This window comes from Caulobacter sp. (genome assembly GCF_039596335.1).
In the GTDB taxonomy this organism is placed as follows: Bacteria; Pseudomonadota; Alphaproteobacteria; order Caulobacterales; family Caulobacteraceae; genus Caulobacter.
Genome location: NZ_JBCNJZ010000004.1, coordinates 54,944 through 164,914, shown reverse-complemented (window position 1 = coordinate 164,914; position 109,971 = coordinate 54,944). Strand labels below are relative to the sequence as shown.

Below are 109,971 nucleotides of genomic sequence, written 5' to 3'. Positions count from 1 at the left end.
ATGGCGTCTTCGGCCGTCCGCCAGATGATCCACGACGTGGCCTGGGGCTCGGAAGATCAGCCGCTGGACGTGCTGGTCGTCGACCTGCCGCCGGGCACCGGCGATGTCCAGCTGACGCTCGTTCAGAAGCTGCGCATTGACGGAGTGGTATTGGTGACCACGCCCCAGGAGATCGCCCTGATCGACGCGCGCCGCGCGGCGGTGATGTTCGAGAAGACCGCCACGCCGATCCTGGGCCTGATCGAGAACATGGCCTTCTTCGCCGATCCCTCGACCGGCGCGCCGATCCCAATCTTCGGCGAGGGCGGCGGCGTGGCCGAGGCTGAGCGCCTGAAGGTTCCACTGCTGGGCCAGGTCCCGATCGAGATCGCCGTGCGCCTGGGCGGCGACCAAGGCGTGCCGGCGGTGATCTCCGAGCCCAAGGGACAGGCGGCCGAGGTCTTCGGTTCGGCGGCCCGGATCCTCAGAGAAACCCTCAAGATCTGACAACAAAAAGCCCGCCCGGATCGCTCCGGGCGGGCTTCTCGTTTCAGTCGTCGCTCAGCTTAGAAGCTGAAGCGCGCGCCGGCCGACAGGACCACAGCGTGGCCCGTGACGTCGCCGAACTGACGCACGGTGGCGCTGGTCGCCGTGACGTCGGTGCGATTGATCTTGGAGTCGTCGAAGGCGATGTAGTTGATCGCCGCGTCGAGGTTCAGGCTGTCCGTCGCGGCCCAGGTGGCGCCGGCGGCGTACATCATGCGGTCGCCGTCCGGCACGCGGGCGGTGCGCCCGACGTCCGGCGTCGGGGTCGGGTCGTACTGCACGCCGGTGCGCAGGGTCAGGCGCGGGGTGGCCTGGAAGTCGATGCCGGCAGCATAGGACGTGGTGTCCTTATAGTCCTGGACGCTGGTCGTGGCGCCGCCCGGGAACGAGACGCGGATGGCGTCGAACTCGCTCCAGCCGATGCGGCTGACCGAAGCGTTCAGGGTCCACTGGTCGTTCACCGCCCAGCGCGCGCCGATATTGGCCATCCAGGGCAGGGTGATCTTAGCCTGGCCATCGACCGAGAAGTTGTTGGCGGCAGGGATCGGGGCCAGCAGGCCGGCGACCGTGACCTTGCCGTCCAGCTTCTGGTCGATCTTGCTGCGATAGCTGGCGCCGATCGTGAAGTTCGAGGACGGGTGGATCTGCGCGCCGACCGTGTAGCCATAGGCCCAGCCGTCGCCCTTCAGGGCCTGGCTGCCGTCGGGTTGCAGCGGCGAGATGTTGGGCAGGGCGTTGGTCAGCTCGGCGTCGGCGTAGAGGGCGGTGACACCCACGCCGAGGTCGAGGAAGTCGCTGACCTTGTAGGCGATGACGCCGTCGACATTGATGGTCAGCAGGTGCGACTTCAGGGCGTCGTAACGCGTCCAGCTGTCGGCGTTGTATTCGGTGGTGAAGTTATAGGGCGCGGCGACCGAGACGCCGACCGACAGGCGGTCGTTGATGCGGAAAGCGACGCCGCCGTTGGGCACCACGCCGTCATTGATCGGGTCGAAGGCGGTCTGGGCGCCGCCCACCGGGTTGGTCACGCCGGTCGGCGGAACGGGGCGGGTGATGTTCGAGCCGTTGTTGACGACCTTGGAGTTCACCTGAACCGCGTGGAAACCCAGCTGGGCTTCGCTGCGCTCGATGCCGGCGATCGACGCCGGATTCCACCACAGGCTGCCGACGCCCTTGTCGGCCACTTCGCCCGAATAGGCGCGGCCCGAGGCGCGGACCGACTGTTCCTGCAGGTAGAACGCCGAAGCAGAGGCTTGCGAGGCGGCGACGAGCGCCACGAAGGCCACGCCGGCGGCGAGGCTGGTACGCGAGAGAGACATGATTTTTTACCGACCTTCTTGGGGAGGAAGATGCTCTTCGAAAGCCTGTCGGCCTTCGCGGAGCGCTGCCTGTAACGCATCTGGTCAAATAGCGTTGCTTTTAATTGTCCCAAGCGTGAATTTTGTCGGTTTTGTAACAGATGCGGAGCCGAAAAGGCCCCGCATCAATCATTGTTATGTCAAAACTTTGCTGTGAGCCTGAGCTCGTCAATTGAATCCTTGATCAGGATCAGCCGCCAGCCATCTTGCGGAAGAACTTCTGGCCCTGCTCGCCGCCGTTGAAGTAGGCTTTCTGGCCGTCCTCGGCAGTGATCTTGTCCCAGCTGTCGCGAACTTCCTCAGCCGACAGACCGCCTTCGCCCAGATAGACGCCCTCGGTCTCGTAGATGCGCGACAGGGCGAAGGCGCCGGCGCCGGCGGTCAGGATCGCGCCGGTGGGGGCTTCGTCCGACGCCAGGTAGACGACGCCCGGGGTCACGTATTCCGGCGCCAGCTTGGCCAGCACTTCGGGCGGCATCAGGCCTTCGGTCATGCGGGTGGCCGCGACCGGGCTGATGGCGTTGATCTTCACGTCGTTCTTGGCACCCTCCAGCTTGAGGGTGTTCATCAGGCCCAGCACCGCCATCTTGGCCGCGCCGTAGTTGCTCTGGCCGAAGTTGCCGTACATGCCCGACGACGAGGTGGTCACGACGATGCGGCCGTAGTTCTGGGCCTTCATGATGTCCCAGACCGCCTTGATGGGCTTGAAGGTGCCCCAGACGTGGACCTGCATGACGGCCTCGAAGTCCTCGAGCGCCATCTTGGTCAGGGTGCGGTCGCGCAGGATGCCGGCGTTGGCGATCAGGATGTCGATGCGGCCCCAGGTGTCCATGGCGGTCTGGACCATGTTGGCCACGCCCGCGTCGTCGGTCACCGAGGCGCCGTGGGCGATGGCCTCGCCGCCGAACGCCTTGATCTCTTCCACGACCTTCTGGGCCGCTTCGGACGAGCCGCCCGAGCCGTCGACGCTGCCGCCCAGGTCGTTGACGACCACCTTGGCGCCGCGTCGAGCCAGTTCCAGAGCGTGCTGGCGGCCAAGCCCGCCGCCGGCGCCCGTAACGATCGCGACCTTGCCGTCGAAGCGGATGTCCGCCATGCCCTTTGTCTCCCTCAAACGCGTGTTTGGTTTGACGCGTTTGTGCGGCGCGGGAGAGGGGGCGTCAAGGGGAGGGCGCCGCCGCTTAGCGCGTACGGGCTCTCGGCTTCACGGGGTCGGGCGTGTAAGAGCGACGGCGGCTCCTTCTCGACACGAGGCTCTTCAGCATGCGCCATTGTTTCGCGCTCGATCTCCAGGACGACGCCGACGCCATCGCCCGCTACGAGGCCTGGCATCGGCCGGGCGCGCCGCCCGAGACGGTGACGCGATCGATCCGCAACGCCGACATCCGCGAGCTGGAGATCTGGCGGGTGCACGACCGGATGTTCATGATCATGGAGGTTGGCCCGGCGTTCTCGCCCCAGGCCAAGGCCGCCGCCGACATGGCCTCCGAGGATGTCCAGGCCTGGGAGACGCTCATGTGGTCGTTCCAGAAGCCCCTGCCGCAGGCCGCGCCGGGCGAGAAGTGGCTGGCGATGGAGAAGATCTACGCCCTGAGCGAGCAGCCCTAGACCGCGACGCCGATGACGTCGCGGCCCCGGCCGGTCTGCGCTAGAGCGCGCCGTCGATCCTCAGGGCGACGCCGAAGGGATGGACCGCGCCGTCCGGCACGCGCACCCGCAGGCCGCTGGCGTCCTGGGTGAAGGGAAGAGCGGTGCGATCGCCGACCACCGTCACCCGCTTGGTGCTGCGTTTGGCGTGCGGGCCGCCCTTGGCCAGCGAGGTGATCAGCACCTCGCCCGAGGCCGGCCGGCCCATGACGATGGCGTAGAGCGCTCCGTTCTTGGTGGTGAAGCGCATGTCCTTGTCCGTGAACGGCTTCTGGTTCTTCTCGGCGAACATGCCGGCGGCGGCCTCGGTGGGGCCTTCGCCGAAGATCGTCCAGGGCCGCGTGCCGTAGATCGCCTCGGAGAACCGGCCCATCCAGCCGCCGATCTCCTCGACGATGCGCTGCTCTTCGGAATCGATCGTGCCGTCGGGCCGCACGGGCACACTCAGCAGCAGATTGCCGTTCTTGGAGACGATGTCGCACAGGCGATGAATGACCGCCGAGGCCGGCAGGTACGACTTCTGCAGATAGCGCTCGCGGTCATAGAACCAGTCGCCCAGGCAGGTGTCGGTCTGCCAGGGCTCGGGGCTGATGTCCGAGCGCGCGCCGCGCTCGACATCGGCTGTCACCCCGCCGCGGAAGGGCGCGCCCGCCTGCGGCTTGATGTTGATCACCACGTCCTGCTTGCCGTTGCGGGCGACCGAGGCGTTGTACATGTGGGCGACGATATCCAGCCCCGCCTGCTCCAGCGGGATGTCGAAATTGTCGAAATACAGGAGATCGGGCTCGTAGGTGTCGATCAGGTCCTTGGTGCGCAGGAACCACTGGCGGGTGAAGGCCGGATTGGCCAGCGGGGCCTTCTCGGTCCAGACCCGGTCGTTCTCCTTGTGCCACTGGTTGGCGGCCGCGATCGAGTTGAGGCCCGGCGGCAGCGGCATGACCGGCCCGCCGTAGAGTGCCTGCGGATCCAGCCCCTCCCACCACTTGCCCCGGCCATCCAGGCGGTTGAGGCGATAGGCGTCGTAGCGCTCGCCCTGGCGCGGCCCTTCGGGGTCGTAGCCGTAGGCGGTCTGGAACCAGTGCCAGGCGTGGGCGGCGTGGTTGGAGACGCCAAAGCGCAGGCCGCGCTTGCGGGCGGCCTTGGCCCAGAGGGCCATGATGTCCTTCTTGGGCCCGACCTTGGTGACGTTCCAGTCGTGGAAGCGCGAGTTGTAGCCGTCGAAATTGTCGTGGTGATTGGCCAGGGCCACGAAGTACCTGGCGCCGGCCTTGGCGTAGAGGTCCATCAGGCCCTCGGGGTCCCAGTTCTCGGCCCGCCACTGCGGCAGCAGCTCCATGTAGCCGTAGTCGGCCGGGTGGCCGTAACGCTTGAGGTGGCGCGCATAGTAGGGGTCGCCCTGGATGTACATCTTGCGGGCGTACCAGTCGCCGGCCTCGGGCACGCTCTGCGGCCCCCAGTGGGCCCAGAGGCCAAACTTGGCGTCGCGGAACCAGTCGGGCGCCTTGTAGCCGCTGACCAGCGAGTCCCAAGTCGGCTTGAACGGGCCGGTCGCGATCTGGTCGAAGCCGGGCTCGACCAGATGCTCAGCCTTGGCCATGCCGGCCAGGGCCGTCGCCGCCGCTGCGCCGCCGAACAGGCCCCGTCGTGTCGCTTGGGTCATCGCATCCTCTCCTTCTGTTCAGGGCGCTCCGGGCGCCTATTTTGTCCGAGTAATATTCTTCGTTCCTGCCTCTACCGCGCATGACGCGGCGAAAATCAGGGCTCCGGCGGTGTCAGATCATCACCTGTGGGCCGGGGCCCGGCGTCGCCTCGACGTTCGACCCGATGCAGCCCCTACGGGTGGGGGCTAGGACGAAACTCAAGCAAACAAGCGGTTTCAAGCTCATCTTGTCTGCGCCTTCCCGCTATCGCGCCGCCCGCCAGCGATCTGCGATTTTAGTGAAAATGCTTTTATGGATGAAACGTCGCGAACTTACCAGTCGACGAACATCGCGCCATCAATTACTCAGAGGAAATGATCGGCCCGCTGGCCGGCAATGTTTTGTTTGGGGGAACTGATGACCCATCTGTCACGGCGCGGCGCGCTAGGAGCCGTTCTTGGAGGCGCCGCCGTCGCGGCCGCCAGTTCCGCAACGCCGGCGGCGGCGCAATCGGCCGGCGCCATGGGACGGCTGCCCGCGAAGCCGGCCGCCTCGCGCTGGAAGACCACGTTCGAAGGCCAGCGCAAGGCCGACCTGGGCGACGGCCGCTTCCTCAACCCGATCCTCGCCGGCGACCATCCCGACCCGACCATCCTGAAGGACGGCGCCGACTACTACATGACGTTCTCGACCTTCGAGAGCTATCCGGGCCTCTTGATCTGGCACTCGCAGGACCTGGTGAACTGGCGTCCGCTGGTCACCGCCCTGGAGCGCAACATCGGCTCGGTCTGGGCGCCGGAGATCATCAAGCACGACGGCCGCTACTACATCTATTTCCCGACCAAGAAGACGGCGAGCCCGGAGTCCAAGACCTCCAACTGGGTGGTCTGGGCCGACAAGATCGAGGGGCCCTGGTCGGACCCGATCGACCTGGACCTGCCCGGTCATATCGACCCGGGCCACGCGGTCGGCGAGGACGGCACGCGGTGGCTGTTCCTCAATGGCGGCGACCGGGTCAAGCTGACGGCCGACGGCCTGCGCACGGTGGGCAAGCCCGAGCACGTCTATGACGCCTGGCACTATCCGGAGGACTGGGAGGTCGAGGGCTTCGCGCCCGAGGGCCCCAAGATCCTGCGTCGCGGCGAGTACTTCTACATGATCACCGCCATCGGCGGCACGGCCGGCCCGCCGACCGGCCACCAGGTGATCGCCGCCCGCTCCAAGTCGATCAACGGGCCGTGGGAGAACTGCCCGCACAACCCGCTGGTCCGCACGCAGGACAACAGCGAGATGTGGTGGTCGCGTGGCCACGCCAGTCTGGTCGAGGGCCCGGCCGGCGACTGGTGGGGCGTCTATCACGGCTACGAGAACGGCTATTACACCCTGGGCCGCTCGACCCTGCTGGCCCCGGTCACCTGGACCAAGGACGGCTGGTTCACCTTCGGCGGCGGCGACCTCTCCAAGCCGATCACTAAGCCCAAGGGCGGCAAGGTCGTCACCCACGGTTTTGCGCTATCCGACGACTTCAGCGCCGACAAACGCGGCATGCAGTGGGCGTTCTTCGGCCCCACGCCCGACGAGCCCAAGCGCTTCAACCGGGTGGGCGGCGCGCTGGAGCTGACCGCCACCGGTCAGGCCCCGTCAACGTCCTCGCCGCTGCTGTTTGTCAACGGCGACCAGGCCTACGAGTACGAGTGCGAGATCGAGATCGACCCGGGTGTCACCGCCGGCCTGATCCTGTTCTACGACCGCCAGCTCTATTGCGGCGTGGGCTTCGACGAGAAGCGCTTCGTGACCCACCAGTACGGCATCGAGCGCGGCCGCCCCGCCAATCCGTATGGCCGCCGGATGCTGATGAAGGTGCGCAACAACCGCCACATCGTCAGCTTCCACACCAGCGGTGACGGCGGCAAGACCTGGAAGCGGTTCGACCGCGGCATGGAGGTCAGCGGCTACCACCACAACGTCCGGGGCGGCTTCCTGATGCTGAAGCCGGGTCTCTATGCGGCCGGCCAGGGCAAGGCCCGCTTCCGCAACTTCGTCTACCGCGCGCTGCCCTAGGGCTCGGGCGCGGGCCAGACATACGAAAGGCCAGGAGCGATCCTGGCCTTTTCTTTGTGGTCGCAGGGCCTGTTGGATCAGGCCGAGATGTTCACCAGCGTGCCGGTGAGTTCGCCGGTGGTCTGGGCCAGGGCCGCGCCGGCGGCGACGGTCATCTTGACGTTGGTCTGGGCCACGGCCAGCGCGGTCAGGTCGGCGGCCGGCGACGGCGTCTGCGCGGGCGCTGCGGGACGCGGCGTATAGGCGGTGTTGGCGGCGGAGACCTGCACGGCGAGTTCCCTTCGGATTCGCCGGCAATCTGGCCCTCAAGCCTTAAGCAGGCCTGACCAAACAGGGTTAAGGACCGCGACGCTTACGCCTTGTTCTTCGTCATCCCGCCGCCGACCGGGGCGGCCGGCTTGTCGCGCTTCACGCCGGCTTTCTGGCCGGGCTTCATGAACTTGACCAGGACCCGCTGGCCGACCAGCAGGGCGGCGTTGTCGGCGCTGACGACCACCTCGACGACGCGTTCGTCGCTGCGCTGGCTGGGGTCGTCGGAGGCCAGCTTGCGGGCGCCGAAGACGCCGGCGCGGCGCAGCACCTTGCCGACATAGGTCTTGGTCGGGTCGCTCTCGGGCTGGATCTCGACCTCCTGGCCGATGGCGACGTTGGGGATGTCGGCCTCGACGATCTCGGCGCGGACGATGCGCTGGGTGTTGGGCTCGAGATCGAACATCGCCGTGACGTTCAGGGTCGAGGCGCCGGCGCCCGGATTGGCCTGGCGGCGGGCGATGCGGCCGTCGGCCGGAGCGCGGATGATGGTCAGTTCCTGGTTGAACTGGGCCTGGGCCACCTGGGCCGCGGCGACCTGGATCGCCGCCTGCTGGGCGCCGATATTGGCCTGGGCCGAGGCGATCTGGTCGCGGGCGGTGTCCAGGCGCTGGGCGGCGACATAGTTCGAGGCGGTCAGGCTCTGCAGGCGGTTATATTCGCGCTGGGCCGTCCGCAGCTGCACCTGGAACTGGGTGAGCTGGGCGCGGGCCGAGGCCAGGGCCGCGGCGGCGGTCTGCGAGGCCAGGCGGACGTCGTCGTCCTCCTGCTTGGCCAGCGGCTGGCCGGCCTTCACGACGTCGCCTTCCTGGACGAAGACCTCGCGGATGATGCCCTGGCGACGCGCGGCCACCTGGATCACGCCGCCTTCGACGTCAGCCTTGCCCTGGGCGATGGCGGCATAGGGGGAGGGCTCCTCCATGCGGGCCGCCGCCTCGAGCTTCTTCTTTTTCTCGGCCGCCTGGCCCTTCATGTAGACGGCCCCGCCGCCGATCAGCAGCGCGACGACCAGGACGATGTAGAAGGCGGGGCGGCGCAGGAACGCGGGCATCTTGGAATTTCCCCCAGGAAATCAGTGGCTGAGCGAGGCGGGATGGGCGTCGGGCGTTCTACGCACGTCGTCCAGGATCCGGCCGTCCTCGATGTGGATGACGCGGTCGGCATAGGCCTCCAACCGCGGGTCGTGGGTCACGCAGATCACCGCCGCGCCGCGCTCGGTGGCGGCGGCGCGCAGCAGCTTGATCACCGTCTCGCCGCTCTTGCCGTCGAGGGCCGAGGTGGGTTCGTCGGCGAAGATCAGGTTCGGGTTCTTGGCCAGGGCGCGGGCGATGGCCACGCGCTGCTTCTCGCCGCCCGACAGCTCGGCCGGGCGCTGGTTGACGCGCGGTCCCAGGCCCACCGACTCCAGCGCCGCCTGGGCGCGCCGGGCCTGCTCGCCCTTGCCGACGCCCTGGTACTTCAGCGCCGTCATCACCTGCTGCTTGGCGGTCAGGGCGGGGAACAGGTTGAAGCCCTGGAAGATGAAGCCGCAGTGGTCGAGGCGGAACTTGTCGATCCGGCCGCTGGGCAGGGCCCACAGGTCTTTGGCCTCCAGCGCCGAGACGACGCCCTCGTCGGGCTTCAGCAGGCCCGACAGCGCCGCGACCAGGGTCGACTTGCCCGAGCCCGACGGGCCCATGACCATGGTGACGTCGCCGTGCCGGGCGTCGAAGTCCACGCCCTTGAGCACCTCGATGAAGGTGCGGCCGGTCTTGAACCGCTTGACGATGCCCTTGGCGGCGAGGGCGCTTTCGCCCCGCTTGTGACTGTTATTGCCGCTCATCGCAGGAGGTCCGCAGGTTGGCTCTTCTTCAGGATGCCCAGCGACAGCAGGCCCGACAGAATGGCGATGACCAGGAGGAAGAAGGCGATGGCCACGACCATCGGGATCGGGAACGACATCGGCAAACCACCCATGGCCGCCAGGCTGGAGACGATCCAGGTGAAGACGCCGGCCATAAGGATTCCGGCCACGCCGACCCAGAAGGACAGTTCCATGACGATGGTCCGCAAAGACCCCATCGACACGCCCAGGGCGCGCAGGGAGGCGAACTCCTTGATATTGGCCATGATCGCCCCGCGCAGGGTCTGCCAGGTGATGGCCATGCCGATCACCGCGCCCATGATCAGGGCGAACACCAGGATGATGCTGATGAAGCTCTCCTTCAGCATCGAGTTGGAGTTGGCGTCGGCCAGTTCCTGACGGGTCCAGGCGCGGAATTTGCCGTCGGCCTTGGCGTTCAGCTGGGCGGCGACCAGTTCGGCCCGCGAGGGATCGGCGATCTGCACCATCAGCGGGCCGACGCGCTGGCCGGTGTCGGCCTCGCCCAGCATTCGCAGGGTGTCGCGCGACATGACCAGCGAGGCCTGCATCATGTTCGGATAGCCGGTGGTGACCACGGCCACGGTGACGGTCTTGCCGTTGTATAGGGCCTTGTCGCCCTTCTTGACGCCCAGACGGGCCAGGGCGGTCTGGTCCACGGCCACGGTATAGGGCTGGCGCAGGGCCTCGATCATGGAGTCGGTGTAGTCGGTCGGCACGGTGACGTAGCCGGGAATGGCGTCGATGACGGTGACGTTGACGAACTCGGTCTTGCGGCCGCCGCCACCACCGCCGCCCTTACCCTTGCCGCCCTTCTTGGCGCGGGCCTCGGCCTTGGCGATCTGTTCGGGCGTCAGGATGTTCTGGAAGCGGCCGCCGGAGCCGTCCAGCGGGGCCACCTGCAGCACCTCGGGATGGCTGTAGACCAGCGGGATCATGCGGCGCGGCAGGCCCGAGGGGCCGCCGTTGAACAGCGCCGTGGCGCCGGGGCCCAGCACCATGATGTCGGCGCGGGCGCGGTCGATCTGGGCGGTGAACGCCTTGCCGATGCCCATGAACATGCCCAGGAAGGCCAGCACCAGCAGGCCCGAAAAGGCCAGGGCGACGACGGCCGCCATGTAACGACGCCACTCGTAAAGCAGAGTGGCCAAGGCCAGCGACATGCTTCGCACTTCCCCCAAAGAGCGACGGCTTCCCGCCGCCGGCTCCCAAACCGACGGTTGCAGCAATGACCGGCGAACGTCCAACGTCCAAGTTAAATCGGGGTAACGGGCGTTGCAGCGGTGAAATATTTGCCCGTCTGCTCAGCGGGGATGCGAGAGGCCCCAAGAGGCATTTTGCCACTTCCTTAACCAATCCCTAAGCAAGGCGCTTGCGCGAGGCGGCTGTCTTGGTGTCATTCTGCGCCCTTGGTTGGCGTCGCGGGGGCGTCGCCTCTTTCAGTAAGGTCTTCCTCTTGATGTTCCGTCCTGAGAACGTCCAAGCCCTGGCGGGTCTGGCGCTCACCTTGGGCCTCTGCTGGCTCGTTTCCGAGAATCGCAAGCGATTCCCCTGGGTGCTGGCGATCGCCGCCATCGTCGTTCAAGTGCTGCTGGTGCTGGTCCTGTTCGGCCTGCCCCAGGCGCGCCAGCTGCTGCAGGGCGTCAACGGCGCCGTCGAGGGTCTGGCCAGCTCGACCCAGGCGGGCACCGCTTTCGTGTTCGGCTTCCTGGCTGGGGGCGAGCAGCCTTATCCGGTCAACAATCCGGGCGCCGGCTTCATCTTCGCCTTCCGCGTCATGCCGGTGATCCTGGTGGTCTGCGCCCTGTCGGCGCTGCTGTGGCACTGGAAGATCCTGAAGTGGGCCGCCCAAGGCTTCGGCTTCATCTTCCAGAAGACCCTGGGCCTGCGCGGTCCGCCGGCCCTGGCCACCGCCGCCACCATCTTCATGGGCCAGATCGAAGGCCCGATCTTCATCCGCGCCTATCTCGACAAGCTGTCGCGCTCGGAACTCTTCATGCTGATCACGGTCGGCATGGCCTGCGTGTCCGGCTCGACCATGGTCGCCTACGCCACCATCCTGGCCGGGGTTCTGCCCAACGCCGCCGCCCACGTGCTGACCGCCTCGATCATCTCGGCTCCGGCCGGCGTGCTGCTGGCCCGCATCATCGTGCCGTCCGATCCGATGGAGAAGGGCGCCGATCTCGACCTGGCCGGTGAGGACAAGACCTATGGCAGCGCCATCGACGCGGTCATGAAGGGCACCACCGACGGCCTGCAGATCGCGCTGAACGTCGGCGCCACGCTGATCGTCTTCGTGGCCCTGGCCACCATGGTCGACAAGTTCCTGGGCGCGATGCCCGATGTCGGCGGCCAGCCGCTGAGCATCGCCCGCGGCCTGGGCGTGGTCTTCTCGCCCCTGGCCTGGGCCATGGGCGTGCCGTGGAAGGAAGCCGGCACCGCCGGCGGCCTGCTGGGCGTGAAGCTGATCCTCACCGAGTTCACCGCCTTCATCCAGATGTCGAAGATCGCCGTGGGCACGCTGGACGAGCGCAGCCGCATGATCCTGACCTACGCCCTGTGCGGCTTCGCCAATATCGGCTCGGTCGGCATGAACGTGGCCGGCTTCTCGGTCCTGGTCCCCCAGCGCCGCCAAGAGATCCTGGGCCTGGTCTGGAAGGCCATGATGGCCGGCTTCCTGGCCACCTGCCTGACCGGCTCGCTGGTCGGCCTGATGCCGCGGGTGCTGTTCGGGCTCTAACCCGCGCTTCCGTTCCCTTGCGGAATGAGATCATCCTCCCGGTCAAAAGCCGGGAGGATTTTTCTTATGAAGTTCTACGACAGCCGTCGCGCGCCCAATCCTCGGCGGGTGCGCTGGTTCATGGCCGAGAAGGGGATCGAGGACGTCGAGATCGTCGACATCGACATCTTCGGCGGTCAGCATCGCCAGCCCGGCTACCTGGCCAAGGCGGGCCTTCCCAATGTGCCGGCGCTGGAGATCGACGAGGCCACGACGATCACCGAGTCTGTCGCCATCTGCCGCTATCTCGAAAGCGCCTATCCGGAACCGAACCTGTTCGGTCGCGACCCGCGCGAGACGGCGGTGATCGAGATGTGGACGCGCCGGGCCGAGATGCTGCTCTCGACGCCGCTGATGATGGCCGTCCGCCACGGCCACCCCGCCCTGGCTGCGATCGAGACCCAGGTCCCCGAGATCGCCGAGGCCAATCGCAAGGCCGCCGAACGTGCGCTGAAGGTGTTCGACCGCCGACTGGCCGAGAGCCCGTTCATCGCCGCTGATCGCGTGACGATGGCTGACATCATCGCCGTCACCGGCATCGACTTTGCGCGCATGGTCCGCTTCCGGCCCGACGCCGAACTGGCGCACGTCAACCGCTGGCTGGCCGAGATGAACGCCCGGCCGGCGGCCAAGGCAGGGGTCTAGCCGCGCGAGCGGATCTTCTTCACGACGCCCGAAAAGTTCAGCATCGGGCTGCCGCCGGTGGCGATCAGGCCGCGGATAAACAGCAGGGAGCCGCCGGCGCGGACCACCTCACCGGTGGCCGTGACCAGGTCGCCGGGGCGGGCGGGGCCGACGAACTCGCCGTTCAGGCTGACGGTCACCGCGCGGCTGTCGGCCAGTTCCTTCCAGGCGATGGCGAACAGCGAGAAGTCGGCGAAGGTCATCATGCAGCCGCCGTGCATGAAGCCGCCGCCGTTCATGTGCTTGGTCTCGGCGCGGAAGGCGGTGGTGACGACGCCGGCGTCATCCTCGCGGAAATAGAACGGCCCCGACTGGTCCTCGAACGGGTCCAGCCCCGACCAAGTCCGCCACCCGGCCCACTCGCCGCCCTCCACCAGGCGCGGTCCGCTCATGATCTCGTTGCCGCCGTCCATGTGAGGTCCCCTCCGCTTGTTCTTATCGCTGTTCAGTTAGAAGGGCGGTCCGCGCGACGCAAGCCGCCGCTCTCGCCTCTGCTGACAATCCGTGGCAAGGGAGCGCCATGACCTCCCCGATCCAAGACACCATCCTGTCCATGCTGGCGCCGCTGGCCGAGGGCAAGTCGATCGACCCGATGAACGTGGCCAAGGCGATCCAGCCCGAGCGCTGGCAGCAGATCCTGGGTCACGTGCGTACCAACGCCATCGAGCTGGCCCGCGAGGGCAAGGTCGTGATCCTGCGCCACAACAAGCCGGTCAATCCGGAGAAATTCCGTGGCGTCTATCGCATCCGCACGCGCCTGGAAGGCGACCCGACCTCGTTCGAGGAAGCGCCCGAAGCCGATGTTGAGGGCGACGAAGACTAACCTTTTCCCGTCTCCCCGGCGAAAGCCGGGGCCCAGATCGAACCCCGGGGCGTATGAGCGTTTTAGCGCCGCCGTCTCTCGGATCATCCCAAGCCGCACAGGATGTATCTGGGCCCCGGCCTTCGCCGGGGAAACGGATTGGGGCGGCCAAGCTTGGAGTTTCGAGCGCCGCGCCTAAATCCTCGCCGATGCCGCCGCTCGATACGCTCCTCTCCGACATCGCCGCCTGCCGGGCGTGCGCGCCGTATCTGCCGCACACGCCCCGGCCGGTGACGCGGGTCCGCGAAGAGACCCGCATCCTGATCGCCGGCCAGGCGCCGGGACGGTTGGTCTACGAGACCGGCCTGCCGTTCAACGACCCGTCCGGCAACCGCCTGCGCCAGTGGATGGGGATCGACCGTGACACCTTCTACGGCCGGCCCGAGATCGGCGTGGCGGCCATGGCCTTCTGCTTTCCGGGGACCAACCCGAAGGGCGGCGACTATCCGCCGCCGCCACGCTGTGCGGCGCTGTGGCGGCCGCAACTGCTCGAGCAACTTCCCAATGTCGAGTTGACCCTGCTGGTCGGCAGCTACGCCCAGGACTGGGCGCTGCCGGGGCGGACCGGCAAGACCATGACCGAGACCATCGCCCGCTGGCGCGAGTTCGGGCCCACCGTTCTGCCCATGCCGCACCCGTCGTGGCGCAACACTGCCTGGCTGAAGCGCAATCCGTGGTTCGAGGCCGAGGTCACGCCCTATCTTCGCCAGCGTGTCGCGGACATTCTGAAGCTATGAACCGTCGCGCCCTGATCCTGACCGCGTCCGCCGCCGTGCTGAGCGCCTGCGCGCCGCTGGTGCAGCGGCCGGACCTGGCGGCGCTGGGCTTTCGCGGGCCGCGCCTGACCGATGATGGCTTCATCAGCTTTGACGGTTCGAAGCTGGGCCTGATGCGCTGGATGCCGGCCGCGGAACCCGACTGGGTGATCGTCGGCCTGCACGGCATGAACGACTACGGCAACGCCTATCACCTGGCCGCCGACTGGTGGGCGGGGCAGGGGATTGCGACCTACTCCCTGGACATCCGGGGCTTTGGCCGTTCGCCCGAGCGCGGGGTGTGGGCGCCGGTCGATCTGGCGCTGGATGACGTCCGCGCCCTGGTCACGGTGGTGCGCGAGCGGCATCCGACGGCGAAGATCGCCCTGGCCGGGATCAGCATGGGCGGCGGCCTGGCGATCAGCGCCATGGCCTCCGACAATCCTCCGCCGGTCGACAAGCTGATGCTGTTCGCGCCCGCCGTCTGGGGCTGGTCGGCCCAGCCGCTGCCCAACCGCCTCAGTCTCTGGCTGACCGCCCACACGGCGCGGGGCTGGGTGATCGAGCCGCCCGACTGGCTGACGCGCGAGATCATGGCCTCGGACAATATCGAGGAACTGCGCCGCATGGGCCGCGACCCGCTGATGATCTGGGGTACGCGCTCGGACACCATCTACGGCCTGGTCAATCTGATGGAGCGGGCCTGGAAGTCGACCGACGATGTGCGTCTGCCGACCGCCTGGTTCTATGGGGCCAAGGACCAAGTCATTCCGCGCGAACCGACCGTCGAGGCGTCCACGCGCCTGCCGGGCGTGAAGACAGCCTATTACGCCCAGGGCTATCACCTGCTGCTGGTCGACAAGCAGGCCCACAACGTGTGGAGCGACGCCGCGGCGTTCCTGCGCGAGGGCGTCGATTCCTGGCCGCCGTCCGGCGCGCCGCCGATCCCGGCCAGCGTCGCGGCGATGAAGGCGATGGATCCGCCCAAGCCTTCGAAGCGCTCTCGCAAGTCACAGGGCCAGTCTGGGGGCTTGTGAGGCGCGGCCGGCGGGCGTAAACCGCCGACCAGTTCATTCTGGCTGACGCGAGACCGATGGCATGACCTTGTTCGATTCCCCCGATTTCGAGGGACACGAAGGCGTCCACGCTTTCTTCGACGAAAAAACCGGCCTGAAGTCGATCGTCGCGATCCACTCCACCGCGCGCGGCCCGGCCGCCGGCGGTTGCCGCATGTGGGACTATGCCAGCAGCGAGGCGGCCCTGACCGACGCCCTGCGCCTGTCGCGCGGCATGTCGTACAAGAACGCCATGGCCGACCTGGACTTCGGCGGCGGCAAGGCCGTGATCATCGGCGATAGCCGTACCCAGAAGACGCCGGAACTGTTCGAGGCCTTCGGCCGCGCGGTCGACAGCCTGGGCGGCCGGTACTGGACGGCCGAGGACGTCGGCGTCTCGCCGGCCGACCTGATGAGCACCCGCAAGACCACCCGCTTTGTCGCCGGCCTGGAAGGCCACGCGGCCGCCTCGGGCGATCCGTCGCCGGTCACCGCCGAGGGTGTGTTCCGCGGCGTGCGTCTGTGTGTCGAGCGCGCCCTGAACCGCGACCTGAACGGCGTGCATGTCGCCATCCAGGGCGTGGGCCATGTCGGCGCCTATCTGGCCGAGAAGCTGCACGCCGCCGGCGCGGTCCTGACCATCGCCGACGTCAACCAGCAAGCCCTGAATGAGGTCGCCGAGAAGACCGGCGCGACCATCGTGCCGGCCGACGCCATCTTCGACGTCGAGGCCGACGTCTTCGCCCCTTGCGCCCTGGGCGGCGCGATCTCGGCGGCGACCCTGCCGCGCCTGAAGGTCAAGGTCATCGCTGGCGGCGCCAACAACCAGCTGGCCGACGCCATGATCGGCCAGACCGTGTTCGACCGCGGCATCCTCTACGCCCCCGACTACGTCATCAACGGCGGCGGCATCATCAATGTGGCCGCCGAGATCCGCGCCCTGGAAGCCGGTGGCGCGTTCGACGGCGCCTGGGTGGCCGGCAAGCTGGATCGCCTGGCCCAGACCCTGGCCGAGGTCATCGACCAATCGATCAGCGAGAAGCGTCCGGCCAATCTGGTCGCCGACGAGATCGCCCGCGCCCGCATCGCCGCCGCGCGCGGCTAAACCTCTGCCTCGTGCGTTCTCCATGGGAGTCCATCCCATGGAGGCGCGCATGTCCCACCTCGACGACCTGAAGGCGCAGCTGGAAACGGCTGTAGCGGCTCAGGATTTCGACAGCGCCGCCCGCCTGCGCGGCGAGATCGATGGCATCCGCCGCAGCGCCAAGGTGCGGGACGTCGAAGGCGCGCCTCAGGCGTCCTACTTCCAGCGTCAGGTTCCGGGGAAGATGGGTCTGGGGACAGATCAGCCGGTCCCCAAGACGCCCGCAGGCTGGACCCCGCCGAAAAAGCCCGATCCGATGACGGCGAACCACTCGCGGGCCGGGCGGCGAAAGGGCTAGGCCCTTACTTCCCGCGCACCGAGACCGTGACGCCCACGACCGTATCCTTGTCGGAATAGTCGATGCCGCGGAACTTGCGCTGGGTCGCGGTCAGCGAGACTTGGCGGTTATCCTTGCGGTAGCCCAGGCCCAGCTGGCGGCTGCCGAAGCGGGCCAGCTTTTCTTCGCTGAGGCCGGCGTTGCGCCAGCCGCCGAAGGTGTCGCGGATCAGGTTCAAGCCGTACGCCTTGCCCGAGCTGGCGGCGTACAACATCCAGCGGCCGCGCTTGAGGTCCTGGGCCGAGGCGGCCGCCTTGGACATCAGGTTCGAGGCGTTCAGGGTCAGGCGGCGCACGGCGTTGGACTGCAGGCCCATGGGCGTGAAGGGCAGGGGCTCGTCGTCGATGCGCGCCTGCAGCACCTTGCCGGGCAGCGGATGGGCCGAGGTGTGGGTCAGGGCCAAGACAGGGCCGCTGGGCGGGCGCCGGGCTTCCGCATGCATCCGCACCGCGGGGCGCGGCGGGGCGGGCTGGGTGCGGGCCTGAGCGGGTGGCTCGGCAGCGACCGACGGGGCCTCGGCAAGCTCGACCGTCTTGGGTTCTGGACCGCCCGCCAGCGCCACCGTGGCGACGGCGGGCGTGGCGTAGGTCTCGACCGCCAAAGCTGCGGGCGGCGCGGCCTGCGAGCGCTCGCCGCCATAGCGGGCGGTGGCGATCGGGGCGTCGGGATCGTCGAGATAGGCGGGGCGAGCGACAGCCTCAGGGCCGCCGGCCAGGGTCAGGGTCTGGTCGTACGGCTGCGCCGCGCGAGGCGAAAGCGCCGTCGCGGTTCCGACCACGGCCCCAATGGCAATCATGGTCGTGATCGTCAGCAGTGCTCCGAGCGCGACCCCTCGCATGCTCGCTCAGCTCCCCATGTCCCTCAGGTTGCAGATTAATAAAACCTTAAGCGCGTGCCTAGACGCCTTGTGTGACAAGGGTTTCCGTTAACGACGATTTGTTCGCTCAGTGACCCGGCTTGGGTTCGAACGAGCGCTTTTCCTTCATTTTCACGCAGTCTTGGCTCGGCTTCTGGCCATGCTGGGCCTTGGGCTCGGTCTTCGGAAGACTGCCGGTCAGGTTGGGGTTCTGGTTCTGGAAGCCGCTGGTCATGGTCGTTCCTCCCGCGTTCTTCTTATCACGCCGCGCGACTGGCTTCATCGGCCAGGCTGACATCCACGGAGACGTGAAGCTGCGACGCGCCTGGGTCGCCGATGATGGCGCCGGACACGGGTAACGCTTGAGCGGGGCTGCGGGTGGCGGCGACGCGGATCAGATCGGGCGATTCCGCCAGGCCGTTGGTCGGGTCGAACTCTAGCCAGCCCAGATCGGGCAGGAAGACTTCGCACCAGGCGTGGGTCGCGCCTGCGCCGCGGATCTCAGCGCCCGGTGAGTGGATATAGCCGGTGGCGAACAGCGCCGCGTAGCCCAGCCGGCGCAGGCCTTCGACCATCAGCCAGGCCACGTCGCGGCATGCGCCGCTGCGCAGGGTGAGGGTCTCTGCCGGGGTCTGGACGCCCTCGGCCTCGCGGCCCTGGTACTCGAACTGCTCGTGGATGGTGCGGTTGACCCGCAGCAGGAACTCCAGGGCGGACTCGTCGCGGCAGGTGTCCAGTTCGCGCAGCCAGCGCAGCAGCACCGCGTCCGGGTCGTCGGTCACCGGGGCGATGAACGGCTCCAGGGTGACCCGGTCCTCGGCGGCGTAGATGATCGGCGTCAGGGTGTGCGGGTCCTTGATCCGCGGCGGGGCCAGCGGGGCGGGGAAGCGGTCGATCAGCAGTTCGCTGGCCACCCGCATGGAGTCAGCTTCGCCGTCGGGCTGAAAGAAGCAGACGCAGTTGCCGTTGGCGTCATAGCTCCAGCGGGTCTCGCCGGGCGGATAAAGGGTCAGCGACGCCTCGACGATGCGCAGGGCGTGGCTGTCGCGCGGGCGGATCATCAGCCTCTGAGGGCCGAACCGCACCGGGCGTTCATAGGTGTAGAGGGTCTCGTGAAGAATGCGCAGTCGGCTCATGACCGGCGCTAACGCGCGCGGTCACGAGCCGGTTGCGGGTTTCCTCAGGCGTTGAAGCCGGCCTCGGCGAAATCGAGCATGCGCTCCAGCAGCGTCACCACATCGGCCTCGCTGGTCTGGCCCTCGGACAGGACGTTCAGGCGGTCGAATTCGGCGAAGCGGTTGTTGTGCAGCATGCCCAGGGTGAAGTGCAGCCGCCAGTAGACGTCTTCCGGCGACAGGTCGGGGCGGGCGCGCAGCAGGGCGTCGGAGAAGCGGCGCAGGTGAGAGACGTCGGTCTTCAGCACAGTGCGGATCTCGTCGGTGCCTTCGCTGCGGGCGCGGATCACGAACTGCAGCGAGATGCGGCGCTCGTGGTCCGGCGCTAGCCAGCGCAGAGGCGGGGTCAGCAGGGCGGCCAGAACTTCGCGCAACGGCGGATTGCCGTCGTGACGGTCATTGGCCTCGTGCAGCATCTTGGCGCGCTCGCGATTGAGCTCGGCCGTGCGCCGCTTGAAGATGTCGAACAGCAACGCGTCCTTGGACCCGAAGTGGTAGTTCACCGAGGCAAGGTTCACGCCGGCGGCGGCGGTGATGTCGCGCACGGAGACGTTCTGGAAGCCGTGTAGGGCGAACAGGCGTTCCGCAGCCACGAAGACCAGGTTCTTGGTGGCGGCTTCGGTCTCGGCGGCCTCGACCTCATGAGAGGCGGCGTCGGTGGTCGGACTCACTACGTATTCCCCGTTTACCCGTGGGGAAGTCTTACGACCGTTCGAATTTGGCGCAAGCGTCAAGATCGTCGGTGGGCTGCCTAATCGACGTTCAGACGCGCTTAGGCTGCGCGATGCTCGGCAGGCTGGCGTGTTGCGAGGCGTTCGACGGGGCGACCCATGCGGCCGCGCACCAGCTGGCGCAGCAGCGGACGGCCCACAGCCACGCCCAGGATCAGCGGGGCCAGCACCAGGGCCAGGACCTTGCGGCGCTTGCTGTCGGCGCGCTTGAGGAAGTAGCGGACCAGGCCCTTACCCTTGTGCCACTCGATGACCAGCGGGTTCTCCTTGCTGGTCGAGCCGACGTGGATGATGCGGGCATTGGGCTGGAACAGCACGCTGCCGCCCATCTTGCGGGCCCGCCAGCACAGGTCGACATCCTCGACATGCAGGAAAAAGCCCTCGTCGAAGCCGCCGAGCACGTGGAAGTCGGCCGCCGACATATAGAAGCAGGCGCCCGAGATCGTAGGGGTGTCCACCGGGTGCGAAGGGGGGGCTTCGCTCTCCCGGTGGATCTCGAAGCGGCGCAGCGGGGGCAGGGTGGCGCTAAGCTTCGAGAGGCTGAGCAGGGTCGTGACCGGCGTAACTTCGCCACGTCGCGCGCCCCGCTGTTCTGTTCCGTCGGTGTTGAACACCCGGGGCCCGATCACGCAGGGGGAGGGGCGGTCGCGGGCGGCGTCGATCAGGGCCGACACCGCGCCGGTGGTCAGGAAGGCGTCCGGGTTCAGGAACACCAGCGACCGGCCCTTGGCGTTGGCCGCGCCCAGATTGGCGGCGCGGGCGAAGCCGATATTGCCCAGGCCCTGCAGCAACCGAACCCGCGGCTCGCGGCGGGCCAGGTCGCGCAGCCAGGCCGCGTCGGCCAGAGACGAGCCGTTGTCGACGATGATGAACTCGTCCACCAGCGGCTCGGCCAGCACGTGACGCACGCTCTCCATCAGCGCCGGACCGGTCATGTAGACGACCATGATCAGCGACACGCGGGGCGTCGTCGCCCAGGAGGCGGCGCGGCGGGAGTGGGCCGGATCGATGGAGACGTACATGCAGCGGCCTGCGTTCAAAATAGTTGCGTTAAAACTGTATGCGTGGTTCTGAGCTTTCCGCAAGGGCTTTGCAAGCCCTCGATAACCTGCTGTTGCGTTTTTACGCAATGTGTAACAACTAAGGCGGCGTCCGAGTTGTGGACGCGGGAACGGCTTTGCGATGTCACGAACGGCGATGAACCCCGCCAAGGCGGCGTTGACCAAGACTCTTCGGCGCGAAGCCGGGCGTTGGCTGAAGTCCGCGCGGGAGGCCGCCGGCCTTACCCAGGCGGAACTGGCCGAGATGACCGGTTTGCGCTACTACACCTTCGTGTCCCAAGTGGAGAACGGCCTGGGGCGCGTGCCGATCGAGACCCAGGCGATCTGGGCCGAGAGCCTTGGCCTGGATCCCAGCCAGTTCGCCCGGACCCTGCTGCGCTACTATGAGCCCGAACTTCACCGACTGCTGTTCGAAGGCGCCGCCGATGGCGCTGATGGGGACGTTGACGGCGATGTGGCCGAACGGGCGGCTCAGGGGTAAAGAGCCGCGCCATGGGTGAGATCCTAGCCTTCAGCCCCCGGCCCCCGGCCACCGACTGGTCCGCCAACGAGCGCGGCCTGCTGATGCTGCTCACCCAGCAGCTGGCCAGCAGCTATGGCGAGATCGACAGCGTCTTCGGCCAGACCGACTCGGGTGACCCCTGGTACGTCGTCACTGACTCCAACCAGGACGTGCTGGTCCACATCGCCCGCATCGACGGGCGCTTCGTCGTGCATGACGCGGCGGTCGACATGTTCCACCAGGTCGGCAGCCTGTGGGGCGCGCTGCGCCAGGTGCTGTCCTCGAGCGGCGTGGAGGAGGCCGGCGGCAACGTCGTGGCCTTCAATCCGTCCAGCCGCGAGGCCCAGTCCTTCCTGTCGCTGGTCATCGCCGTGGGCCTGTATCTCGAGCTGCGCGGCATCGAGGTCGGCGAAGCCGGCCGCCTGAATTTCGAGAACCTGCCGCGCGTCGACGACCTGTCGATGGACGTGGTCGCCTCGCGCCTGATCGCCTCGCTGGGCTTCGACGGCGATCGCGCCGCCGGCCGCGCGATGCCGCACAGCGCCTCTGACGCCGGCGCTCAGGCGCAGCAGGCTCCGGTCAAGGCTGAAAGCCTCAAGACCTTGGCCATCGAAACGCCCGCCGAGGCCGCTTCGGGGCTGGGCGTCTTCAAGATCGCCCACCTGGCTCCGGCCCCGTCGGCCGATGTCGCGCCCAGCGCGCCGCAAGCCGTCGCCAATCTGCCGGAAGACACCCCCGTGATCAGCGGCGATCTGGAAGGCGCGGGCTTCGCCGCCGGCCGCTCGGTGATGAAGGGCACGGCCGGCGCCGACGTCCTGTACGGCACGGCCGAAGGCGAAGTGATCAAGGGCGAGGCCGGCGACGACTTCATCGACGGCGGCGGAGCCAAGACCGGCCAGATCGACCGCATCGATGGCGGGGCTGGCGACGACAAGATCGTCATGAACGCCCGCGTGGTCGCCACCGGCGGCACGGGCGCCGACACCTTCCTGATCGTGGCCCACGAGCCGGCCACCAAGCTGGAAGCGCTGCTGGGCGTGGTGCTGGATTACTCGGCCGCCAAGGGCGACCACCTGGCGGTCATGGGCAGCGGCCACGTGACCGTGGTCTCGGCCACGGCCGTCAGCAACGTGCTGGCCGCGCAGGAAGCCGCCCTAGGCGAGGCGACCGCCAGCCAGGTCACCGACGTCAAGGGCCCAGTGGCAGGCGCGCGCGTGGGCTTCGACCTGGACGGCGACGGTCGCGAGGACGTCTTCATCCTGCTGGGCGGCGCCAACACGTCGACGTTCAGGATCGGGACGACCATAGCCAATGACCACGATCTGCCGAAGGTGCCGTTGATTGGTCAGCCGGCGCACGACGGCGGCTTGTTCGGCGGCGAGGGCGGCGCCCAGCGCTAAACGCGTCGGCGGTCAGCCCCGCACCAGTTCCCGCATGGCCTTGTCCAGGCCTTCCAGCGTCAGCGGATACATGCGGTCGCCGATGATCTGCTTCATGACGCCGATCGACTGGGTGTAGTCCCAGTGCCGCTCGGGCGTGGGATTCAGCCAGATGCAGCTCTGATAGATGTCGACCACCCGCTGCATCCAGATCGCGCCGGGCTCCTCGTTCCAGTGCTCGACGCTGCCGCCCGGATAGGTGATCTCGTACGGGCTCATGGTCGCGTCGCCGACGAAGATCACCTTGTAGTCGGCCGGGAACTTGTGGAGCACCTCGAAGGTCGGGATCTTCTCGGTATGGCGGCGCTTGTTGTCCTTCCAGACGGCTTCATAGAGGCAGTTGTGGAAGTAGTAGAATTCCAGGTTCTTGAACTCGGTCTTGGCGGCGCTGAACAGCTCTTCGCAGAGCTTGATGTGGCCGTCCATCGAGCCGCCGATGTCGAAGAAGATCAGCACCTTGATCGCGTTGCGGCGCTCGGGGCGCAGCTGGATGTCCAGATAGCCCTTCTCGGCGGTGCCCTTGATGGTGCCGGGCAGGTCCAGCTCGTCGGCCGCGCCGGTGCGGGCGAACTTGCGCAGGCGCCGTAGGGCGACCTTGATGTTGCGGGTGCCCAGCTCGACCCCGTCGTCGAGGTTCTTGTACTCGCGCTTGTCCCAGACCTTCACCGCGCGGCCGTGACGGCCCTTGTCCTGGCCAATCCGGACGCCTTCGGGATTGTAGCCGTTATTGCCGAACGGGCTGGTGCCACCCGAGCCGATCATCTTGTTGCCGCCCTCGTGGCGCTTCTTCTGCTCGCGTAGGCGCTCCTGCAGGGTTTCCATCAGCTTCTCGAAGCCGCCCAGGGCCTCGATCTGGGCCTTTTCCTCGTCGGTCAGGAACCGCTCAGTCAGGGCCTTCAGCCATTCCTCGGGAATGTCGGCGGTGATGCCTTCGCCGACCGTCTCCAGCCCCTTGAAGACGTGGCCGAACACCCGGTCGAACTTGTCGAGGTTCTTCTCGTCCTTCACCAGGCTGGCGCGCGACAGGAAGTAGAAGTCCTCGACCGAGCGGTCGATGACCTCCTTGTCCAGGGCCTCCATCAGCAGCAGATACTCGCGCAGGCTCACCGGCACCTTGGCCTGGCGGAGCTCGGAGAAGAAGCGAAGGAACATCGGCGCGGCTTTCGAACAGATGTTCGGATAGTGGAGGGTTCTGAAACGGGACGCAACAGAACTTGCCCCCTCCGCGCTGACGCGCTCCTCCCCCGGAGGTGGAAGACGGACTTCCATCCGCCCGCCTTTGGGGGCGGACGATCGCGAAGCGATCAGGTGGGGGGAGCATCCCGCCGCAGGATGAACTCCAGATCCCGCGTCTCCCCGACCGGGAACTCGTATTCCCCGACCTTCGTGAACCCCTTGCGCCCATACAGCCGCTGGGCGCCGAAATTCTCCGACCACACGCCGATCCAGATCCGGCGCGGGCCCAGCCAGTCCAGCGCCGTCGCCAGCAGCCGCGAGCCGCGACCGCCGCCCTGATGACCCTTCAGCACATAGATCCGCTTCAGCTCGCCATCCCCCGGCGCGACCTCGTCGTGCGGCAGGTCGCAGGGGCCGGCCAGGGCGTAGCCGATGGCCTCGCCGTCTTCGTCCTCCAGAATCCAGGCGGCCTTGTCGGGATGGGCCAGGTCGTTGCGCGTCCGCTCCAGGCCGTAGGCATAGGCCAGGAAGGTCTCCAGATCCTCGGTCGGATAGAGGTGGGAGAAGGTCTCGGCAAAGGTCCGCGCGCCCAGGCTGGACAGGGTGTCGGCGTCTTCGAGGGTGGCGCGGCGCAACGTATCGGTCATGGAGAACCTGAGTAGCCGCCCCGCCGGGCGGCTTCAACGCCTGGACCCCCGCACTCGGATCGGGTTGTGTCCAGGCGCGAGGCCGGTTACCACCGGACGGCGCTGGGGCGATCCGCCGCCGCGCCTGTAAGCGCTCTTCAGGAGGGGGAGGGGACGGAACGGCCCTGGGGCTGACCGACTTCTCTACAACATGGCCGACGTCACCACCGCCGACCAATCGTCCCTGCCCACGAAGCTGGGCGTCATCACCTTGGCCCGTCACGGCGAACCCGCCCTGTCGCGCAAGGTCCGCCTGAATGCGCCCGAGTACGGCGACTGGTGGGCGCGCTACGAGGTCGGCGGGCTGAAGGCCGGCCAGACCCCGCCCGACGGACTGATCGCCATCGCCCGCGAGGTCGACGTCATTATCGCCTCGACTCGCCGCCGCGCCGTCGAGACCGCGCAGGCGGTGGTTGGCGACCGGACCTTCGACACCGACCAGACCTTCATCGAGGCCCCGCTGCCGCCGCCGCCGTGGCCGCTATGGATCAAGATGTCGCCCAAGCGCTTGGGCTTTTTTGCCCGCTTCTGGTGGTGGTTCTTCGATCATCACGGCGGGCAGGAGACCCGCGCCCAGGCCGAGGTGCGGGCCGGAGAGGCCGCCGACCGCCTGGTGGCGCTGGCCGATCAGGGCCAGGACGTGCTGGTGCTGGCCCACGGCTTCTTCAACTGGATGATCGCCGACGCGCTCAAGCAACGGGGGCTGAGCAAGCTGGTCGATCAGGGCCATGGCTACTGGAGCATCAAGCGCTTCAGCCGCGCTTGATCCGCAAACCCTCTTTCCTTAACCACGCCTTGACTCTAGGTCGTTGCCCGCGCGGGCCTTGGCCACTAGGCTCGCCCTGTTCCCCGAGAGTTGAAATGACCGACGCTACCCAAACCGCCGCCCCCGACCTTTCCGCCTACAGCTTCGAGCAGGCGCTCGCCGAGCTGGAGAAGATCGTGGCCGAGCTGGAGTCGGGCCAGGCGCCGCTGGAACGGTCTATCGACATCTATGAGCGCGGCGCGGCCCTGAAGGCCCACTGCGAGAAGAAGCTGGAAGCCGCGCGCCTGAAGGTCGAGAAGATCGTGCTCGGCCAAGGCGGCGCCTTCGCCGCCGAAGCGGCCGAGTTCAACTGATGCCCGCCGCGCGTCCGGACAACGACCTGGCCAGGCGGATCGTCCAGGCCGCCGACATCGTCACGGTGGCGCTCGACGAGTTGCTGCCGCGCGCCGATGGCCCCGAGACGCGCCTGACCGAGGCCATGCGCTATGCGGCCCTGGGTCCCGGCAAGCGTCTGCGCCCGTTCTTCGCGCTGGAAACCGGCAAGATGTTCGACCTGCCCGAGCGGCCGGTGCTGCGCGCGGCCTGCGCGCTGGAGTGCATACACGCCTACAGCCTGGTCCATGACGACCTGCCGGCCATGGACGACGACGACGTCCGCCGCGGCCGTCCGACCGTGCACAAGCAATATGACGAGGCCACCGCGATCCTGGCGGGCGACGCCCTGCAGACGGCGGCCTTCGAGATCATGGCCCACCCCGACACCCACGACGACGGCCACGTCCGCTCGGAACTGGTGCGCAAGCTGGCCATCGCCTCGGGCGCCAAGGGCATGGCTGGCGGCCAGATGATCGACATCCTGGGCGTTCGCGACGATCTGGGCGCGGTGGCCCGTATGCAGCGGCTGAAGACCGGCGCGCTGATCGCCTTCGCCTTCGAGATCCCGCTGATCATCGCCCGGGCAAAAGATTCCGAGCGCGCGGCCCTGATGGCCTTCGCCCAGGATCTGGGCCTGGCCTACCAGATCGTCGACGACATTCTGGACGCCGAAGGCGACGCCGAGACCATGGGCAAGGCCACGGGCGGCAAGGACGCCGCCATGGGCAAGGCCAACTACGTCACCCTATTGGGTCTGGATGCGGCCAAGGAGCGCGTGACGCTTTTGGCCGAGCAGACGCGTTCCCATCTCGAAATCTTTGGCGAACGGGCCGAACATCTGCGCGAAAGCGTTGATTTCGTGCTGGACCGCCGCAACTGACCGCGCTTTCTTCAAACATGTCCTCGAAAACACCTCTGCTCGACACCGTGGCCTCGCCGGCCGACACGCGCGAGCTTTCCATTCCCGAGCTCAAGCAACTGGCCGCCGAGGTCCGAGCCGAGACCATCGACGCCGTGTCGGTGACCGGCGGCCACCTGGGCGCGGGCCTGGGCGTGGTCGAGCTGACCGTGGCCCTGCACCACGTGTTCGAGACCCCCAAGGACATCGTCATCTGGGACGTCGGCCACCAGGCCTATCCGCACAAGATTCTCACCGGCCGCCGCGACCGCATCAAGACTCTGCGCCAGGGCGGGGGCCTGTCGGGCTTCACCAAGCGGGCCGAAAGCGAATACGACCCGTTCGGCGCGGCCCACGCTGCGACTTCGATCTCGGCGGCGCTGGGCTTCTGCGCCGCGCGTGACGCCAAGGGTGAAGACAACAGCGTCATCGCCGTGATCGGCGACGGCTCGCTGGGCGCGGGCATGGCCTATGAGGCGATGAACGCGGCGACGGACACCACCAAGCGCCTGATCGTCATCCTCAACGACAACGACATGTCGATTGCCCCGCCGGTGGGCGGCATGAGCGCCTATCTGGCCAATCTCGTGTCGGGCGGCGCCTATCGCTCGGTGCGCAAGCTGGGCAAGACCGTCGTCGAAAAGCTGCCCCTGCCGACCCCGGTGCGCGAAGCCGCCCGCAAGGCGGAAGAATATGCCCGCGGCATGGTGACCGGCGGCACCTTCTTCGAAGAGCTGGGCTTCTATTACATTGGTCCGATCGACGGCCACGACATGGACGCCCTGGTCAGCGTGCTGAAGAACGCCAAGGCGTTTGGCGACAAGCCGGTGCTGGTCCACTGCGTCACCCAGAAGGGCAAGGGCTACGCCCCGGCCGAGGGCGCGGCCGACAAGCTGCACGCCGTGGCCAAGTTCGACGTTGTTACCGGCCAGCAGCAGAAGGCGGCCGCTGGCCCGCCCAGCTACACCAAGGTCTTTGCCCAGGAACTGGTCCGCCAGGCGCAGAAGGACGACAAGATCGTCGCCATCACCGCCGCCATGCCCTCGGGCACGGGCCTGGACATCTTCCAGCAGGCGTTCCCGTCGCGCACCTTCGACGTCGGCATCGCCGAGCAGCACGCGGTGACCTTCGCCGCAGGTCTCGCCGCCGACGGCATGAAGCCGTTCACGGCGATCTATTCGACCTTCCTGCAGCGCGGCTACGACCAGGTGGTGCACGACGTGGCCATCCAGGGTCTGCCGGTGCGCTTCGCCATGGACCGCGCCGGCCTGGTCGGCGCTGATGGCCCGACCCACGCCGGCAGCTTCGACATCGGCTTCATGGGCGCTCTGCCCGGCATGGTGCTGATGGCCGCCGCCGACGAGGTCGAGCTGGCCCGCATGGTCGCCACCGCCGCCGAGATCGACGACCGTCCCAGCGCGTTCCGCTACCCGCGTGGCGAGGGCCTGGGCCTGGAGATGCCCGCGACCATCGACCCGCTGGAGATCGGCAAGGGCCGCATCGTCCGCGAAGGGACCAGCGTCGCCATCGTCTCGTTCGGCACGCGCCTGTCGGAAAGCCTCAAGGCCGCTGACCTGCTGGCTGCTCGCGGCCTGTCGGCCACCGTCTGCGACGCCCGTTTCGCCAAGCCGCTGGATATCGACCTGCTGCTGCGCCTGGCGCGCGAGCACGAAGCTATCGTCACGGTGGAAGAAGGCTCGATGGGCGGCTTCGGCGCCTTCGTGCTGCAGGCCCTGGCCGAGCACGGCGCCTTCGATCGCGGCCTGAAGATCCGCACCCTGTGCCTACCCGACGTCTTCCAGGACCAGGACAAGCCGGACGCGATGTACGCCCAGGCGGGCCTCGACGCCGACGGCATTCTGCGCGGGGCGCTGTCGGCCCTGGGCATGGACAATGTCAGTGCGGCGGGCGCGGGGCGTAGGGCTTAAGTCAAAATCCCTCTCTCATAGAGAGAGGGAGGGGCCCGCCGCGTAGCGGTGGGAGGGTGAGAGGTTATAATCTCTCAGGATTGGACGCGGCCAAGGTCGCGGTCTTTTCCAAGATTGGCTTTGAGGACGTCTGAGGTTTTCCGGCCAGCGGTGAAACCTCTCACCCTCCCACGCCTGCGGCGCGGGCCCCTCCCTCTCTCTATGAGAGAGGGGTTCTTACGCCCGGCAAGCCTTGAAGAACGCCCGCACCTTGCCGCGGTCGGCAGAAGCTGCCGCCAGGCTGTGGTGGCCGTTGTTCATCACCGCCAGCTGGCCCGACTTGCGGAAATTGGCCAGGGCAGGGGCCGTGGTGCGGCCGCGGCCTTCCAGCAGGCGGCTGCCGGACATGTCGTCCTCCAGCGCCTGGGCCGGGAAGCGGCTCTCGGTCTTGCCCGAGGTCAGCACGATCTCCTGGCCCGCCAGGCCCAGCGCCGAGACCCGGATCTGATCCTGGCCGGGCTGACAGTTCAGCATCAGCACCACATCGTCGCTGTTGGGACGGCCGTAGGCCAGGCGCGGGTCGCCGTCATCGGCCAGATAGGCCCAGCGATAGGGGCCCTGATCGGCCTGCTCGTGCGCGCAGCCGGTCAGGCCGGCGGCCAGAAAGCTCAGAACGATGAAGGCGGTGGCGCGGCGTCGCATGACGGTCTCCTCGTCGGATCAACGCAGGCCGGACGCGAAAGGCTCCGCAAACGCGAAGAGGCGCGGCCACCTTGCGATGACCGCGCCCCCTTGATCTTGAACCGTCAGGCCTTGCTTAGAACGGCGAGAAGCGCTCGACCAGCGACTGGCCGGCCGGGGTCTTCTGGACGCGGCTGATGTCGCCGCGGCCGCCGTAGCTGATGCGGGCTTCGGCGATCTGGGTGTGACGGATGGTGTTGGCCGACGAGATGTCCTCGGGGCGCACGATGCCGGCCACGGTCAGCTGGCGCAGCTCGGCGTTGGTGCGGACTTCCTGAGTGCCCTGGATGACCATGTTGCCGTTCGGCAGGACGGTGCTGACCACGGCGGCGATCGTCAGGCTGATCTTTTCCGAGCGATTGACGCTGCCCGAGCCGTTGTTGGTGGTGGCCGAGTTGGTGTTCAGCGCATTGGCGGGGTCGAAGCCGCCCGGCAGCACCTTGCCCAGGCTGGACTCCAGGCCCAGCAGGTTGGGCACGCCGGCCTTCATGTTCGAGCTGCGCGAGGTGGCAGTCTGGTTCTTGGTGCTGGCGCTGTCGTCGATGTCGATCATGACGGTGACGATGTCGCCCACGCGGCTGGCGCGCTGGTCGTTGAAGAAGGCGCGGGCGCCGACGCGCCACAGCGAGTTGGCCGAGGCGGCCTGGGGGGCCGGGTCGCGCGAGGAGACGTACTGCTGCTGGATCGGGGCCAGGGCGGCGGGATAGCCGACCGGCGCCAGTTCCGGGCCCTTCACGGCTTCGGTGACGGTGGAGCAGGCGGCCAGCGGGGCCAGGAGCAGGGCGGCGGCGATGATGACGGGGCGACGCATGGGGCTAGAACCTCTTAGCGAGCAGCGAAACGGACTTGTTGCGAACGGGCTTGCAAGCCCTGGGCCTGCGGACCGACCGCGGCGGCCCCAGGACCCGTCGCAACGGCCTGGATGATTTTCTTCGAGAGCGTGTTCTGGACGGCAAAGACGTCGCCGGTCGCGGCGCTGGCGATGGCTTTCCCTTGAAGCGAAAGGGAAATTCCGCCGTCGTCATAGGTGATGGTGATCAGATCACCGGCCTTGATGACCTGGGCGGCGCCCACGTCGCGGCTCGAGACTGCGGCGCCTTCACGCAGGGGGCGCTTGGCGGCCAGGCCGATCACGGCGTCGGCGTCGCGGGGGGCGTCGCTCGGAGCGCCGGCCATCTTCACCCAGATCAGGTCCTGCGGCTGGACGATTTCGCCGGCCGTGATGCTGCGGGCATAGGCAAGAACTTCCACGTTGCCGCGCGAGGCCACGCCGCGGGCGCCGCCTGAGGTTCCGCCGTTGTCGGCGCCTTCGCGCACGATGATGCGGCGGATGCCGTTGCTGTTGGTCCAGTCATAGCCGGCGCGGCGGGCGAACATCTGCACCTGGCCAGCTTCCAGCACCGCCGTGGGGCCCATGCGAGCGGCGATGACCATGTCGGCGGCCGGGCCGCTGACGCCGTCGAACAGGTCGCCCAGCGTGACGCGGCCGTCGGCGTCGGTGGTGTCCATGCGCAGGGTCACCGGCGCGCCCGCGAAGGCCATGTTCGGCAGGAGGGGGGCGGCAAACGCGATCAGGGCAGCGGCGAGGAAGAGGGCCTTCATGAGCTTACGACCGCAGCTGCGAGGTGGCTTGGAGCATCTGATCGGCCGTGGTGATCACCTTCGAGTTCATCTCGTAGGCGCGCTGGGCCGTGATCAGCGAGGTGATTTCCGTGACGGCGTCGACGTTCGACGCTTCGGTGTAGTGCTGCATCAGGACGCCGAAGCCCGGCTCGCCCGGCGCGGCCAGGTTGGCGGCGCCTGAGGCGGCGGTTTCCAGCAGCAGGTTGTCGCCGATCTGTTCCAGGCCGCCTTCGTTCATGAAGTTGGCGAGCTGGATCTGGCCGATGGTCTGCGGGGCGGGCTGGCCGTCCAGCTTCACCTGCACTAGGCCGGTCTTGCTGATCGTGATGTCGGTGGTGTTCTGCGGGATCGTGATGCCCGGCTGAACCAGGTAGCCGTCCTCAGTGACGATCTGGCCCTGGTCGTTGGTCGAGAAGTTGCCGGCGCGGGTATAGGCCGTCTCGCCCGAAGGCAGCAGGATCGGCAGCAGGCCCTTGCCCTGGATGGCGATGTCCAGCGGGTTGTCGGTCAGGGTGGGGGTGCCCTGCTCGATGATGCGGTAGACCGAGCCGGCCTTGACGCCGCCGCCGACCTGCACGCCGGTGGGGACGATGTTGCCGTCGTTCGACGACTGCGAACCCGCGCGTTCGATCTGCTGGTACAGCAGGTCCTGGAACTCGGCCCGTTGGCGCTTGAAGCCAATGGTGTTCATGTTCGCGATGTTGTGCGAGATGACTTCGACGTTCAGCTGTTGCGCTGACATGCCCGAAGCGGCGGTGCGGAGAGCTTGCATCGGCTAGGCTTCCTTAATTGACTTTGCCCAGCCGCTCGACGGCGGTCCGGTGCAGATCGGCGGTGTTGTCCATCATCTTGGCGACGCCCTCATAGGCGCGCTGGATCTCGATCAGCTTGGTGATCTCGACCACGGGTTGGACGTTCGAAGATTCCAGCATGCCCTGGTGCAAACGGGCGTCCGGGGCGGCCTGCAGGGCCACGTTGGTGGTGTTGCGGTAGAGGTTGTCGCCGTCCTTCGCCATCGAGGACAGGTCGTCGGGACGGACGATGCCGATGCGACCGACGCGGACCGCGCCCTGGGTCACGACGCCGTCCTTGCCGATCGACACGCCGCCCAGCGTCGGGTCGATCACGATCGGGCCGCCGCCTTCATCCAGGACCTGGCTGCCCTGCTCGGTGACGATCCGGCCTTCCGGGTTGGTCGTGAAGCGGCCGTCGCGGGTGTAGCGGTCGCCGTTGGCGGTCTGAATGTGGAAGAAGCCGGTGCCCTCGATCGCCAGATCGAAGTCGCCGCCCGTCTTGGTCATCGCGCCCTGCGTGAAGTTGCGGGCGACCTGGTCGTCCAGCACGAACTTCACCGGGGCGGCGCCGTCCAGGGTCTTGGCGGGGCGCGCCTGTTCGGTCCGGACCATCAGGTCCTCGACCTTGAAGCCCGTGGTGTTGGCGTTGGCGATGTTGTTGGCCACGATGTCGAGCTGGCGGCGCAGCGTCATCTGACGCGAGAGGCCGACGTAGAGCGCGTTGTCCATGGCGAGTTAACTCGGGGCGACTGGCGCGACAAATGCGCCGCATCTCCAGAAGCAACCTTCGTGCCAGTCTCAAAACGTTATATAAAACAACAAATAGGAAGGTTAACGCGGGCCGGTTGGTCGGAGTCTGCCGGGCAGATTCAGCCTGCGACAGAATGGCCTCCAAAACACATCGTTAACCATGCTCCCCGCATGTGTACGGGCATAGATTCCAAGGAACCCGCGCGTGGCTGAGAACACCGAACAGGAAGCTCCGGAAGGCGAAGGCGAAGCCCCCGCCAAGAAGAAGCCTCCGATCCTGATCATCGCCATTGCCGCGGGCGTTCTCGTCCTGGGCGGCGGTGGCGCGGCCGCCTTCTTCCTGATGAAGCCCAAGCCTGCCGCCGAAGCCGGCGAGCACGGCGAAAAGGCCGAGAAGAAGAAGGAAAAGAAAAAGGAAGAAAAGAAGGAAGGCGAGGCCGGCAAGGACGGCGCGGCCGCGGCCGGCGCCGCGCCGACCATCAAGGAAGGCCCGGACGGCGTGGTGTTCTACACCCTGCCCGACATCGTGGTGAACATGCAGACGGCTGACGGCAAGTCGACCTTCCTGAAGCTGAAGCTGACGTTCGAGCTGCCCGACGAAGAGGTCGCGGACTCGCTGACGCCGAATCTGCCAAGGCTGCAGGACATGTTCCAGACCTTCCTGCGTGAGCTGCGCCCCGAGGACCTGAATGGTTCGCAGGGCACCTACCAACTGCGTGTCGAGCTGCTGCGCCGGGTGAACCTGGTCGCCGCACCGGCCAAGGTGAACGCGGTCCTCATCGAGGAGATGCTGATCAACTAGCCCTCGGGCTGGTTGGGCATAACGAACATGGCGGAAGACATCGACGATCAGGCCGCGATGGCCCAGTGGGCCTCGCAGAACCCCCCTGGCGCTTTCGGCGAAGCCGAAGGCAACAACGAGTTCGGCGACTTCTCCGGCGGCATGGGCGGCTGGGACGACGGCGGCGGCGAGGCGGGTTCGGAACGCATTCTGAACCAAGACGAGATCGATAGCCTGCTGGGCTTCGACCTGTCGGGCGACGGTTCCGAGGACCGCACGGGCATCCGCGCGATCATCAACTCGGCGCTGGTCAGCTACGAGCGTCTGCCGATGCTGGAAATCGTCTTCGACCGCCTGGTGCGGTTGATGACGACCTCCCTGCGGAACTTCACGTCGGACAACGTCGAAGTCAGCCTGGACAACATCAGCTCGATCCGTTTCGGCGACTATCTCAACTCGATCCCGCTGCCGGCCATCCTGGCGGTGTTCCGGGCCGAGGAGCTGGACAACTACGGCCTGCTGACGGTCGACTCCAACCTGATCTACTCGATCGTCGACGTGCTGTTGGGCGGCCGTCGCGGCACGGCCGCGATGCGCATCGAGGGCCGTCCCTACACCACGATCGAACGCGTGCTGGTGCAGCGGATGATCGAGGTGGTGCTGCACGACCTGAAGAGCGCCTTCGAGCCCCTGCATCCGGTCGGCTTCTCGCTGGACCGTCTGGAAACCAACCCGCGCTTCGCCGCCATCGCTCGCCCGGCCAACGCCGCGATCCTGGTCAAGCTGCGCATCGACATGGAAGACCGCGGCGGCCGCATCGAGCTGCTGCTGCCGTACGCGACCCTGGAACCCATCCGGAAGATGCTGCTGCAGCAGTTCATGGGTGAGAAGTTCGGTCGCGACAACATCTGGGAAGGCCACTTGGCCACCGAACTCTGGACCACCCAGATGGAGGTTCGCGCCGTCCTCGACGAACAGCAGGTGCCGCTGTCGCGCGTCCTGAACATGGAAGTCGGCGACACCCTGATGCTGAACGCCACGCCCGACAGCTTGGTCGAGCTGCGCGCCGGGGCCATCCCGCTGACGCGCGGCCGCATGGGCCGTCGCAACCACTCGATCGCCGTCCGGGCCGAAGCGCCGCTGACGCCGGCCGCCAAGAAGGCCGTGCAGAAGCTGAAATGAGCCTGATCGCCTTCGCCATGAACGGGTTCCTGGCGGTGCTGCTGATCGCGGCGCTGGCCTTTGGCTGGCGTCTGGAGCGGCGCCTGAAGGCTCTGCGCGACAGCCACGCCGGCTTCGCCAAGGCGGTGGCCGACCTGGACCAGGCCGCGGCCCGCGCCGAACAAGGCCTGGCCGACCTGCGCGCGGCGACGGACGAAGCCGCCGAGACCCTGGCGGTGCGCATCGAGCGCGCCCAGGCCCTGGCGGCGCAACTGGAAGAGCGGGTCAGCCGCCCGCTGCCGGCTCCGACCCAGGCCCCCGCGGCGCGCCCGGAACGCTTCGAGCGTCCGGCTGAACGTCCGGCCGACCGTTTTGAGCGCGAGCCGCTGCTGCGCGCCACGCCCGAGCCCGAGCGCCGCCTGAAGGCTGAAGATTTCGAGCGTCTGCTGGAGCGCGAAGACCGCATCCCGCCGGCCGCTCGCCAGAACCTGAACCAGAATTTGGGCGGCCCCAGCGCCGCCCGCGAAACCCCGCGTTCACGGGCGCGGATCGATGATGACCTCTTCGATGGACCGGGCGAAAGCCCGCGCCCCGGACACAACCCTAGAGCTGACCGCCGATGAAGAACGTTCCGCGCATCCTGCCCCTGATCGGCGTCGCCGCCGCCGGCGTCCTGGCCATCAACGCCATGGCCGGCGCCAAGTCGCTGCCCGACCTGCTGGGCGGGGCCAAGGCCTTCGCCGAGGGCGTGGCCAAGCCTGAGGGCGAAGCCGCCTCGGCCGAAGGCGCGGCGACCGACGCCGCCGCCAAGACGCCGCAGCAACTGCCGCGCGCCTGCGCCCCAGGCGCCGACGCCCTGGCCAAGGAAGCCGGCCTGTCGCCCGCCGAACTGCGCGTTCTGCAGAGCCTGGGGACGCGCCGCGGCCAACTGGACCAGCGCGAGCAGGACATCGACGTCCAGCTGCAGCTGCTGGCCGCCGCCGAAGCCAAGCTGGACGCCAAGCTGAAGTCCCTGACGGGCCTGAAGGGCGACATCCAGGGTCTTCTGGGTCAGGTCGACAGCCAGAAGCAGGCCGAAGTCGATCGTCTGGTCACCGTCTATGCCGGCATGAAGCCCAAGGACGCGGCTGCTCGCATGACCCTGCTGGACGACAGCGTCCGCCTGCCGATCGCCGCCAAGATGAAGGAACGCACCCTGGCGATGATCCTGGCCAACATGTCGCCGGGCGACGCCAAGGTCCTGACCGAGCGCCTGGCCTCGCGCCTGGTCAACCCGGCCGTCGACAAGGGCAAGGCCGCCATCGCCGAGAACGCCGCTCCGGCCCCGACGGCGGCCGCGCCGGCCAAGCAGGCCGATGCGGGCCTGGCCGGCAACGCGCCCGGCGCCAAGGCCAATGGGGCCGCGCCGAACAAGGCCGGTTAAGGGAGCCCATGACTCTCCGCCAGCTTCTGCGCTCAAGCGTCGCCGCCGCCTGTATTGCAGGTACGGCGGCGCCGTCCGTTCTGGCCGCCCCGCCGCCGCAAGCGGCGCGGGCGTCTCTGGATGTGCGTGTCGCGCAGGCGGCGAACTTCTCGCGGATCGAATTCCACTGGAGCGGTGCGGCGCGGATGACCCCGCATCGCGACGGCCAGACCCTGGTCCTGCGTTTCACCCGTGACGCCAATCCCGACCTGTCGCGCCTGAAGATCGCGCCGCCGCGCTGGGTCAAGGACGCCAGCGCCCGCCACGTGGGCGGCGTGCTGGAGCTGGTCATCACCCTGACCGACGACGCCGACGCCAAGCTGGGCACGGCCGACGGCGTCGACTTCGTCAACATCTACGGCAAGGCCGGGGCCCCCGCGGGCCAGACCTCGCCGTCGGCCGCGCCGGCCCCGATCGGCCGTCCCAACCCGATGCCGCGCGACGGCGTCGTCCGGGCCGGCTTCGAGCGCTCGGACGGCCAGGTCACCCTGTCGTTCGACTGGGCCGCGCCGGCCGGCGCCGCCGTGTTCCGTCGCGGCGAGGCGGTCTGGATAGTCTTCGACACGCCCGCACGCCTGGACATCTCCAAGCTGCCGGCCTCGACGCCGCGCTACACCAAGATCCAGACCTTTCGGGGCGCGGACTACACGGCCCTGCGCATCGTCGCCCCGCCGGGCGAGCCCTATGTCGCCGTCGGCTCTGGTCCGACCTGGCGGATCAGCTTCGGCGCCGGCCCGCAGCAGAGCCCCGACGCCATCCAGGTGACCCGCGACGAGAAGGCGCCCGCCGCGGCCCTGTCGGCCAGCGTCGCCGGCGTCACCCGCGTGATCTGGGTCGATGACCCGGCCGTCGGCGACCGCATCATCGTTGCGCCGGCCCTGGCGCCCGCCAAGGGCCTGGCCTCGCGCCGGGAGTATGTCGAGTTCGCCCTGCTGCAGTCGGCGCAAGGTCTCGCGGCCGAAGCCTACGCTCAGGACCTGATGGCCCAGGCCGACAGCGACCAGGTGCGGATCGGCCGTCCCAAGGGGCTGGCCCTGTCGCCGGCCTCGGCCAGCGCACCGCCGGAAGAGGCCGCCGCCGGCGCGCCGCAACCGCTGTCGATGCCGGCCCTGATCGACCTGGAAGCCTGGCCCAAGGTCGGCTCGGGCGGTTTCCTGGCCCGCTACAACGCCCTGCAGAACGCTATCTCGGCGGCGGGCGACGACGAGGCCGACAAGGCGGCGCGCATGGCCCTGGCCCGTTTCCTGGTCGGCTCGCAGATGTCGTTCGAGGCGATCGGCGTGCTGAACGCGGCCTCGCGCAAGCACCAGACCCTGATGGGCGATCCGGAGTTCCGCGGCCTGCGGGGCGTGGCCCGGGTGATGTCTGGTCGTCTGGCCGAGGCCGACGCCGACTTTTCCTCGCCTGTGCTGTCGGACGAGCCGTCCAGCGCCCTGTGGCGCGGCCTGATCTCCAGCAAGAACGGCCAGTGGCTGGACGCGCGGACCAAGTTCTCGGCCGGAGGCCGGGCGCTGGCGCTGTTTCCGCCCGTCTGGCAGGCGCGCTTCCTGCGGGCCCAGGCCGAGGCGGCGCTGGGCGTCGGCGACCTCAACGGCGCCATGCAGGCGACGGCCAAGGCCCTGGCCTTGCCCAAGATCCCCGTCGCCGACCAGCTGGACATCCGACTGACCCAGGCCAAGGCCTTTGCGGCCAAGGGCGAGAAGATGCGCGCCCTGCGCATGTTCCAGGCCATCGCCAAGGCGCCGATGGACCGCATCGCCGCGCCGGCCCTGCTGAACGCCACGCAGATTCAGTACGAGAAGAAGCAGATCAACGCCGCCAAGGCGGCCGAGACCCTGAACGCCTTGCGCTATCGCTGGCGCGGCGACGGCGTCGAGCTGGACGTCATCAGGGCGCTGGGCAAGCTGTATATCGACCAGGGCCGCTATCGCGAGGCGCTGGAAGTGCTGCGTTCGGCCGGCCGCCAGCTGCCCGACCGTCCCGAGGCGGTGGCGCTGCAGAACGACATTTCGACCACCTTCCGGGCGCTGTTCCTGGAGGGCCTGGCCGACGGCATGCAGCCGATCCAGGCCGTGGGCCTGTTCTACGACTTCCAGGAGCTGACCCCGATCGGCGCCGACGGCGACCAGATGGTTCGCAACCTGGTGCGCCGCCTCGTCGACGTCGACCTGCTGGACGATGCGGCCAAGCTGCTGAAGTACCAAGTCGACAACCGCCTGAACGGCGTGCCCAAGGCCCAGGTCGCCACCGACTTGGCCTGGATCTACCTGATGAACAGGAAGCCCCAGGATGCGCTGGACACCATCAACAACACCCGCACCACGGTGCTGCCGCCGGCCCTGAACGCCGAGCGCCGCCTGGCGACCGCCCGCGCGTTGATGGGGCTGGGCCGCTATGATGCGGCGCTGGAGCTGGTCGATCGCGACACCAGCAAGGACGGCCAGGAGATCCGCGCCGACATCGCCTGGAAGCAGCGCGGCTGGCCGGTGGCCGGCGCGTCCTACGAGCGGATGCTTGGCGACCGCTGGAAGACCGCCGGGGCGCTGGCGCCCGCCGACGAGGCGCGCCTGCTACGCGCCGCCGTCGCCTACAGCCTGGCCGACGACGACGCAGGGCTCGCCCGCCTGCGCACGCGCTGGACCAAGTTCGTCGAGACCGCCGGCAATCCGGACGGCCTGCGCGTGGCCCTGCAGGGCCTGGGCGCCGAATCGGTGTCGGCCTCGGACTTCGGCCGGGTCAGCGCCGACAACGAAGCCTTCAGCGGCTGGATCGGCCGCATGAAGGAGAAGTTCCGCACCGGCCAGCCCGCGGGTTCGCCCGCGCGGGCAGGGCGGTAGAGCCCATACCTAGCCGTCATCCCGCGCTTTATGCGCGGGACCCATTTGTCCGCCGCAAGTGAAGTGCAGGCGCGCTCTCTCACGTGGAAGCTGAACCATGGGTCCCGCGCATAAGGCGCGGGATGACGGTGTTGGAAGGCACAACCTTTCGGCCTACCGTCACGAAACTCGCCCTTCGCGGCACGTCTCGCCGCCAATCCCTTCTCCACGCCCGAAAATACCCACGAAAACGCAATGGTCTTGTGGCGGGCGTCAGACGTTTGCCTTAGGTAGGGCCGGCTGGCCGCCCCAAGCGGCGCCACGGGCTGCGCGCGCTTGCCATTCTGCTGCAGGCATGTCATGACAACGTTGTCATAGGGTGGAAGACAGTGACGAAGAAAAACAACGTCAAGACCGACCAAGTCGGCAGCGATGTCATGGTCTTGCTCGGCGGGGCAGGGGACTTGGCCCTGCGCATGCTGCTGCCTTCGCTCTACTTCCTCGAACTCGACCGCCTGCTGCCGCATGACCTGCGGATCGTCGGCGTGGCGCGCGCCGATCACGACGCCGCCAGCTACAAGGCCCTGGTCCGCGAGCAGCTGGGCAAGCGCGCCAGCGTCGAGGAGGCGGTCTGGAACCGCCTGGCCGAGCGCCTGGACTACGTGCCCGCCGACATCACCAGCGAAGCCGACGCCCAGAAGCTGGCCGAGCGCATCGGCGCCCACGGCACGCTGGTCATCTTCTTCTCGTTGTCGCCCAGCCTGTACGGTCCGGCCTGCCAGGCGCTGAAGGCCGCCGGTCTGACCGGTCCCGAGACCCGCCTGATCCTGGAAAAGCCGCTGGGCCGCGACCTGGAAAGCTCCAAGGTCACCAACGCCGCCGTCGCCGCCGTGGTCGACGAGAGCCAGGTGTTCCGCATCGACCACTATCTGGGCAAGGAGACGGTCCAGAACCTGACGGCCTTGCGCTTCGCCAACGTGCTGTTCGAACCCCTGTGGGATCGCAACACCATCGACCACGTGCAGATCACCATCGCCGAGACCGAGAAGGTCGGCGACCGCTGGCCGTATTACGACGAGTACGGCGCGCTGCGGGATATGGTGCAGAACCACATGCTGCAGCTGCTGTGCCTGGTCGCCATGGAGGCGCCGTCGGGCTTCGATCCCGACGCGGTGCGTGACGAGAAGGTCAAGGTGCTGCGGTCCTTGCGTCCCTTCACCAAGGACAGCGTGGCCCACGACACCGTGCGCGGCCAGTACGTGGCCGGCGTGGTCGAGGGTGGCGCGCGCGCGGGTTATGTCGAGGAAGTCGGCAAGCCCACCAAAACCGAGACCTTCGTGGCCATGAAGGTGGCGATCGACAACTGGCGCTGGGACGGCGTGCCGTTCTTCCTGCGCACCGGCAAGAACCTGCCCGACCGCCGCACCCAGATCGTCGTCCAGTTCAAGCCACTGCCGCACAACATCTTCGGCGCGGCCACCGACGGCGAGCTGTGCGCCAACCGTCTGGTCATCGATCTGCAGCCGGATGAGGACATCTCGCTGACGATCATGAACAAGCGCCCCGGCCTGTCGGAAGAGGGCATGCGCCTGCAATCGCTGCCGCTGTCGCTCTCGTTCGGCCAGACGGGCGGGCGTCGCCGCATCGCCTATGAGAAGCTGTTCCTGGACGCCTTCCGCGGTGATCGCACCCTGTTCGTGCGCCGCGACGAGGTCGAGCAGGCCTGGCGCTTCATCGACGGTGTCTCGGCCGCGTGGCAGGAGGCCGGCATCGAGCCCGCGCCCTATGCGGCCGGCACCTGGGGACCGCAGTCGGCGCAGGGCCTGATCTCGCCCGGCGGCCGGTCCTGGAAAGCGTAAGAGCTATGCCCAAGCCCCAGATCGAAGCCTTTCCGACCCGCGAGGCGCTGTACGACGCCGCAGCCTCGACCATCGTCCAGGGCCTGACTGAAGCCGTTGCGACGCACGGCTTCGCCGGCTTCGCCGCCACCGGCGGTTCGACGCCGGCCCCGGTCTATGACCGCATGTCGGGCATGACCGCGCCTTGGGACAAGGTCATGGTCACCCTGACCGACGAGCGCTGGGTGCCCGCCAGCGATCCCAGCAGCAACGAAGGCCTGGTGCGTCGTCACCTGCTGAAGGACGAGGCGGCCAAGGCCGGCTTCTCGCCGCTGTATTTCGACGGCGTCAGCCACGAGGAAGCCGCGCTGAAGGCCCAGGCCGGCGTCGCCGCCGCCGCGCCGTTCGGTGTGGTGCTGCTGGGCGTGGGTCCCGACGGCCACTTCGCCTCGCTGTTCCCGGGCAATCCGGTGCTGGCGCGCGGCCTGGATCCGACCTCCGACCGGCTGGTGCTGGCCGTGCCGCCCGGCGATCCGGCTCCCGACATCCCCCGGATCAGCCTGACCTTCCAGGCGTTGACCCAATCGGCGCTGATCGTGCTTCTGATCACCGGCCAGGCCAAGCGGGCGCTGCTGGACGGCGAGGTCGACCCCAGCCTGCCGGTCGCCGCCATTCTGAATCAGGACCGCGCCAAGGTCCGCATCCTCTGGGCCGAGTAACGCCATGAACCCCGTCATCGCCGAAGTCACCCAGCGGATCATCGCGCGCAGCAAGGACAGCCGCGCCGCTTATCTGGCCAATATGGACCTGGCGATCGAGAGCCAGCCGGGCCGGGCCAAGCTCAGCTGCGCCAACTGGGCCCACGCCTTCGCCGCCTCGCCGGGTGTCGACAAGGTCCGCGCCCTGGACCCGAACGCGCCCAATATCGGCATCGTCTCGGCCTATAACGACATGCTGTCGGCCCACCAGCCGCTGGAAGAGTATCCGGCGCTGATCAAGGACGCCGCGCGCGAGGTCGGGGCCACCGCCCAGTTCGCCGGCGGCGTGCCGGCCATGTGCGACGGCGTCACCCAGGGCCGTCCGGGCATGGAGCTGTCGCTGTTCTCGCGCGACGTCATCGCCATGGCCACCGCCGTCGCGCTGACCCACGACGCCTTCGACTCGGCGCTCTATCTGGGCGTCTGCGACAAGATCGTGCCGGGCCTGGTGATGGGCGCCCTGACCTTCAGCCACCTGCCGGCGCTGTTCGTGCCCGCCGGCCCGATGACCTCGGGCCTGCCCAACAGCGAGAAGGCCCGCATCCGCGCGCTCTATGCCGAGGGCAAGGTCGGCCGCGCCGAACTCTTGGAAGCCGAGCAGGCCAGCTATCACGGCCCCGGCACCTGCACCTTCTACGGCACGGCCAACACCAACCAGATGCTGATGGAGCTGATGGGCTTCCATCTGCCCGGCTCGGCCTTCGTGCATCCCAACACCCCGCTGCGCGAGGCCCTGGTCAAGGAAGCCGCCCGCCGCGCCGCCGCCGTCACCAACAAGGGCAACGAGTTCCTGCCGATCGGCCGGATGATCGACGAGAAGTCGTTCGTCAACGGCGTGGTCGGTCTGATGGCCACCGGCGGCTCGACCAATCTGGCCCTGCACCTGATCGCCATGGCCCACGCGGCCGGCATCATCCTGACGCTGGAAGACCTGGACGACATCTCCAAGGCGACGCCCTTGCTGGCCCGCGTCTATCCGAACGGTTCGGCCGACGTGAACCACTTCCAGGCCGCGGGCGGCATGGCGTTCATCATCCGCGAGCTGCTGAAGGCCGGCCTCGTCCATGACGACGTCCAGACCATCGCCGGTCCGGGCCTGTCGCTATACGCCCAGGAACCGCACCTGGAGGACGGCGTGCTGACCTGGCGCGAGGGCGCTCAGGAAAGCCTGGACACCGCCATCGTGCGTCCGATCTCCGAGCCGTTCAGCAAGGAGGGCGGTCTGCGCCTGCTGGCCGGCAACCTGGGGCGCGGCGTGATGAAGATCTCGGCCGTGAAGCCCGAGCACCACGTGATCGAAGCGCCAGCCGCCGTGTTCCAGGAGCAGGAAGACTTTATCGCCGCCTTCAAGCGCGGCGAGCTGGATCGCGACGTCGTCGTGGTCGTCCGCTTCCAGGGTCCGTCGGCCAACGGCATGCCCGAGCTGCACAACCTGTCGCCGTCGATCTCGGTGCTGCTGGACCGCGGCTACAAGGTCGCCTTGGTCACCGACGGCCGCATGTCGGGCGCGTCGGGCAAGACCCCGGCGGCCATCCACGTGACGCCGGAAGCCGCCAAGGGCGGGCCGCTGGCCTATGTCCAGGACGGCGACCTGATCAGCGTCAACGCCGAGACCGGCGAACTGAAAATCCTGGTGGACGAGGCGGCTCTGCTGGCCCGTACGCCGGCGAGCGTCCCGGCGTCCAAGCCGGGCTTTGGGCGGGAACTGTTCGGATGGATGCGGGCAGGGGTCGGCGCGGCCGACTCCGGCGCGTCCGTCTTTGCTTGAGGAAGCGCACGGAATGGACGGCAATCAACGGCCCGGCCTGGGTCTCGTCGGTGACATCGGTGGCACCAACGCCCGTTTCGCCCTGGTGGAGTTCGACGGCCAGGATGTGCGCCTGATCGAGCCGACCGCCTACAAGGGCGAGGACTACGGCAAGGCCGAGGACGCCATCGAGGACTATCTGGCCAAGGTCGGGGTCAAGCATCCCGACCAGGCCGTGGTCGCCGTCGCCGGTCCCATCGAGGACGGCGAGGTCCACATGACCAACCTCGACTGGAAGATTTCCGAGGACGGCCTGCGACAGGCCAACGGCTTCCGCGACGCCAAGCTGATCAACGACTTCACCGCCCAGGCCCTGGCCGCGCCGCGCTTGGCGGCCAAGGACCTGCGCCAGATCGGTCCGCTGGGAACCTTGGCCGAGGGCGACCTGGCCATCCTGGGTCCGGGCACCGGCTTCGGCGTCGCTGGCCTGATGCGCCGTCACGGCCAGGAGCTGCCGGTGGCCACCGAGGGCGGACATGTCGCCTTCGCGCCGCTGGACGAGGTCGAGATCGAGGTGCTGCGCCTGCTGACCAAGCAACTGGACGGCGGCCGCGTCTCGGTCGAGCGCATCCTGTCGGGACCGGGCATGGAAGACCTGCACGTGGCGCTGGGCGCCGCCGAGGGCCGCAAGGTCGAGGCGCTGGAGGCCAAGCAGATCACCCAGCGCGCCGTCGACGGCTGCGCCGACAGCCTGGCGACCGTGAACCGCTTCTGCGCGGTGCTGGGCTCGACCGCCGGCGATATCGCCCTGACCCTGGGCGCGCGCGGCGGGGTGTTCATCGCCGGCGGCATCGCGCCCCGCATCATCGACATCCTGGAGAAGAGCCCGTTCCGCCAGCGCTTCGAGGCCAAGGGCCGGCTGTCGGGCTACACCCAGGACATCCCGACCCACGTCATCCTGCACCCGCACACCGCCCTGATCGGCGCGGCGGTGGCCCTGACGCCGGAAGGCAAGGCGGCCGTCGCTTAAACTGTCGTTTGGGCTCGCCATGACAAGGCTGTCATGGCTTAGTGTCGGCTGAACGCCAGAGAATCGGCGGCAGGGGACGGAATTGAGCGCCAAGATCACGATCCACGATGTGGCCCGCGAAAGCGGCGTCTCGATCAAGACCGTTTCGCGGGTGCTGAACCGTGAGCCCAACGTCAAGGCCGACACCCGCGATCGGGTGCAGGCGGCCGTGGCGGCGCTGAAGTATCGGCCCAACATCTCGGCCCGCAGTCTGGCCGGGTCAAAAGCCTATCTGATCGGCGTCTTCTTCGACAACCCCAGCCCGGGTTACGTCACCGACGTGCAGCTGGGCGCCATCGCGCGCTGCCGGCAGGAGGGCTTCCACCTGATCGTCGAGCCGGTGGACTCCACCGCCGACATCGAGGAGCAGGTCGCGCCGATGCTGGCGACGCTGCGCATGGACGGGGTGATCCTGACCCCGCCGCTCAGCGACCATCCGGCCGTGCTGGAAGCGCTGGAGCGGGAAGGGGTGCCCTATGTCCGCATCGCCCCGGGCGGTGATCTGGACCGCGCGCCGTGGGTCAGCATGGACGACCGCCTGGCCGCCTATGAGATGACCCGCCACCTGATCGGCCTGGGTCACAAGGATATCGCCTTCATCGTCGGCCACCCCGACCACGGCGCGGCCATGCAGCGGCGTCAGGGCTATGTCGACGCCATGCGCGACGCCGGTCTGCCCGTGCGCGACGACCGGGTGGAGCAGGGCTGGTTCTCGTTCCGCTCGGGCTTCGAGGCGGCCGAGAAACTGCTGGGCGGCGCCGATCGTCCGACCGCCATCTTCGCCTCGAACGACGACATGGCCCTGGGCGTCATGGCCGTGGCCAACCGCCTGCGTCTGGACGTGCCGGGCCAGCTGTCGATCGCCGGCTTCGACGACACGCCCGGGGCCAAGATCACCTGGCCTCAGCTGACCACGGTGCGTCAGCCGATCCACGCCATGGCCGGGGCGGCCGCCGACATGCTGATGCATGGCGTGGAGCAGGAAGAGGGCGCGCCGCCGCCCTCGCAGGTGCTGGACTTCGAACTGGTCGTCCGGGAATCCACCGGAGCCCTCTGACGCGGCGCGTTCCGGCGCTGCGTGCGACGCCTCGACGTTCAAACGCCTTGACAACGCTGTCATCATCGCGAGCATAGGCGGTCAAAGCTGCCGCCCTCGAAGGCGGTGCGGGAGGAAACCACAATGACGCCCAAGGCCTTCGCGCGAGTCTCCATCCTGGCCCTGTCGGTCGCCTGCGGACCGGGCTCGGCCGCCTGGGCCCAGACCGCCCATCCTGCGCTGTGGCCCAAGGCCGCCAGCCCCGCGACCATCACCGACGCCAAGATCGAGGCCTTCATCACCAAGTTGATGAGCCAGATGAGCGTTGAGGAGAAGGTCGCCCAGACCATCCAGGCCGACGGCGCGTCAATCACGCCCGAGGAATTGAAGAAGTACCGCCTGGGTTCGGTGCTGGTCGGCGGCAACAGCGCGCCCGACAACAATGACCGCGCCTCGGCCCAGCGCTGGGTCGAGTGGATCCGCAGCTACCGCGCCGCCGCCTTGGAGCCGCGCGGCGGTCACCAGGAGATCCCGATCCTGTTCGGCGTCGACGCCGTGCACGGCCACAACAACGTCGTGGGCGCGACGCTCTTCCCGCACAATATCGGCCTGGGCGCGGCGCGCGATCCAGACCTGATCCGACGCATCGCCGAGGTGACGGCCCTGGAGATGGCCGTCTCGGGCGCCGACTGGACCTTTGGACCGACCGTGGCCGTGCCGCGCGACGACCGCTGGGGCCGGGCCTATGAGGGCTATGCCGAGGATCCGGAGGTGGTGGCGTCCTATGCCGGGCCGATGACCCTGGGCCTGCAGGGCAAGCTGGTCGCCGGCAAGTCGCTAGCCAAGGATCGCGTCGCCGGCTCGGCCAAGCACTTCCTGGCGGACGGCGGCACCGAGAACGGCAAGGATCAGGGCGACGCCAAGGCCGACGAGCGCGACCTGATCCGCCTGCACAACGCCGGCTATCCGCCCGCCATCGACGCCGGCATCCTGTCGGTGATGGTCTCGTTCTCGGGCTGGAACGGCGTCAAGCACACCGGCAACAAGAGCCTGCTGACCGACGTGCTGAAGGGGCGGATGGGCTTCCAGGGCTTCGTGGTCGGCGACTGGAACGCCCACGGCCAGGTCGAGGGCTGCAGCAACACCAGCTGCGCCCAGGCCTACAACGCCGGCATGGACATGATGATGGCCCCCGACAGCTGGAAGGGCCTCTATGACAACACCCTGGCCCAGGTGAAGGCTGGCCAGATCCCGATGGCGCGGATCGACGACGCCGTGCGCCGCATCCTGCGGGTCAAGGTCAAGGCCGGGACCTTCGAGAACAACCGCCCCATGGAGGGCAAGCTGGAGCTGCTGGGCGCGCCCGCCCACCGCGCCGTGGCGCGCGAGGCGGTGCGCAAGTCGCTGGTGCTGCTGAAGAACGAAGGCGTGCTGCCGCTGAAGAGCTCGGCCCGCGTGCTGGTGGCCGGCGACGGGGCCGACGACATCGGCAAGGCGGCCGGTGGCTGGACCCTGACCTGGCAAGGCACGGGCAACAAGAACAGCGACTTCCCGCACGGCCAGTCGATTTATGCCGGCATCGCCGAAGCGGTGAAGGCTGGCGGCGGCAGCGCCGAGCTGGCCGTCGACGGCCAGTTCAAGGCCAAGCCCGACGTCGCCATCGTGGTGTTTGGCGAGAACCCCTATGCCGAGTTCCAGGGCGACATCGCCACCACCGAGTACCAGCCGGGCGACAAGTCCGACCTGGCCCTGCTGAAGAAGTTGAAGGCCCAGGGCATTGCGGTGGTCTCGGTATTCTTGAGCGGCCGACCGCTGTGGACCAATCCGGAGATCAACGCATCGGACGCCTTCGTCGCGGCCTGGCTGCCGGGGTCGGAAGGCGGCGGCGTGGCCGACGTGCTGGTTGGTGATGTGGCCGGCAAGCCGCGCAACGACTTCACCGGCAAGCTGTCGTTCTCATGGCCCAAGCGGGCCGACCGCGAGGAGAATGTCGGCGACAAGGCCTACGACCCGCAGTTCGTCTATGGCTACGGCCTCAGCTACGCCAAGCCCGGCAAGGTGGGGGCGCTGTCGGAGGATCCGGGGACGGTCTCGGCGGTGGTCAATGTCGACCGCTACTTCGTGGCCGGCCGCACGCCCGAGCCTTGGACGATGAACGCCGCCGGCGCGGTGACGGTCAGCGCCTTGGATGCCGGCGCCCAGGAGAACGCTCGTCAGGCGGTGTGGAGCGGGGAGGGGACCGGGACCTTGAGCGTGCTGGGACGCCCCGTCGATCTGTCGCGCCAGACCACGGGCGACATGGCTGTGATGATTCGTTACAGGGTGGACGCTTCCCCAGGGAAACCGGTTTCCTTAGGGATGGGATGTGGCGAATCCTGCGGGGCGCAGGTAGACGTCACGTCAACGTTCCAAGGTGCGAAAATCGGCGAATGGCGTACGGCCAAGATCAGACTTTCTTGTTTCATGGCCAAGGGGGCGGACATGACGCAAATTTCCGCCCCATTCGCACTGTCGACTTCGGGCCGGTTTTCGCTGGCCTTCACCGAGATCCGGCTCGCCTCCAACGAGGGCGACGCCTTCTGTCCAACGCACTGATCCAGCAAGAAGGAGCGTCGGCATGATCCGCGCCCGCCGTTCCCGTATCGTGGCCACCCTCGGCCCGGCCTCCAGCTCGCTCGAGATGATCGTCACCCTGGCCAAGGCCGGGGCTGACGTCTTCCGTCTGAACTTCAGCCACGGCGCGCACGAGACGCATGCGGCGGTCTATGCGGCGATCCGCGAGGCCGAGAAGATCGTCGACCGTCCGCTGGGCATCCTGGCCGACCTGCAAGGTCCCAAGCTGCGCGTCGGCAAGTTCGCCAACGGCCCGGTGATGCTAAAGGCCGGCCAGGCGTTCCGCTTCGACGACGACCAGACGCCGGGCGACGAGACCCGCGTGCACCTGCCGCACCCGGAAATCCTGACCGCCATGAAGCCGGGCGCCACCCTGCTTCTGGACGACGGCAAGCTGCGCATGACGGTGACCGACGCCGGTCCCGGCTATGCCAACACCACCGTGGTCAACGGCGGCAAGCTGTCGGAGCGCAAGGGCGTGGCGGTGCCGGACGTCGTGATCCCGATGTCGCCCCTGACCGCCAAGGACCGTGAGGACCTTGCCTTCGCCCTGCGCCTGGGCGTGGACTGGATCGCCCTGTCGTTCGTGCAGGCTCCGGAAGACATGGCCGAGCTGCGCCGCATCGTCGAAGGCCGGGCCGCCGTGCTGGCCAAGATCGAAAAGCCCCAGGCCTTGAAGGTGCTGGGTCCGATCCTCGACCTGTGCGACGGCGTCATGGTCGCCCGTGGCGACCTGGGCGTGGAAATGGCCCCGGAAGAAGTGCCGGTGGCCCAGAAGGTCATTCTGCGCGCAGCGCGTGAACGCGGCATTCCGGTGATCGTCGCCACGCAGATGCTGGAGTCGATGATCAGCTCGCCGACCCCGACCCGCGCCGAAGCCTCGGACGTGGCCAACGCCGTCTATGAGGGCGCGGACGCGGTGATGCTGTCGGCGGAATCGGCGGCCGGCGAATATCCCGAAGAGTCGGTGTCGATGATGAGCCGCATCATCGAGCGGGTAGAGCGCGATCCGCGTTGGCCCGAAGTGATGCAGGCCGAGCAGAAGCACGACGATGACGACGCTGACGTCCTGGTGGTCGCCGCCGCCGGCGCGGCCAAGGCTGGCTCGACCAAGTGCCTGGTGGCCTTCACCACCACGGGCGCTACGGCCCGCCGTCTGGCCCGCGAGCGGCCGCTGCAGCCGGTCCTGGCCCTGTCGCCGGACATCAATGCCGTGCGCCGCATGGCTCTGTGCTGGGGTGTGGAGCCGCGCGTCAGCGCCCAGCCCGACAGCCTGGAAGTCGTGACCACCGACGCTTCGAACAAGGCGCTGGAACTGGGTCTGGTGGCCCCGGGCGAACGCCTGCTGGTCGTGGCGGGCACACCGTTCGGCGCCCCTGGCGCGGCCAACCTGCTGCGCCTGGCCCATGCGCCGGGCATGACGCGTCGGCGCTAGTCGGCGATAGGAAGAGATTGCGAGATCCCCGGCGAGAGCCGGGGATTTTCGGTTGGGGCTACTCGAACGAGGCGGGCAGCAGCCGCTCGTAGCCCCGGCGCACCGCGCCGTAGCATTCGCAGGTCATGGCCTCGAGGCCCGCGCGGTCCAGGATGTCGACCACGCCCCGGCGATAGCGGATCAGGCCCTTGGCCTGCATCGAGCCGGCCACGGCCGTGACCGTGGTGCGCTGAACGCCCAGCATGTCGGCCAGAAACTCCTGGGTCAGGTTCACTGTGTTGCTGTCGATGCGGTCGTGGCACGACAGCAGCCAGCGGCTGAAGCGCGCCTCGACGGCGTGCAGGGCGTTGCAGGCCACCGACTGAATGGCGTGGCCGAACAGAGCCTCGCTGTGGCGGTCGACCAGGTCGCGCAGGGCGGCGCTGCGGCTCCAGACATCGTGCAGCGGACCGGCGGCGATACGCAGGGCCGAACCCGGCGCCTGGACGATGGCCCGGCTCAGCGACTGGCGCGGGGCGACGGCGGCCATCAGGCCCAGGGCGCCCTCGCGGCCGATGGTGGCCGACTCGATGGCCGCGCCGTTCTCCATCAGCGTCATCATCGAGATCACGCAGTCGTTGGGGAAATAGACCTGATCGACCAGGTCGCCCGGATCATAGATCAGGCGGCCCTTCTCCAGATCGACGGGAACCAGATGGGGCGCAAGCAGGCCCCGGTCTTCGGTCGGCAGAGCGGAAAGCAGGCGGTTCTTCAAGGTCGCTAACGGCCCAGTCATACCGAATCGAACGCCGTCTTACGGCAAGGGTTGCAAGCTATAGGTGGGGGCTTTGCTGGGCGCCGTCGCTTAGCCGACACAATCCAGTCAGGAGGGTATCAAAAACAGACGAGTCTCCGGAATGGTCTGTTTTTCGCCATCATTTGATACGGTGGCGCTTTGTCGGGTTTCCGACATATGAGGTCAGTAGAAGTGGCGAACTGCCTTCAATCATCTGACTCGCCTAAAGAAAAGCCGCCCTCAAGAATGGCTTGAGGGCGGCTCGAAGGTGCGGAAGGCGGTTGATGCGAATGGTCTTCCCCGCAGTCGGGGAACCGCGAGGAAGACCGGCGACGCGGGCGATGGTTCCGCGCCTCAGGCGGGAGGCCGTGATCCTGGGAACGGAGGCGGCCTCTTCACCCGATCCTCATTTCGCGAAAGCGGACGACATCCAGCCGCGCGCGCCGTTTTCGTCGTCGACCTCCATCCAGACGCCGTTGCGCTGGCCGGTCGGATAGACCGCGCCGCCAGCCTTGACCTTGCCGACCACGGCGCCGTTCGGGGCGGCCGTACCGCGCAGGGTCACCTCCTGGGTCGTGGCCAGGGCGCTGGGCGAGGCCGACAGCGGCGTGGTGGTGGTCAGGGTGGCCGAGACGGGCGTGACCATGCCGGTATTGGCCCCGCACTTGCCTTGGTAGAGGCCGCCCATGACGGCGCGGCGCTGTTGGGCGACCTGGATGTTCTGCGCCTCGCGCTGGGCCTTGGCGGCGGCGCTGGCCTTTGCTTGCGCTGCGGCGGCGTTGGCGAACATGCCCAGGCCCGGGACCCGGCCCAGGGCGCCGCTGTAGAGGGCCGCGTTGATGCCTAGGCTGGCGGCGGTTTCGGCCCCGCGCGCGGCGCCCTCGGCGCTGACGATCGCGCCGTTGGACACGCCCATCAGCTGATCCATGCGACCCATCTCGGCCATGATCTGCTCGCAGCTCAACGCGGCGTCGGCCGGATAGCTGAGCTGCAGCGGGACCTGCGCCTGGGCGGCGGAAACGGCCATAAGGCTCGCGGAGATCGCGAGGACGGTGGTGGTTTTGAACATGATCGAGCTCCCCTAGGACGGGAGCGGCGATCGTTCCGCTCCCCGCGGAGCGCCGGCCCGTCGTAATGGAACAACGGTATCCGGAGCCCGCGGAGGCGGCCCATCCCCAGGATTGGGGGTATCAGAAGCCCATCAGGCGGGCGTAGCGGTCGCGGTGGAAGCTGGCGCCGCCGAACAGGGCCTCGGTGACGCGAGCGCGCTTCATGTAGAGGCCGGCGTCGTGGGCGTCGGTCATGCCGATGCCGCCATGCATCTGGACCATCTCGTTGCTGGCCAGGTGGACCAGCTCGCTGGCCTTGGCCTTGGCCAGGGAGGCAAGAGCGCGGCTGTCGGCGCCGGCGTCGAGCGATTCCAGGGCGGCCTCGACGCACGAGCGGGTGGTCTCGATGTCGGTGAACCACTTGGCGGCGCGGTGCTGCAGGGCCTGGAAGGTGCCGATCACCTGGCCAAACTGCGTGCGGGTCTTGATGTACTCCAGCGTGATGTCGAAGGCGGCCGAGGCGCTGCCCAGCATCTCGGCGGCGACACCCGCATAGGCGCGGTCCAGCACCGGTTCCAGAATGGCCCAGCCCTTGTCGACCTCGCCCAGCACGGCGTCGGCGCCGACCTCAACGCCGTCGAAGGCGATTTGGGCCGCGCCGCGCGAGTCCATCAGCGACAGATGCTTGCGGGTCACGCCGGCCGCGTCGCCGGCGACCAGGAACAGGGTCAGGCCGTCGGTGTCGCCAGCCTTGCCGCCGGTACGGGCCACGACGATCAGCAGGTCGGCGGCCTCGCCGTCCAGAACCAGGGTCTTGGTCCCGTTCAGCACAAAGCTCGCGCCGCCCTTGGTGGCGGTCAGGGCCGTGCGAGCCGGGGCGTGATGCGCGCCTTCATCGATGGCCAGGGAGGCCACGGCCTCGCCGGTGGCGATCTTGGGCAGCCAGGCTTTCTGCTGGTCGTCCGAACCGCCCAGTTGCAGGGCTGAGGCGGCGATCATGGCCGTGGAGAGCAGGGGGGAGGCGGCCAGGGTGCGGCCGGTCTCTTCCAGGATCAGGCCCAGGCCCAGATAGCCGAAGGCCGAGCCGTCATGGGCCTCGGGCACGATCACCCCGGCCCAGCCCATCTCGCCCATCTCCTTCCAGGCGGACGGATCGAAGGTCTGCTTGCTCTTGCCGTCGCGCAGCTTGCGCAGGGCGCCGACGGGCGCGCTTTCGCTGGACCAGCCCTTGGCGGCGTCGCGCAGCATGGTCTGTTCTTCGGTCAGGACGGCCATCAGGCGTGCTCCCTGGATTGATGACGGACGGCCCAGTCAAGGGCCTGTTCCAGACGGTCGTTGCCCCAGAAGAGCTCGCCGTCGGCGGTGAGAAAGCTGGGCGCGCCGAAGAGGCCACGCGCCTTGGCCATGGCCACGTGCTCCTTGAGCCGGGCCTTGATCGGGTCGGACTGCGCTGCGGCCAGAACGTGCTCCGGACCGGCCCCGACCTCGGCGATCAGCGGACCCAGAACGTCAGGGCTGCCGATGTCGAGATCGTCGACGAAGTTGGCCTGATAGACCGCGCGGCTGAACGCCGGGGTCCAGCCGTCCTCCAGCCCGACGATCGCCACGCGCGCGGCCAAGAGGCTGTTGCGCGGGAACTGGCTGGGATGGCGCAGCGGCAGGCCTTGCTGGTCGCAGACCCGCTCCAGGTCGCGCCACATGTACTTGCCCTTGGTGGGCACGACATTGAACGGACTGTCGGTCAGTCCCTGCTGCTCATGGAACAGCGGGCCGACGATGAACGGCCGCCAGGCCACGGCCACGCCCCGGTCGGCGGCCAGCGCCTCGATGCGCATGGCCGCCGGATAGGAATAGGTCGAAGCAAACTCGTACCAGAACTCGATCATGGTCTTACTGGTGGTCCAGCAGGCCCAGAACGCGCTTGGCGACGACGTTGAGGTTCACCTCGCTGGTGCCGCCCTCGATCGAGTTGCCCTTGGCGCGCAGCATGGCGCGGGGGGCGGCCAACTCCTCGGCCGCGAAGCCTTCGCCTTCCCAGCCCAGGCCCTGCAGGCCCAGCGCCTCGACCAGCAGCTCGGTGCGCTCCTGGTTCATCTTGGCGGCGGCGTACTTGATGATCGAGACGGCGGCGCTGGGGCCCGAACCCTGCTTGGACTCGGCTTCCGCGCGGCGCACGGTCAGCATGAAGGCGTGGGCGTCCATAGAATGTGCGGCCAGACGGGCGCGGAAGTCGCCGTCGGCAATGCGGCCCTCGCCATCAACGCCGATCTCCTTCTTGGCCGCCTCGACGACCGACAGGCCGCCCCCGCCGCCGAAGCCCGAGGCGCTGATGTTCTGGCGCTCGTACTGGAGGAGCCGCTTGGCGATGTCCCAGCCGCCGTTGACCTTGCCGACCAGCTGTTCCTTGGGGACCTTCACGTTGTCGAAGAAGGTTTCGCAAAACGGCGAGGAGCCGCTGATCAGCTTGATCGGGCGGGCCTCTACGCCGGGCGAGGTCATGTCGAACAGCACGAACGAGATGCCTTCGTGCTTCTTGCTGGTGTCGGTGCGCACCAGGCAGAAGATCCAGTCGGCCTGGTCGGCATAGCTGGTCCAGACCTTCTGGCCGTTGATCAGCCAGTGGTCGCCCTTGTCCTCGCACTTGGTCTGGAGGCTGGCGAGGTCGGAGCCCGCGCCGGGTTCGCTATAGCCCTGGCACCAGCGGATCTCGCCGCGCACGATCTGGGGCAGGAAGCGCTGCTTCTGCTCCTCGGTGGCGTATTCCAGCAGCACCGGGCCCAGCATCCAGATGCCGAAGCTCATCAGGGCCGGGCGCGCCTTGATGCGGCGCAGCTCCTGCTCCAGCACCTTGTTCTGGGCCTTGGAGAGGCCGCCGCCGCCGTATTCCTTGGGCCACATCGGCGCGGTCCAGCCGCGCTCGGCCATGCGGTCCAGCCACAGCTTGGCGTCCGGGTTCTTCCAGACCATCTTGCGGCCGCCCCACGGGGCCTCGTCCTCGCCCATCGGGGCGTTCAGGGACGGCGGATAGTTGGCCTCAAGCCAGGCGCGCGTCTCGGCGCGGAAGGCGTCGAGTTCGGTTCCCCCGAAATCGGCCATGGTCTCTTCTCCCTAAAGCGGACCTGTCGTTGATCGACACAGTACCCCGGGGAGCGACGGCGGCAAGTCGATTCAAACGATCGTTTCGCATCATCGCCCGCGACCGCATATCGATTTGCGAGTTATAGGAGAAACCGCTGCTGGATCCCGCTGGGGATTCGTCGAACCGGGATCTGGATGTCCGCGACAGTTTTCAGACCCGCGGCCTTGGCGATCGCGCCGATGCTGGCGGCGATCCTGGCCGCCTCGGCGGGGGTCATGTTGCTGGCTTCGGGTGCGACGCCGTCCGAGCCGACCCGCTTCCTGCTGCTGCTGGCCATCGCGCCGGATCTGCTGATCGAGATCAGCCACTTCTTCTCGTCGATCCTGGGCCTAGTGCTGCTGTTGCTGGCTTTCGGTCTGCGCGCGCGGCTGGGCGCGGCCTGGTGGGCGGCGCTGATCGTGCTGGCCGCCTCGGCGGTGCTGGCGATCTTCAAGGGGCTGAACTGGGAAGAGACGGCGATGCTGCTGGTCTGCTTCCTGATGATCCTGCCGTTCCGTGAGGCCTTCCATCGCAAGGCGGCGCTCTCCCGCATGGAGATCACGCCGGGCTGGCTGCTGTCGGCGGCCGCGGCGATCGGCGGCGCAGCCCTGCTGGGCTGGTGGTCGTTCCAACACACCGAATTTGCCGACAAGTCGTGGATCCGCATCCTGCAGGACCATGACGAGGCGGCCCGCGCCATCCGTTCGTCGGTGGCCGCCGCCATCGTGCTGCTGGCCGTCGGCGTCTGGCGCCTGATCGCCACCGCCGCCACGCCCGGCGTAGTCGACGACAAGGATCCCGAGTTCGACCGCGTCCGCGCCATCCTGGCCAAGGCCGAGGACGCCGAGCCCAGCGCCAACCTGGCGCTGCTGGGCGACAAGCGTTTCCTGTTCTCAGCCTCGGGCGAGAGCTTCCTGATGTTCGGCGTCCGCGGTCGCTCGTGGGTGGCCCTGGGCGCGCCGGTCGGCAAGGACGAGGAGCGCATGGAGCTGTTCTGGCGCTTCCGCGAGTTGGCCGACGCCCATGCCGCGCGCGCGGGCTTCTATGGCCTGGGTCCCGAAGACCTGCCCGACACCGTCGACTTAGGGCTGGCCATCCAGAAGACCGGCGAGAGCGCGGCCGTGCCGCTGGAGGCCTTCAGCCTGGTCGGCCGCCGCCGCGAGGTCCTGCGCCGCAACTGGCGCAAGGCCGGGGAGGGCGGGGCCGCCTTCGAGGTGCTGCCGGTCGGCGGCGCCGTGGCGATCATGGACGAGCTGAAGCGCATCTCCGACGCCTGGCTGTCGCACCACGCCGGCGGCGAGAAGAGCTTCTCGATGGGCGGTTTCGATCCGCGCTACGTGGCCGAGTTTCCGGTCGCCGTCGTGCGGGGCGAGGAGGGCAAGATCGTCGCCTTCGCCACCCTGTGGCTGACGGCCTGCAAGACGTCGTTCTCGATGGACCTGATGCGCTACTCCGACGAAGCGCCCAAGAACGTCATGGACTACCTGTTCGTCGAGCTCCTGCAGTGGGGCAAGGACCAGGGCTACCAGGCGTTCGAGTTCGGCGTCGCGCCGCTGGCGGGCCTGGACGATCGGCGCCTGGCCCCGATCCTGTCGCGGGTCGGCCGACTGCTCTACGAGCGCGGCGAGGAGATCTATAATTTCCAGGGCGTGCGTCGTTACAAGGACAAGTACGACCCCGTCTGGCAGCCGCGCTACATTGCCGCGCCCCACAAATGGGCCATCCCTTTCCTGCTCGCCGACATCGGTTTGCTGTCTTCGGGCGGCATGTCGGGGCTCACCAAACGGCCCAAAAAGGCCGCCAGCTGAGTGTGACTCAATAGCGCGTCTGGTTGCCGGTCTCGACGCCCAGCAGGTTCACCAGATGGACCAGCATGAGCATGAAGGCGACCACGCAGACCATCATCAGCGGGCGCCACGGAACCATGCGCGGCCCCTTGAGAACATTGGACGGGCGCGCGCCTCGCCACCCGCACAGAACAGCGAGGAGCAGCAGTACGACGGCCGCGGCGATGGTGGCGGTAAGGTCCATGCCGCCTTCTAGGCCTGCGGCAATCGGCCTGGCAAATGGTTAACGTGCGTTAACTCCCTTGCATTTAAAGCGCGCTACAGAACGTTTGACCTCCGTCCTGATTCCTCCACAATGAATGCGAGCGCCACTGAACCCGGCGTTTTCGTCGCGTTTACTATATCGGAATCGACGACTAGCGTTTTCTCCATGGTGCGTGGAGATCGATTCGCATGACGGCGGCTTCGCCATGGAGCGTAAAGGGCATTGACCCTAAGGCACGAGAGGTCGCCAAGGACCTCGCGCGTCGCTCTGGCATGACTCTGGGTGAATGGCTCAATCGGATGATCATCGAGGGCGATGGTCAGCCGGCGGAGCAGCGCGCCGGCGATGAAACCCCGCCGCCGCCGAACCGCGCCTATCTCGAAATCGTCAAGGACGATGCGCCTCCGCGCATGGAGATCGCTCAGCACCCGGCGGACGAGGTCGGCCGCGTGGCCGTCGCCCTGGACCGCCTGACGCAACGCATCGAAGCCGCCGAAGGCCGCAACGCCGCCGCCATCACCGGCATCGACCATTCCGTCCGCGAGGCGCTCACGCGCTTGGGACAATCGGAACGGGAACAGATCGCCGTCGCTGCTCGTTTCGAGGGCGCTGTGAACGACCTCAAGAGCGAACAGGCCCGCGCCGCCGAGCGGACGCGCCGCATCGAGACCGAAGCGGCCGGCCCGCGTTCAGCCGAGGCGCTTCGTGCGCTGGAAGGCGCTCTGGGCAAGGTCGCCGGCCATCTTTACGAGGGCGAGGCCCGCACTCGCGAAACGATCGCGGCGCTGGAAGCCCGCCTGAACGAACAAGCCGCCGCCGCGACGCCGCAGGACCCGACCGCCCTGGTCGACGCCGTGGTCGCCCGCCTCAGCGAACGCCTGGAAGCCGCCGAAACCCGCACCAGCGACGCCCTGCGCGAGCTGGGCTCGTCGTTCTCGGCGCTGGACACCCGTCTCGGCGCCGTCGAGGGCGCCAACCCCGCCGCCGGCGTGCAGGAGCGACTGGACACCTTGGCCGCCAGCCTGACCCAGCGCATGGAAGCTGCGCGCCTCGAGATGGCCGCCAAGCTGCGCGAAACCGCCGACGGCCGCTTCGACCGCATGGAACGCAAGCTGGGCGAAATGGCCGCCCACGTGCAAGCCGCCGAGCAGCGCTCGGCCCAGGCCATCGAGCGCATGGGCCGCGAAGTGGTGGGCGTCGCCGACGCCTTCAACCGCCGCGTCCAGGCCTCTGAACAACGCAACGCCACGGCCATCGAACAGGTCGGCGGCGAGGTGGCGCGCATCGCCGCCACCGTTGAGCACAAGCTGAACCGCGCCGACAGCGTCCAGGCCCAGGCCCTGGAAAAGCTGGGCGGCGAGATCGCGCGCATCACCGAGAAGCTGGCCGAGCGCATCGGCAGCGCCGAGCGCCGCAACGCCCTGGCCATCGACGATGTCGGTGAGCAGGTCGCCCGCGTCACCGATCGCCTGAACCAGCGTCACGAACGGTCCAGCCAGGAACTGGTCGACCGCATCCGCCAGAGCGAGGAGCGCACGCTCCGGATGCTGGAGGAAGCTCAGCAGAAGATCGACTCCCGGCTGAGCGAAGCCCAGCGCAAGCTGGAAGCCGAGCCGGCGCCCGTCGCTCCGGCCCCCGCGCCGGCTCGCGCCGCCCCGCCGCCGGCGCCGGCCGTTTCGCCGTTCGCTGATGACGCGTTCGGCTTCGACCAGTCGGCCTCGTTCAGCCACGCGGTCGAGGACGACGTGTTCGACGCTCCGCCGCCGCCGGCCTCGCGTGGTCCGGTCGCGCACGACTATGCGGTCGCCGAGTTCCCGGCCGAGGAGCCGCGGGCCGAGAGCTTCGCGCACGACGACTACGCCATCGCTGACGGCTTCGAGCCGGAAGCGCCGCGCTACGAAGCCGAGCACGAGGTCTCCGACTTCGCGCCCGCCGAGCCGACGCGGCCGATGTCGACCCGTGACATCATTGAGCAGGCCCGCGCGGCCGCCCGGGCCGCCGCCGCGTCGGAGGCCAAGGGCTCCGGCAAGGCAAAGCCCGAAAAAAAGATCAAGCCCGAGAAGGGCGAGAAGTCCGGTTCGCTGTTCAGCGGCTTCGGCGGTTTTGCCGCCAAGAAGCCCAAGCGGCTGGGCGCGACCGTGGCTACCGCCGTCACCGTGTTCGGCGCCGCCGGCGCCTTGGGCGCGGGCGTGGGCGGTCTGTTGCTGCTCAACACCGACGGGTCGGGCGCCGCGCCCTCGCGCGTGTCCGCCGCCATCGCTGGTCGTAGCGCCGACGTCGAGATCAACGGTCCCGAGGCCGACACCACCCCGGGCGGGCCGCGCGCCGCCCTGGCCGTCGCCACGCCCGTCGAAGGTGAAGCCGCCGCGCCGGCTGCCACCGACGCGTCCAAGGCCCTGTTCGAGGACGGCGTCCGCAAGATCGAGGCCGGCGACCGTTCGGGCGTCGAGATCCTCAAGCGCGCCGCCAATGGCGGTTATCCGGCCGCGCAGTTCTACCTCTCGAAGATGTTCGAGAGCGGCAAGGGCGGCGTGAAACAGGATATGGCCGAAGCCCGCCGCTGGAGCGAGCGCGCGGCCAATGGCGGCGACCCGCGCGCCATGCACAACCTGGCGCTCTACTATTTCAAGGGAGAGGGCGGTTCGCGCAACTCGACCACCGCCGCGACCTGGTTCCGCAAGGCCGCCGACCTCGGCCTCGTCGACAGCCAGTTCAACCTGGCCCAGCTCTATGAAAGCGGCCTGGGCGTCAGCCAGAACCCGGCCGAGGCCTACAAGTGGTACGTGATCGCCGGCCGCGCCGGTGACGCCACCGCCCGCAGCCGCGCCACCGCCCTGCGCGCTCAGCTGACCGCCGAAGCCCAGCAGACCGCCGACCGCTCGGCCCAGGCCTTCCGTCCGCAGACGCAAGTCCAGACGGCCAGTCTGTCGACGGCCGCCGCTGCGCCCGCCGCCGCCAACGCCAATCTGGGCCTGGCTCAACGCGTGCTGTCGCAACTGGGCTACTACCAAGGTCCGCGCGACGGCGTCTCGTCGCCCGCTCTGCGCATGGCCATCTCGGCCTATCAGCGCGACCAGGGCCTGCCGGCCTCGGGCAATGTCGACGGCGAGACCCTGAACCGCCTGTCGGTCTACGCGCGCTAGTCCGCTTTAGATCCTCCCCCGCGTGCGGGGGAGGTGGCCCAGAGGGCCGGAGGGGGCAAGCTCCGCCGACCTTCAGCGGGCCCCCTCAGTCGCTTCGCGACAGCTCCCCCGTATCACGGGGGAGCATCTACACGTTGACCCCCTCGCGCAGGCCCGGCAATCAGGGACATCCCTGAAGCCGCAAGGACCGCGCGCGCTTTGCACGTCTACCTGCCCATCGCCGAAGTGTCGGTCAACGCGCTGCTGCTGGTGACGCTGGGCGGGCTCGTGGGCTTCATTTCCGGGCTGTTCGGGATCGGCGGCGGCTTCCTGATGACGCCGGTGCTGGTGTTCATGGGCATCCCGCCGGTGGTGGCCGTCGCCAGCGAAGCCAACCACGTCGCCGCCTCGTCGGTCTCCAGCGTCATCGCCTACAGTAAGAAGCGCGTCGTCGACTTCAGGATGGGCGGGGTGCTGGCCACGGGCGGGGCGATCGGCTCGTTCCTGGGCGTGGAGGTCTTCCGCTGGCTGCGCCTGATCGGCCAGGCCGACATGGCGGTCTCGGTCTCGTACCTGCTGTTCCTGGGCGTGATCGGCGGGCTGATGCTGATGGAGTCGGTCGGCGCCATCCTGCGCCGCCGCAAGGGCCAGCCGCCCAAGCCGCGCCGCGATCGCCGGCCGCTGCTGCTGTACGCCCTGCCGTTCAAGGTCCGTTTCCCGCGCTCGCGCCTCTACATTAGCGTCATTCCGCCGGTGCTGCTGGGCGTGTTCGTCGGCATCATGTCGGCGGTGATGGGCGTGGGCGGCGGCTTCATCCTGGTGCCGGCCATGATCTATCTGTTGCGCATGCCCGCGCCGGTGGTGGTGGGCACCAGCCTCTTCCAGATCGTCATCACCACGTCTCTGACCAGCGTGCTGCAGGCCGGCCGCAACCAGACGGTCGACATCGTGCTGGCGACCCTGCTGCTGATCGGCGGCGTGATCGGCGCGCAGCTTGGCGCGCGGGCCTCGGGTCGCTTCCGCGCCGAGGAGCTGCGGGCGCTGCTGGCCCTGCTGGTCCTGGCCGTCGGCCTGCGCATGGGCGCGGACCTGTTCATTCATCCCGACGAGGCCTTCGTCCTGATGACGGGGACGGCGCGATGATTCCCCCCGTTCCTGTTCCTTTGGTGGAAGCGCCTCCGGCGCCGGCTGTTTCCGCGGCCCTGACCGACACCGAGATCCGGGTCAGCTCCGGCTTCCGCGGCGCGCGCATCGTGCTTTACGGGGCGGTGTTCGATCCCAAGGACCGGCCCAGCGACATCGTCGTCATCGTGCGCGGCCCCGACCAGCCCATCCGCATCGCCCGCAAGACCCAGGTCGCGGGGCTGTGGCTGAACAGCCGGCCGGTGGTGTTCGAGGGCGCGCCGGGCTTCTACCGCGTGGCATCGACCCGCAAGCTGCAGGACATCGCCGGCTTCGCACCGCTGCGCCACCTGGGGGCAGGGCTGGAGCACCTGACTATCGCCGCCCCGCTGGAGCGCCGGGTAGAGACCCGCTACGGCGTCCGCGACGTGGTCGTCAGCCGCCTGGGCGCTGACTATCTGGACTGGCGCCGCGCCGTGCTGCGGCTGAAGGAGAAGGCGGGCCTCTACGCCGCCGATCCGGGTGGCGTGCGCTTCGTCGACAAGGGCCTGTTCCGCGCCCAGCTGGACCTGCCCGCGGAGGCCCCGATCGGCCGCTACAGCGCCCGCATCGTGCTGTTCCAGGACGGCAAACCCGTGTCGATCCGCGACCGGGAATTGATCGTGGAGAAGGCCGGGCTCGAACGGGCCCTGTATCTTTTCGCCAAAGATCGTCCGTGGACCTATGGCGTGCTGTCGGTAATAGTCGCCCTGGGCGCAGGGTGGGCGGCTTCGGTCGCCTTCCGAAGGAGCTGATGCATGAACGAGTCCGTGGATGAGCGGACGCCGGTTCCCCCAGCCGTCTGGGTGTTCGGCCTCTCGACCCTGATCCCCTTCTTCATCTCCGCCTTCCTGTTCTGCTACGGCCCGCTCGACCTGCGGCACGCGGCGCTGGTTGGCCTGCTGGCCTATTCGGCGGCGATGGTCTCGTATTTTGGCGGCGTACGCTCGGGGCTGGAGATCGACAGCGCCAGCCCGCGCTGGTCGGTGCTGGGTCTGTCGCTGGTGTTCCCGCTGGCGGGCTTTGGCCTATTGCTGGGCGAGCTGAAGTTCGAACCGGCCTGGCAGCTGTCGGGCTTCCTGCTGGTGCTGCTGCTGCAATGGGTCTGGGACGTCACCGCCCACGAAGGCCCCGCCTGGCGTCCCCGCATGCGCACCCTCCTGACCGCCGGCGCGGCCATGTCCTTGGCGTTCTCCCTGGAGCAGGCGCTGCATATGTAGCGCCCGCGCGGCCGCTCAGTCCGGCCGCAGCGACTTCACGCCCACCGCATGGACCCGGCTGGGGCCCAGGGCCCCCGCCAGCAGCGGGCCGGCGAAGAGGTTCGAGAACGCTTCGTCCAGGATGTTCAGGCCGCCGGTGAAGGCGCCGAAGGCGGGCAAAACCAGGCGCTGGCCGTCGGTGACGAAGCAGCGGCGGCGGGTGGTGGCGCGGCCGCTGGCGACCTTGGCCGCGGGGTGCAGGTGGCCGGCGACCTCGCCCAGCTGGACGCCGGGCTCGGGTTCGTGGCGCAGGGTCAGGCCGGCGATGGCGGCCTCGTCGATCACCTCGCCGGGCAGGACCTTGGGACCGTCGGCGTCGTGATTGCCCACCGCCCAGACCAGTTCGCGGCCCAACGCCAAGCCTTCCAGGCGTCGATGATCGTCGGCCGCCAACCTGGCTTCGCCCGCGCCGTCGTGGAAGCTGTCGCCGAGGAAGATCAGTCGCTCGGGCTTCAGCAGCTCCAGCTCGCGGTCCAGGCGGTCGAGGGTCTCGCGGGTGTCATAGGGCGGCAGCATCTGGCCAAAGCGCGCGGCGTAGCTGCTGCCCTTCTCGAAGTGCAGGTCGGCGACGACCAGCGTGCGCTCGCGCTCCAGCCACATCGCGCCGGACCAGCGCAGCATAACCTCGACATTGGCCAGGGCGATGCGCAGGCCGCCGCAGGAAGAGGGGGAGAAGCGGGTCACGGCATGGCCTCGGCGATCAGGTCTTCCTCGGCCTCGGCCAGGATCATCTCGCCGGCGGCGTCGCCCGGCGCGCGCTCGCGGCCAATCTCCAGCATGATCGGCACGGCGAAGGGCGAGACGCGGTCCAGGGCGATGTGGCGGATATGGCCATGCACCCGGGTCAGCATGTCGCCCAGGCGCGCGATGTCCAGCAGGCCGGTGGCCGCATCATGGCGGGCGCAGCGCAGCATCAGGTGGTCGGGCTGGTGCTTGCGCAGCACGTCGTAGATCAGGTCGGTCGAGAAGGTTACCTGCCGCCCGGATTTCTCGGCGCCCGGATGGCGGCGCTCGATCAGGCCGGCGATCAGGGCGCAGTGCTTGAAGGCCCGCTTCATCATGAAGCTCTCGTCCAGCCAGGCCTCCAGGTCGTCGCCCAACATGTCCTGGGCGAACAGCTCGTCCATGTCGAGGCCGTCCATCGGCCGCAGCGCCCAGACGTTCAGGGCGTAGTCGTTGCAGACGAAGCCCAGCGGACCGACGCCCAGCCGGTCCAGCCGCCGGGTCAGCAGCATGGCCAGGGTGGTGTGGGCCAGGCGGCCGTCGAACGGATAGCAGACCAGGTGGAAGCGCTTGCCGCGCTGGAAGGTCTCCAGCAGCATTTCGCCCTCGTCGGGGATGGCCGAGCGCAGCTTTTGCCAGGCCAGCCATTCCTGGACGTCCGGGGGCAGGGCGGTCCATTCGCGCTCGTCGTGCATCATCTGGCGCACGCGGGTGGCGAGATAGGTCGAGAGCGGGAACTTCGAGCCGCCCCAGCTGGGCATCTTCGGATCGTCGTTCGGCGCGGGACTGACGAAGGCGTCGGCGCCGACCAGGCTGTTGTAGCGCCAGACCTGGCCGGCGAAGACGAAGGTGTCGCCGGGCGTCAGCTGTTCGAAATAGCCTTCCTCGGCCTCGCCGATCTTGCGGCCGCCCATCGGGCGTTTGCCGCCGCCGATGCGGATGTTGATCATGCCGGGCGTGACGATGACCCCGACGTTCATACGGTGCTGCTGCTTGGCCTGGGCGTTGCGGGCGGTCCACAGGCCCTCGGGCGTCTGCACGATGCGGCGGAACTTGTCGTAGGTGCGCAGGGCGTAACCGCCGGTCGAGACGAAGTCGACGACGGTCTCGAAGTCCTCCCAGCTGAGCTCCGCATAAGGCCCGGCCGAGCGGATCTCGTCATAGAGGTCGGTCAGCTTGAAGGGCTCCGAACACGCGCAGCCCATGATGTGCTGGGCCAGGGTGTCCAGGGTGCCGACGCGGGCCGGCTCGCCGTCCAGGTGGTTCTCCAGGATGGCGTCGGCGGCGGCGCGGCACTCCAGCATCTCGAAACGGCTGGCGGGTACGAACAGCGCGCGGCTGGGCTCGTCCAGGCGGTGGTTGGCGCGGCCGATCCGCTGGACCATCCGCGAGGCCCCCTTGGGCGCGGCCAGCTGGATGACGAGGTCGACGTCGCCCCAGTCGATGCCCATGTCCAGGGTCGAGGTGCAGACCACGGCCCGCAGCTCGCCGCGCGCCATCGCCGCCTCGACCTTGCGCCGTTGCTCGGCCGACAGGCTGCCGTGGTGCAGGGCGATCGGCAGGTCCGCCTCGTTCAGCTCCCACAGGCGCTGGAAGGCGAACTCGGCCTGGAAGCGGGTGTTGACGAAGATCAGCGCCGTCTGGGCCGACTTGATGATCTCGTAGACCTCGGCCATGGCGTGCTCGGCCGTGTGGCCGGCCCACGGCACACGGCCGCCGGACACCAGAACCTCGACGACCGGCTGCGCGCCGCCCGAGCCGAGGACGAGGTCGATGCTGTCACGGCCGTTCACGCCCAGCCACTTTCGCACGAGGTCCGGATCGTCGACTGTCGCCGACAGGCCCACCCGTCGCATGTTCGGCGCGAACTGCTGCAGGCGGGCCAGGCCCAGGGCGAGCAGGTCGCCGCGCTTGCCCGGCCAGATAGCGTGGGCCTCGTCGATGATCACGCAGCGCAGGTCGCTGAAGTACTCGCGCGCGCCTTCCCAGGCGCAGAACAGGGCCAGCTGTTCGGGCGTGGTCAGCAGGATGTCTGGCGGGCGGATCCGCTGACGGGCCTTGCGGCTTTCGCCGGTGTCACCGGTGCGGCTTTCGGCCACGATCGGCAGTCCCATTTCGCGGATGGGGGTCAGCAGGTTGCGCTCGACATCGACCGCCAGGGCCTTCAGCGGCGAGATATAGAGGGTGTGGATCCCGGCCGGGGTGTTGCGCGGCGGGCGTTCGGCAAGCTCGATCAGGCTGGGCAGAAAGCCGGCCAGGGTCTTGCCGCCGCCCGTCGGGGCGATCAGCAGCGCGCCGCGTCCCGCCCGGGCCTTCTCCAGCATGGCCAGCTGATGTTCGCGCGGGCTCCAGCCACGGGCGGCGAACCACGCTTGGAACTTGGGAGGAAGGGCGTCGCCTGCGAGCATTGACCGCGATATAGCATGTTCCCCTTCTGTTTCATCCGCCTTTTGAACCCGTAACGGGCGAGTCCGGTTGCGCGTTGCGAAGCTTGCGGTTGTCTGGCTTGACGAGGCGGCCGGCGATGCGACGATCGGGGCTCGGCGGGGACCTGATGCGTATCCGAGTGCTGATTGCCGTTCTGGCCCTGATGGCGCCGTCGTCCGTGGGCGCGGCCGTCGTCCAGTCGTTCGAGGCGGCCATCGACTGCGACGTCGCCCAACGCCAGGCCGATAGCGGCGATGCGGCGGCCTATGTCGATCTGGGTCTGTGCCACCTGCGCGGCGAGGGGCGCGATCCCGACGTGAAGACGGGCCTGGCCTGGCTGCGCAAGGGCGTGGCCGGCGGCGACACCGACGCCATGGTCGAGCTGGGCAATCTCTATTTCGATGGCGCCGACGGGGTGGCGGCCGACCGCCGCGCGGCCACGAAGCTGTACGCCCGCGCCGCAGCCCTGGGCGACCCCAACGCCATGTACAATCTGGGTGTCCTGAACGAAGGCGGGGGCGGAGCGCCCGCACGGCCCCGCTCGGCGCTGTCCTGGTTCCTGAAATCGGCCGAGGCCGGCTCGGCGCGCGGGGCCTTCGCAGCGGGCGAATATTATCTGGACGGCTATGGCGCGCGGGTCGATGTCGCCAAGGGCGTCCTGATGCTGCAGCGGGCGATCGAGATGGGCTCGCCCGAGGCCATGAACAGCCTGGGCCACCTGCACGCCAAGGGACGCGGCGTGCCGCGCGACGAGGCCAAGGCCCTGCGTCTCTACACGGCGGCGGCCAACAACGACCTGGCCGCCGGCATGTCCAGCCTGGGCGTGGCCCACCACAACGGCGAGGGCGCGCCGGTGAACTACACCCTGGCCATGCGCTGGTTCCAGATGGCGGCCGAGCGCGGGCATCTGGAGGCCTGGTACAGCCTGGGGATCATGTGCGAGCGCGGCCATGGCGTGCGGGCCGATCTCGACTTGGCCCTGGCCATGTACCGCCGCGCGGCCGAGAGTCCGGACGCGGACCTGCGCCAGCGCGCCCAGGAGGCCGTCGACCGGCTGGAAGGCCTGGACGACGACGAGGACGGCCGGATCGGCTGAAAAGCGCCCGTTCCCATTCTGTTTCGCGGCCGTTTTTGCTAACAGACTCGCGTGACTGTTTCCCCGCCGACTCTGGATCTGGCTCCGGCCCTGGTCGTCCTGCCCGGGCCGCGCGCTGGCGTGGCCGACGGCTCGGGCGAGGGGCGGATGCTGCGCGCGCCCGACGCTCGCGATCTCTTCGAGCACGGCCCGGTGCTGGTGGCCCATGCGGCCATGACCGCTCGCCGCTTGAACCTGTCGCCGCCCGGCCGTGGCCCGCGCCTGTTCGACGTGCTGGAGCTCTACGCTTTCGTTCGCCCGGCCACGTTCTGCGCGCCCTCGGCCGTGGGTCTGGCCATGGCGCTTGGCCTGCGCGAGCCGCATGGCGCCGCTGAACAAGCCCAGAGCCTGCGCGAGAGCGCCGACGCCCTGCTGCGCGAGCTGGCCCTGACGCCGGTCCCGTCGCGCGAAGAGGCCCTGGCCGTGGCCGAGACCCTGGCCAAGGCCGGATGGTCGTGGGGGGCTTCGGTGATCGGCGCGTTGCGTTCGGTGCCTGTCGGCAATCAGTTCCGCGGCTCGGGCCTCGACGTCTGGGCGCGCCTGCTGGAATGGGAAGACCAGGCCCCGCCGGGCGAGTCCGGCTCACGGCCGATCGATCCTGAACGCGTCGAGCTGCGGCTGAACGAGCTGCTGCAACGCTCCGGCCTGGAAGAGGTGCGCGAGGCCCAGGCGACCTTCGCCAAGGAGGCCTCCTTCGCCTTCCAGCCGCGCGAGCGCGAAGGCGAGCCGCGGATGATGCTGGCCGAGGCCGGCACCGGCGTCGGCAAGACCCTCGGCTATCTGGCCCCCGCTTCGCTGTGGGCCGAGGCCAATGGTCCGTCGGTCTGGGTCAGCACCTATACCCGCGCCCTGCAGCGCCAGATCGAGCGCGAGAGCCGGTCGATCTATCCCGACCCCAAGGAGCGCGCCAAGAAGGCCGTCGTCCGCAAGGGGCGTGAGAACTATCTGTGTCTGCTGAACTTCCAGGAGCAGATCAACAGCGCCCAGCTGGGCAATGGCGACCTGATCGGCCTGGCCCTGACCGCCCGCTGGACCCGCGCGACGCGCGATGGCGACATGACTGGTGGCGACTTCCCGGCCTGGCTGCCGACGCTGTCGGCCGTTCCGCCCTCGGCCCAGGCCAGTCCGTCGAACCTGGTCGACCGGCGTGGGGAGTGCATCCATGCCGGCTGCCAGCACTATCGCATCTGCTACATCGAAAAGGCCGTGCGGGCGTCCAAGCGCGCCGACCTGGTGATCGCCAACCACGCCCTCGTCCTGACCCAGGCCGCCTTCGACGGCGCCCGCACCGCGCGGGGCCTGAAGGGCGACAACGAGACCACCAGCCTCAAGCGCATCGTCTTTGACGAGGGTCACCACCTGTTCGAGGCCGCCGACAGCGCCTTCTCGGCGGCCCTGTCGGGCGCCGAGGCCGCGGAGCTGCGTCGCTGGATCCGCGGTCCCGAGGGGCGTGGCCGCCGGGGCAGGGGGCTCGAGGCCCGCCTGCTCGACATCCTGGGCGACAAGGAAGGCGCGCGGCTCGCGATGACCCAGGCGATCCACGCCGCCGCCGCCCTGCCCGGCGAGGGCTGGTCGGGCCGGGTCGCGCCGCCGGACGGTCAGATCAATCCGATCGGCCCGATCGAGAGCTTCCTGGTCGCGGTGATCGAGCAGCTGCGCGCCCGCTCCAGCGAGCGGGGGGGCGCTGACCTTGGCCTGCAATGTGACGCCAAGCCGCTAATCGATCTGGTCCGTGAGCGCGCGCCGGAAGCTGCTCGGGCCCTAGCCTCGCTGGAAGCGCCGCTGCTGGCTCTGGTCCGCGCCTTGGAAGACGTGCTGGACGAGGACGCCGAGCATTTGGGCCCATCCGAGCGGGCGCGGATCGAGGGCGCGCTGCGGGGCCTGGATCGCCGGGCCCGCATGACTCTGCCGGCCTGGCGCTCGATCCTGAAGGCCATCGAGGAGGACGAGGTCGACCCGACCCAGGCCGATCCCGACTTCGTCGACTGGTTCGAGGCCACCTTCCTGTACGGCCGGGTCGTCGACGCCGCCTGTCGCCGTCACTGGGTGGATCCGACCGAGCCGTTGCGGGCGGCGGTGCTGTCGCCGGCCCACGGGGTGCTGGTGACGAGCGCCACCCTGGTCGATCCGGCGCTGGAAGACCCGTTCGCCCTGGCCGAGATGCGCACGGGCGCGGCACGCCTGCCCACCGCGCCCAAGGTGCTGCGCCTGGCCTCGCCGTTCGACTACGAAAACAACGCAAAGGCCTACGTCGTCACCGACGTGAACAAGGAAGACCCGCGCCAGGTCTCGGCCGCTATGCGCGAGCTGTTCCTGGCCGCTGGAGGCGGGGGGCTTGGCCTGTTCACGGCCATCCGCCGTCTGAAGGCCGTGCACGAGCGCATCGCCGCGCCGCTGGCCGACCAAGGGCTGGCCCTCTACGCCCAGCATGTCGATCCGCTGGAGGTGGGGGCGCTGGTCGACATCTTCCGCGCGGAAGAGGATGCGTGCCTGCTCGGCACCGACGCGATCAGGGATGGCGTCGACGTGCCGGGGCGCAGCTTGCGCCTGCTGGTCTTCGACCGCGTGCCGTGGCCGCGTCCGGACGTGCTGCACAAGGCTCGTCGCCTGCGCTTTGGCGGCAAGGGCTATGACGACGCCGTGGCCCGGGCCCGCATCAGCCAGGCCTTCGGCCGCCTCATCCGCCGCGCCGACGACCGGGGCGTGTTCGTGATGCTGGACGCCGCCGCGCCGACGCGGCTGTTCTCCAGTCTGCCCGAAGGCGTCCAGATCGAGCGCGTCAGCCTGGTCGAGGCGATCGAGGCGACGGCGGGTTTCCTGGCCAAGGGCCAAGCTTCCGACACGGACTGACTCAAAGCCGTCGAAATTCTGCAATCGACCGGTCCTATTAGTCGTCCAAAGGGAGGACGTTAGGTCCAGGAGCGTTTCGATGACCAAGCATGCCGACCTCGCGATCGACGAGGGCGCCACTCCGGCGCGCGCCCGTTCCGCCCGCGCCCTGGTCCAGGCCGTCCGCTGGCGCACGGGCCTGTCCCAGGCCGACTTCGCCCGGACCTTCAATATCGACCTGACCCTGCTGGAAGACCTGGAGCAGGGCGAGGCCCGCCCGGACTCGGCCCTGACCGCCTATCTGCGGGTCATCGACCATGCGCCGGAGGTGGTGCGCACCGCCCTGGGCCGCGGGGCGATCTGAGGGGAGAAGCGTCCGCAACCACTCGCCCGCCGTACCTGTTCCGACACCACAGCGTTCGGAGCCGGCGACGATGCGAGGACTACTGGCCCTTCTAGGCCTGCTGCTGACGGCGACGGCCGCTGATGCTTTCGAACTCAACGCCAAGGCTCAGGCGGCCCTGGCCAAGCGGGAAGCCTATACCGAGGTCTCGCCTGATCCGGATGGCGTCTCGGGCCATGTGCGCGCGGTGATCGACATCGCCGCGCCGCCCACCAAGGTCTGGGCGATGATCACCGACTGCGCGGTGGCCCATAAGATGCTGACCAACCTGACCAGCTGCCGGACGCTCTCGGGCGACCAGCGCAAGGGCTGGGACATCCGCGAGCATCTGACGCGCCGCAACCTGGTCTTTCCGGGCATGCGCATCGTGTTCCGCTCGGACTACGAGCCGGTCAGCCGGATCCGTTTCAAGCTGGTGGAAGGCGACCTGAAGGTCGAGCAGGGCGAGTGGCGCCTGGAACCCTTGAACGGCGGGCGCGGCACGCGGGTGTTCTATGAAAACCGTCTGGCGGTCGACTGGCCCGTGCCCAAGGCCCTGTTGCGCGAGACGCTGCGCAGGGACACGCCGAAGGTCCTGATGAACCTCCGGCGCGCCTGCGAGTAGGACGGCTTAGGCCGCGTCGACGAACTTGATCAGCGTGGCCATGTTGGCGATGAACGACGCCGTCGAGATGCCGATCGCCGGCTTGGGATCGGGATAGGGCGAGGTGTCGTACTTGTCGCCGACCTTGGTCTCGGAGAAGTCGCCCGGCGTCGGGGTGGCTGGGCCGTCGCCGATATAGGGCTGGCTGGTCGAGGTCAGGGGCGTGGGCCACCAGCCCTCGGCATTCAGCTCGCTGGTCAGCTTGGCGACCTTGGCCAAGTCGGCGTCGACCGGCTTGGGGGCCGAGCTGGACAGGTCGCCGCCCACCTTCAGATCCTCGACCGACAGGTCCTTGACCATGAAGTACTTGGGCAGGGCGCGGCGGCCCTTCAGCGGCGAGTTCTTGCTGGCCTCTTCCGGCGAGGTCGCCTTCAGCTTCTCGTAGCGGGCGCGGAGACCCTTCACATCGACGCTGCGGAACGACGAGTAGTGGGTGACCGTCTTCTCAGGGTTCTCGTCGGTGTAGTACCGGCCGTTGACGACGTTCGAGCCGGTGCGGTGCACGTACAGCGGCTTGCCGGTGCCGACCTGGACGAAGGTCGGCCAGCGCGCCTTGCCGGGGGCGACGTCGTCGGGCAGGCGCACGCTGTCCAGCCAGTCCAGGGCCTCGGGGATGCGGGCCAGGTACTTGGCGTCGCCCGTCAGCTGATAGAAGGTCATCATCTGCGACAGGTTGCTGGCCGTGGCGTGGGTGGCGAAGGCCTTGGGCTCGTAGGTGCGGGCCGCCGACGGCTTCAGGTCATTGACCGTGTGCTGCAGGCCCCAGGCCGGCTGCGGCTGGGGCTGCTGGCAGGCGATGTAGCAGTCCATGGCCTTGCGGATCGGACCCAGCACGCTCTCGTCGCCCAGCGCCTGGTAGACCATGATCAGGAACTCGATGTTCTCGCCGATCACGTCGTCGTTGAAGGTGATGTAGCTGGTGTAGTCGGCGTTGCCGTGGTGGTGGAACTCGTCCTTCAGCGGGTAGCGCTGCGGCCAGCCGCCGACCGGATACTGGGCTTCCAGGACGAACTTCAGGGCCTTGTCGAGCGCGGCCTTGTACTTCGGATCCTTCTTCTCGACGTACATGCGCAGCATGAACTTGCAGACTTCGGCGGTGCCTTCGTCATCGAAAGTGCAGTTGCCGTAGTAGTGCTGGAATTCCTCGAGACGCCAGCCGTTCTTGCCGATGGTGTCGTACCACTTCTTCAGCGACTCCTCGCCGGCCAGGTCGCCCAGATAGTTCCAGCCGCCGGCCGGGTTCTGGATGGCGATCAGGGCGTCGGCGGCCTTGCAGGCGGCGTCGTAATAATACTCGTCCTTGGTGGCGTGATAGGCGTCCAGGAACAGGTGGCCGACGGTGCCGGTGCCGGGCGGCTGCACCCAGATCATCGTCGGGAAGGCTTCCATCTCGCCCCAGCGGCGCGAGAAGTCGGGCAGGTAGCTCCACACGTAGCCGCCCTTGTAGGCGGCCTTGTCGACCATGAAGCGCGAGGCCTTCTTCATCGTCTCGATGGCGCCGGCCTTGGTCGGGGCGGCCAGGGCCTTGAATGGCAGGCCGGCGGCGACGAAGGCGGCGGCCGAGGAGGCCATCAGGCGGCGGCGGGAAATCGGGCTGAGCGGCATGCGAACTCCGTTGACGGAGCATGACGCCGGCCGAGGGGAAGCCTCCACCGCAGGGATGGACTGGGTCGGTTTCCCCCTGGGGCCGGCGAGGGCCCCGTCGTCTTGTGGCGACGAACTGAGCCCCAGCTTGCTACCGGTGTCACCCCTTTGGCCACCCCTAAATTTGCTACCGGTAACATTTGAGGGGGCGACCTGCGGCGGCTGGTCGCGGTTCCACGCTCAAGCTTTCGTTCAGCTTATTGAATTAAAAGGCTTTCGTCTCTGAGGGCGTGGAGCGCGCAGGCCTGCGACAGGCCGCCGCGTTGTTTCATGATCCGCGTTCGGCGAAACCCTCGTCATCGCTTTTGAGGCGACGCCGCCGCGCTCGAAGTCAGCGCAGCCGACGCCGTCCTGTTGGGGAACAGGACGACGCCCCCGGGTCCTCAGGATCCGGGGGCGTTTTCATTTCCAGATCAAACACATCGCTCAGCGAACGGCGTGCGGCCAGGGGTCGCATGGCGGGTTTTTTCATGTCCTGTAAATCATTGGGACATGGTGAACCGACACGATCATCTCAGCGAGGCCGAGCGCCTCGAACGTCAGGCGGAGATCGCTGACAGCGCCCACGCGCGCGCCGCTCTGCTGCGCATGGCCCAGGCCTCGCGCGGGACGGCGGCCCTGGTCGGCATGTTCGAAGCCTGCCACGAGGACACCGGGACCAACCTGCACCTCTAGGCCCGATTTCAGGCGAGGCAGACTTCGACGCAGCGCCTGGCCAGTTCCTGGGTGGCGTCCAGCAGCGGGACCGACAGGGCGTCCTGCGACAGCACCAGCGGCACTTCCGTACAGCCGGCCACCACGCTCTGCGCGCCCTTGCCAACCAGGCGATGGGCCAGGGCGGCCATGGTCTCGCGTGAGGCTTCGCTCAGATCACCCTGCTTGATGCGGTAGAGCAGGGCCATGAACTCGACCTGCTCGTGGTCGTCCAGCATCACCACTTCCAGCCCCATGTGCGAGAAGCGGTCGCGATAGAGGCCTAGCGCCAGGCCGGTGCCCAGCACGCCCACGACGGTCGCGCCCTTGGCCTTCGCCGCCAGCCCCGCCGTCTCCAGCATGTCGATCAGCGGCAGGCCGCTGGCCTCGACCTCGCGGGCATAGGCGTGGGCGGTGTTGCAGGCGATGGCCAGGACCTGGGCCCCGCCATCGCGCAGCCCCGCCGCCATGGCCGCCAGCACGGGGCCAGGATCGGAGTCGCTGACGTTGCGGTCCGGCACCTTGGGATTGATGTCGACCAGCACCCGCAGATGGTCCTGCTCGCGCTTGACCGGCGTGGCGGCCTGCAGCTTGGCCAGGAAGTCCAGCGTGGCGGCCGGGCCCATGCCGCCGAGGACGCCCAACACCTTACTCATCGGAGCGACGGCTCCAGCACCGACTGATAGCCAAACAGCCCTTGCGCGCCGCCGGTGTGCAGGAAGACGACCCGCTCGCCCTTGAACGCGCCCTTGCGGGCCTGGTCGATCAGGCCCTTCAGCGCCTTGCCCGAATAGACCGGATCGAACAGCAGGCCCTCGGTCTGGGCGGCCAGGGTCAGGGCGTCGATCACGCCCTGGTCGACCAGGCCATAGCCCTCGCCAACATAGTCGCAGTCGGCCACGACCATCTCGCGCTTGACCCGGCCGGCCGCGCCGATGGTTTCGGCGGTGGCCACGGCTAGGTTGAAGACGTTCTCTTCCTGCTTGGCCTTGGGCGCGCGGACGCCGAAGCCCAGGATCGGGATGTCGACCGACAGGGCGGCGAAGCCCGCGACCAGGCCCGCATGGGTGCCGGCGCTGCCGGTGGCGGTGACGATGCGGTCGATCTTCAGGTCCATCTGGTCGGCCTGCACCACCAGCTCGCGGGCGCAGTCGACATAGCCCAGGGCGCCGATGGTGTTCGAGCCGCCGCCGGGGATGACATAGGGCTTGCCGCCGCGCTGGCGCACGCTGTCGGCGGTGGCTTCCAGTTCGGCGACCATGTCCGTGCCGCCCGGCACATAGCGGATCGCCGCGCCCATCAGCTTGTCCAGCAGGACGTTGCCGTTGCCCATGTAGTCGCTGGCCTTGGAGCCGGTGCGCTCTTCCAGGATCACTTCGGTCTTCAGGCCAAAGCGCGCGCCGGCGGCGATGGTCTGGCGCACGTGGTTGGACTGCACCGCGCCTTGGGTCACCAGGGTGTCGGCGCCCTGGGCCAAGGCGTCGCCCAGCAGGAATTCCAGCTTGCGGGTCTTGTTGCCGCCTCCCGCCAGGCCCGTGCAATCGTCGCGCTTCACCCAAAGGTCGATGCCCAGCTCGGCGCCCAGGCGGGGCAGCGGCTCCAGCGGGGTCGGCAGGTGGGCGAAACGGGCGCGGGGAAAGCGGGCGAGGTGCATGGCGACGGTGCGTCCCTGATGAAGGTCGGCGCCTGTGTTAGCACGATGGGCGAAGTCCCAAAGGGGGAGTATGATCCACTTTTAGAGGACCGGCGCCAAAAGACCGGCCTCACGGAGGAAGACATGACCAGAGCCTTTTCGCTGGCCGCGATCTGCGCGGCGGCGCTTCTGACCCATGCCGGAGCGGCCGGCGCAACCACCCAGATCATCGGCAACGGCTCCACCAAGGAGTGCTCCGACGCCGCCATCGGCGGACGGACCGACAGCCGTGCGGTCCTGGCCTGCACGACCGCGCTGGAACTGGAGACGCTGAACTTCCGCGACCGCGCCCGCATTCTCGTCAATCGCGGCGTGCTGCAGATGCGCCAGGGCCAGTACGTGGCCGCCCGGGCCGATTTCGACCAGGCCAACAAGCTCGATCCGCAGCTGGGCGAGGCCTATGTGAACCGCGGCGCCACCTATGTCGGCGAGGAGCGCTGGCGCGAGGGCGTCAGCGAGATCGACAAGGGCCTGTCGATGGGCGTCAAGGATCCCGAGCGCGCCTGGTACAACCGCGCCCTGGCCCATGAAGGGCTGGGCGATCTGAACGCCGCCTATCGCGACTATTCGCGCGCGGCCGAGCTGAAACCCGACTGGGCGGCGCCGAAGACCGAGCTCGCGCGTTTCACGGTCAAGCGGCCCTGACGTCAGTGTGGTAGGGCCGCGCGTGACCCGGAGTTTTCCATGCGTGCGGCCCTTCTGCTTTCAGCCTGTCTCGTCGGCCTTGGCGGTATCGCCCAGGCCCAGGATCTGCGCCACTCGCGCGATCCGCTCGTGGCCCATGCCCTGCAGGACGCCCAGCGTGCGGAGACGGCCCGCGAGATCGAGGCCTCGAACGCCCAGGATCGCGCCCGGACGGCGGTGGTGCTGCGCGAGCTGGACGCTCAGCGCGCGGCCGGTGCGCCGACCTTGCGGCCGCTGACGGACCCGTCGACGGCGCGGATGAACCAGGACCTGGCCCAGCAGGAGGCCGAACGCGCGCGCTCGGTAGACCAGCTTGAGCGTCTGACGCAGGATGCCTTGGCCGAGAGCAATGCGCGCATGCGGGCCATCAAGCCCGCCAGCGAACCCAACACGACCAACTGAACGAAGGGGTAGGGGTCTCATGGAGTGGGAAGGCGGTCGCCGGTCCGGCAACATCGAGGATCGGCGTGGTCTGGGACCGGTCGGCATCGCCGGCGGCGGCGTCGGCGCGGTCGTGCTAGCGGCCATCGGCTATTTCGTGTTCGGCATCGATCCGCGCACCACGCTGGAAGCGACGCAGGGGCTGCAGCAGCCCGCCGCCCAGGAAGGCGCGCGGGGCCAGGTCAGCGACCGCGACGGCCAGTTCGTCGACGTGATCGAGACGTCCAACACGGAGGTGTGGTCGCCAATCTTCGCCCGTGAAGGCGTGCAGTACCGCCAGCCCGAAGCCATCGTCCTCTACAAGCAGGCCACCGGCACCGGCTGCGGCACGGGCCAGTCGGCCATGGGACCGTTCTATTGTCCGGCCGACCAGAAGGTCTATCTGGACCTGTCCTTCTGGCAGGAGCTGGAGACCCGCTTCGGCGCCCAGGGCGAGTTCGCCCGCGCCTATGTCATCAGCCACGAGATCGGCCACCACGTGCAGCACCTGCTGGGCGCCGACCAGCAGGCCCGCCGCCTGGGTGCGCGCGGCGAGGAAAGCGGCTCGGTGCGCCTGGAGCTGCAGGCCGACTGCTACGCCGGTGTCTGGGCGTCGCACGCCAATCAGGCCTCGGGCGGCCAGATCGTCATCAATCGCGCCGACATCCAGGACGGCCTGGGCGCGGCCGCCGCGGTCGGCGACGACACCATCCAGAAGCGCAGCCAGGGCCAGGTCGTCCCCGATAGCTTCACTCACGGCTCCAGCGCCCAGCGCATGCGCTGGTTCACGCGCGGCTACGAGCAGGGCGATCCGTCGGCTTGCGATACGTTCTCAGCCTCCAGGCTCTAGGCAGCGCTTGACCCCGATCAAAGTAAGCCTAGTGTCCGACCCTTGTTCACCGGGGGGTCGCTTGCGCGGCTGAGATTGGGCTTACGCCCTGACCCGTCGAACCTGATCCGGGTCATGCCGGCGAAGGGAGGGAACGCGGGTCAGGGGCCGAAACTCCGTCCGTACACCGACTTAGCGCGACACGTCCGGGTCTCCTCGAAGCCGAAGGAGCGCCCGAATATGAATATCCAGACCACCATCAAGTCCGTGGCCGAGACCCTGTCGACCGGCCCCGTGCCCGGCTCGCGCAAGGTCTACCAGGCCGGCGAGCTGTTCCCCGACCTGCGCGTGCCGTTCCGCGAGGTGGCCGTTCACCCGTCGGCCAACGAGCCGCCGGTGACCATCTATGACCCGTCGGGCCCCTATACCGACCCGGCCATGACCATCGACATCGAGAAGGGCCTGCCGCGCTCGCGCGAAGCCTTCGTCGTGGCGCGCGGCGACGTCGAGATTGTCACCGACCGCCGTCAGGTGAAGCCCGAGGACAACGGCTTCGCCCAGGGCAAGCACCTGGCCCCCGAGTTCCCGGACGCCAGCCGCAAGATCTATCGCAGCAAGCCGGGCAAACTGGTCACCCAGCTGGAATACGCCCGCGCCGGCATCATCACCGCCGAGATGGAATATGTCGCCATCCGCGAGAACCTGCGCCGCGAGCAGAACGCCCCGTGCGTGCGCGACGGTGAAGACTTCGGCGCCTCGATCCCGGACTTCGTGACCCCCGAGTTCGTGCGCCAGGAAATCGCCCGCGGCCGCGCCATCATCCCGGCCAACATCAACCACGGCGAGCTTGAGCCGATGGCGATCGGCCGCAACTTCCTGGTCAAGATCAACGCCAATATCGGCAATTCGGCCGTGCTGGGCACTGTCGCCGACGAGGTCGACAAGCTGGTCTGGGCCACCCGCTGGGGCGCCGACACGGTCATGGACCTGTCGACGGGCCGCAACATCCACAATATCCGCGACTGGATCATCCGCAACTCGAGCGTCCCGATCGGCACGGTGCCGATCTACCAGGCGCTGGAGAAGGTCAACGGCGTGGCCGAGGACCTGAACTGGGAGGTCTTCCGCGACACCCTGATCGAGCAGTGCGAGCAGGGCGTCGACTACTTCACCATCCACGCCGGCGTGCGCCTGCCGTTCGTGCCGATGACCGCCAAGCGCGTCACCGGCATCGTCAGCCGCGGCGGCTCGATCATGGCCAAGTGGTGCCTGGCCCACCACAAGGAGAACTTCCTCTACGAGCGCTTCGAGGACATCTGCGAGATCATGCGCGCGTATGACGTCTCGTTCTCGCTGGGCGATGGTTTGCGTCCGGGCTCGACCGCCGACGCCAATGACGAGGCCCAGTTCTCGGAGCTGCGCACCTTGGGCGAGCTGACCAAGGTGGCCTGGAACCACGGCGTTCAGGTGATGATCGAGGGGCCTGGCCACGTGGCCATGCACAAGATCAAGGCCAACATGGACGAGCAGCTGAAGCACTGCCACGAGGCCCCCTTCTACACCCTCGGTCCGTTGACCACGGACATCGCCCCTGGCTACGACCACATCACCTCGGCCATCGGGGCTGCGATGATCGGTTGGTTCGGCACCGCGATGCTCTGCTACGTCACGCCCAAGGAGCATCTTGGCCTGCCGGACCGCGACGACGTGAAGACGGGTGTCATCACCTACAAGCTGGCCGCCCACGCCGCCGACCTCGCCAAGGGCCACCCGGGCGCGTCGATGTGGGACGACGCCATCAGCCGCGCGCGCTTCGAGTTCCGCTGGGAGGACCAGTTCAACCTGGGCCTGGACCCCGAGACCGCCCGCAAGTTCCACGACGAGACACTGCCGAAGGAGGCGCACAAGACCGCCCACTTCTGCTCGATGTGCGGACCCAAGTTCTGCTCGATGAAGATCAGCCAAGAAGTCCGCGACTTCGCGGCCGGCAAGGCGCCCAACAGCGCCGAACTGGGCATGGCCGAGATGAGCGAGAAGTTCAAGGAACAGGGGTCGGAGATCTATCTGAAGACCGAGTGACGGCTTTTTCACTGGCGCGGCGGTGGAGACGCCTTCACCGTCGCGGCCCATGAATCGCTCGAAGAAACGCTTGAGTCTCCTGGCGGCGGTCGCCGTCCTTTCCGCGGCCGCGCCGGCCTTTGCCGAGAGCCCGTTCTGGCCGGTGCAGCCCAAGGGCGGCTTCGTGGCCGCCGAGCTGCGCGGGGCGTGGAAGGCGCGGGGCTATGGCTGGATCGTGCAGTTCGGGCCTGAGGGCGCGCAGCTGTTCCAGACCGCCGGCGAGGCCTGCTATCCCGATCCGCGCCGCGAGCCCGATCCCGACGGCGTGCTGAACCAGTGGCGGGCCGAGGGGCAGGGCGTCATCACCCTGACCGGCGATCCAGACGGCACGCGCTATCTGTTCGACAAGCTGCCCAACCTGCCCAACGCCTGCATCAGCGCGGCGGGTTGGACGCCCGACCGCATCGTGACCTTCGTCGCCGACACCTTCGCCGAGTCCTATCCGCGCTCGGCCGAGCGGGGGCTGGACTGGTCGGCGCGCAAGACCGCCGCCTTGGCCCAGGTCTCGTCCACGGCCACCGACGCCCAGCTGTGGACGGCGCTGTCGGGCCTGCTGGCCGGCATTGACGATCCCCATGTCGAGCTGCACGGCGTGGTGGCCGGCTCGCAGCGCGACTTCGAGCCCGGCGGTCCGGCGACCCTGAGCCGCGTCCTGGCGGCCGATCCGGCCGGCGGTGAAAAGGCTTGGCTGGCGGCCTATCGCGAGGGGATCCTGTCGCAGGTGCTGGAAGGCCGCGGCCGCCAGACGGCCAACAACCGCATCTTCTGGGGTCTGGCCGGCGATGTCGGCTACATCAACATCGTCACCATGGGCGCCTTCGCCCGCAACGCCGCGCCCGACGATCCCCGGCCGCTGGACGCGGTGATGGACGAGGCCCTGGGCGCGTTTACCGGCGCCAAGGCGGTGATCGTCGACGTCAGCAACAACCGCGGCGGCTACGACGCCATCAGCCAGCGGGTCGCCGCCCGCTTCACCGACCAGCCGCGCGTGGCCTATTCCAAGGTTCCCGTCGGGGCCAAGGCGCCGCCGCAGCCGATCCGCATCGAGCCAGCCACGGGGGCGCGCTTCACCGGGCCGGTCTATCTTGTCACCAGCGACGTGACGGTCAGCGCCGGCGAGACCTTCACGCTGATGATGAAGGCCCTGCCCAATGTCACCCAGGTGGGCGGGACCACGCGCGGGGCGTTCTCCGACCAGCTGCCCAAGCCGCTGCCCAATGGCTGGGCGCTTGCCCTGCCGGCCGAGCTCTACAAAGGCCCCAGGGGCGAGGACCTGGAGGGCAGGGGCCTCGTCCCTGACGTGCCGCTGGCCGTTTTCCCGGACAACGACCTGTCGAACGGCCATGCCAAGGCCATCACCGGCTTGATCGTAAAAATTCGTGAGGGCGGTGTCGGAACGGCGGCCCGCTGAACGTCCTTGTCTTCGACAACGCCAACTGAAGCGGAGGAAACGTCATGGCCTATGTCGATGGTTTCGTGCTCGCGGTGCCGAAGGACAAACTGGACGCCTACAAGGATATGGCCCGGCTAGGGGCCGAGGTCTGGATGGAGCATGGCGCGCTGTCCTACGTCGAATGCATCGGCGACGACGTGCCCTACGGCGAGCTGACCTCGTTCCCCCGCGCCGTCCAGGCCAAGGACGACGAGGTCGTGGTGTTCTCGTGGATCACCTACAAGGACCGCGAGACCCGGGATGCGGTCAACGCCAAGGTCATGGCCGACGAGCGGCTGAAGGGTTCCATGGAGAACGCGCCGTTCGACGGCAAGCGCATGATCTACGGCGGCTTCCAGGCCTTCGAAGAGCGCTGACAGCTCAAGACGGAAGACCCTGAACATCAGACCGCGCGCCTTCGCCAGGCGCGCGGTCTTTTTGTTTCCGGGGTGCAACATCGTTTCTGGGGCGGTGTAGCAAACCCGCCAATGTGGCCGGACTTGGCGAGCTTCGCCGTGATCTTGGCGAGAAGAGACACGCCGGTGTGCGCTTTATGCCGCAAAAGCTTGGCCATAGTGCTCGGGGGCGTTGCAGCGAAGCTGTAGGGCTCCTAGTGAGCGTATTGGCGCAACCTCCGATTTTGCGGGCCGACATGACCCTCCCGACCGTCCTGCTCTATGGATTGGCCGCCGCCGCCTTTGACGCCTCCACCATGCCCGCCGTGTCCGCGCCGCCGGCGGGGGCTATCGCGGAAGGGCAGGCCAAGACCCGTCAGAAGGACGAGGAGCCCACCCAGGTCGAGGGCCTGACCATCGAGGCCGACCCGCGCGGCAAGGTCGACAGCCCGATCCCGCCAGACTTCGAACTGGACGAGGAGGCGATCCAGAGCCTGGGCGCCAGCAATGTCGTCGACCTGCTGACAATCCTGGCCCCGCAGCTGGAGAGCACGCGCGGCCGCAGCAGCGGTCCGCCGGTGATGCTGGTCAACGGCCGTCGCATCTCGGGCATGCAGGAGATGCAGGGCATCCCGCCCGAGGCGATCCAACGCTTCCAGGTGTTCCCCGAGGAGGTCGCGCTCAGCTACGGCTTCAAGGCCGACCAGCGCGTCGTCAACATCATCCTGAAGAAGAACTTCAATTCGAAGATGGCGCAGGCCGGCGTCACCGTCGCCACGGACGGCGGCTATGTCGCGCCGTCGGTGGGCGGCAACCGGCTGCGGATCGACGGCGACCGCCGCTGGAACGTCGACGTCCAGGTCAGCCACGCGCCCTATCTGATGGAGACCGAGCGCGACATCGTGCGCACGCCCAACGGTCAACCCTTCGACCTGACCGGCAATGTGAGCGGCGTGGGCGGGGGCGAGATCGATCCGGCGCTATCCGGTCTGGCCGGGAGCCGGACGACCATCGCCGGAGCGCCGGCCTCGGCGGCTGCGGGCCTGGTCTCGCTGAACGACTATGCGGCGCTGGCCGGTCGCTACAATACCGACGACCTGACCGCCGCCCGTTCGCTGGTCAGCAAGTCCGACAAGCTGGTCCTGCGTGGCGGCACGACCCGCGACATTGGCAAGGAAACCCAGCTGACCGTCAGCGGCAATCTGGAGGACAGTCGTACCGAGGCGCTGCTGGGCCTGCCGGGCGTCACCTTCGCCCTGCCGGCGGGAAGCCCGTTCTCGCCCTTCGCCAACCCCGTCACCGGCTATCGCTTCATCGACGCGCCGGAGACGTTGGCGCGCGAGACCGACACCCTGCGCACCCAACTGGCCATGATCGCCAGCGGCCGGTTGGGTTCGTGGCGCTGGACCGCCGCCGGAGACTTCGATCGCACGGTCAGCGACACCACGACGGGACGCGGACTGGACGCCTCGGCGTTCCAGGCGGCGGTCGCGGCCGGCGACCCCACGGTCAATCCGTTCGGCGCAATCCCGGGCGGACTCTACAAGGCCGTAGCGCCTGACACCGCCCACTCGGTCTCGACCGCGGCCAGCGCGTCGGTGATGCTGAACGGGTCGCTGTTCGAGACGCCCGCCGGGCCCGCGCAGTCCAGCTTCCGGGTGTCGTTGGACACGCGCGGCCTGAACTCCAAGACCGTGCGGTCAGGGATCACGACCCAGCGTGACGTCAGTCGCGACCGCCAGAGCGTGATGGGCAATCTGAGCCTGCCGCTGACCAGCACGCGCCAGGGCTTCCTGGCCAAGGCCGGCGACCTCTCGGCCAACGTCAACTTCGAGTACGAGGAGCTGTCGGACCTGGGCGGGCTGACCACCTTGGGCGGCGGCCTGAGCTGGACGCCGATCAAGCGGCTGAACTTCGCCGTCAACTACGCCCAGGAAGAGGGCGCGCCGACCACCAACCAGATCAACGATCCGATCCTGGTGACGCCGAACGTCTCGGCCTTCGACTTCAACACCGGCCAGACGGTGCTGGTGTCCTACACCACCGGCGGCAACGGGCGCCTGCGCAACGACAGCCGATCGCTGGCCTCGTTCAGCGGGACTTACAAGCCGTTCGAGAAGATCGACCTGACCCTGAACGCCACCTACACGCGCTCGGAGATCAAGAACCTGATCACCAGCTTCCCGGCGATCACGCCGGACCTGGAGGCGGCGTTCCCCGAGCGCTTTACCCGTGACGCGGCCGGGCGGCTGCTGGCCATTGACGCGCGGCCGATCAACATCGCCAGCGCCGACAGCGACAAGATCCGCTGGGGGCTCAACTTCTCCAAGGCCGTCGGCCAGGCCACGGCCGCGCCGCCGGGGCCGGGCGGTCCGGGAGGGCCCGGCGGGGGCATGATGCGCTTTGGCCCGCCGCCCGGCGCGGGTGGTCCGGGCGGTGGTGGCGGCGGAGCCGGTCCAGGCGGGGGCGGTGGTCCTGGCGGACCCGGCGCTCTGGGCCCCGGCGCCATGCCGCGCCCGGGGCAGGGTCTGCTGCGCTTCTCGATCTATCACACCTGGCGGCTCACCGAGGAGATCGTGGTCCGCAAGGGGTTGCCGGTGCTGGACCAGCTGGACGGCGCGGCGATCAGCGCGCGCAACGGTGTGGCGCGTCATGAAATCCAGGCGCAGGGCGGCTATTCCCGCAACGGCCTGGGCGTGAACCTGAGCGCGACCTGGAAGGACAGCACCTGGGTCAATGGCGGGGCGACCGGCGGCCAGACCCTGTACTTCTCCGACCTGGCGACAGTCGGGGTGAACGCCTTCGCCAACCTCAACGCCTCGCAGAAGGCGCTGGTGGCCAAGTACCCGGTGCTGAAGAACGGGTTCGTGATGCTGAACGTCGAGAACCTGTTCAACGCCCGCCAGACGGTCCGCGACCAAGGCGGCGTTACGCCGCAGGCCTATCAGCGCGACTATCTGGATCCCTTGGGGCGCACGGTTCGGATCAGTTTCCGCAAACTGCTGTACTGACCCGGGCGGGGCCTGGCGGCGAGACCCTCAACGCGTCGTTAAGCAGTCGGGCGCAGCCTTCCGTCAACGACCCCCTGAAGCAGGATGGGGGGCGGATGGGAGGCTGTCATGGCGATCATGACTTCCAGTACGCGTCGGGTCGGCGACCATTTCGAGCCCAGCGACGTCGATCCGCAGGTCCAGCGCCGGCTGCGGGGCTATCTCGAACAGATCGACTACACCGCCTTCGCCTCGAACAAGGCGGTGCTGGGGGCCTCGATCCCCCATGCCGACGCCGAGCGCTTCCAGCGTCTGGCGGTCGCCGCCGCCACCGCGCGGGGCCGCTGGGTCGCCGAGGCCGCGACCATGACCGAGGCCGCGGCCAGCCTGACCGACGCCCAGGTCGCCCGCCTGGCCCATCTTCGCAGCGCCTATGAGGAACTGTCGGCGGTCTATGAGGCTACCCGGCGGATGGTCGAGCGCGGCTACGTCGCCTATCGCGCGCCGCCGCAGGTTTAATTTACCCGGGTATTATTGACTCTGAATTTCGTCCGGGTAAAAGGCTGTCTCAAAGGAGACGGTCATGTCCGAACGCAAGGCGCTGCTGCGCGCCTACAAGGAACGCAAGGTCGAGCCCGGCGTCTACGCCGTGCGCTGCACGACCACCGGCGAGGTCTGGGTCGGCGCGACGCCGGACCTGGCGACCCGCCAGAGCGGCGTCTGGTTCACCCTGAAGCTAGGCTCGCACCGCGAACCCTCGCTGCAGGCCGCCTGGAAGGCGCACGGCGAGGCCGCGTTCGTGTTCGAGCCGGTCGAGGTGGTCGACACCGAGGGCCTGGATAGCTTCACCCGCAACAGCAGGCTGAAGGATCGCCGCGACCACTGGGTGCGGGCGATGGGCGCGAAAGGGCTGAACTGATGGACCGCTATGTCGTCTTCCGCGGCCATGACCGCGTCGCTGTCGGCTCGCAGCTGGAGGTGGCCCTCGCTGCTCACGGGCTGGTGGGCGAAGCCAGGGTGCTGATCTTCGACCCCGACGGTCGCTCGGTCGATTTCGATCTCAGCGGCGACACCGTCGACCTGGTCCGCCGCCTGTCGCCGGCCGAAGACGCTCCACGGGGACGCGGTCGGCCTAAGCTGGGCGTCACGGCCCGCGAGGTGACCTTGCTGCCACGCCATTGGGATTGGCTGGCGGCCCAGCCGGGCGGGGCGTCGGTGGCGCTGCGCAAGCTGGTCGAGGCAGCGCGCAAGGCCAGCGAAGGCCCTGACCGCATCCGCGCCGCCCGCGAGGCGGCCTATCGCTTCGCCTCCGCCATGGGTGGCGACTTGCCGGGCTTCGAGGACGCCATGCGGGCCCTGTTCGCCGGCGACGATGCGGCGTTCGAAGCGCGGATCGAAATCTGGCCGGCCGACGTGGCCGGGCAGCTGCGGACCTATGCGGCCGAGGCCTTCGGGCCCGATCAGCCGTCGGACCTGGCCACCACCTCGTCCAGCACCGCCTTGTAGGCCGCGTCGAAGCGGGTGCGGTCACTGGTCGGCTTGCCGGGCCACAGCGGGCGCAGGGCGGCGGTGCGGGCGGCGGTGTCGCGCAGCCAGGCCGGATCGGCCTTGGAGAGGCGGGTCACGCGGGCCTCGACCTCGGCCTTTGGCCGGCCGTCATAGGCCAGCAGCGAGCGCAGCGCCCACAGGGCCTGCTCGTCGGGATTGGGCTTGGCCTGGCCCGGCGTCCGGTGGGCGGTCCAGCGGATGGCGTCCAGGATCTGGGCGCGATAGCGCGGATCGTCCCAGGTGCTGGGCGTGTGGCCCAGGCTGGTGGAGAACAGCCGGCCCTTGCCGATCTCGCGCGCCCAGGTGATCGGGATGAACCACGGCCGCTTCAGGGCGGTGTCGGTGAAGTCCATGGCCTGCAGCGCCCGGACCTTGGCCGGGTCATAGTCGGCGAATTGGTAGATCTCCTCGGCATAGGCAAAGCGCGTCGGCCAGGCCTTGGTCGTCGGGTGCTGGCCGCCGATCGCCTGGATGGTCACCGGCGTGCCCTGGACCCACGGGTGTCCGGCGAACTTGCCGTTGATGAAGGCGGTATAGCTCTGGCCGGGGCCGTCATAGGGCCAGGCGGTGTCGGTGGCGCTGTGCAGGCCCACGAAGCCGCCCTTGCCGCTCTCGACCCATTGCTGGATGGCGGCCCAGGCCTCCGGCGCGATCGGCAGGGCGCCGGTCGTGTAGAAGGCCAGGACGTCGATGTCCTTCAGCTTCTCGGGGGTGATCGTGCGGGCGTCCTGGGTCGACTCGACGGTGAAGGCGCCGGACGTGGCGGCGATCTGCGCCATCACGATCTCAGACTGGGTCGGTCCGTTGCTGTTCTTGGGGCGCGTGACCGGCGCGTGGCGGAAGCCCACCGACTGGTCGAGATAGAGCACCCGGATCTTGTCGGCTGCGAAGGCGGGGGAGGCGAGGGCGCAGAGAAGGGCAACGAGAGCGAGGCGGCGGTTCATCGGGCCGCCTTGGGCTCGAGCAGGTCCCAGCGATTGCCCGACAGGTCTTCGAACACCGCCACCGTGCCGTAGGGCTCGAAGCGTGGCTCCTCCAGGAAGCGCACGCCGGCGGCCGTCATGCGGGCATGGTCGCCGGCGAAGTCGTCGGTGTGCAGGAACAGCCAGACCCGGCCGCCGCCTTGCTGGCCGATCGCCCGGGCCTGATCGTCGATGGCGCGGGCCAGCAGGAAGTCAGTCCCTTCGGTTCCCGGTGAGACAACGACCCAGCGCTTGTCGCCGCCCATGTCGGTGTCTTCGACGAGGGTGAAGCCCAGCTTGCCGACATAGAAGGCGATGGCGTCGTCATAGTCGGCGACCAGCAGGGATACGAGGGCGACGCGGCGGGCCATTGGCGACTCCATAAGACGAGGCGATTGGATACCATGCGTCAGGTCAATGTCAGCGCGCCGGCGTTACGACAGCGACCTCACGAACAGGAGAACGCCATGAACCGCCCCCTCATCCTGACGTCTGTTGCGGCTGCAGCCGCCGTACTAGCCCTGGCGCCGCTGGCCTTCGCCGATGGCCCCAAGACCAAGATCACCGAGGTCGCGCCCAAGGACCTGCCGGCCGCCGTGGTCAAGGTGATCAAGGCCGCCGCCCCGACCATGACCATCAAGGAAGCCGAGCTGAAGGAGCGGGAGGACCGCCGCTATTACGACGTCGAAGGGACGCTGCCCGACGGCTCGGAGATCGAGTTCGACCTGCTGGAAAAGAACGGCGGGTGGGAGATCGTCGAGACCCAACGCGACATCGTCTGGGCCTCGGCCCCCAAGCCGGTGCGCGACGCCGCGGCCGCCTCGGGCAAGACGATCACCCCGGTGCGGGTGATCGAGAGCACCCAGAACGACGGCATGGTGATCTACGAGCTGTTCGCCGCCGGCAAGCCCGAGGAGCCGTCGATGGAGGTCAGCCTCAAGGACGGCCAGGTCAAGGTGCTGGAAGAAGTCTGGCCGCACTAGGTGCGGGCGCGGGGGCGTCAGCCCCCGTTGTACCCGCCGATGATCGGCAGGATCTCGCCGGTGATGTAGCTGGAGGTCTGCGGCGAGGCCAGGAACACATAGGCCGGCGCGATCTCCTCGGGCTGGGCGGGGCGGCCCATCGGGGTCTTGCTGCCGAACTCCGACACCTGCTTGGCCAGCTTGTCGGCCGGGTTCAGCGGGGTCCAGACCGGCCCCGGGGCTACCGCGTTGACCCGAATGCCGCGCTCGATCAGGTGCGTGGCCAGCGATCGGGTGAAGGCGTGGATGCCGCCCTTGGTCAGGGAGTAGTCCAGCAGATCCTTGTTGCCCAACAGGCCCGTGACCGAGCCGGTGTTGATGATCGACCCGCCGCGCGGCAGGTGCTTCACAGCCGCCTTGGCCATGTGGAAATAGCCGTAGAGATTGGTCCGCAGCGTGCGGTCGAAATGCTCCTCGGTCAGGTCCTCGAAGTCCAGCACGTGCTCCTGGAAGGCGGCGTTGTTGACTAGCACGTCCAGCCGGCCGAAGGCCTCCAGGGTCTTGGCCACCGCGTCTTTGGCGTAAGCGGAGTCGGCCACGTCGCCGGGCAGCAGAATGGCCCGCTTGCCCTCCTTCTCGACGGCGGCCTTGGTCTCTTCGGCGTCCTTGTCTTCGGAGAGATAGGCGATGGCGACGTCCGCGCCTTCGCGGGCGAACAGCACCGCCACGGCTCGGCCGATGCCGCTGTCGGCGCCGGTGATCAGGGCGACCTTGCCCTCCAGCTTGCCCGAGCCCTTGTAGAACGGCGCGTCGTACATCGGGGCCGGATCCAGGGCGTATTCGTCGCCGGGCTTGGTCTGGTGCTGCTCGGGGAAGGGCGGCGCAGGATAGGGACGGGCGCCGGCCTGCATGGCTTCTTTCTCGTCCTCCTTCGGCTGGAGCGAGCGCTCCTCCTTGGCGTCCAGCGGAGCCTGGATGTCGCGATAGGCCTGGGCGATGCGGTCGGCGGCGCCTTCGTGCTGCGGGGTCTCGGTCTCGGCCATGGGGAGCGGCTCCTGCTAGTGAGCCCGGAAAACCACTCGCATCCGTCGATGTTCCAAGCGGCGCCAAATGCGGGTTGCCCGAAAAACGGGCATGGGTCAGTTTGCCGGCCCTTCATTCGAGGCATGATCATGCGGCGCGGGCCGATCACCACCGACCTGATCGAACTGCTGCGCCTGTCGGGGCCGGTGGTGCTGTCGCGCCTGGGCATCATGATCATGGGCCTGACCGACGCGATCGTCGTGGGTCATTTCTCAGCGCGCGAGCTGGGCTTCCACGCCATGGCCTGGGCGCCGTCCTCGATCTTCATCACCATGAATGTCGGCCTGCTGGTCGGGATCCAGGTGATGACCGCCCGCGCGGTCGGAGCTGGACGGCGGCACGAGACCGGCGCGGTGCTGCGCCGAGGCCTCAGCTACAGCGCCTGGCTGGGCCTGGGCTCGGCGGTGCTACTGGCGGCGCTGGGGCCGATGTTCCTGCACAGCATGGGCCTGAAGGACGGCCTTGCCGACGGCGCGACCATCCCGATGATTGTCTTCTCGCTGTCGCTGCCGGTCTATGCCGTTTCAGTCGCCCTTACCTTCTGGCTGGAGGGCTTGGCCAAGCCGGGTCCCGGCGCGGTGTTCATGTGGCTGGCCAATATCGTCAACCTGGCCGCCAACCTGATCCTGGTGCCCGGGACCTTCGGCCTGCCGGCCCTGGGGGCGACGGGGGGGGCGTGGTCGACCTTCATCGCCCGCACGGCCCTGCTGCTGGCCCTGGCCATCTATGTGCTGCGCATGAAGGAGGCCCGCGAGCTGGGCGTCTTCGACAAGCCCGCTCGCGACCGTCCGGCGGAGATCGAGCAGCGCCGCATCGGCTACGGCGCCGGCGCGTCCAACTTCTTCGAGGTCTCGGCCTTTGCCGGCATGAACCTGGTGGCCGGCTGGATCGGCGGCCTGGCCGTCGCCGCCTGGGCGGTGGTGCTGAACGTGGCGGCAGTGATCTTCATGATCCCGCTGGGCATCGCCTCGGCCACCGCCGTGCAGGTGGGACGGGCCTATGGCGCCCGCGATCCGGTGGGCATGAAGCGCGCCGGCTGGATCGCCTTTGCCGTGACCTTCGTCATCGGTCTGATCGCGGCCGTGCTGCTGTATCCGCTGAAGGGCTGGGTGGCCTTGGCCTACACCACCGATCCGGCGGCGCTGGAGCTGATCCTGCCGGCCCTGGTGCTGACCTGCATCTTCCTGGCCCCGGACGCCGTCCAGGTGGTCGCCGCCCAAGCCCTGCGCGCGCGCGGCGAGGTTTGGGTCCCGACCATCACCCACCTGATCAGCTATGCCTTCGTGATGGGACCGCTGGCCTGGTGGCTGGCCATCCCGCGCGGCATGGGCCTGAACGGGGTGGTGATCTCGGTGATCGTCACCAGCTTCCTGGCGATGGGCTTCCTGCTGGGCCGGTTCCGGATGCTGGACCGGCGCGATCGCAAACTGGCGTCCAACTAACCGTCTTCCCGGCGAAAGCCGGGACCCAGCTGGAAGAACGCTGGGGCTGGCTCTATAGGCTCAGCGCTTATACAGTCATCCCCAGCGCCATGAGATCTGGGCTCCGGCTTTCGCCGGGGAAGCGGCCGTTGTTAAGCCCCCAGAATCCAGCCTTCCTCGGTCGCAGCCGCCGTCACAGCGTCCTCGGCCAGGCCCTTCGGCGCATCGAAGGCCGCGCCAAGCTTGCCGGCTTCGTCCAGCTTGGCGAAGTGCTCGGCCAGGCTGCGCACCTGGGCCAGGTCCTTGACCTCGCCGGGGGCCGGGACGGGCTTGATCAGCGACGGATAGACCTCGGCCACGACGGTGGCGACGCCCTCCAGGTCGGCCTCGGTCAGGCTCTTGAAGCCGGTCTCGAACGGCCACACGCGGACGGTGTCGCCGCGGGCGTCCTTCAGGCGACGCACGGCCGGAATGCCCATGATCGCCTGACCGCCGACCGAGCCGTTGTAGTAGAGCTTCCAGATCGCGTGCGCGCCCTTGGCGGCCTGGTCCGCATGGCGGAATTCCGGCACATCGTCCGGACCATGGTCGCGCGGACGCTTGGGCTGCAGGGTCGTCAGCGCGTCCTTGGGCGGGCAGCCCCAGAACGGGAAGGGGCCGCCGGTCAGGCGGCGGTTGATCTCTGACCCGACGCCGAAGCGGTTGTTGGTGTTGTCGGCCTTGTCCTTGACCATCTTGGCCAGCTGGTCCCAGACCGCACGCCAGGGCGTCTCGCCCGGCAGGGCCAGGGCCTGCGACAGGCCACGCGGGAAGCCCAGCGGGAAGTCGAAGCCGACCAGGGCCCGCTCGCCACGCTTCTTCAGGTCGTCCAGGATCGCCGCCAGCCGCGTCTCGGCCTCGGCGCGGGTGGCCGGGTTGAAGCTTTCGAAGGTCAGGCGGAAGCGGACATCGCGCTTGAGCACGCCGATCCAGATGGAATCCGCGCCGGTGGTCGGCTTGGCCGCCGCGCTCCAGTCGACGATCACATAGGCGCTGAACAGACGCGACAAGGCACCCAGCTCCGGCAGGGGAAAGACGCCGCGCTTCTACTCCCCCGAGAGCCGGCGGACCAGCCTATCAAAAGGCTTGACGGCCAATCAGCAACGAGGATCAGGCGGCGTCGCGGACCTCGTCTGACGGGCCGATCGGGCGGCCGTGACGGGCGAACCAGCGGATCGGCGGCTCGCACGAGGCGCCCAGGGCCGCGCGGACGATGGCCGGCGGGCGGCGCTCTTCCGGGGTCATGAACAGGCCGTTGGCCTTGACCTTCAGGCCGGCGATCTTGTTGGCGCCCAGCATGGTCAGCGGGACGGCCAGCACCAGACCCATCAGGATCGGGGCGGTGGCGGTGAACAGGTCCGGCGTGAACCAGAACATGCCAGCCAGGACCAGGCCCGTGGCGCTGATCCAGCCCATGGCGGCCGAGGCCTCCTTGAAGCTGACCTTGTCGGCGTCGCGGCGCTGGGTGGCCCAGCCGCCAACCTTGCCGGCCATGATTTCCACGATGGCGCGGGTCTGGGTGAACATCAGCATCGGGGCGACCAGGGCCGAGAGCAGCATCTCGACACCCAGGCCGGCGGCGATGCGGCGCTTGCCGCCAAAGCCCTTGGTCTCGGACTTGCGCGAGAAGACCAGGATCGAGCCCAGGATCTTGGGGCCGAACAGCAGCACGAAGGTGATGATCATGGCCCAGGCGGTGGCCTGGATCTCGCGCCAGTCGATCAGGGCGTGGGCCGCGGCTTGCAGGTCGGCCATGGTGAAGGCCGCCTTTTTCAGCTCAGGCATCAGGGCGCGCGAGGTGACGCCGGCCGACAGGGCGATGAACCACAGCGGCGACAGCACGTAGCTGAGCACGCCGATCACCAGGTGCATGCGGCTCATCAGGTGCAGGCCGGGCAGGGCGATCAGCGGCAGGTGCTGGACGTTGCCGCGGCACCAGCGACGGTCGCGGGTGGCGAAGTCCAGCAGGTTCGAGGGGCTCTCCTCGTAAGAACCTTCCAGATAGGGGGCCAGGTGAACGCTCCAGCCGCCACGGCGCAGCAGGGCGCTTTCCAGGGCGTCGTGGCTCATGACCTCGCCGCCGAACGGCTTGGGGCCGCCCAGCGAGGGCAGGCCGCAGGTCTCGGCGAAGGCGCGGGTGCGGACGATGGCGTTGTGGCCCCAGAACGAGCTCTCGGTGCCCGACCACCAGGCCAGGCCGGTCCAGGCGACGCGGCCGTACAGGCGGGTGGCGAACTGCAGGGTGCGGGCGAAGATCGTCTGGGCGTTGACGATCATCGGCATGGTCTGGATCAGGCCGGCGCCCGGGTGACGCTCCATGGCGTCGGCCAGGCGGACCATGGCGTCGCCGGTCATCAGGCTGTCGGCGTCCAGGACCAGCATGTGTTCGTAGGCGCTGCCCCAGCGGCGCACCCAGTCGGCGACGTTGCCGGCCTTGCGGCCCGTGTTTTCCTTGCGGACGCGATAGAAGACGTTGCTGTGGGCTTCGCGGCGGAAGCGGGCGAAGCAGGCCTGCTCGGCCAGGGCCACCTGGGCGTCGCGGGTGTCGCTGAGGACGAAAATGTCGAAGTGGCGGCTCATGCCCGTCTCGGCGATCGAGGCGTCCATGGCGCGCAGGCGGGCGAAGACGGCGGCGGCGTCCTCGTTATGCACCGGCATCAGGATGGCGGTGCGCGTGTGCAGCTTGGGCATCGGCGTGTCGCTGTCGATGCCCAGCGGATCCTTGGGCTTGCCAAGCAGGATCGAGAAGCCGGCGACGGCCGTGCAGAACCACAGCGACAGGGCCAGGAACAGCGGGGCCAGCAGCACCAGCACCACGCCTTCTAAGCGGGTGACGCCACCGAGCGCGATGGTGTCGAAGGTGGCCTTCCAGCCGGCGAAGCCCATCACCAGGGTGGTGGCGGCGATGATCGAGCGGCGCAGGCGCATGTTGGCGCCCAGCGCGGTGGCGCGGCGCGGACCGCCCTGCCAGAAGCCCAACGGCTGGACCGGCATGGCCAGCGGCGCCTCGGCCGGAATCTCGACGCTCTCGCGGCGAACGACCTGATCGAGGGTGACGCTCGTGGAGGAGTGCACGTCGAAGAGGGCGGAACGATCGTTCATATCGTCAGATCTCGGACTTTTTCGGCAGGCCGGGCTCTCTCCGTACGCTTCGGCCCGTCTGGCCTCTTTCCGCCCCGCCGCGCGTCCGCTAGGGAACGGGCCGGGGTTTCGTGACACCTGCATGACGGTCGAAAGCCGGCGTGGAGAGCCGCCGGGTGATCCTAGAGTAAAACTTCGATCACAAATTCGCTACCGGAAATCACGTCGGTTTCGCAGTTGCGAGAAAAAACCTGGGGAATGCGCCGCGGGAGCGGTGCTCGCCAGATTGGGGAGTTGTCTTAAGTCGATGAAAATGCGCGGTTTTGTCTTTGTGTTGGCGTTAACAAGCTTGGCCGCATGCGACAAAGCTGAGCAGCAGCGGACTTCACATCCCGGCGTTGTCGAGACCCCGATCTCGACGGAATCGCTCCCCGCCTATGACGCTCAAGGTGTGATTTCGAGCCTGGAGGGCCAGGTTCTCACGCTGGATCACGACGGTTCCGCCGCGGCGGGGCTCCGGGCCGGTCGCAACCGCTTCATCGTCTATGCCGATGTCCTGGCCGAAGCCCCGATCACCCCGGGCTCGCGGGTGAAGTTCCAGTTCAAGCAGACGCCGCGGGGCCTCGAGGTGTCGAAGCTCGAGGCCCGCGACTAGGGTTTAGCCCAGCTTCACCAACATCTTCCCCATGTTCTCGCCCGAGAACAGCTTGATGAAGGCGTCCGGGGCGCGTTCGACGCCGTCCTCGACGGTCTCTTTCCAGGTGATCTTGCCGGCCTTGATCCACTCGCCGATGTCCTTGGCGAACTGCGGATAGAGATCGTAGTGGTTGGAGACGATGAAGCCCTCCATCCGCAGGCTCTTGCCGACCGCCAGGATGATGTTGGACGGGCCCTCGGCCTTACCTGTCTCGTTGTATTGCGAGATCATCCCGCACAGGGCGAAACGCGCGAACGGACGGGCCGAGTTGATCGCGGCCTCCAAGTGCACGCCGCCGACATTCTCGAAATAGACGTCGATGCCCTTGGGCGCGACCTTGGCCAGTTCGGCGACGACGTCGGGCGTGGCCTTGTAGTCGATGACGTGGTCGACGCCGATCGACTTCAGGAACGCGACCTTCTCCGGGCCGCCGGCCGAGCCGATCACGGTGTGGCCCTTCAGCTTGGCGATCTGGCAGACGATCGAGCCCACGGCGCCGGCGGCGGCCGAGACGAATACCACATCGCCGTCCTTCAGCGCCGCCACGCGCAGCAGGCCGACATAGGCGGTCATGCCCGGCATGCCGGCCACGCCCAGGAAGGCCTGGGGCGGCACGCCCTGGGTGTCGATCTTGGTGATCGCGCCCATGCCGGCGGCGGCCAGCGACTTGGGATGGGCGTTGAAGGCTTCCCGCCAACCGAACATTGAGTTGACTATGTCGCCCGGCTTGAAGTCCGGATCGTTGGAGGCGACCACCTCGCCGATCGCGCCGCCCTGCAGGGCCTGGCCGATCTGGAACGGCGGCACATAGCTGGGACGGTCGTACATGCGGCCGCGCATGTAGGGGTCGACCGACATCCACAGGTTCTTGATCTGCACCTCGCCGTCGCCCGGCGCGGGCAGCTCGACGGTGGCCAGGTCGAAGTCGGAGGTCTTGGGCACCCCGACCGGGCGGCTCTTCAGGCGGATCTCGCGCGATGTGGTCATGGTCTTCCTCCAGCGGCTCTTGGCGAGCGTTGCGAATTTAAACGGATGTTTAGCGCGCCCTTACGGAAGGCTCCAGTGCTTCTATGCGGCGACGAAGCGCGGTAGACAGCCGACATGATCCAGACCTTGAAAGCGGGCGTCGTCGGCGCCGGAGTGTTCGGCGGCTATCACGCCAAGAAGTACGCCGAGCTGGAGGGCGTGACCCTGGTCGGCGTCTTCGACATCGACCTGTCGCGCGCCCAGGCCCTGGCCGAGCCGCTGGGCGCGAAGGGCTTCGACGACATGGACGCGTTCCTGGCCGCCGTCGACGTGGTCACGGTCGCCACGCCCGCCGTCCATCACGCCGGCGCGGCCCTGGCGGCGCTGAAGGCGGGCAAGCCGGTCTATTCCGAAAAGCCCCTGGCCGTGACGCCGGACGACGCCGACAAGATGGTCGCCGCCGCCGCCAAGGCCGGCGTGCCGCTGGCCTGCGGACATCAGGAGCGGGTCGTGTTCCAGGCCATGGGTCTGCTGGACATCCCCGAGCAGCCGCTGCGCCTGGAAGCCGTGCGTCGCGGCACGCCCTCGGATCGCAATCTTGACGTCTCGGTGGTGCTGGACCTGATGATCCACGACATCGACCTGGCGCTAACCCTCTGCGACGGCGAGCCGATCGCGGTGGAAGGCGAGGGGGCCATCACCCGCTCGGAATCCCTGGATTGGGTGAAGGCCGAGGCCACGTTCGACAATGGCTTCACCGCCGTGTTCGACAGCTCGCGCGTGGCGCAGGCTCGCGAGCGGACCATGAAGGTCGTCTACCCCTCGGGCGAGGTCGAGATCGACTTCCTGGCCCGCACCTTCCGCAACACCACCCCGTTCCCGCTGATCGAGAACTTCACCGAGACCCCGGCCGGCAAGGATCCGCTGGGCCTGTCGGTCGCCGGCTTCCTGAAGGCCGTGCGCGGCGAAGCTCCGCGTCCGGTGGTCACCGGCGAGGAAGCCTCCCGCGCCCTGGACCTGGCGCTGGCGGTGGAGTGGGCGTCGGAGGACTAGCCGTGATCACGGGGCGCAAGCCGCGCGAGGATAGGGGGCGAGGTGATGCCGCATGAAGCCTGGCCCGTCGACCCGATGGCGATCGCCCCCTTCCTGGCGGCTGTGGTCCTGATCGAGCTGACCCCGGGGCCCAATATGGGCTACCTAGCGGGTCTGTCAGCTGTGGAAGGGCGGCGCGCCGGCTTCGTGACCGTGGCCGGCATCACCTGTGGTTTGCTGGCCTACATGCTGGCGTCGGTCGCGGGTCTGACCGAGATCCTGCGGATCAATCGACCACTATACGAGCTTTTGCGCTGGGCCGGCGTGGCCTATGTCTTGTGGCTGGCCGTCGATGCCTGGCGCGGCGGCGAGAGGGCCGAGGCGACGCCGGAGCGCGCCAGCGACTGGACCCTGTTTCGCAAAGGGCTGCTGGCCAACCTGCTCAATCCCAAGGCCGCGCTGTTCTACGTCACGCTCCTGCCGGGCTTCGTGCAGCCGGGTCATGCCTCGCCCACCCAGCAGGCCTTCATCCTGGGCAGTACGCATATCCTGGTCAGTATCCTGGTGCATGGGACGATCGTGCTGTCGTCGGACGGGCTGGCCCGCCGGATCGCAGGGATCGGCGGCAGCGTGAGCGCGCGTCGGATCTTTGCGGCGGCCTTGCTGGTGACGGCGGGATGGATCGCCTTCGAAACGCGTCGCTAGATCCAGGCGCGTTAGTCGTCGAGGTCGAACGGCAGCTCGTTCTGGTCGCTGGCGGTTTCGCGACGGGCCTTTGAAACGGGTTTGTAGTCGGGACCTGGCGTGTGCTCGAGGGCGGCGATGTCGTCCTCGTCGTCCCACGGCGGGTCGCTGAACATGTCAGGTTCGACTGGCGCTACAGCGGCTGGAGCAGCCTGGGCGCCTGGGCGCGCCAACGGCCGGGGCGGGGCGGCCGCGCGCGGGACGTCGTCGAACGAGGAGCGGCGCGGGATCGGTGGCGGGCCCTCGGGCAAGGGCGTTGGGGCGCGGACTTCGTCCTCGTCGTCGAACGGCTCGGGATCGATCGCGCGCACGGGCGCGGCGACCATGGTTTCCTTGGTCGCGCGCGGCGGCAGTGGGCGGCGGACGATCGCCTCGCAGCGGGCCAGCCAGCGGTTGGCCTCCTGCACCAGCTCGGCCGGCGAGCGGCTTTCGCGGCGCTGGGCGTCGCCGGGGGCCCACAGTTCCAGCGCGAAGTCGGGATGACGCGGATCGTCGAAGATCAGACGCAGGGTGACGTTCTCGGCTTGGGGTGTGACGTGGTCGATAGCCCGGCGGCCTTCGCCGCGGAACACCCGGCCCAGCACCTGGCCGTCGACCAGGAGCTCGGCGCCCATCAGCTCGTCCAGGCGATAGATCAGGCACCAGGCGCCGCGATCCCAGGCCACGGCCAGCAGGTTGGTCGAGAACGAGAAGCCCGCGCCGCGGCCGCGACCGCGCGCCAGGATCAGACCTTCGGGATCGGCCTTCAGCACATTGCGCAAGGCCCGGCGGATGCGCCGATCCTCATCGCCGTACCAGATGGCCAGGCTGCCCATGAACGTCACCGCCGAGCCGGCGATGGCCACGAACAGCAAAAGACGCGCGAGCTCGCTCATAATGAGGGGAAGCTAGCGAGAGTCCCGATTCCGGGGAAGCGGCCCGTCAGTCGCGGAAGTGACCCACCACCGGCACGTGGTCCGAGGGCTTTTCCTTGTCGCGCTCGTCGCGGTGGATGACCACGGTCTCCAACCGGTCTGCGGCCTGGGGCGAGCACAGCAGGTGGTCGATGCGGATGCCGAGGTTCCGGGGCCAGGCGCCGGCCTGGTAGTCCCAGAAGGTGTAGCCGCCCGGCGCGCCATCCGTCTGCATGTAGGCGTCGGCGAAGCCCAGGTTCTTCAGCGCCCGAAAGGCGCCGCGGCTTTCGGGCTGGAACAAAGCATCGCCCAGCCAGGCTTCCGGATTGGCCACATCCTCAGCCTCGGGGATGACGTTGTAGTCGCCCAGAATGACCAAGGGCTCCTCAAAGGCGAGAAGCGCCTGGGCATGGGCGTGCAGGCGGCGCATCCAGGCCAGCTTGTAGTCGAACTTCTCGGTGCCGATCGGATTGCCGTTGGGCAGATAGATGCCGACCACGCGGAACGGGACGGGCGCGCCGATCACCGCCTCGACATAGCGCGACTGCTCGTCGACCTCGTCATCATGCAGGAAGGGCAGGCCCTTGCGGATGTCCTCAAGCGGGAACTTCGACAGTAAGGCGACGCCGTTATAGGTCTTCTGGCCGTGGACCACGACGTTGTAGCCCAGGCGCTCGAACGCCTCGGTCGGGAACTTCTCGTCGACGCACTTGATCTCCTGCAGCACGGCGACGTCGGGGTTCTCCGATTCGAACCACGCCAGGACGCCTTCCAGGCGAGCGTTGATCGAATTGACGTTCCAGGTGGCTATACGCATTGACGGCTCCAGAGTGCGGCGGGAGGCTAGAGTTTATGATCAAGGCAAGCAAACGAACGATCGACCGGAAGCAGCTGGCCCTGATGGTGCTGGCCACCGGCGCGTGCGTGGCGCTGGCCGCGCTGGGCGGCGTCCTGGCGATCTTCACGCCGCTGGTGTTCGACCGCTCCGGCAACCTGATGAACCCGATCGCCTGGCTGGGCTTCGTGTTCGCAGCCTCCTTCTGGGTGGTGTGCCTGCTGGCCCCGCTGGCGGGCTGGATCCTGTGGCGCAAGGGCGATCAGCCCCTGGCCTGGGCCGCCATGGCCGTCCCCTTGGCCTGGGGGGCGCTGGCCCTGACCTTCCTGCAGTTCGTGCCGACCTAACCGCTTGACCCTGTCGTCGCTTCAGGGTGCAGCCTGACCTCGTTCGATGAGGTGAAGGCATGGCCAACTGCTGCGGCGACGATCTCTGCAAGACCGACCAGCCCCCGGCGGGCCGCTGGCGGCTGGCCTTGTGGCTAGCCCTGGCGATCAACGCCGGCATGTTCGCGGTTGAGGGCGCCGCGGGCCTGCTGTCGGGCTCGGCGGCGCCGCAGGCTGACTCGCTGGATTTCCTGGGCGACGCGGCCAACTACGGCATCAGCCTGGGCGTCGCCGGCATGGCCCTGGTCTGGCGGGCGCGGGCGGCGATGCTGAAGGGCGCGACCATGCTGCTGTTCGGCGGCTGGGTGGCGGGCATGACCCTGTGGGGCGTCTGGCGCGGCGTGACGCCGGAGGCGCCTGTGATGGGCGTCATCGGCTTCGCGGCCCTTATCGCCAACGCCGTCACGGCCGTGATGCTGTTCAGCTTCCGCAAGGGCGACGCCAACATGCGCTCGGTGTGGATCTGCTCGCGCAACGACGCGATCGGCAATGTGGCGGTGATGCTGGCGGCGGCCGGCGTGCTGGGCACCGGCACGCGCTGGCCAGATCTGGCCGTGGCCGCGGTGATGGCGGGCCTGGATCTGCAGGGCGGCCTTCAGATCGTCCGTCAGGCGCGCGCCGAGCTGAAGACCGCCAAGGCCCCGCCGCCGGTCTTCAAGATCGAGCCCCGCAACCGGAAGCCGGCATGACCCACACCATCGGCGACCTGTCCCGCGCGACCCAGACCAAGGTCGAGACCATCCGCTATTACGAGCGCATCGGCCTGCTGGCCGCGCCGTTGCGCACCGAGGGCAATTACCGCGCCTATGACGACGACGCGCTGAACCGCCTGTCTTTTATCCGCCGCGCCCGCGACCTGGGCTTCTCGCTCGAGCAGGTGAGGGAGCTTCTGGCCCTGTCGGACGACAAGGCCCAGTCCTGCGCCACCGTCGACGACCTGGCCCGCGCCCGATTGGAGGATGTGGAGCGCAAGATCGCCGACCTGGAAGCGTTACGACGAGAGTTGTCGTCGCTCCTGACCCAGTGTCAGCACGGCAAGGTGTCGGACTGCCGGATCCTGGAGGCGCTTGGCCCTAGATCGAGAAGCTGACGCCGCAGCCGCAGCTGGACTTGGCGTTGGGGTTCCGGACCCGGAACTCGGCGCCGGCCAGTTCGTCGACGAAGTCGATCTCCGAACCTTTCAGCAGAGCCAGGGAGACGACATCGACCAGGGCGATGGCGTCGTCGCGCTCGACCTTCAGGTCGTCGTCCTCGACGGTGTCGACCAGGTCGAAGCGATACTGAAAGCCCGAGCAGCCGCCGCCGTCGACGGCGACGCGCAGCATCAGGGGGCGGCCCTCGTTTTGCGAGATGGCCTTGATCCGCCGTGCGGCGTTTTCGGAAAGCGTTAAGTCTAACTGGGTCATGGCTGTGGAAAAGTCACCTTAGGCTTATATGAGGGTGACGCGGCCTCTGCGGAAGAGGTCAAATGGTCAAACGCGATAAAGGCGGTTCATGTCCTCGATCCCGTATTTCGTCCCCCGCGCGCCCTATGCCGAGGATCCCTTCAAGTCGAAGGGCCGCCGGTTCGCCGAGGATGAAAGCCGCACGCGGACCCCGTTCGCCCGCGACCGCGACCGCATCATCCATACCTCGGCCTTCCGTCGCCTGAAGGAAAAGACCCAGGTCTTCGTAGCCCACGAGGGCGACAACTTCCGCACCCGCCTAACCCATTCGCTGGAAGTGGCGCAGGTGGCCCGCTCGCTGGCGACGGCCCTGGGCCTGGACAGCGACCTGGCCGAGACCATCGCCCTGGGCCACGATCTAGGCCATCCGCCGTTCGGCCACGCCGGCGAGGACGAGCTGGAAATCCAGATGCGCCCGTATGGCGGCTTCGACCACAACGTCCAGACCTTCCGGGTCGTGACCGAGCTGGAGCACCGCTATCCGGACTTTCTGGGCCTGAACCTGACCTGGGAGACCCTGGAAGGGATCATCAAGCACAATGGCCCGGTGACCAACAAGCTGGGCAAGCCGTCCTGGAAGGCGATCCAGAAGTACGACGACGAATACGGCCTTGGCCTGGGCACCTGGGCCTCGGCGGAAGCGCAGGTCGCGGCACTGGCCGATGACATCGCCTACAACAACCACGACGTCGACGACGGCGTCACGGCCGGCCTGTTCACCCTGGACGAGCTGATGGACGTGCCGCTGATCGGCCCGATCCTGGCGGCCGTGAAGAGCGAGCGTCCCGACCTCGACCCCCGCCTGACCCACCTGGAAGCTGTGCGCCGCATGATCGGCGCCATGGTCGACGACGTGATGGGCGAGACCCTGCAGCGCGCCGCCGCCACCGGCGTGGCCTCGGCCGATGACGTGCGGGGTCTGGACCACGCCCTGGTCGCCTTCTCGCCGGACATGGCCGAGGATCTGGCCCGTCTGCGCGCCTTCCTGCACGAGCGCATGTACCGCCACTGGCGGGTCAATCGCACGCGCAGCCAGGCTCGCCGCATTCTGGGCGAAATGTTCACGCTATTCCTGCGTGAGCCGGAGGTCCTTCCGACCGTCTGGTTCGCCAAGTCGCAGAACCGCGACGAAGCCGGCCGCGCTCGCGTGGTCTGCGACTATATCGCAGGCATGACCGACCGGTTCGCGATAGAAGAGCACCGCAAGCTGTTCCATCTCGACGTCTGGAATTAGGGCCTAGCGGCTCCTCCAAAGACTCGGAACGGGGACGCGAGCGGTGGCTCGTCCGCCACCTGAGAGGGGCGGACGCTTCTGGGACGCGCCGACGTTGGGTAACCTAGGGTCGCGCGCGTCTGATTCGAGCGTCCTCCCGAATTACTGACGCGCCCGAGTTTTTGGAGCCTATCTGAGATGTCCGATCCGCACCGCGGAGCCTACACGCCGCCTACCGATGCGCCGCTGTCGTTCGACGCGCGTCAGCCCGTGCGCGGCTCGCGCCCGCTGCCGATGACCCTGATCATCAGCGCCGTGGTGCTGGTCACCCTGGTCGTGGCGGTGGTCATGATCTATCGCGGCGGCATCCGTGGGCCCAACGACGCGCCGCAAGCCGTGGGCTCGGAAGTCGCTCAGATGAAGACGCCGCCGCCGGCGGCGGCTCAGCCGCAGGATCCGGCCGCCGGCCTGCAGATCTATCACAACGAAGAACCGCAGCCGTCGGCCACCTTCGCCGCGCCGCCCGAGGCGCCGGTCGCCCGTCCGGCCGTGCCGCTGAACACCGCGCCGGTGCAGACCGCCGCCCTGCCGGCCGCCAAGCCCGCGCCGACCGCGACCCAGCCGGCGACCCCGGCGGCCAAGCCGGCTCCGACGATCGAATCCCTGGCCACCGCCGCTGCTCAGAAGCCCGCGCCCAAGCCCGTCCAGGTCGCTGCCGCGACCCCGGCCGCGCCCAAGCCCGCCGCCATCTCGACCGGTCCGGCCTCGGTGCAGATCGGCGCCCTGTCTTCACCCGCCCTGGCCGACCGCGCCTGGAGCGAAGCCACCCGCCTGGCTCCCGGCCTGGCGTCGGGCAAGGGCAAGAAGGTCGAGGCGATCGACCGCAACGGCACGACGCTGTACCGCACCTCGGTGACGGGCTTCGCCAGCCGTGACGCCGCCAAGGCCTTCTGCGATGCGATCTCGGCCTCGGGCAAATCCTGCTTCGTGAAATGAGCTTGCTGATGGGCGCTTCCTCTTCCGCCGCCATTCTCGGCTGCGCCGGGACCACGCTGACGGCCGAGGAGGTCGCCTTCTTCAAGGACGTGAAGCCGTGGGGCTTCATCCTGTTCAAGCGCAACATCGCCGACCCCAACCAGGTCCGCGCCCTGACCGCCGCCCTGCGCGAAACGGTCGGGCGTCCTGACGCCCCGATCCTGATCGACCAGGAAGGCGGCCGCGTCGCCCGCCTGCAGCCGCCGCACTGGCGCACCTATCCGCCGGGCCGCGCCTATGGCGAGCTGGTCGCCAACGACCCGCTGGTCGCCCGCGAGATCACCCGCCTGGGCGCGCGCCTGATCGCTCACGACCTGACGTCGATGGGCATCAATGTCGACTGCGTGCCGGTGCTGGACGTGCCGGACCCCAAGGGCCACGAGATCATCGGCGACCGCGCCTATGGCGACACGCCCGAGCAGGTCGCGACCCTGGGCCGCGCGGCCGCTGAAGGCCTGCTGGCTGGCGGCGTCCTGCCGATCATCAAGCACATCCCCGGCCACGGCCGCGCCATGAGCGACAGTCACCTGGAGCTGCCCGTCGTGAAGGCCAAGCTGGCCGAGCTGGACGCCCGCGACTTCGCGCCGTTCCGCGTTCTGTCGGACATGCCGATGGCGATGACGGCCCACGTCGTCTACACGGCCATCGACCGCAGCCGCCCGGCCACGACCTCGAAGAAGGCGATCAAGAAGATCATCCGCGAATCCATCGGCTTCGACGGACTTCTGATGAGCGACGACCTGTCGATGAAGGCGCTGACCGGCGACTTCAAGCAGCGCGCCAAGGACAGCCTGTCGGCCGGCTGCGACGTCGTCCTGCACTGCAACGGCGACATGGCTGAGATGAAGGGCGTGATGTCGGGCGTCGGCAAGATGGGCAAGGAAGCCCGCCGCCGGGCCCAGGCCGTCATGGGCCGCCTGGTCAAGGTTCCGGAACCCTTCGACGTGGCCGAGGCCCGCGCTCGCTTCGACGCCGCCTTCGACGGCAAGTACGCTTGAACACGGGCTTCCAGCCCACTTTCGACTTCGCGGCCGCTAATGAAGCCGCTGAAGACGGCGCGGCGCTGGTCATCGACATCGACGGTTACGAAGGCCCGCTGCACGTGCTGCTGGCCCTGGCGCGCAGCCAGAAGGTCGACCTGCTGCAGCTGTCGATTACCCGCCTGGCCGAGCAGTACCTGTCGTTCGTCCAGCAGGCCCGCCGCGTGCGCTTCGCCCTGGCCGCCGACTACCTCGTCATGGCCGCCTGGCTGGCCTATCTGAAGTCGCGTCTGCTGCTGCCCAAGCCCGAACGCGCCAAGGCCGAGGAGCCGCCGGCCGAGGAGATGGCCGCGCAGCTGGCCTTCCGCCTGGCCAAGCTGGATGTCATGCGCAAGGCCGTCGAGGCGCTGAAGGAGCGGCCGATCCTGGCTCGCGACGTCTTCATGCGCGGTGACCCTGAAGCCGTGAAGATCGTCTCTTCGACGCGGCTGGAGGGTGACCTCTACAGCCTGATGAGCGCCTACATCACCCAGCGCAAGAAAGAGCACAGCCGCCACTACGCCCCGCGTCCGCCCACGGCCTATCCGCTGGAAGACGCCCGCGACCGGTTGCGCAGCCTGCTGCCCAAGATGGACGACTGGACCGTGCTGGCCACCGTCGCCCCCATGGAGAAGGCGCTGGAGGACGAGGACGGCCCCACGCCCGCCTCGTACCTGGCCTCGACCCTGTCGGCCTCGCTGGAGCTGGTGAAGGAAGGCATACTGGAGGCCCGCCAGATGGGAGCGTTCGAGGACATCTACTTGCGCACCCGGGCCGAGCCGCTGGAAATCACCGAATGACCGACGCCGCCCTGGATCCGCTCTTCGTCGAACGCTGCATCGAGGCGCTGCTGTTCGCCGCGGCCGAGCCGCTGAGCGATGTCGACTTGGCCAAACGCCTGCCCGAGGGGGCGGACGTGCGCGCCGCGATCGCCGGCCTGATGGCGCGTTACGAGGGCAGGGGGATCGAGCTGGCCTGCGTGGCGGGGCGTTGGCGCTTCCAGACCGCCCACGACCTGTCGTTCCTGATGACCGAGGAACGCGAGGAGCCGCGCCGCCTGTCCAAGGCCGCTCAGGAAACCCTGGCCATCGTCGCCTATCACCAGCCGGTGACCCGGGCCGAGATCGAGGCCGTGCGTGGCGTGCAGGCCAGCCGGGGCACGCTGGACGTCTTGCTGGAGCTGGGCCTCATCCGCATGCGCGGCCGGCGCCGCACGCCAGGCCGGCCTGTGACGTTCGGGACGACGGACGCATTCCTGGAGCACTACGGCCTGGCGCACCTAAGCGACCTGCCGGGAATCGCCGAGATGAAGGCGGCGGGTCTTCTGGAAATGAACCTGCCGCCGGGCTTCACCGTGCCCGATCCGCTGGGCTTGCGGATCGAGGAAGAGGACGTCTTGGATCTGGAGGAGGGCGAGGCGCCGGAATTCGCCCAGGATTTCCTGGGCGAGCCCGAAAAGGCCGATTCCTAGGCCAGGATGTCGGCGATCTGGCCGGTCTTGTCCTTCTTGTTCGGATCGTTCTCGACCTGCTGCTTGATCATGTCTTTCAGCTTCTGTTCGATCTTCGCCCGCTCCTCGGGCGACATCGCCTTCAGCTCTTCCTCGGTGACGCCCAGGCTGGCCAGCATGTTGGCCCGCATCTTCTCGGCCGGCGACATGGCCGCATATTTCAGGAACTCGTCCTTGGCCGAGGTCTGGTTCATCGGCGCCGAGGAGCTGGCCGACAGGCCGCTATAGGCGCCGGCATAGGCCGAGGAACCGATGGAGGAGATGGACATGCGCACGCTCGCGAGATGAGGGTGCGACATTGTGTGCAAGGACCAAGCCAGAGCTGTAGCTCAAGCTTTACAGAGTCTTACCACGCGGGGGCGTCGAGCAAAGGGCGCGAGGCGGTCAACCTCGCCGAGCAAAACTTGCCGGATAGCTTGGCAGCGAGGCCCTGAGGGCGGCCTGCGACGTAAATGGCTGATCCGCCACGCTTGGCTCTGCCCTAAGGGCAAGCCTATATTCGGCGAAGAGATTGTAACGACACGCCACAGAGGCTAAAGCGCCGCTGTCGCAAGGAGCACCGTCGTCATGGGTAGCATGAGTTGGATTCACTGGGTGATCGTTATCGCGATCGTCGCCCTGTTGTTCGGTGGCCGCGGCAAGCTGTCGAGCGTCATGGGTGACGCCGCCAAGGGCATCAAGGCGTTCAAGGACGGCCTGAAGGATGACCCCAGCACGGAAGTCGCCGACAACAAGTCCAAGGGCGCCCTGCCGCGCACCGAGCAGGAAGCCGAAGAGCTTCGTAAGTCGTAAGACTGCATCGCGCGCGGGGAGGGGTTCCTCGCGCGCTACGATCCATTTATCGCGCGTGACTTCGAGTCCCGCCGTTCCAAGGCGTGTCCATGCTTCCTGATATCGGCGGCGCCGAACTTCTCGTCATCGCCGCCGTGGCCCTGATCGTGGTCGGGCCCAAGGATTTGCCCGTCCTGCTGCGCAAGCTGGGTCAGTTCGTCGGCAAGATGCGGGGCATGGCCTCGGAATTCCGCGCCAGCTTCGACGAAATGGCCCGTCAGTCCGAGCTCGAGGAGCTGCGCCGCGAGGTGCAGGCCATGCGCGAGGGCCAGTACGCCAATCCGGTCAAGGACGCTGCCGACGCCGCCAAGGACGCCCACGTCGACCAGGTGTTCGCCGACATCGACGCCTCGCTGTCCAGCGGGACGACCCAGATGCATCCCTATGCCGGCGCCGAGATCCACAATCCGGCCCTGACCACCGACAACTCGGTCGCCGAGCCCGTCGAGGCCGCCAAGCCCAAGCGCGCGCCGCGCAAGAAGGCGGTCGCCGCGGTCAAGCCGACGGCCACCAAGGCCGTGGCCAAGAAGCCCGCCGCCGCCAAGAAGACCCCCGCCGCTAAGACCGCCGCTGCTGCGCCGGCCGCCAAGGCCCCGCGCAAGCGCGCCGCCAAGGCTGGCGACTCCACCGCTTCGGACATCGCCTCGTGAGCAATATCGAATACGACCGCGAGGACGAGATTGAAGCCTCGCGCGCCCCGCTGCTCGAGCACCTCGTCGAGCTGCGCACCCGCCTGATCATCTGCGTCGGCGCCATCGCTGTGGCATTCGGCCTGTGCTTTGCGTTCGTGAAGCCGATCTTCCTGTTCCTTCTGCGGCCGTTCACCGTCGCCGAGGGCCTGAAGGCCATGCAGGACAGCGGCGCAGTGCATGGTCATTTCGACCTGATTTTGGCCCTGATCGGCGTCAAGGCGGTTCCGGCCGGCTTGCTCAAGGACATCACCCTGCAGGCCACCGCGCCGCTGGAGCAGTTCTTCACCAACATCAAGCTGGCGGCCTTCGCCGGGATCGTGGTGGCGTTCCCGATCATCGCCTGGCAGCTGTACCGCTTCGTCGCGCCGGGGCTGTACAAGAAGGAGCGCAACGCGTTCCTGCCGTTCCTGATCGCCTCGCCGGTGCTATTCCTGCTGGGCGCGGCGCTGGTCTACTATGTCATGCTGCCGTTCGTGCTGTGGTTCTCGCTGAGCCAGCAGATCAACGGCGACGGCGTGAAGGTCGTGCTGCAGACCCGGGTCTCGGAGTATCTGACCCTGGTCACGACCCTGCTGCTGGCCTTCGGTCTCAGCTTCCAGCTGCCGGTGGTGCTGTCGCTGGGCGGCCTGGCCGGCCTGGTGACCTCGAACATGCTGCGCACCGGTCGCCGCTACGCCATCGTCGCCGTCTTCGTGCTGGCCGCCGTCGTCACCCCGCCCGATCCGATCAGCCAGATCACGCTGGCCGTGCCGCTGTGTCTGCTCTACGAGGTCTCGATCTGGTGCGTGTGGCTGATCGAGCGTCGCCGCAAGCGCGAGGAAGACGAGGACGAGGCCGGCACGGACATCGTCGCCGCCTGACGCACAAAAAAGGGCCCCGCGATCGTCTCGCGGGGCCCTTCTTCGTTTCGGGAGCCGAGCTTCCGTTAGGCGGCGTCGCCGTTGCGGGCCTGTAGCTGGGCCTTGGCGTTGCGGACGGTGTCGGCCACGCAGGCTTGGTAGCTGACCACGGTCGTGCGCTGCTCGGCCTTGCAGACCGTGCGGGCGGCGGTGCGGATCTCGTTGTGGACCTGGTCCAGGGTCTTGCCCTTCAGGGCGATGCGGACGACCGACACGCTCTGGATCGGCGCGACGCCGGCCTGGCGGGCGCGGTGGATCTGGGCCAGTTGGCGGTTGGCGTTCAGCACCGCGCCGTCGACGCAGGCGTCGCCGTAGCGCTGGGCGTCTTCACCGCAGACAGTCAGGGCGGCGGCCTTGATCTCGGTGGCGACCTGGGCCGAGCTCTTGCCGACGACCGACACGCGGACCTGCGAGGGGGCTGCGTTGGCGGAACCGGCCAGCAGGGCGGCGGCGGTCAGGGTGATGGCGGCGAGCGTCTTCATGATCTTCGAAGTCCTGGGATGGCCCCGGCGGGGCCGTGATGGGGGAAAGCGCACTGGATTGGGCGGCGCTTTTCCGCGCGGCGGATTAAGTCCTCATGACAAAGCGTCGCTAATTGCCGTTAGGAATTAGGGTGTTCATGCGCTTTTGGGTTTGACGCAGGGCAATTCCGTTCCTGGCGGTGGAATTTCTCGACTTCGACGGTCTCGATTTCCGGATTTCGCGCAATGCGACGTGCGGCAGGCGATCTCGCGAACGGATCACGAAGCCGTGGAGACGCTTCGCGCCGATCCGGAAAGCTTGGCGCCCCCGCCGACGCGCCTTAGAGAGAGCGTTTCTCCAGACTCTCCGAGCTAGCGTCCGATGCACGACATCAAGGCCATCCGCGACAATCCTGAAGCCTTTGACCTGGTCTGGTCGGCCAAGGGGCGCTCGGGCGCGGTTGCTGAAGCCGTCAAGCTGGACGCCCAGCTGCGCGCCGCCCAGACGGCGCTGCAAGAGGCCCAGGCCAAGCGCAACGAGGCCTCCAAGCTGATCGGCCAGGCCAAGGCCAAGAAGGACGAAGCCGAAGCTGCGCGCCTGATGGCCGAGGTCGAGAGCCTGAAGACGATCATGGCCGCAGCCTCTGAAGAGGAAGCCTTGGTCGGCGCGAAGCTGAAGGATCTGCTGTCCAGCCTGCCCAACATCCCTGCGCCGGAAGTGCCGCAGGGCGAGGACGAGGCGGGCAATGTCGAGCAGCGCCGTTGGGGCGACGCCGCCAAGCTGCCGGCCGGCCGCCTGAACGCGCCGAAGGACCACGTCGATCTGGGCGCGGCCCTGGGCGGCATGGACTTCGAGGCGGCCGCCCGCATGAGCGGCGCGCGCTTCGTGGTCCTGAAGAAGGAAATCGCCCGCCTGGAGCGCGCCATCGGCCAGTTCATGCTGGACCTGCAGACGGTCGAGCACGGCTACACCGAGGTCTCGCCCCCGCTGCTGGTGCGCGACGAGGCACTGTACGGCACCGGCCAGCTGCCGAAGTTCGCCGATGACCTGTTCCACACCACCGACGAGCGTTGGCTGATCCCGACCGCCGAGGTCTCGCTGACCAACATCGTGCGCGAGCAGATCACCGCCGAGGAAGAGCTGCCGCTGCGCCTGACGGCCCTGACGCCGTCGTTCCGCGCCGAGGCCGGTTCGGCCGGTCGCGACACCCGCGGCATGATCCGCCAGCACCAGTTCTACAAGGTCGAGCTGGTCTCGATCACCACGCCCGACCAGTCCGAAGCCGAGCACGACCGCATGGTCGAGTGCGCCGAGGCCGTGCTGAAGAAGCTGGACCTGCCGTTCCGCACCATGCTGCTGTGCACCGGCGACATGGGTTTTGGCGCGAAGAAGACCTTCGACCTGGAAGTCTGGCTGCCGTCGCAGGGCATGTATCGCGAGATCAGCTCGTGCTCGAACTGCGGTGACTTCCAGGCCCGCCGCATGGACGCCCGCTATCGCAAGACCGGTGAGAAGGGCGGCCACTTCGTGCACACCCTGAACGGCTCGGGCCTGGCCGTCGGCCGCACCCTGGTGGCCGTGCTGGAAAACTATCAGGACGAGGCCGGCCGCATCCACATCCCGGCCGCGCTGCAGCCCTATATGGGCGGCGTGACGCACATCGGGCGCGCTGCGTGAGGATCCTCCTCACCAACGACGACGGCATCCACGCGCCGGGCCTGGTGGCCCTGGAGAAGATCGCCCGCGCCCTGACCGACGACGTCTGGATCTGCGCGCCGGAATACGAGCAGTCGGGCGCCAGTCGGGCCCTGACCTTGTCGGATCCGATCCGCGTGCGGAAGCTGGATGACCGCCGCTTCGCCGTCGAGGGCACGCCCACCGACTGCGTGATGATGGCCGTGCAGCAGCTGATCGACGGCCCCGCGCCCGATCTGGTGCTGTCGGGCGTCAATCGCGGCCAGAACATCGCCGAGGACGTCACCCTGTCGGGCACCGTCGCCGGCGCGATCGAGGGCATGGCCCACGGCATTCCGTCCATCGCCCTGTCGCAGGCCATGACCTACTGGCACGACGAGATCGTCGCCCACTGGGAGACGGCCGAGCACTTCGGTCCCGGCATCGTTCAACGCCTGCTGGAGATCGGCTGGGCCAAGGACGTGGTGATGAACGTCAACTTCCCGGCCTTGCCGCCGGAAGAGGTCAATGCGGTCGAGGTGACCCGTCAGGGCTTTCGCGACGGCATGCTGCGCAACATGGAAAGGCGCACCGACCTGCGCGGTCGCGACTACTACTGGATGGGCTTCTCGGCCAAGGCGTCCGCGCCGGCAGACGGCACCGATCTGAAGGCCGTCTACGAGGGCCGCATCTCGGTCACGCCGCTGCATATCGACCTGACGCACCATGAGACCGTCCACGCGTTGAAGGGCGTGCTGGGCGGGGCGCCGCCGAAGGTGAAGGCTCCGGAAGCATGAGCGCACGGCCAAATAGCGAACGGACAGGCAAGGCCGCCGAGAACGCCAAGGCCGACCTGCCGCGCCTGATGCAGGCCCTGCGCGACCAGGGGGTGACCGATCCGCTGGTGCTGAAGGCCATCGAGACCACGCCGCGCGACCTGTTCACGCCGGACCTGTTCAAGGAACGCTCGTGGGAGGATTCGGCCCTGCCGATCGCCTGCGGCCAGACGATCAGCCAACCCTATATCGTCGGCCTGATGACCCAGGCCCTGACGATCGAGCCGCGCTGCCGGGTGCTGGAGATCGGCACCGGCTCGGGCTACCAGACCACGATCCTCAGCAAGGTTTCGCGCCTCGTCTACACGATCGAGCGCTACCGCACGCTGATGAAGGAGGCCGAAGGCCGCTTCAACACGCTGGGCTTGACCAATGTCATCACCAAATTCGGTGACGGCGGCGAAGGTTGGGCCGAGCAAGCGCCGTTTGACCGCATTATGGTCACGGCTGCAGCGGAAGATGATCCTAAGCGGCTGCTTTCGCAGCTGAAACCCAATGGCGTGCTGGTCGCGCCGGTGGGGAAGGGCCCCGTCCAGAGCCTTCGTCGCTACGCCGGCGACGGCAAGGGCGGGTTCAGGGTCGAGATTCTTTGCGATGTGCGCTTCGTGCCCCTGCTGGCCGGCGTCGCCAAGGATCAATGAGGGTTGGGGGGCGTTTCGGCGCATCCCTGTGTTAGCGATTGATTTACCCTGGCGGAGCCCTCTGGCGGTTCCGGCAGGAAAGGAGACGTCATGAGGCAGTTGTGGACGCAAGCGGCGGTGATCGCCCTGACGGCTGGAACGCTCTCCGCCTGCGCGACCAACGCGCCGCAATATCCGTCGCGTGAGGGCGAGGCCCCTGCGCCGGCCCGCACGGCGCCGACGCCGAATTTCCCGATCACCCAGGGACCCGCCTCCACC

At 68.2% G+C, this 109,971-nt stretch carries 110 protein-coding genes, 1 pseudogene and 1 riboswitch (2 of these 112 only partly in view); of the genes and pseudogenes, 68 read left to right on the top strand and 43 right to left on the bottom strand.

Annotated features, from left to right (window positions below; genetic code table 11):
• On the top strand, nt 1-486 hold the final stretch of the coding sequence (locus tag ABDW31_RS09840; protein ID WP_343698572.1) for an Mrp/NBP35 family ATP-binding protein. It extends 615 nt beyond the left edge of the window; only the last 486 of its 1,101 coding nucleotides appear in the window; its start codon lies off the left edge, out of view; it ends in the stop codon at nt 484-486.
• A gap of 59 nt (nt 487-545) precedes the next feature.
• On the opposite strand, the gene ABDW31_RS09835 is transcribed toward ABDW31_RS09840, so the two are convergent.
• Nucleotides 546-1,844 carry an outer membrane protein transport protein gene (locus ABDW31_RS09835; protein WP_343698571.1) on the bottom strand — a complete coding sequence of 433 codons (1,299 nt, stop codon included), beginning with the start codon at nt 1,842-1,844 and terminating at the stop codon, nt 546-548.
• 229 nt (nt 1,845-2,073) lie between these two features.
• Nucleotides 2,074-2,979, bottom strand: coding sequence for an SDR family NAD(P)-dependent oxidoreductase (locus ABDW31_RS09830; protein ID WP_343698570.1), 906 nt, complete (start codon nt 2,977-2,979; stop codon nt 2,074-2,076).
• A 167-nt stretch (nt 2,980-3,146) separates the two neighbouring features.
• Here ABDW31_RS09830 and ABDW31_RS09825 point away from each other — a divergent pair, with 167 nt between their 5' ends.
• Nucleotides 3,147-3,491: an L-rhamnose mutarotase gene (locus ABDW31_RS09825; protein WP_343698569.1), complete on the top strand. Its 345-nt coding sequence runs from the start codon at nt 3,147-3,149 to the stop codon at nt 3,489-3,491.
• A 40-nt stretch (nt 3,492-3,531) separates the two neighbouring features.
• On the opposite strand, the gene ABDW31_RS09820 is transcribed toward ABDW31_RS09825, so the two are convergent.
• A complete protein-coding gene (locus ABDW31_RS09820; RefSeq protein ID WP_343698568.1) occupies nt 3,532-5,190 on the bottom strand; it encodes an alpha-L-fucosidase in 1,659 nt (552 codons plus the stop codon).
• A gap of 397 nt (nt 5,191-5,587) precedes the next feature.
• Between ABDW31_RS09820 and ABDW31_RS09815 the strand changes: the two genes are divergently transcribed.
• A complete protein-coding gene (locus ABDW31_RS09815; RefSeq protein ID WP_343698567.1) occupies nt 5,588-7,231 on the top strand; it encodes a family 43 glycosylhydrolase in 1,644 nt (547 codons plus the stop codon).
• Nucleotides 7,232-7,308: 77 nt separating this feature from the next.
• Here the strand turns inward: ABDW31_RS09815 and ABDW31_RS09810 are convergent, their stop codons facing one another.
• From ABDW31_RS09810 to ABDW31_RS09795, 4 genes are all read right to left on the bottom strand, one after another.
• Nucleotides 7,309-7,500, bottom strand: coding sequence for a hypothetical protein (locus tag ABDW31_RS09810; protein ID WP_343698566.1), 192 nt, complete (start codon nt 7,498-7,500; stop codon nt 7,309-7,311).
• 83 nt (nt 7,501-7,583) lie between these two features.
• Entirely contained in the window at nt 7,584-8,591 is a 1,008-nt protein-coding gene (locus ABDW31_RS09805) for an HlyD family efflux transporter periplasmic adaptor subunit (protein WP_343698565.1), read from the bottom strand.
• Nucleotides 8,592-8,612: 21 nt separating this feature from the next.
• Nucleotides 8,613-9,362 (bottom strand): ABC transporter ATP-binding protein, encoded by a 750-nt coding sequence (locus ABDW31_RS09800; protein ID WP_184721078.1) that lies wholly within the window; start codon nt 9,360-9,362, stop codon nt 8,613-8,615.
• On the bottom strand, nt 9,359-10,564 hold the full coding sequence (locus ABDW31_RS09795; protein WP_343698564.1) for an ABC transporter permease: 1,206 nt from the start codon (nt 10,562-10,564) through the stop codon (nt 9,359-9,361). Before ABDW31_RS09795 ends, ABDW31_RS09800 begins: the two co-directional genes overlap by 4 nt.
• Before the next feature lie 296 nt (nt 10,565-10,860).
• On the opposite strand from ABDW31_RS09795, the gene ABDW31_RS09790 reads away from it, so the two are divergent.
• The gene (locus ABDW31_RS09790; protein ID WP_184721074.1) at nt 10,861-12,141 is read left to right on the top strand and encodes a nucleoside transporter C-terminal domain-containing protein; all 1,281 of its coding nucleotides are present in this window, start codon (nt 10,861-10,863) and stop codon (nt 12,139-12,141) included.
• A 66-nt stretch (nt 12,142-12,207) separates the two neighbouring features.
• Nucleotides 12,208-12,825: a glutathione S-transferase gene (locus tag ABDW31_RS09785; RefSeq protein ID WP_184721072.1), complete on the top strand. Its 618-nt coding sequence runs from the start codon at nt 12,208-12,210 to the stop codon at nt 12,823-12,825.
• Here ABDW31_RS09785 and ABDW31_RS09780 read toward each other — a convergent pair.
• Nucleotides 12,822-13,277: a PaaI family thioesterase gene (locus tag ABDW31_RS09780; protein WP_184721071.1), complete on the bottom strand. Its 456-nt coding sequence runs from the start codon at nt 13,275-13,277 to the stop codon at nt 12,822-12,824. The genes ABDW31_RS09785 and ABDW31_RS09780 overlap by 4 nt on opposite strands.
• Nucleotides 13,278-13,384: 107 nt before the next feature.
• Between ABDW31_RS09780 and ABDW31_RS09775 the strand changes: the two genes are divergently transcribed.
• The 5 genes from ABDW31_RS09775 to ABDW31_RS09755 all read left to right on the top strand — a co-directional run bounded on the left by ABDW31_RS09775 (nt 13,385) and on the right by ABDW31_RS09755 (nt 16,978).
• On the top strand, nt 13,385-13,687 hold the full coding sequence (locus tag ABDW31_RS09775) for a DUF3253 domain-containing protein (RefSeq protein WP_343698563.1): 303 nt from the start codon (nt 13,385-13,387) through the stop codon (nt 13,685-13,687).
• Between the two features lie 188 nt (nt 13,688-13,875).
• On the top strand, nt 13,876-14,463 hold the full coding sequence (locus ABDW31_RS09770) for a uracil-DNA glycosylase family protein (RefSeq protein ID WP_343698562.1): 588 nt from the start codon (nt 13,876-13,878) through the stop codon (nt 14,461-14,463).
• Entirely contained in the window at nt 14,460-15,518 is a 1,059-nt protein-coding gene (locus ABDW31_RS09765; RefSeq protein ID WP_343698561.1) for a lysophospholipase, read from the top strand. The genes ABDW31_RS09770 and ABDW31_RS09765 overlap by 4 nt, the downstream gene beginning before the upstream one ends.
• A gap of 61 nt (nt 15,519-15,579) precedes the next feature.
• Complete coding sequence (locus ABDW31_RS09760; RefSeq protein ID WP_343698560.1) at nt 15,580-16,641, top strand: Glu/Leu/Phe/Val dehydrogenase; 1,062 nt, start codon at nt 15,580-15,582, stop codon at nt 16,639-16,641.
• 49 nt (nt 16,642-16,690) lie between these two features.
• Nucleotides 16,691-16,978 carry a UvrB/UvrC motif-containing protein gene (locus ABDW31_RS09755; protein WP_343698559.1) on the top strand — a complete coding sequence of 96 codons (288 nt, stop codon included), beginning with the start codon at nt 16,691-16,693 and terminating at the stop codon, nt 16,976-16,978.
• A 4-nt stretch (nt 16,979-16,982) separates the two neighbouring features.
• Here the strand turns inward: ABDW31_RS09755 and ABDW31_RS09750 are convergent, their stop codons facing one another.
• The 5 genes from ABDW31_RS09750 to ABDW31_RS09730 form a co-directional block, all read right to left on the bottom strand.
• Entirely contained in the window at nt 16,983-17,855 is an 873-nt protein-coding gene (locus ABDW31_RS09750; protein ID WP_343698558.1) for a hypothetical protein, read from the bottom strand.
• A 106-nt stretch (nt 17,856-17,961) separates the two neighbouring features.
• Complete coding sequence (locus ABDW31_RS09745) at nt 17,962-18,108, bottom strand: hypothetical protein (RefSeq protein WP_184721063.1); 147 nt, start codon at nt 18,106-18,108, stop codon at nt 17,962-17,964.
• Nucleotides 18,109-18,133: 25 nt separating this feature from the next.
• Nucleotides 18,134-19,009, bottom strand: a complete 876-nt coding sequence (locus ABDW31_RS09740) for a transglutaminase family protein (RefSeq protein ID WP_343698557.1) — start codon at nt 19,007-19,009, stop codon at nt 18,134-18,136.
• A 44-nt stretch (nt 19,010-19,053) separates the two neighbouring features.
• On the bottom strand, nt 19,054-19,719 hold the full coding sequence (locus ABDW31_RS09735) for a TetR family transcriptional regulator (protein WP_184721059.1): 666 nt from the start codon (nt 19,717-19,719) through the stop codon (nt 19,054-19,056).
• Nucleotides 19,720-19,820: 101 nt separating this feature from the next.
• Nucleotides 19,821-20,801: a glycosyltransferase family 2 protein gene (locus ABDW31_RS09730; protein ID WP_343698556.1), complete on the bottom strand. Its 981-nt coding sequence runs from the start codon at nt 20,799-20,801 to the stop codon at nt 19,821-19,823.
• A gap of 160 nt (nt 20,802-20,961) precedes the next feature.
• On the opposite strand from ABDW31_RS09730, the gene ABDW31_RS09725 reads away from it, so the two are divergent.
• Nucleotides 20,962-21,321 carry a helix-turn-helix transcriptional regulator gene (locus tag ABDW31_RS09725; RefSeq protein WP_184721055.1) on the top strand — a complete coding sequence of 120 codons (360 nt, stop codon included), beginning with the start codon at nt 20,962-20,964 and terminating at the stop codon, nt 21,319-21,321.
• A gap of 11 nt (nt 21,322-21,332) precedes the next feature.
• Nucleotides 21,333-22,742 carry a calcium-binding protein gene (locus ABDW31_RS09720; protein WP_343698555.1) on the top strand — a complete coding sequence of 470 codons (1,410 nt, stop codon included), beginning with the start codon at nt 21,333-21,335 and terminating at the stop codon, nt 22,740-22,742.
• Between the two features lie 12 nt (nt 22,743-22,754).
• On the opposite strand, the gene ABDW31_RS09715 is transcribed toward ABDW31_RS09720, so the two are convergent.
• On the bottom strand, nt 22,755-23,933 hold the full coding sequence (locus ABDW31_RS09715; RefSeq protein WP_343698554.1) for a VWA domain-containing protein: 1,179 nt from the start codon (nt 23,931-23,933) through the stop codon (nt 22,755-22,757).
• 152 nt (nt 23,934-24,085) lie between these two features.
• On the bottom strand, nt 24,086-24,604 hold the full coding sequence (locus ABDW31_RS09710; RefSeq protein WP_343698553.1) for a GNAT family N-acetyltransferase: 519 nt from the start codon (nt 24,602-24,604) through the stop codon (nt 24,086-24,088).
• Between the two features lie 190 nt (nt 24,605-24,794).
• Between ABDW31_RS09710 and ABDW31_RS09705 the strand changes: the two genes are divergently transcribed.
• The 4 genes from ABDW31_RS09705 to dxs all read left to right on the top strand — a co-directional run bounded on the left by ABDW31_RS09705 (nt 24,795) and on the right by dxs (nt 28,610).
• On the top strand, nt 24,795-25,409 hold the full coding sequence (locus ABDW31_RS09705; protein ID WP_343698552.1) for a histidine phosphatase family protein: 615 nt from the start codon (nt 24,795-24,797) through the stop codon (nt 25,407-25,409).
• A 95-nt stretch (nt 25,410-25,504) separates the two neighbouring features.
• Nucleotides 25,505-25,762 carry an exodeoxyribonuclease VII small subunit gene (locus ABDW31_RS09700; RefSeq protein ID WP_343698551.1) on the top strand — a complete coding sequence of 86 codons (258 nt, stop codon included), beginning with the start codon at nt 25,505-25,507 and terminating at the stop codon, nt 25,760-25,762.
• The gene (locus ABDW31_RS09695; RefSeq protein WP_184721043.1) at nt 25,762-26,664 is read left to right on the top strand and encodes a polyprenyl synthetase family protein; all 903 of its coding nucleotides are present in this window, start codon (nt 25,762-25,764) and stop codon (nt 26,662-26,664) included. Before ABDW31_RS09700 ends, ABDW31_RS09695 begins: the two co-directional genes overlap by 1 nt.
• 17 nt (nt 26,665-26,681) lie before the next feature.
• Nucleotides 26,682-28,610, top strand: a complete 1,929-nt coding sequence (dxs, locus tag ABDW31_RS09690) for a 1-deoxy-D-xylulose-5-phosphate synthase (protein WP_184721041.1) — start codon at nt 26,682-26,684, stop codon at nt 28,608-28,610.
• A 216-nt stretch (nt 28,611-28,826) separates the two neighbouring features.
• On the opposite strand, the gene ABDW31_RS09685 is transcribed toward dxs, so the two are convergent.
• The 5 genes from ABDW31_RS09685 to flgF form a co-directional block, all read right to left on the bottom strand.
• Nucleotides 28,827-29,291 carry a hypothetical protein gene (locus tag ABDW31_RS09685; RefSeq protein ID WP_343698550.1) on the bottom strand — a complete coding sequence of 155 codons (465 nt, stop codon included), beginning with the start codon at nt 29,289-29,291 and terminating at the stop codon, nt 28,827-28,829.
• A 115-nt stretch (nt 29,292-29,406) separates the two neighbouring features.
• Nucleotides 29,407-30,141 (bottom strand): flagellar basal body L-ring protein FlgH, encoded by a 735-nt coding sequence (gene flgH / locus ABDW31_RS09680; protein WP_184721037.1) that lies wholly within the window; start codon nt 30,139-30,141, stop codon nt 29,407-29,409.
• Nucleotides 30,142-30,155: 14 nt separating this feature from the next.
• Nucleotides 30,156-30,932 (bottom strand): flagellar basal body P-ring formation chaperone FlgA, encoded by a 777-nt coding sequence (gene flgA / locus ABDW31_RS09675; protein ID WP_343698549.1) that lies wholly within the window; start codon nt 30,930-30,932, stop codon nt 30,156-30,158.
• A 4-nt stretch (nt 30,933-30,936) separates the two neighbouring features.
• Nucleotides 30,937-31,725 (bottom strand): flagellar basal-body rod protein FlgG, encoded by a 789-nt coding sequence (gene flgG / locus ABDW31_RS09670; RefSeq protein WP_184721033.1) that lies wholly within the window; start codon nt 31,723-31,725, stop codon nt 30,937-30,939.
• A 13-nt stretch (nt 31,726-31,738) separates the two neighbouring features.
• Nucleotides 31,739-32,476, bottom strand: coding sequence for a flagellar basal-body rod protein FlgF (gene flgF, locus ABDW31_RS09665; protein ID WP_343698548.1), 738 nt, complete (start codon nt 32,474-32,476; stop codon nt 31,739-31,741).
• 226 nt (nt 32,477-32,702) lie between these two features.
• Here flgF and fliL point away from each other — a divergent pair, with 226 nt between their 5' ends.
• From fliL to ABDW31_RS09640, 5 genes are read left to right on the top strand one after another with little or no spacing between them, the layout of a single operon-like run.
• Nucleotides 32,703-33,299 carry a flagellar basal body-associated protein FliL gene (fliL, locus tag ABDW31_RS09660; protein WP_184721029.1) on the top strand — a complete coding sequence of 199 codons (597 nt, stop codon included), beginning with the start codon at nt 32,703-32,705 and terminating at the stop codon, nt 33,297-33,299.
• Nucleotides 33,300-33,326: 27 nt separating this feature from the next.
• Nucleotides 33,327-34,460, top strand: coding sequence for a flagellar motor switch protein FliM (fliM, locus tag ABDW31_RS09655; RefSeq protein WP_184721028.1), 1,134 nt, complete (start codon nt 33,327-33,329; stop codon nt 34,458-34,460).
• Nucleotides 34,457-35,062: a DUF6468 domain-containing protein gene (locus ABDW31_RS09650; protein ID WP_343698547.1), complete on the top strand. Its 606-nt coding sequence runs from the start codon at nt 34,457-34,459 to the stop codon at nt 35,060-35,062. Before fliM ends, ABDW31_RS09650 begins: the two co-directional genes overlap by 4 nt.
• Entirely contained in the window at nt 35,059-35,862 is an 804-nt protein-coding gene (locus ABDW31_RS09645; protein WP_343698546.1) for a MotE family protein, read from the top strand. The genes ABDW31_RS09650 and ABDW31_RS09645 overlap by 4 nt, the downstream gene beginning before the upstream one ends.
• An 8-nt stretch (nt 35,863-35,870) precedes the next feature.
• Nucleotides 35,871-38,738 (top strand): endoglucanase, encoded by a 2,868-nt coding sequence (locus ABDW31_RS09640; RefSeq protein WP_343698545.1) that lies wholly within the window; start codon nt 35,871-35,873, stop codon nt 38,736-38,738.
• Between the two features lie 15 nt (nt 38,739-38,753).
• Here ABDW31_RS09640 and ABDW31_RS09635 read toward each other — a convergent pair.
• A pseudogene (locus ABDW31_RS09635) lies at nt 38,754-38,837 on the bottom strand (hypothetical protein); the annotation flags it as partial.
• Nucleotides 38,838-39,106: 269 nt separating this feature from the next.
• On the opposite strand from ABDW31_RS09635, the gene zwf reads away from it, so the two are divergent.
• From zwf to pyk, 7 genes are all read left to right on the top strand, one after another.
• A complete protein-coding gene (gene zwf, locus ABDW31_RS09630; RefSeq protein ID WP_184721020.1) occupies nt 39,107-40,576 on the top strand; it encodes a glucose-6-phosphate dehydrogenase in 1,470 nt (489 codons plus the stop codon).
• Nucleotides 40,577-40,581: 5 nt separating this feature from the next.
• The gene (pgl, locus tag ABDW31_RS09625) at nt 40,582-41,274 is read left to right on the top strand and encodes a 6-phosphogluconolactonase (protein WP_343698544.1); all 693 of its coding nucleotides are present in this window, start codon (nt 40,582-40,584) and stop codon (nt 41,272-41,274) included.
• 4 nt (nt 41,275-41,278) lie between these two features.
• Nucleotides 41,279-43,081: a phosphogluconate dehydratase gene (gene edd, locus ABDW31_RS09620; protein WP_184721016.1), complete on the top strand. Its 1,803-nt coding sequence runs from the start codon at nt 41,279-41,281 to the stop codon at nt 43,079-43,081.
• Between the two features lie 13 nt (nt 43,082-43,094).
• The gene (gene glk, locus ABDW31_RS09615; RefSeq protein ID WP_343698543.1) at nt 43,095-44,090 is read left to right on the top strand and encodes a glucokinase; all 996 of its coding nucleotides are present in this window, start codon (nt 43,095-43,097) and stop codon (nt 44,088-44,090) included.
• An 82-nt stretch (nt 44,091-44,172) separates the two neighbouring features.
• Nucleotides 44,173-45,186: a LacI family DNA-binding transcriptional regulator gene (locus ABDW31_RS09610; protein ID WP_184721012.1), complete on the top strand. Its 1,014-nt coding sequence runs from the start codon at nt 44,173-44,175 to the stop codon at nt 45,184-45,186.
• A gap of 123 nt (nt 45,187-45,309) precedes the next feature.
• Entirely contained in the window at nt 45,310-47,760 is a 2,451-nt protein-coding gene (locus tag ABDW31_RS09605) for an exo 1,3/1,4-beta-D-glucan glucohydrolase (RefSeq protein WP_343698542.1), read from the top strand.
• A gap of 22 nt (nt 47,761-47,782) precedes the next feature.
• Nucleotides 47,783-49,213, top strand: a complete 1,431-nt coding sequence (pyk, locus tag ABDW31_RS09600) for a pyruvate kinase (protein ID WP_184721008.1) — start codon at nt 47,783-47,785, stop codon at nt 49,211-49,213.
• 58 nt (nt 49,214-49,271) lie between these two features.
• Here pyk and ABDW31_RS09595 read toward each other — a convergent pair whose 3' ends face one another.
• The 5 genes from ABDW31_RS09595 to ABDW31_RS09575 form a co-directional block, all read right to left on the bottom strand.
• The gene (locus ABDW31_RS09595) at nt 49,272-49,967 is read right to left on the bottom strand and encodes a Crp/Fnr family transcriptional regulator (RefSeq protein ID WP_343698541.1); all 696 of its coding nucleotides are present in this window, start codon (nt 49,965-49,967) and stop codon (nt 49,272-49,274) included.
• Between the two features lie 427 nt (nt 49,968-50,394).
• Complete coding sequence (locus ABDW31_RS09590; RefSeq protein WP_343698540.1) at nt 50,395-51,057, bottom strand: SH3 domain-containing protein; 663 nt, start codon at nt 51,055-51,057, stop codon at nt 50,395-50,397.
• A gap of 121 nt (nt 51,058-51,178) precedes the next feature.
• The gene (locus tag ABDW31_RS09585; protein ID WP_343698539.1) at nt 51,179-52,312 is read right to left on the bottom strand and encodes an acyl-CoA dehydrogenase family protein; all 1,134 of its coding nucleotides are present in this window, start codon (nt 52,310-52,312) and stop codon (nt 51,179-51,181) included.
• Nucleotides 52,312-52,923, bottom strand: a complete 612-nt coding sequence (locus ABDW31_RS09580; RefSeq protein WP_343698538.1) for a 2-hydroxychromene-2-carboxylate isomerase — start codon at nt 52,921-52,923, stop codon at nt 52,312-52,314. Before ABDW31_RS09580 ends, ABDW31_RS09585 begins: the two co-directional genes overlap by 1 nt.
• Before the next feature lie 4 nt (nt 52,924-52,927).
• The gene (locus ABDW31_RS09575; RefSeq protein WP_343698537.1) at nt 52,928-54,133 is read right to left on the bottom strand and encodes an acyl-CoA dehydrogenase family protein; all 1,206 of its coding nucleotides are present in this window, start codon (nt 54,131-54,133) and stop codon (nt 52,928-52,930) included.
• A gap of 177 nt (nt 54,134-54,310) precedes the next feature.
• On the opposite strand from ABDW31_RS09575, the gene ABDW31_RS09570 reads away from it, so the two are divergent.
• Nucleotides 54,311-55,963 (top strand): bifunctional lysylphosphatidylglycerol flippase/synthetase MprF, encoded by a 1,653-nt coding sequence (locus ABDW31_RS09570; protein ID WP_343698536.1) that lies wholly within the window; start codon nt 54,311-54,313, stop codon nt 55,961-55,963.
• Between the two features lie 7 nt (nt 55,964-55,970).
• Here ABDW31_RS09570 and ABDW31_RS09565 read toward each other — a convergent pair whose 3' ends face one another.
• Nucleotides 55,971-56,186, bottom strand: a complete 216-nt coding sequence (locus tag ABDW31_RS09565; protein WP_184720994.1) for a hypothetical protein — start codon at nt 56,184-56,186, stop codon at nt 55,971-55,973.
• Between the two features lie 209 nt (nt 56,187-56,395).
• Between ABDW31_RS09565 and ABDW31_RS09560 the strand changes: the two genes are divergently transcribed.
• The 4 genes from ABDW31_RS09560 to ABDW31_RS09545 all read left to right on the top strand — a co-directional run bounded on the left by ABDW31_RS09560 (nt 56,396) and on the right by ABDW31_RS09545 (nt 61,710).
• Nucleotides 56,396-59,350 (top strand): peptidoglycan-binding protein, encoded by a 2,955-nt coding sequence (locus ABDW31_RS09560; RefSeq protein ID WP_343698535.1) that lies wholly within the window; start codon nt 56,396-56,398, stop codon nt 59,348-59,350.
• 198 nt (nt 59,351-59,548) lie between these two features.
• The gene (locus ABDW31_RS09555; protein WP_343698534.1) at nt 59,549-60,472 is read left to right on the top strand and encodes a sulfite exporter TauE/SafE family protein; all 924 of its coding nucleotides are present in this window, start codon (nt 59,549-59,551) and stop codon (nt 60,470-60,472) included.
• Nucleotides 60,469-61,245: a TIGR02186 family protein gene (locus tag ABDW31_RS09550; RefSeq protein ID WP_343698533.1), complete on the top strand. Its 777-nt coding sequence runs from the start codon at nt 60,469-60,471 to the stop codon at nt 61,243-61,245. The genes ABDW31_RS09555 and ABDW31_RS09550 overlap by 4 nt, the downstream gene beginning before the upstream one ends.
• Nucleotides 61,246-61,248: 3 nt before the next feature.
• Complete coding sequence (locus ABDW31_RS09545; RefSeq protein WP_343698532.1) at nt 61,249-61,710, top strand: DUF3429 domain-containing protein; 462 nt, start codon at nt 61,249-61,251, stop codon at nt 61,708-61,710.
• 15 nt (nt 61,711-61,725) lie between these two features.
• On the opposite strand, the gene pdeM is transcribed toward ABDW31_RS09545, so the two are convergent.
• Nucleotides 61,726-62,433, bottom strand: a complete 708-nt coding sequence (gene pdeM / locus ABDW31_RS09540) for a ligase-associated DNA damage response endonuclease PdeM (RefSeq protein ID WP_343698531.1) — start codon at nt 62,431-62,433, stop codon at nt 61,726-61,728.
• Nucleotides 62,430-64,880: a ligase-associated DNA damage response DEXH box helicase gene (locus ABDW31_RS09535; RefSeq protein WP_343698530.1), complete on the bottom strand. Its 2,451-nt coding sequence runs from the start codon at nt 64,878-64,880 to the stop codon at nt 62,430-62,432. The genes pdeM and ABDW31_RS09535 overlap by 4 nt, the downstream gene beginning before the upstream one ends.
• A 146-nt stretch (nt 64,881-65,026) precedes the next feature.
• On the opposite strand from ABDW31_RS09535, the gene ABDW31_RS09530 reads away from it, so the two are divergent.
• The 4 genes from ABDW31_RS09530 (at nt 65,027) to ABDW31_RS09515 (ending at nt 69,870) form a co-directional block, all read left to right on the top strand.
• Nucleotides 65,027-65,995 carry a tetratricopeptide repeat protein gene (locus ABDW31_RS09530; protein ID WP_343698529.1) on the top strand — a complete coding sequence of 323 codons (969 nt, stop codon included), beginning with the start codon at nt 65,027-65,029 and terminating at the stop codon, nt 65,993-65,995.
• A gap of 51 nt (nt 65,996-66,046) precedes the next feature.
• The gene (locus tag ABDW31_RS09525) at nt 66,047-68,884 is read left to right on the top strand and encodes an ATP-dependent DNA helicase (protein ID WP_343698528.1); all 2,838 of its coding nucleotides are present in this window, start codon (nt 66,047-66,049) and stop codon (nt 68,882-68,884) included.
• A gap of 79 nt (nt 68,885-68,963) precedes the next feature.
• Entirely contained in the window at nt 68,964-69,227 is a 264-nt protein-coding gene (locus tag ABDW31_RS09520) for a helix-turn-helix domain-containing protein (protein ID WP_184720978.1), read from the top strand.
• 70 nt (nt 69,228-69,297) lie between these two features.
• Entirely contained in the window at nt 69,298-69,870 is a 573-nt protein-coding gene (locus ABDW31_RS09515; RefSeq protein ID WP_343698527.1) for an SRPBCC family protein, read from the top strand.
• A gap of 6 nt (nt 69,871-69,876) precedes the next feature.
• On the opposite strand, the gene ABDW31_RS09510 is transcribed toward ABDW31_RS09515, so the two are convergent.
• Complete coding sequence (locus tag ABDW31_RS09510) at nt 69,877-71,514, bottom strand: pectate lyase (RefSeq protein WP_184720974.1); 1,638 nt, start codon at nt 71,512-71,514, stop codon at nt 69,877-69,879.
• 531 nt (nt 71,515-72,045) lie between these two features.
• Between ABDW31_RS09510 and ABDW31_RS09505 the strand changes: the two genes are divergently transcribed.
• Entirely contained in the window at nt 72,046-72,228 is a 183-nt protein-coding gene (locus ABDW31_RS09505; protein WP_184720973.1) for a hypothetical protein, read from the top strand.
• Between the two features lie 8 nt (nt 72,229-72,236).
• Here the strand turns inward: ABDW31_RS09505 and ABDW31_RS09500 are convergent, their stop codons facing one another.
• Both ABDW31_RS09500 and ABDW31_RS09495 read right to left on the bottom strand, forming a co-directional pair.
• Nucleotides 72,237-72,902, bottom strand: coding sequence for an amino acid racemase (locus ABDW31_RS09500; RefSeq protein WP_343698526.1), 666 nt, complete (start codon nt 72,900-72,902; stop codon nt 72,237-72,239).
• Nucleotides 72,899-73,900, bottom strand: coding sequence for a D-cysteine desulfhydrase (locus ABDW31_RS09495; protein WP_343698525.1), 1,002 nt, complete (start codon nt 73,898-73,900; stop codon nt 72,899-72,901). Before ABDW31_RS09495 ends, ABDW31_RS09500 begins: the two co-directional genes overlap by 4 nt.
• A 123-nt stretch (nt 73,901-74,023) precedes the next feature.
• On the opposite strand from ABDW31_RS09495, the gene ABDW31_RS09490 reads away from it, so the two are divergent.
• From ABDW31_RS09490 to ABDW31_RS09445, 10 genes are all read left to right on the top strand, one after another.
• Nucleotides 74,024-74,584 carry a tetratricopeptide repeat protein gene (locus ABDW31_RS09490; RefSeq protein ID WP_184720967.1) on the top strand — a complete coding sequence of 187 codons (561 nt, stop codon included), beginning with the start codon at nt 74,024-74,026 and terminating at the stop codon, nt 74,582-74,584.
• A 39-nt stretch (nt 74,585-74,623) separates the two neighbouring features.
• Nucleotides 74,624-75,025, top strand: a complete 402-nt coding sequence (locus ABDW31_RS09485; RefSeq protein ID WP_343698524.1) for a hypothetical protein — start codon at nt 74,624-74,626, stop codon at nt 75,023-75,025.
• A 19-nt stretch (nt 75,026-75,044) separates the two neighbouring features.
• The gene (locus ABDW31_RS09480; RefSeq protein WP_184720963.1) at nt 75,045-75,893 is read left to right on the top strand and encodes a neutral zinc metallopeptidase; all 849 of its coding nucleotides are present in this window, start codon (nt 75,045-75,047) and stop codon (nt 75,891-75,893) included.
• Between the two features lie 40 nt (nt 75,894-75,933).
• Nucleotides 75,934-76,039, top strand: a riboswitch (TPP riboswitch).
• Between the two features lie 73 nt (nt 76,040-76,112).
• On the top strand, nt 76,113-77,951 hold the full coding sequence (gene thiC, locus ABDW31_RS09475) for a phosphomethylpyrimidine synthase ThiC (RefSeq protein WP_184720962.1): 1,839 nt from the start codon (nt 76,113-76,115) through the stop codon (nt 77,949-77,951).
• Nucleotides 77,952-78,000: 49 nt separating this feature from the next.
• Nucleotides 78,001-79,401: a S41 family peptidase gene (locus tag ABDW31_RS09470; RefSeq protein ID WP_343698523.1), complete on the top strand. Its 1,401-nt coding sequence runs from the start codon at nt 78,001-78,003 to the stop codon at nt 79,399-79,401.
• Between the two features lie 44 nt (nt 79,402-79,445).
• Nucleotides 79,446-79,799 (top strand): DUF1428 family protein, encoded by a 354-nt coding sequence (locus ABDW31_RS09465; RefSeq protein ID WP_184720958.1) that lies wholly within the window; start codon nt 79,446-79,448, stop codon nt 79,797-79,799.
• A gap of 275 nt (nt 79,800-80,074) precedes the next feature.
• The gene (locus ABDW31_RS09460; protein ID WP_343698522.1) at nt 80,075-82,828 is read left to right on the top strand and encodes a TonB-dependent receptor; all 2,754 of its coding nucleotides are present in this window, start codon (nt 80,075-80,077) and stop codon (nt 82,826-82,828) included.
• Nucleotides 82,829-82,936: 108 nt separating this feature from the next.
• On the top strand, nt 82,937-83,326 hold the full coding sequence (locus ABDW31_RS09455) for a hypothetical protein (protein WP_184720954.1): 390 nt from the start codon (nt 82,937-82,939) through the stop codon (nt 83,324-83,326).
• Nucleotides 83,327-83,390: 64 nt separating this feature from the next.
• Nucleotides 83,391-83,726, top strand: a complete 336-nt coding sequence (locus tag ABDW31_RS09450) for a GIY-YIG nuclease family protein (protein ID WP_184720952.1) — start codon at nt 83,391-83,393, stop codon at nt 83,724-83,726.
• Nucleotides 83,723-84,313 carry a DUF2239 family protein gene (locus tag ABDW31_RS09445; protein ID WP_343698813.1) on the top strand — a complete coding sequence of 197 codons (591 nt, stop codon included), beginning with the start codon at nt 83,723-83,725 and terminating at the stop codon, nt 84,311-84,313. Before ABDW31_RS09450 ends, ABDW31_RS09445 begins: the two co-directional genes overlap by 4 nt.
• On the opposite strand, the gene ABDW31_RS09440 is transcribed toward ABDW31_RS09445, so the two are convergent.
• Nucleotides 84,268-85,299 carry a ThuA domain-containing protein gene (locus ABDW31_RS09440; protein ID WP_343698521.1) on the bottom strand — a complete coding sequence of 344 codons (1,032 nt, stop codon included), beginning with the start codon at nt 85,297-85,299 and terminating at the stop codon, nt 84,268-84,270. The two genes, ABDW31_RS09445 and ABDW31_RS09440, sit on opposite strands and share 46 nt — an antisense overlap.
• Nucleotides 85,296-85,688, bottom strand: a complete 393-nt coding sequence (locus tag ABDW31_RS09435; protein ID WP_184720946.1) for a VOC family protein — start codon at nt 85,686-85,688, stop codon at nt 85,296-85,298. Before ABDW31_RS09435 ends, ABDW31_RS09440 begins: the two co-directional genes overlap by 4 nt.
• 96 nt (nt 85,689-85,784) lie before the next feature.
• Between ABDW31_RS09435 and ABDW31_RS09430 the strand changes: the two genes are divergently transcribed.
• Nucleotides 85,785-86,300 carry a hypothetical protein gene (locus ABDW31_RS09430; RefSeq protein WP_343698520.1) on the top strand — a complete coding sequence of 172 codons (516 nt, stop codon included), beginning with the start codon at nt 85,785-85,787 and terminating at the stop codon, nt 86,298-86,300.
• Nucleotides 86,301-86,317: 17 nt separating this feature from the next.
• Here the strand turns inward: ABDW31_RS09430 and ABDW31_RS09425 are convergent, their stop codons facing one another.
• On the bottom strand, nt 86,318-87,322 hold the full coding sequence (locus ABDW31_RS09425) for an SDR family oxidoreductase (protein ID WP_343698519.1): 1,005 nt from the start codon (nt 87,320-87,322) through the stop codon (nt 86,318-86,320).
• A 123-nt stretch (nt 87,323-87,445) separates the two neighbouring features.
• Here ABDW31_RS09425 and ABDW31_RS09420 point away from each other — a divergent pair, with 123 nt between their 5' ends.
• Nucleotides 87,446-88,804 carry an MATE family efflux transporter gene (locus tag ABDW31_RS09420; RefSeq protein WP_343698518.1) on the top strand — a complete coding sequence of 453 codons (1,359 nt, stop codon included), beginning with the start codon at nt 87,446-87,448 and terminating at the stop codon, nt 88,802-88,804.
• Between the two features lie 131 nt (nt 88,805-88,935).
• Here ABDW31_RS09420 and ABDW31_RS09415 read toward each other — a convergent pair whose 3' ends face one another.
• Nucleotides 88,936-89,832, bottom strand: a complete 897-nt coding sequence (locus ABDW31_RS09415; RefSeq protein WP_343698517.1) for a cobalamin biosynthesis protein CbiG — start codon at nt 89,830-89,832, stop codon at nt 88,936-88,938.
• 100 nt (nt 89,833-89,932) lie between these two features.
• Nucleotides 89,933-91,924, bottom strand: a complete 1,992-nt coding sequence (gene mdoH / locus ABDW31_RS09410; RefSeq protein ID WP_343698516.1) for a glucans biosynthesis glucosyltransferase MdoH — start codon at nt 91,922-91,924, stop codon at nt 89,933-89,935.
• A gap of 286 nt (nt 91,925-92,210) precedes the next feature.
• Between mdoH and ABDW31_RS09405 the strand changes: the two genes are divergently transcribed.
• Entirely contained in the window at nt 92,211-92,558 is a 348-nt protein-coding gene (locus ABDW31_RS09405; RefSeq protein WP_184720938.1) for a copper-binding protein, read from the top strand.
• A gap of 3 nt (nt 92,559-92,561) precedes the next feature.
• Here the strand turns inward: ABDW31_RS09405 and ABDW31_RS09400 are convergent, their stop codons facing one another.
• Entirely contained in the window at nt 92,562-93,587 is a 1,026-nt protein-coding gene (locus ABDW31_RS09400; RefSeq protein ID WP_184720937.1) for an NADP-dependent oxidoreductase, read from the bottom strand.
• A gap of 114 nt (nt 93,588-93,701) precedes the next feature.
• On the opposite strand from ABDW31_RS09400, the gene ABDW31_RS09395 reads away from it, so the two are divergent.
• Complete coding sequence (locus ABDW31_RS09395) at nt 93,702-94,619, top strand: Gfo/Idh/MocA family oxidoreductase (protein WP_343698515.1); 918 nt, start codon at nt 93,702-93,704, stop codon at nt 94,617-94,619.
• A gap of 45 nt (nt 94,620-94,664) precedes the next feature.
• A complete protein-coding gene (locus ABDW31_RS09390) occupies nt 94,665-95,303 on the top strand; it encodes a LysE family translocator (protein ID WP_343698514.1) in 639 nt (212 codons plus the stop codon).
• 11 nt (nt 95,304-95,314) lie between these two features.
• Here ABDW31_RS09390 and ABDW31_RS09385 read toward each other — a convergent pair whose 3' ends face one another.
• Nucleotides 95,315-96,217, bottom strand: coding sequence for a hypothetical protein (locus ABDW31_RS09385; protein WP_343698513.1), 903 nt, complete (start codon nt 96,215-96,217; stop codon nt 95,315-95,317).
• 46 nt (nt 96,218-96,263) lie between these two features.
• Complete coding sequence (gene xth, locus ABDW31_RS09380) at nt 96,264-97,052, bottom strand: exodeoxyribonuclease III (RefSeq protein ID WP_184720933.1); 789 nt, start codon at nt 97,050-97,052, stop codon at nt 96,264-96,266.
• Nucleotides 97,053-97,087: 35 nt separating this feature from the next.
• On the opposite strand from xth, the gene ABDW31_RS09375 reads away from it, so the two are divergent.
• The 3 genes from ABDW31_RS09375 to ABDW31_RS09365 are packed head-to-tail and all read left to right on the top strand — an operon-like array spanning nt 97,088 to nt 98,546.
• On the top strand, nt 97,088-97,417 hold the full coding sequence (locus tag ABDW31_RS09375) for a hypothetical protein (RefSeq protein WP_343698512.1): 330 nt from the start codon (nt 97,088-97,090) through the stop codon (nt 97,415-97,417).
• 59 nt (nt 97,418-97,476) lie between these two features.
• Nucleotides 97,477-98,145, top strand: coding sequence for a cation transporter (locus ABDW31_RS09370; RefSeq protein ID WP_343698511.1), 669 nt, complete (start codon nt 97,477-97,479; stop codon nt 98,143-98,145).
• Nucleotides 98,142-98,546, top strand: coding sequence for a helix-turn-helix domain-containing protein (locus ABDW31_RS09365; protein WP_184720928.1), 405 nt, complete (start codon nt 98,142-98,144; stop codon nt 98,544-98,546). Before ABDW31_RS09370 ends, ABDW31_RS09365 begins: the two co-directional genes overlap by 4 nt.
• Here ABDW31_RS09365 and erpA read toward each other — a convergent pair.
• Complete coding sequence (gene erpA / locus ABDW31_RS09360) at nt 98,530-98,862, bottom strand: iron-sulfur cluster insertion protein ErpA (protein WP_184720926.1); 333 nt, start codon at nt 98,860-98,862, stop codon at nt 98,530-98,532. The genes ABDW31_RS09365 and erpA overlap by 17 nt on opposite strands.
• 88 nt (nt 98,863-98,950) lie before the next feature.
• On the opposite strand from erpA, the gene ABDW31_RS09355 reads away from it, so the two are divergent.
• From ABDW31_RS09355 to scpB, 5 genes are all read left to right on the top strand, one after another.
• Nucleotides 98,951-100,135, top strand: a complete 1,185-nt coding sequence (locus ABDW31_RS09355) for a deoxyguanosinetriphosphate triphosphohydrolase (protein WP_184720923.1) — start codon at nt 98,951-98,953, stop codon at nt 100,133-100,135.
• A gap of 177 nt (nt 100,136-100,312) precedes the next feature.
• On the top strand, nt 100,313-101,110 hold the full coding sequence (locus tag ABDW31_RS09350) for an SPOR domain-containing protein (RefSeq protein ID WP_343698510.1): 798 nt from the start codon (nt 100,313-100,315) through the stop codon (nt 101,108-101,110).
• Entirely contained in the window at nt 101,107-102,147 is a 1,041-nt protein-coding gene (gene nagZ / locus ABDW31_RS09345) for a beta-N-acetylhexosaminidase (protein WP_184720919.1), read from the top strand. The genes ABDW31_RS09350 and nagZ overlap by 4 nt, the downstream gene beginning before the upstream one ends.
• Nucleotides 102,144-102,968 (top strand): ScpA family protein, encoded by an 825-nt coding sequence (locus ABDW31_RS09340; protein WP_184720917.1) that lies wholly within the window; start codon nt 102,144-102,146, stop codon nt 102,966-102,968. Before nagZ ends, ABDW31_RS09340 begins: the two co-directional genes overlap by 4 nt.
• Nucleotides 102,965-103,639, top strand: coding sequence for an SMC-Scp complex subunit ScpB (gene scpB, locus ABDW31_RS09335; RefSeq protein ID WP_343698509.1), 675 nt, complete (start codon nt 102,965-102,967; stop codon nt 103,637-103,639). The genes ABDW31_RS09340 and scpB overlap by 4 nt, the downstream gene beginning before the upstream one ends.
• On the opposite strand, the gene ABDW31_RS09330 is transcribed toward scpB, so the two are convergent.
• Nucleotides 103,636-103,947 (bottom strand): hypothetical protein, encoded by a 312-nt coding sequence (locus ABDW31_RS09330; RefSeq protein ID WP_343698508.1) that lies wholly within the window; start codon nt 103,945-103,947, stop codon nt 103,636-103,638. The genes scpB and ABDW31_RS09330 overlap by 4 nt on opposite strands.
• Before the next feature lie 298 nt (nt 103,948-104,245).
• Between ABDW31_RS09330 and ABDW31_RS09325 the strand changes: the two genes are divergently transcribed.
• The 3 genes from ABDW31_RS09325 (at nt 104,246) to tatC (ending at nt 106,061) form a co-directional block, all read left to right on the top strand.
• Complete coding sequence (locus tag ABDW31_RS09325; RefSeq protein ID WP_184720911.1) at nt 104,246-104,470, top strand: twin-arginine translocase TatA/TatE family subunit; 225 nt, start codon at nt 104,246-104,248, stop codon at nt 104,468-104,470.
• A gap of 89 nt (nt 104,471-104,559) precedes the next feature.
• Nucleotides 104,560-105,159, top strand: a complete 600-nt coding sequence (gene tatB / locus ABDW31_RS09320; RefSeq protein ID WP_343698507.1) for a Sec-independent protein translocase protein TatB — start codon at nt 104,560-104,562, stop codon at nt 105,157-105,159.
• The gene (gene tatC / locus ABDW31_RS09315; RefSeq protein ID WP_184720907.1) at nt 105,156-106,061 is read left to right on the top strand and encodes a twin-arginine translocase subunit TatC; all 906 of its coding nucleotides are present in this window, start codon (nt 105,156-105,158) and stop codon (nt 106,059-106,061) included. Before tatB ends, tatC begins: the two co-directional genes overlap by 4 nt.
• Before the next feature lie 65 nt (nt 106,062-106,126).
• Here the strand turns inward: tatC and ABDW31_RS09310 are convergent, their stop codons facing one another.
• Nucleotides 106,127-106,582: a hypothetical protein gene (locus tag ABDW31_RS09310; RefSeq protein ID WP_184720905.1), complete on the bottom strand. Its 456-nt coding sequence runs from the start codon at nt 106,580-106,582 to the stop codon at nt 106,127-106,129.
• 361 nt (nt 106,583-106,943) lie between these two features.
• Between ABDW31_RS09310 and serS the strand changes: the two genes are divergently transcribed.
• The 4 genes from serS to ABDW31_RS09290 all read left to right on the top strand — a co-directional run.
• Nucleotides 106,944-108,239 (top strand): serine--tRNA ligase, encoded by a 1,296-nt coding sequence (serS, locus tag ABDW31_RS09305; protein ID WP_343698506.1) that lies wholly within the window; start codon nt 106,944-106,946, stop codon nt 108,237-108,239.
• Nucleotides 108,236-109,033: a 5'/3'-nucleotidase SurE gene (gene surE, locus ABDW31_RS09300; protein WP_184720901.1), complete on the top strand. Its 798-nt coding sequence runs from the start codon at nt 108,236-108,238 to the stop codon at nt 109,031-109,033. The genes serS and surE overlap by 4 nt, the downstream gene beginning before the upstream one ends.
• Nucleotides 109,030-109,713 (top strand): protein-L-isoaspartate(D-aspartate) O-methyltransferase, encoded by a 684-nt coding sequence (locus ABDW31_RS09295; RefSeq protein WP_184720899.1) that lies wholly within the window; start codon nt 109,030-109,032, stop codon nt 109,711-109,713. Before surE ends, ABDW31_RS09295 begins: the two co-directional genes overlap by 4 nt.
• Nucleotides 109,714-109,803: 90 nt before the next feature.
• A protein-coding gene (locus ABDW31_RS09290) for a LysM peptidoglycan-binding domain-containing protein (protein ID WP_343698505.1) crosses the window boundary here: on the top strand, nt 109,804-109,971 show its 5' portion. The gene runs 1,695 nt beyond the window's last position; 168 of the gene's 1,863 nt are visible here — the first part of the coding sequence; it begins with the start codon at nt 109,804-109,806; its stop codon lies beyond the right edge, outside the window.

Excerpts from the sequence above, each read along its gene's own strand:
- ABDW31_RS09395 (WP_343698515.1), top strand. The coding sequence starts at position 93,702 with ATGATCCAGACCTTGAAAGCGGGCGTCGTCGGCGCCGGAGTGTTCGGC.
- ABDW31_RS09435 (WP_184720946.1), bottom strand. The coding sequence starts at position 85,688 with ATGGCCCGCCGCGTCGCCCTCGTATCCCTGCTGGTCGCCGACTATGAC.
- ABDW31_RS09805 (WP_343698565.1), bottom strand. The coding sequence starts at position 8,591 with ATGCCCGCGTTCCTGCGCCGCCCCGCCTTCTACATCGTCCTGGTCGTC.
- ABDW31_RS09325 (WP_184720911.1), top strand. The coding sequence starts at position 104,246 with ATGGGTAGCATGAGTTGGATTCACTGGGTGATCGTTATCGCGATCGTC.
- ABDW31_RS09365 (WP_184720928.1), top strand. The coding sequence starts at position 98,142 with ATGACCCACACCATCGGCGACCTGTCCCGCGCGACCCAGACCAAGGTC.
- ABDW31_RS09795 (WP_343698564.1), bottom strand. The coding sequence starts at position 10,564 with ATGTCGCTGGCCTTGGCCACTCTGCTTTACGAGTGGCGTCGTTACATG.
- ABDW31_RS09725 (WP_184721055.1), top strand. The coding sequence starts at position 20,962 with ATGTCACGAACGGCGATGAACCCCGCCAAGGCGGCGTTGACCAAGACT.
- flgF (WP_343698548.1), bottom strand. The coding sequence starts at position 32,476 with ATGGACAACGCGCTCTACGTCGGCCTCTCGCGTCAGATGACGCTGCGC.
- ABDW31_RS09400 (WP_184720937.1), bottom strand. The coding sequence starts at position 93,587 with ATGACCACATCGCGCGAGATCCGCCTGAAGAGCCGCCCGGTCGGGGTG.
- flgA (WP_343698549.1), bottom strand. The coding sequence starts at position 30,932 with ATGAAGGCCCTCTTCCTCGCCGCTGCCCTGATCGCGTTTGCCGCCCCC.
- ABDW31_RS09570 (WP_343698536.1), top strand. The coding sequence starts at position 54,311 with ATGTCCGCGACAGTTTTCAGACCCGCGGCCTTGGCGATCGCGCCGATG.
- ABDW31_RS09825 (WP_343698569.1), top strand. The coding sequence starts at position 3,147 with ATGCGCCATTGTTTCGCGCTCGATCTCCAGGACGACGCCGACGCCATC.
- erpA (WP_184720926.1), bottom strand. The coding sequence starts at position 98,862 with ATGACCCAGTTAGACTTAACGCTTTCCGAAAACGCCGCACGGCGGATC.
- glk (WP_343698543.1), top strand. The coding sequence starts at position 43,095 with ATGGACGGCAATCAACGGCCCGGCCTGGGTCTCGTCGGTGACATCGGT.
- ABDW31_RS09580 (WP_343698538.1), bottom strand. The coding sequence starts at position 52,923 with ATGATCGAGTTCTGGTACGAGTTTGCTTCGACCTATTCCTATCCGGCG.
- ABDW31_RS09495 (WP_343698525.1), bottom strand. The coding sequence starts at position 73,900 with ATGCACCTCGCCCGCTTTCCCCGCGCCCGTTTCGCCCACCTGCCGACC.
- ABDW31_RS09760 (WP_343698560.1), top strand. The coding sequence starts at position 15,580 with ATGACCTTGTTCGATTCCCCCGATTTCGAGGGACACGAAGGCGTCCAC.
- ABDW31_RS09515 (WP_343698527.1), top strand. The coding sequence starts at position 69,298 with ATGCGAGGACTACTGGCCCTTCTAGGCCTGCTGCTGACGGCGACGGCC.
- ABDW31_RS09835 (WP_343698571.1), bottom strand. The coding sequence starts at position 1,844 with ATGTCTCTCTCGCGTACCAGCCTCGCCGCCGGCGTGGCCTTCGTGGCG.
- ABDW31_RS09425 (WP_343698519.1), bottom strand. The coding sequence starts at position 87,322 with ATGGCCGAGACCGAGACCCCGCAGCACGAAGGCGCCGCCGACCGCATC.
- ABDW31_RS09780 (WP_184721071.1), bottom strand. The coding sequence starts at position 13,277 with ATGGACGGCGGCAACGAGATCATGAGCGGACCGCGCCTGGTGGAGGGC.
- ABDW31_RS09420 (WP_343698518.1), top strand. The coding sequence starts at position 87,446 with ATGATCATGCGGCGCGGGCCGATCACCACCGACCTGATCGAACTGCTG.
- tatB (WP_343698507.1), top strand. The coding sequence starts at position 104,560 with ATGCTTCCTGATATCGGCGGCGCCGAACTTCTCGTCATCGCCGCCGTG.
- ABDW31_RS09535 (WP_343698530.1), bottom strand. The coding sequence starts at position 64,880 with ATGCTCGCAGGCGACGCCCTTCCTCCCAAGTTCCAAGCGTGGTTCGCC.
- pgl (WP_343698544.1), top strand. The coding sequence starts at position 40,582 with ATGCCCAAGCCCCAGATCGAAGCCTTTCCGACCCGCGAGGCGCTGTAC.
- ABDW31_RS09370 (WP_343698511.1), top strand. The coding sequence starts at position 97,477 with ATGGCCAACTGCTGCGGCGACGATCTCTGCAAGACCGACCAGCCCCCG.
- ABDW31_RS09790 (WP_184721074.1), top strand. The coding sequence starts at position 10,861 with ATGTTCCGTCCTGAGAACGTCCAAGCCCTGGCGGGTCTGGCGCTCACC.
- ABDW31_RS09470 (WP_343698523.1), top strand. The coding sequence starts at position 78,001 with ATGAATCGCTCGAAGAAACGCTTGAGTCTCCTGGCGGCGGTCGCCGTC.
- ABDW31_RS09740 (WP_343698557.1), bottom strand. The coding sequence starts at position 19,009 with ATGAGCCGACTGCGCATTCTTCACGAGACCCTCTACACCTATGAACGC.
- ABDW31_RS09405 (WP_184720938.1), top strand. The coding sequence starts at position 92,211 with ATGAAAATGCGCGGTTTTGTCTTTGTGTTGGCGTTAACAAGCTTGGCC.
- ABDW31_RS09820 (WP_343698568.1), bottom strand. The coding sequence starts at position 5,190 with ATGACCCAAGCGACACGACGGGGCCTGTTCGGCGGCGCAGCGGCGGCG.
- ABDW31_RS09605 (WP_343698542.1), top strand. The coding sequence starts at position 45,310 with ATGACGCCCAAGGCCTTCGCGCGAGTCTCCATCCTGGCCCTGTCGGTC.
- ABDW31_RS09705 (WP_343698552.1), top strand. The coding sequence starts at position 24,795 with ATGGCCGACGTCACCACCGCCGACCAATCGTCCCTGCCCACGAAGCTG.
- ABDW31_RS09485 (WP_343698524.1), top strand. The coding sequence starts at position 74,624 with ATGCGTGCGGCCCTTCTGCTTTCAGCCTGTCTCGTCGGCCTTGGCGGT.
- ABDW31_RS09730 (WP_343698556.1), bottom strand. The coding sequence starts at position 20,801 with ATGTACGTCTCCATCGATCCGGCCCACTCCCGCCGCGCCGCCTCCTGG.
- ABDW31_RS09490 (WP_184720967.1), top strand. The coding sequence starts at position 74,024 with ATGACCAGAGCCTTTTCGCTGGCCGCGATCTGCGCGGCGGCGCTTCTG.
- ABDW31_RS09745 (WP_184721063.1), bottom strand. The coding sequence starts at position 18,108 with ATGACCAGCGGCTTCCAGAACCAGAACCCCAACCTGACCGGCAGTCTT.
- ABDW31_RS09330 (WP_343698508.1), bottom strand. The coding sequence starts at position 103,947 with ATGTCCATCTCCTCCATCGGTTCCTCGGCCTATGCCGGCGCCTATAGC.
- ABDW31_RS09715 (WP_343698554.1), bottom strand. The coding sequence starts at position 23,933 with ATGTTCCTTCGCTTCTTCTCCGAGCTCCGCCAGGCCAAGGTGCCGGTG.
- ABDW31_RS09750 (WP_343698558.1), bottom strand. The coding sequence starts at position 17,855 with ATGCGAGGGGTCGCGCTCGGAGCACTGCTGACGATCACGACCATGATT.
- pyk (WP_184721008.1), top strand. The coding sequence starts at position 47,783 with ATGATCCGCGCCCGCCGTTCCCGTATCGTGGCCACCCTCGGCCCGGCC.
- ABDW31_RS09700 (WP_343698551.1), top strand. The coding sequence starts at position 25,505 with ATGACCGACGCTACCCAAACCGCCGCCCCCGACCTTTCCGCCTACAGC.
- scpB (WP_343698509.1), top strand. The coding sequence starts at position 102,965 with ATGACCGACGCCGCCCTGGATCCGCTCTTCGTCGAACGCTGCATCGAG.
- ABDW31_RS09815 (WP_343698567.1), top strand. The coding sequence starts at position 5,588 with ATGACCCATCTGTCACGGCGCGGCGCGCTAGGAGCCGTTCTTGGAGGC.
- ABDW31_RS09480 (WP_184720963.1), top strand. The coding sequence starts at position 75,045 with ATGGAGTGGGAAGGCGGTCGCCGGTCCGGCAACATCGAGGATCGGCGT.
- ABDW31_RS09765 (WP_343698561.1), top strand. The coding sequence starts at position 14,460 with ATGAACCGTCGCGCCCTGATCCTGACCGCGTCCGCCGCCGTGCTGAGC.
- ABDW31_RS09585 (WP_343698539.1), bottom strand. The coding sequence starts at position 52,312 with ATGGCCGTCCTGACCGAAGAACAGACCATGCTGCGCGACGCCGCCAAG.
- ABDW31_RS09430 (WP_343698520.1), top strand. The coding sequence starts at position 85,785 with ATGAACCGCCCCCTCATCCTGACGTCTGTTGCGGCTGCAGCCGCCGTA.
- flgH (WP_184721037.1), bottom strand. The coding sequence starts at position 30,141 with ATGCGTCGCCCCGTCATCATCGCCGCCGCCCTGCTCCTGGCCCCGCTG.
- ABDW31_RS09710 (WP_343698553.1), bottom strand. The coding sequence starts at position 24,604 with ATGACCGATACGTTGCGCCGCGCCACCCTCGAAGACGCCGACACCCTG.
- ABDW31_RS09590 (WP_343698540.1), bottom strand. The coding sequence starts at position 51,057 with ATGTTCAAAACCACCACCGTCCTCGCGATCTCCGCGAGCCTTATGGCC.
- serS (WP_343698506.1), top strand. The coding sequence starts at position 106,944 with ATGCACGACATCAAGGCCATCCGCGACAATCCTGAAGCCTTTGACCTG.
- ABDW31_RS09695 (WP_184721043.1), top strand. The coding sequence starts at position 25,762 with ATGCCCGCCGCGCGTCCGGACAACGACCTGGCCAGGCGGATCGTCCAG.
- ABDW31_RS09685 (WP_343698550.1), bottom strand. The coding sequence starts at position 29,291 with ATGCGACGCCGCGCCACCGCCTTCATCGTTCTGAGCTTTCTGGCCGCC.
- ABDW31_RS09650 (WP_343698547.1), top strand. The coding sequence starts at position 34,457 with ATGAGCCTGATCGCCTTCGCCATGAACGGGTTCCTGGCGGTGCTGCTG.
- ABDW31_RS09560 (WP_343698535.1), top strand. The coding sequence starts at position 56,396 with ATGACGGCGGCTTCGCCATGGAGCGTAAAGGGCATTGACCCTAAGGCA.
- ABDW31_RS09510 (WP_184720974.1), bottom strand. The coding sequence starts at position 71,514 with ATGCCGCTCAGCCCGATTTCCCGCCGCCGCCTGATGGCCTCCTCGGCC.
- ABDW31_RS09350 (WP_343698510.1), top strand. The coding sequence starts at position 100,313 with ATGTCCGATCCGCACCGCGGAGCCTACACGCCGCCTACCGATGCGCCG.
- ABDW31_RS09295 (WP_184720899.1), top strand. The coding sequence starts at position 109,030 with ATGAGCGCACGGCCAAATAGCGAACGGACAGGCAAGGCCGCCGAGAAC.
- flgG (WP_184721033.1), bottom strand. The coding sequence starts at position 31,725 with ATGCAAGCTCTCCGCACCGCCGCTTCGGGCATGTCAGCGCAACAGCTG.
- ABDW31_RS09385 (WP_343698513.1), bottom strand. The coding sequence starts at position 96,217 with ATGAGCGAGCTCGCGCGTCTTTTGCTGTTCGTGGCCATCGCCGGCTCG.
- ABDW31_RS09500 (WP_343698526.1), bottom strand. The coding sequence starts at position 72,902 with ATGAGTAAGGTGTTGGGCGTCCTCGGCGGCATGGGCCCGGCCGCCACG.
- ABDW31_RS09460 (WP_343698522.1), top strand. The coding sequence starts at position 80,075 with ATGACCCTCCCGACCGTCCTGCTCTATGGATTGGCCGCCGCCGCCTTT.
- ABDW31_RS09375 (WP_343698512.1), top strand. The coding sequence starts at position 97,088 with ATGATCAAGGCAAGCAAACGAACGATCGACCGGAAGCAGCTGGCCCTG.
- mdoH (WP_343698516.1), bottom strand. The coding sequence starts at position 91,924 with ATGAACGATCGTTCCGCCCTCTTCGACGTGCACTCCTCCACGAGCGTC.
- ABDW31_RS09440 (WP_343698521.1), bottom strand. The coding sequence starts at position 85,299 with ATGAACCGCCGCCTCGCTCTCGTTGCCCTTCTCTGCGCCCTCGCCTCC.
- ABDW31_RS09530 (WP_343698529.1), top strand. The coding sequence starts at position 65,027 with ATGCGTATCCGAGTGCTGATTGCCGTTCTGGCCCTGATGGCGCCGTCG.
- xth (WP_184720933.1), bottom strand. The coding sequence starts at position 97,052 with ATGCGTATAGCCACCTGGAACGTCAATTCGATCAACGCTCGCCTGGAA.
- ABDW31_RS09575 (WP_343698537.1), bottom strand. The coding sequence starts at position 54,133 with ATGGCCGATTTCGGGGGAACCGAACTCGACGCCTTCCGCGCCGAGACG.
- edd (WP_184721016.1), top strand. The coding sequence starts at position 41,279 with ATGAACCCCGTCATCGCCGAAGTCACCCAGCGGATCATCGCGCGCAGC.
- dxs (WP_184721041.1), top strand. The coding sequence starts at position 26,682 with ATGTCCTCGAAAACACCTCTGCTCGACACCGTGGCCTCGCCGGCCGAC.
- thiC (WP_184720962.1), top strand. The coding sequence starts at position 76,113 with ATGAATATCCAGACCACCATCAAGTCCGTGGCCGAGACCCTGTCGACC.
- ABDW31_RS09545 (WP_343698532.1), top strand. The coding sequence starts at position 61,249 with ATGAACGAGTCCGTGGATGAGCGGACGCCGGTTCCCCCAGCCGTCTGG.
- ABDW31_RS09455 (WP_184720954.1), top strand. The coding sequence starts at position 82,937 with ATGGCGATCATGACTTCCAGTACGCGTCGGGTCGGCGACCATTTCGAG.
- ABDW31_RS09505 (WP_184720973.1), top strand. The coding sequence starts at position 72,046 with ATGGTGAACCGACACGATCATCTCAGCGAGGCCGAGCGCCTCGAACGT.
- ABDW31_RS09550 (WP_343698533.1), top strand. The coding sequence starts at position 60,469 with ATGATTCCCCCCGTTCCTGTTCCTTTGGTGGAAGCGCCTCCGGCGCCG.
- nagZ (WP_184720919.1), top strand. The coding sequence starts at position 101,107 with ATGAGCTTGCTGATGGGCGCTTCCTCTTCCGCCGCCATTCTCGGCTGC.
- ABDW31_RS09640 (WP_343698545.1), top strand. The coding sequence starts at position 35,871 with ATGACTCTCCGCCAGCTTCTGCGCTCAAGCGTCGCCGCCGCCTGTATT.
- ABDW31_RS09645 (WP_343698546.1), top strand. The coding sequence starts at position 35,059 with ATGAAGAACGTTCCGCGCATCCTGCCCCTGATCGGCGTCGCCGCCGCC.
- ABDW31_RS09450 (WP_184720952.1), top strand. The coding sequence starts at position 83,391 with ATGTCCGAACGCAAGGCGCTGCTGCGCGCCTACAAGGAACGCAAGGTC.
- ABDW31_RS09390 (WP_343698514.1), top strand. The coding sequence starts at position 94,665 with ATGCCGCATGAAGCCTGGCCCGTCGACCCGATGGCGATCGCCCCCTTC.
- ABDW31_RS09520 (WP_184720978.1), top strand. The coding sequence starts at position 68,964 with ATGACCAAGCATGCCGACCTCGCGATCGACGAGGGCGCCACTCCGGCG.
- ABDW31_RS09355 (WP_184720923.1), top strand. The coding sequence starts at position 98,951 with ATGTCCTCGATCCCGTATTTCGTCCCCCGCGCGCCCTATGCCGAGGAT.
- ABDW31_RS09720 (WP_343698555.1), top strand. The coding sequence starts at position 21,333 with ATGGGTGAGATCCTAGCCTTCAGCCCCCGGCCCCCGGCCACCGACTGG.
- ABDW31_RS09565 (WP_184720994.1), bottom strand. The coding sequence starts at position 56,186 with ATGGACCTTACCGCCACCATCGCCGCGGCCGTCGTACTGCTGCTCCTC.
- ABDW31_RS09310 (WP_184720905.1), bottom strand. The coding sequence starts at position 106,582 with ATGAAGACGCTCGCCGCCATCACCCTGACCGCCGCCGCCCTGCTGGCC.
- ABDW31_RS09800 (WP_184721078.1), bottom strand. The coding sequence starts at position 9,362 with ATGAGCGGCAATAACAGTCACAAGCGGGGCGAAAGCGCCCTCGCCGCC.
- ABDW31_RS09830 (WP_343698570.1), bottom strand. The coding sequence starts at position 2,979 with ATGGCGGACATCCGCTTCGACGGCAAGGTCGCGATCGTTACGGGCGCC.
- ABDW31_RS09755 (WP_343698559.1), top strand. The coding sequence starts at position 16,691 with ATGTCCCACCTCGACGACCTGAAGGCGCAGCTGGAAACGGCTGTAGCG.
- ABDW31_RS09465 (WP_184720958.1), top strand. The coding sequence starts at position 79,446 with ATGGCCTATGTCGATGGTTTCGTGCTCGCGGTGCCGAAGGACAAACTG.
- fliM (WP_184721028.1), top strand. The coding sequence starts at position 33,327 with ATGGCGGAAGACATCGACGATCAGGCCGCGATGGCCCAGTGGGCCTCG.
- ABDW31_RS09785 (WP_184721072.1), top strand. The coding sequence starts at position 12,208 with ATGAAGTTCTACGACAGCCGTCGCGCGCCCAATCCTCGGCGGGTGCGC.
- ABDW31_RS09775 (WP_343698563.1), top strand. The coding sequence starts at position 13,385 with ATGACCTCCCCGATCCAAGACACCATCCTGTCCATGCTGGCGCCGCTG.
- ABDW31_RS09770 (WP_343698562.1), top strand. The coding sequence starts at position 13,876 with ATGCCGCCGCTCGATACGCTCCTCTCCGACATCGCCGCCTGCCGGGCG.